The organism is Chloroflexus sp. (genome assembly GCF_056331925.1).
Genome location: NZ_JBWGQH010000014.1, coordinates 3,144 through 110,242, shown reverse-complemented (window position 1 = coordinate 110,242; position 107,099 = coordinate 3,144). Strand labels below are relative to the sequence as shown.

General features: G+C 54.6%; 91 protein-coding genes and 1 pseudogene. 47 read left to right on the top strand and 45 right to left on the bottom strand.

Translation table 11 applies throughout. The annotated features are described in order from the left end of the window. Positions 1-242 precede the first annotated feature (242 nt). The 6 genes from AC01ZF_RS09225 to AC01ZF_RS09200 form a co-directional block, all read right to left on the bottom strand. Positions 243-1,469, bottom strand: coding sequence for a metallophosphoesterase family protein (locus AC01ZF_RS09225; RefSeq protein WP_428112044.1), 1,227 nt, complete (start codon positions 1,467-1,469; stop codon positions 243-245). A 150-nt stretch (positions 1,470-1,619) separates the two neighbouring features. Then, positions 1,620-2,618 (bottom strand): ABC transporter ATP-binding protein, encoded by a 999-nt coding sequence (locus tag AC01ZF_RS09220; protein ID WP_428132150.1) that lies wholly within the window; start codon positions 2,616-2,618, stop codon positions 1,620-1,622. 48 nt (positions 2,619-2,666) lie between these two features. After that, positions 2,667-3,683 (bottom strand): ABC transporter ATP-binding protein, encoded by a 1,017-nt coding sequence (locus AC01ZF_RS09215; protein ID WP_428112050.1) that lies wholly within the window; start codon positions 3,681-3,683, stop codon positions 2,667-2,669. A 34-nt stretch (positions 3,684-3,717) separates the two neighbouring features. Further along, positions 3,718-4,710, bottom strand: coding sequence for an ABC transporter permease (locus tag AC01ZF_RS09210; protein ID WP_428112053.1), 993 nt, complete (start codon positions 4,708-4,710; stop codon positions 3,718-3,720). Positions 4,711-4,807: 97 nt separating this feature from the next. Further along, entirely contained in the window at positions 4,808-6,001 is a 1,194-nt protein-coding gene (locus tag AC01ZF_RS09205) for an ABC transporter permease (protein ID WP_015941099.1), read from the bottom strand. 150 nt (positions 6,002-6,151) lie between these two features. Beyond that, positions 6,152-8,089, bottom strand: coding sequence for an ABC transporter substrate-binding protein (locus AC01ZF_RS09200; protein ID WP_428112056.1), 1,938 nt, complete (start codon positions 8,087-8,089; stop codon positions 6,152-6,154). Positions 8,090-8,566: 477 nt separating this feature from the next. On the opposite strand from AC01ZF_RS09200, the gene AC01ZF_RS09195 reads away from it, so the two are divergent. Both AC01ZF_RS09195 and AC01ZF_RS09190 read left to right on the top strand, forming a co-directional pair. Continuing rightward, a complete protein-coding gene (locus AC01ZF_RS09195; protein ID WP_428112059.1) occupies positions 8,567-9,304 on the top strand; it encodes a Maf family protein in 738 nt (245 codons plus the stop codon). Continuing rightward, positions 9,286-10,029: a response regulator gene (locus AC01ZF_RS09190; RefSeq protein WP_424675707.1), complete on the top strand. Its 744-nt coding sequence runs from the start codon at positions 9,286-9,288 to the stop codon at positions 10,027-10,029. Before AC01ZF_RS09195 ends, AC01ZF_RS09190 begins: the two co-directional genes overlap by 19 nt. Positions 10,030-10,045: 16 nt before the next feature. Here the strand turns inward: AC01ZF_RS09190 and AC01ZF_RS09185 are convergent, their stop codons facing one another. The 6 genes from AC01ZF_RS09185 to greA form a co-directional block, all read right to left on the bottom strand. Beyond that, positions 10,046-11,338: a lysophospholipid acyltransferase family protein gene (locus AC01ZF_RS09185; protein WP_424675706.1), complete on the bottom strand. Its 1,293-nt coding sequence runs from the start codon at positions 11,336-11,338 to the stop codon at positions 10,046-10,048. Continuing rightward, positions 11,338-12,303, bottom strand: a complete 966-nt coding sequence (locus tag AC01ZF_RS09180) for an NAD-dependent epimerase/dehydratase family protein (protein WP_424675705.1) — start codon at positions 12,301-12,303, stop codon at positions 11,338-11,340. Before AC01ZF_RS09180 ends, AC01ZF_RS09185 begins: the two co-directional genes overlap by 1 nt. Next, positions 12,300-12,716, bottom strand: a complete 417-nt coding sequence (locus tag AC01ZF_RS09175) for a type II toxin-antitoxin system death-on-curing family toxin (RefSeq protein WP_424675704.1) — start codon at positions 12,714-12,716, stop codon at positions 12,300-12,302. The genes AC01ZF_RS09180 and AC01ZF_RS09175 overlap by 4 nt, the downstream gene beginning before the upstream one ends. Positions 12,717-12,744: 28 nt before the next feature. Further along, the gene (locus tag AC01ZF_RS09170) at positions 12,745-12,960 is read right to left on the bottom strand and encodes a hypothetical protein (RefSeq protein ID WP_015941091.1); all 216 of its coding nucleotides are present in this window, start codon (positions 12,958-12,960) and stop codon (positions 12,745-12,747) included. Positions 12,961-13,020: 60 nt separating this feature from the next. Continuing rightward, positions 13,021-14,502 (bottom strand): lysine--tRNA ligase, encoded by a 1,482-nt coding sequence (gene lysS / locus AC01ZF_RS09165; protein ID WP_424675703.1) that lies wholly within the window; start codon positions 14,500-14,502, stop codon positions 13,021-13,023. A 163-nt stretch (positions 14,503-14,665) separates the two neighbouring features. After that, positions 14,666-15,139, bottom strand: coding sequence for a transcription elongation factor GreA (greA, locus tag AC01ZF_RS09160; protein WP_287905809.1), 474 nt, complete (start codon positions 15,137-15,139; stop codon positions 14,666-14,668). 344 nt (positions 15,140-15,483) lie between these two features. Here greA and AC01ZF_RS09155 point away from each other — a divergent pair, with 344 nt between their 5' ends. From AC01ZF_RS09155 to AC01ZF_RS09115, 9 genes are all read left to right on the top strand, one after another. After that, positions 15,484-17,736, top strand: a complete 2,253-nt coding sequence (locus AC01ZF_RS09155; RefSeq protein ID WP_476575308.1) for a DNA translocase FtsK — start codon at positions 15,484-15,486, stop codon at positions 17,734-17,736. A gap of 159 nt (positions 17,737-17,895) precedes the next feature. Then, positions 17,896-18,165: a hypothetical protein gene (locus AC01ZF_RS09150; RefSeq protein WP_287905811.1), complete on the top strand. Its 270-nt coding sequence runs from the start codon at positions 17,896-17,898 to the stop codon at positions 18,163-18,165. A gap of 52 nt (positions 18,166-18,217) precedes the next feature. Further along, complete coding sequence (locus tag AC01ZF_RS09145; protein ID WP_424675701.1) at positions 18,218-19,399, top strand: M24 family metallopeptidase; 1,182 nt, start codon at positions 18,218-18,220, stop codon at positions 19,397-19,399. A 652-nt stretch (positions 19,400-20,051) separates the two neighbouring features. Then, complete coding sequence (locus AC01ZF_RS09140; RefSeq protein WP_476575307.1) at positions 20,052-21,149, top strand: ABC transporter ATP-binding protein; 1,098 nt, start codon at positions 20,052-20,054, stop codon at positions 21,147-21,149. Positions 21,150-21,158: 9 nt separating this feature from the next. After that, positions 21,159-22,028 (top strand): ABC transporter permease, encoded by an 870-nt coding sequence (locus AC01ZF_RS09135; protein ID WP_424675699.1) that lies wholly within the window; start codon positions 21,159-21,161, stop codon positions 22,026-22,028. After that, positions 22,025-22,891, top strand: coding sequence for an ABC transporter permease (locus AC01ZF_RS09130; protein ID WP_476575306.1), 867 nt, complete (start codon positions 22,025-22,027; stop codon positions 22,889-22,891). Before AC01ZF_RS09135 ends, AC01ZF_RS09130 begins: the two co-directional genes overlap by 4 nt. A gap of 30 nt (positions 22,892-22,921) precedes the next feature. Beyond that, entirely contained in the window at positions 22,922-24,070 is a 1,149-nt protein-coding gene (locus AC01ZF_RS09125; RefSeq protein WP_424675697.1) for a polyamine ABC transporter substrate-binding protein, read from the top strand. Positions 24,071-24,228: 158 nt separating this feature from the next. After that, a complete protein-coding gene (locus AC01ZF_RS09120; RefSeq protein ID WP_424675696.1) occupies positions 24,229-24,906 on the top strand; it encodes a 4-vinyl reductase in 678 nt (225 codons plus the stop codon). A 17-nt stretch (positions 24,907-24,923) separates the two neighbouring features. Beyond that, positions 24,924-25,859 carry a pentapeptide repeat-containing protein gene (locus tag AC01ZF_RS09115; protein WP_424675695.1) on the top strand — a complete coding sequence of 312 codons (936 nt, stop codon included), beginning with the start codon at positions 24,924-24,926 and terminating at the stop codon, positions 25,857-25,859. Positions 25,860-25,987: 128 nt separating this feature from the next. Here the strand turns inward: AC01ZF_RS09115 and uvrA are convergent, their stop codons facing one another. Beyond that, positions 25,988-28,912, bottom strand: a complete 2,925-nt coding sequence (uvrA, locus tag AC01ZF_RS09110) for an excinuclease ABC subunit UvrA (protein WP_424675694.1) — start codon at positions 28,910-28,912, stop codon at positions 25,988-25,990. Positions 28,913-29,057: 145 nt separating this feature from the next. Further along, on the bottom strand, positions 29,058-30,341 hold the full coding sequence (locus tag AC01ZF_RS09105) for an MFS transporter (protein WP_424675693.1): 1,284 nt from the start codon (positions 30,339-30,341) through the stop codon (positions 29,058-29,060). Positions 30,342-30,486: 145 nt separating this feature from the next. Here AC01ZF_RS09105 and AC01ZF_RS09100 point away from each other — a divergent pair, with 145 nt between their 5' ends. From AC01ZF_RS09100 to AC01ZF_RS09075, 6 genes are read left to right on the top strand one after another with little or no spacing between them, the layout of a single operon-like run. After that, complete coding sequence (locus tag AC01ZF_RS09100) at positions 30,487-31,236, top strand: DnaD domain-containing protein (protein ID WP_476575305.1); 750 nt, start codon at positions 30,487-30,489, stop codon at positions 31,234-31,236. 46 nt (positions 31,237-31,282) lie between these two features. Next, positions 31,283-31,966 carry an ATP-binding protein gene (locus AC01ZF_RS09095; protein WP_424675692.1) on the top strand — a complete coding sequence of 228 codons (684 nt, stop codon included), beginning with the start codon at positions 31,283-31,285 and terminating at the stop codon, positions 31,964-31,966. Positions 31,967-32,016: 50 nt separating this feature from the next. Continuing rightward, on the top strand, positions 32,017-32,946 hold the full coding sequence (gene argF, locus AC01ZF_RS09090; protein ID WP_424675691.1) for an ornithine carbamoyltransferase: 930 nt from the start codon (positions 32,017-32,019) through the stop codon (positions 32,944-32,946). A 25-nt stretch (positions 32,947-32,971) separates the two neighbouring features. Next, positions 32,972-36,235 (top strand): tetratricopeptide repeat protein, encoded by a 3,264-nt coding sequence (locus AC01ZF_RS09085; protein ID WP_476575304.1) that lies wholly within the window; start codon positions 32,972-32,974, stop codon positions 36,233-36,235. 2 nt (positions 36,236-36,237) lie between these two features. After that, the gene (gene cdaA / locus AC01ZF_RS09080; RefSeq protein WP_424675689.1) at positions 36,238-37,068 is read left to right on the top strand and encodes a diadenylate cyclase CdaA; all 831 of its coding nucleotides are present in this window, start codon (positions 36,238-36,240) and stop codon (positions 37,066-37,068) included. Next, positions 37,065-38,387 (top strand): CdaR family protein, encoded by a 1,323-nt coding sequence (locus tag AC01ZF_RS09075; RefSeq protein WP_424675688.1) that lies wholly within the window; start codon positions 37,065-37,067, stop codon positions 38,385-38,387. The genes cdaA and AC01ZF_RS09075 overlap by 4 nt, the downstream gene beginning before the upstream one ends. 24 nt (positions 38,388-38,411) lie before the next feature. Here AC01ZF_RS09075 and AC01ZF_RS09070 read toward each other — a convergent pair whose 3' ends face one another. After that, positions 38,412-39,518 carry a hypothetical protein gene (locus AC01ZF_RS09070; protein ID WP_476575303.1) on the bottom strand — a complete coding sequence of 369 codons (1,107 nt, stop codon included), beginning with the start codon at positions 39,516-39,518 and terminating at the stop codon, positions 38,412-38,414. Between the two features lie 159 nt (positions 39,519-39,677). On the opposite strand from AC01ZF_RS09070, the gene AC01ZF_RS09065 reads away from it, so the two are divergent. Continuing rightward, positions 39,678-41,048, top strand: coding sequence for a right-handed parallel beta-helix repeat-containing protein (locus tag AC01ZF_RS09065; protein WP_476575302.1), 1,371 nt, complete (start codon positions 39,678-39,680; stop codon positions 41,046-41,048). Between the two features lie 5 nt (positions 41,049-41,053). Beyond that, positions 41,054-41,395, top strand: coding sequence for a cupin domain-containing protein (locus AC01ZF_RS09060; RefSeq protein ID WP_424675685.1), 342 nt, complete (start codon positions 41,054-41,056; stop codon positions 41,393-41,395). A gap of 59 nt (positions 41,396-41,454) precedes the next feature. Here the strand turns inward: AC01ZF_RS09060 and gyrA are convergent, their stop codons facing one another. Further along, positions 41,455-43,929 carry a DNA gyrase subunit A gene (gyrA, locus tag AC01ZF_RS09055; RefSeq protein ID WP_424675684.1) on the bottom strand — a complete coding sequence of 825 codons (2,475 nt, stop codon included), beginning with the start codon at positions 43,927-43,929 and terminating at the stop codon, positions 41,455-41,457. Positions 43,930-44,088: 159 nt separating this feature from the next. Between gyrA and AC01ZF_RS09050 the strand changes: the two genes are divergently transcribed. The 3 genes from AC01ZF_RS09050 to AC01ZF_RS09040 all read left to right on the top strand — a co-directional run bounded on the left by AC01ZF_RS09050 (position 44,089) and on the right by AC01ZF_RS09040 (position 48,538). Beyond that, a complete protein-coding gene (locus tag AC01ZF_RS09050; protein WP_428112084.1) occupies positions 44,089-46,170 on the top strand; it encodes a thioredoxin domain-containing protein in 2,082 nt (693 codons plus the stop codon). Between the two features lie 104 nt (positions 46,171-46,274). Continuing rightward, positions 46,275-47,534, top strand: a complete 1,260-nt coding sequence (locus tag AC01ZF_RS09045; protein ID WP_424675682.1) for a glycosyltransferase family 4 protein — start codon at positions 46,275-46,277, stop codon at positions 47,532-47,534. 680 nt (positions 47,535-48,214) lie between these two features. After that, positions 48,215-48,538 carry an Eco29kI family restriction endonuclease gene (locus AC01ZF_RS09040; RefSeq protein WP_424675710.1) on the top strand — a complete coding sequence of 108 codons (324 nt, stop codon included), beginning with the start codon at positions 48,215-48,217 and terminating at the stop codon, positions 48,536-48,538. On the opposite strand, the gene AC01ZF_RS09035 is transcribed toward AC01ZF_RS09040, so the two are convergent. From AC01ZF_RS09035 to AC01ZF_RS09015, 5 genes are all read right to left on the bottom strand, one after another. After that, complete coding sequence (locus tag AC01ZF_RS09035) at positions 48,484-49,053, bottom strand: GNAT family N-acetyltransferase (RefSeq protein ID WP_476575301.1); 570 nt, start codon at positions 49,051-49,053, stop codon at positions 48,484-48,486. The genes AC01ZF_RS09040 and AC01ZF_RS09035 overlap by 55 nt on opposite strands. A 21-nt stretch (positions 49,054-49,074) precedes the next feature. Continuing rightward, positions 49,075-50,055 carry a ribosome small subunit-dependent GTPase A gene (gene rsgA / locus AC01ZF_RS09030; protein WP_424675680.1) on the bottom strand — a complete coding sequence of 327 codons (981 nt, stop codon included), beginning with the start codon at positions 50,053-50,055 and terminating at the stop codon, positions 49,075-49,077. Continuing rightward, positions 50,045-50,308 (bottom strand): hypothetical protein, encoded by a 264-nt coding sequence (locus AC01ZF_RS09025; RefSeq protein WP_424675679.1) that lies wholly within the window; start codon positions 50,306-50,308, stop codon positions 50,045-50,047. Before AC01ZF_RS09025 ends, rsgA begins: the two co-directional genes overlap by 11 nt. Before the next feature lie 421 nt (positions 50,309-50,729). After that, on the bottom strand, positions 50,730-51,731 hold the full coding sequence (locus tag AC01ZF_RS09020) for a threonine ammonia-lyase (RefSeq protein ID WP_424675678.1): 1,002 nt from the start codon (positions 51,729-51,731) through the stop codon (positions 50,730-50,732). A gap of 12 nt (positions 51,732-51,743) precedes the next feature. Beyond that, entirely contained in the window at positions 51,744-52,724 is a 981-nt protein-coding gene (locus tag AC01ZF_RS09015; protein WP_424675677.1) for an aldo/keto reductase, read from the bottom strand. 294 nt (positions 52,725-53,018) lie between these two features. Here AC01ZF_RS09015 and AC01ZF_RS09010 point away from each other — a divergent pair, with 294 nt between their 5' ends. The 5 genes from AC01ZF_RS09010 to AC01ZF_RS08990 are packed head-to-tail and all read left to right on the top strand — an operon-like array spanning position 53,019 to position 57,517. Continuing rightward, positions 53,019-54,221, top strand: a complete 1,203-nt coding sequence (locus tag AC01ZF_RS09010; protein ID WP_424677539.1) for a class I SAM-dependent rRNA methyltransferase — start codon at positions 53,019-53,021, stop codon at positions 54,219-54,221. A gap of 33 nt (positions 54,222-54,254) precedes the next feature. Then, positions 54,255-55,451 carry a bifunctional glutamate N-acetyltransferase/amino-acid acetyltransferase ArgJ gene (gene argJ, locus AC01ZF_RS09005; RefSeq protein ID WP_424677538.1) on the top strand — a complete coding sequence of 399 codons (1,197 nt, stop codon included), beginning with the start codon at positions 54,255-54,257 and terminating at the stop codon, positions 55,449-55,451. Positions 55,452-55,457: 6 nt separating this feature from the next. After that, positions 55,458-56,126: an LON peptidase substrate-binding domain-containing protein gene (locus AC01ZF_RS09000; RefSeq protein WP_428112094.1), complete on the top strand. Its 669-nt coding sequence runs from the start codon at positions 55,458-55,460 to the stop codon at positions 56,124-56,126. Between the two features lie 10 nt (positions 56,127-56,136). Beyond that, complete coding sequence (locus tag AC01ZF_RS08995; RefSeq protein WP_015941057.1) at positions 56,137-56,421, top strand: DUF503 domain-containing protein; 285 nt, start codon at positions 56,137-56,139, stop codon at positions 56,419-56,421. A 43-nt stretch (positions 56,422-56,464) separates the two neighbouring features. After that, positions 56,465-57,517 carry a magnesium chelatase ATPase subunit I gene (locus AC01ZF_RS08990; RefSeq protein WP_476575300.1) on the top strand — a complete coding sequence of 351 codons (1,053 nt, stop codon included), beginning with the start codon at positions 56,465-56,467 and terminating at the stop codon, positions 57,515-57,517. A gap of 27 nt (positions 57,518-57,544) precedes the next feature. Here the strand turns inward: AC01ZF_RS08990 and AC01ZF_RS08985 are convergent, their stop codons facing one another. The 3 genes from AC01ZF_RS08985 to AC01ZF_RS08975 form a co-directional block, all read right to left on the bottom strand. Further along, complete coding sequence (locus tag AC01ZF_RS08985) at positions 57,545-58,363, bottom strand: PD-(D/E)XK nuclease family protein (protein WP_424677535.1); 819 nt, start codon at positions 58,361-58,363, stop codon at positions 57,545-57,547. Between the two features lie 447 nt (positions 58,364-58,810). Beyond that, positions 58,811-59,353, bottom strand: coding sequence for an RNA polymerase sigma factor (locus AC01ZF_RS08980; protein ID WP_428132119.1), 543 nt, complete (start codon positions 59,351-59,353; stop codon positions 58,811-58,813). A gap of 587 nt (positions 59,354-59,940) precedes the next feature. Next, a complete protein-coding gene (locus AC01ZF_RS08975) occupies positions 59,941-60,645 on the bottom strand; it encodes a hypothetical protein (protein ID WP_476575299.1) in 705 nt (234 codons plus the stop codon). A gap of 218 nt (positions 60,646-60,863) precedes the next feature. Between AC01ZF_RS08975 and AC01ZF_RS08970 the strand changes: the two genes are divergently transcribed. The 8 genes from AC01ZF_RS08970 to AC01ZF_RS08935 all read left to right on the top strand — a co-directional run bounded on the left by AC01ZF_RS08970 (position 60,864) and on the right by AC01ZF_RS08935 (position 70,242). After that, on the top strand, positions 60,864-62,381 hold the full coding sequence (locus AC01ZF_RS08970) for a YifB family Mg chelatase-like AAA ATPase (protein WP_424677589.1): 1,518 nt from the start codon (positions 60,864-60,866) through the stop codon (positions 62,379-62,381). A 190-nt stretch (positions 62,382-62,571) separates the two neighbouring features. After that, on the top strand, positions 62,572-64,740 hold the full coding sequence (locus tag AC01ZF_RS08965; protein ID WP_428132115.1) for a glycosyltransferase: 2,169 nt from the start codon (positions 62,572-62,574) through the stop codon (positions 64,738-64,740). Positions 64,741-64,765: 25 nt separating this feature from the next. Further along, positions 64,766-65,719 (top strand): class I SAM-dependent methyltransferase, encoded by a 954-nt coding sequence (locus tag AC01ZF_RS08960; protein WP_424676740.1) that lies wholly within the window; start codon positions 64,766-64,768, stop codon positions 65,717-65,719. Continuing rightward, complete coding sequence (locus AC01ZF_RS08955) at positions 65,698-66,666, top strand: hypothetical protein (RefSeq protein WP_424676739.1); 969 nt, start codon at positions 65,698-65,700, stop codon at positions 66,664-66,666. Before AC01ZF_RS08960 ends, AC01ZF_RS08955 begins: the two co-directional genes overlap by 22 nt. Before the next feature lie 201 nt (positions 66,667-66,867). Next, positions 66,868-68,229, top strand: coding sequence for a hypothetical protein (locus AC01ZF_RS08950; RefSeq protein ID WP_428132112.1), 1,362 nt, complete (start codon positions 66,868-66,870; stop codon positions 68,227-68,229). A gap of 125 nt (positions 68,230-68,354) precedes the next feature. Continuing rightward, positions 68,355-68,945: a carboxypeptidase-like regulatory domain-containing protein gene (locus tag AC01ZF_RS08945; RefSeq protein ID WP_424676737.1), complete on the top strand. Its 591-nt coding sequence runs from the start codon at positions 68,355-68,357 to the stop codon at positions 68,943-68,945. Between the two features lie 70 nt (positions 68,946-69,015). Further along, positions 69,016-69,834, top strand: coding sequence for an indole-3-glycerol phosphate synthase TrpC (gene trpC, locus AC01ZF_RS08940; protein ID WP_424676736.1), 819 nt, complete (start codon positions 69,016-69,018; stop codon positions 69,832-69,834). A gap of 27 nt (positions 69,835-69,861) precedes the next feature. Next, positions 69,862-70,242: a DUF4190 domain-containing protein gene (locus AC01ZF_RS08935; RefSeq protein ID WP_424676735.1), complete on the top strand. Its 381-nt coding sequence runs from the start codon at positions 69,862-69,864 to the stop codon at positions 70,240-70,242. 105 nt (positions 70,243-70,347) lie between these two features. On the opposite strand, the gene hpf is transcribed toward AC01ZF_RS08935, so the two are convergent. The 3 genes from hpf to AC01ZF_RS08920 all read right to left on the bottom strand — a co-directional run bounded on the left by hpf (position 70,348) and on the right by AC01ZF_RS08920 (position 72,986). After that, positions 70,348-70,941 carry a ribosome hibernation-promoting factor, HPF/YfiA family gene (gene hpf / locus AC01ZF_RS08930; protein WP_424676734.1) on the bottom strand — a complete coding sequence of 198 codons (594 nt, stop codon included), beginning with the start codon at positions 70,939-70,941 and terminating at the stop codon, positions 70,348-70,350. A 297-nt stretch (positions 70,942-71,238) separates the two neighbouring features. Beyond that, the gene (locus AC01ZF_RS08925) at positions 71,239-72,081 is read right to left on the bottom strand and encodes an MBL fold metallo-hydrolase (protein ID WP_424676733.1); all 843 of its coding nucleotides are present in this window, start codon (positions 72,079-72,081) and stop codon (positions 71,239-71,241) included. Further along, positions 72,078-72,986, bottom strand: coding sequence for an MBL fold metallo-hydrolase (locus tag AC01ZF_RS08920; RefSeq protein WP_424676732.1), 909 nt, complete (start codon positions 72,984-72,986; stop codon positions 72,078-72,080). Before AC01ZF_RS08920 ends, AC01ZF_RS08925 begins: the two co-directional genes overlap by 4 nt. Positions 72,987-73,142: 156 nt before the next feature. Between AC01ZF_RS08920 and AC01ZF_RS08915 the strand changes: the two genes are divergently transcribed. Beyond that, positions 73,143-73,898, top strand: a complete 756-nt coding sequence (locus AC01ZF_RS08915) for an LLM class F420-dependent oxidoreductase (protein WP_424676731.1) — start codon at positions 73,143-73,145, stop codon at positions 73,896-73,898. Positions 73,899-73,971: 73 nt separating this feature from the next. On the opposite strand, the gene AC01ZF_RS08910 is transcribed toward AC01ZF_RS08915, so the two are convergent. From AC01ZF_RS08910 to lspA (AC01ZF_RS08875), 8 genes are all read right to left on the bottom strand, one after another. Beyond that, positions 73,972-74,937 (bottom strand): hypothetical protein, encoded by a 966-nt coding sequence (locus AC01ZF_RS08910; protein ID WP_424676730.1) that lies wholly within the window; start codon positions 74,935-74,937, stop codon positions 73,972-73,974. Positions 74,938-75,363: 426 nt separating this feature from the next. Next, entirely contained in the window at positions 75,364-75,756 is a 393-nt protein-coding gene (locus tag AC01ZF_RS08905) for a PPOX class F420-dependent oxidoreductase (protein ID WP_424676729.1), read from the bottom strand. 52 nt (positions 75,757-75,808) lie between these two features. Beyond that, positions 75,809-76,681, bottom strand: a complete 873-nt coding sequence (gene rsmA, locus AC01ZF_RS08900; protein ID WP_428112124.1) for a 16S rRNA (adenine(1518)-N(6)/adenine(1519)-N(6))-dimethyltransferase RsmA — start codon at positions 76,679-76,681, stop codon at positions 75,809-75,811. Further along, positions 76,678-78,468 (bottom strand): GAF domain-containing sensor histidine kinase, encoded by a 1,791-nt coding sequence (locus AC01ZF_RS08895; protein ID WP_424676727.1) that lies wholly within the window; start codon positions 78,466-78,468, stop codon positions 76,678-76,680. The genes rsmA and AC01ZF_RS08895 overlap by 4 nt, the downstream gene beginning before the upstream one ends. Positions 78,469-78,533: 65 nt before the next feature. Then, on the bottom strand, positions 78,534-79,463 hold the full coding sequence (gene mdh, locus AC01ZF_RS08890; protein ID WP_424676726.1) for a malate dehydrogenase: 930 nt from the start codon (positions 79,461-79,463) through the stop codon (positions 78,534-78,536). A 108-nt stretch (positions 79,464-79,571) separates the two neighbouring features. After that, on the bottom strand, positions 79,572-80,504 hold the full coding sequence (locus AC01ZF_RS08885) for an RluA family pseudouridine synthase (RefSeq protein ID WP_428132098.1): 933 nt from the start codon (positions 80,502-80,504) through the stop codon (positions 79,572-79,574). Next, a complete protein-coding gene (gene lspA, locus AC01ZF_RS08880) occupies positions 80,501-81,076 on the bottom strand; it encodes a signal peptidase II (RefSeq protein ID WP_424676724.1) in 576 nt (191 codons plus the stop codon). The genes AC01ZF_RS08885 and lspA (AC01ZF_RS08880) overlap by 4 nt, the downstream gene beginning before the upstream one ends. Positions 81,077-81,155: 79 nt before the next feature. Further along, entirely contained in the window at positions 81,156-81,662 is a 507-nt protein-coding gene (gene lspA / locus AC01ZF_RS08875) for a signal peptidase II (protein WP_424676723.1), read from the bottom strand. A 172-nt stretch (positions 81,663-81,834) separates the two neighbouring features. Here lspA (AC01ZF_RS08875) and AC01ZF_RS08870 point away from each other — a divergent pair. Beyond that, positions 81,835-82,353, top strand: a pseudogene (locus tag AC01ZF_RS08870) (restriction endonuclease); the annotation flags it as partial. Between the two features lie 183 nt (positions 82,354-82,536). After that, entirely contained in the window at positions 82,537-82,929 is a 393-nt protein-coding gene (locus AC01ZF_RS08865; protein ID WP_424676743.1) for an SH3 domain-containing protein, read from the top strand. A gap of 721 nt (positions 82,930-83,650) precedes the next feature. Here AC01ZF_RS08865 and AC01ZF_RS08860 read toward each other — a convergent pair. The 6 genes from AC01ZF_RS08860 to AC01ZF_RS08835 all read right to left on the bottom strand — a co-directional run bounded on the left by AC01ZF_RS08860 (position 83,651) and on the right by AC01ZF_RS08835 (position 89,620). Next, complete coding sequence (locus tag AC01ZF_RS08860; RefSeq protein ID WP_424676722.1) at positions 83,651-84,481, bottom strand: gasdermin; 831 nt, start codon at positions 84,479-84,481, stop codon at positions 83,651-83,653. Beyond that, a complete protein-coding gene (locus AC01ZF_RS08855; RefSeq protein ID WP_424676721.1) occupies positions 84,478-85,560 on the bottom strand; it encodes a cell division protein FtsZ in 1,083 nt (360 codons plus the stop codon). Before AC01ZF_RS08855 ends, AC01ZF_RS08860 begins: the two co-directional genes overlap by 4 nt. A gap of 15 nt (positions 85,561-85,575) precedes the next feature. Continuing rightward, positions 85,576-87,501 (bottom strand): N-acetylmuramoyl-L-alanine amidase, encoded by a 1,926-nt coding sequence (locus AC01ZF_RS08850; protein WP_424676720.1) that lies wholly within the window; start codon positions 87,499-87,501, stop codon positions 85,576-85,578. A 27-nt stretch (positions 87,502-87,528) separates the two neighbouring features. Next, positions 87,529-88,851: a CHAT domain-containing protein gene (locus AC01ZF_RS08845; RefSeq protein ID WP_424676719.1), complete on the bottom strand. Its 1,323-nt coding sequence runs from the start codon at positions 88,849-88,851 to the stop codon at positions 87,529-87,531. Positions 88,852-88,942: 91 nt separating this feature from the next. After that, positions 88,943-89,131, bottom strand: coding sequence for a hypothetical protein (locus AC01ZF_RS08840; RefSeq protein ID WP_424676718.1), 189 nt, complete (start codon positions 89,129-89,131; stop codon positions 88,943-88,945). 39 nt (positions 89,132-89,170) lie between these two features. Then, positions 89,171-89,620, bottom strand: a complete 450-nt coding sequence (locus AC01ZF_RS08835; protein WP_476575298.1) for a division/cell wall cluster transcriptional repressor MraZ — start codon at positions 89,618-89,620, stop codon at positions 89,171-89,173. 353 nt (positions 89,621-89,973) lie between these two features. Between AC01ZF_RS08835 and AC01ZF_RS08830 the strand changes: the two genes are divergently transcribed. Next, complete coding sequence (locus tag AC01ZF_RS08830; RefSeq protein WP_424676716.1) at positions 89,974-90,423, top strand: hypothetical protein; 450 nt, start codon at positions 89,974-89,976, stop codon at positions 90,421-90,423. After that, positions 90,401-90,847: a hypothetical protein gene (locus AC01ZF_RS08825; RefSeq protein ID WP_424676742.1), complete on the top strand. Its 447-nt coding sequence runs from the start codon at positions 90,401-90,403 to the stop codon at positions 90,845-90,847. The genes AC01ZF_RS08830 and AC01ZF_RS08825 overlap by 23 nt, the downstream gene beginning before the upstream one ends. 753 nt (positions 90,848-91,600) lie before the next feature. Here AC01ZF_RS08825 and malZ read toward each other — a convergent pair. From malZ to AC01ZF_RS08805, 4 genes are all read right to left on the bottom strand, one after another. Next, positions 91,601-93,445: a maltodextrin glucosidase gene (gene malZ / locus AC01ZF_RS08820; RefSeq protein WP_476575297.1), complete on the bottom strand. Its 1,845-nt coding sequence runs from the start codon at positions 93,443-93,445 to the stop codon at positions 91,601-91,603. After that, positions 93,442-94,953, bottom strand: coding sequence for a glutamate--tRNA ligase (gltX, locus tag AC01ZF_RS08815; RefSeq protein WP_424677486.1), 1,512 nt, complete (start codon positions 94,951-94,953; stop codon positions 93,442-93,444). Before gltX ends, malZ begins: the two co-directional genes overlap by 4 nt. Before the next feature lie 41 nt (positions 94,954-94,994). After that, positions 94,995-96,107: a glutamate 5-kinase gene (gene proB, locus AC01ZF_RS08810; RefSeq protein WP_424677487.1), complete on the bottom strand. Its 1,113-nt coding sequence runs from the start codon at positions 96,105-96,107 to the stop codon at positions 94,995-94,997. A gap of 98 nt (positions 96,108-96,205) precedes the next feature. Continuing rightward, positions 96,206-97,996 (bottom strand): aldehyde ferredoxin oxidoreductase C-terminal domain-containing protein, encoded by a 1,791-nt coding sequence (locus AC01ZF_RS08805; protein WP_424677488.1) that lies wholly within the window; start codon positions 97,994-97,996, stop codon positions 96,206-96,208. A 114-nt stretch (positions 97,997-98,110) separates the two neighbouring features. Between AC01ZF_RS08805 and AC01ZF_RS08800 the strand changes: the two genes are divergently transcribed. The 7 genes from AC01ZF_RS08800 (at position 98,111) to AC01ZF_RS08770 (ending at position 106,881) form a co-directional block, all read left to right on the top strand. Then, a complete protein-coding gene (locus AC01ZF_RS08800; RefSeq protein ID WP_424677489.1) occupies positions 98,111-99,544 on the top strand; it encodes a cyclic nucleotide-binding domain-containing protein in 1,434 nt (477 codons plus the stop codon). A 152-nt stretch (positions 99,545-99,696) separates the two neighbouring features. Beyond that, positions 99,697-99,957 carry a hypothetical protein gene (locus AC01ZF_RS08795; RefSeq protein ID WP_476575296.1) on the top strand — a complete coding sequence of 87 codons (261 nt, stop codon included), beginning with the start codon at positions 99,697-99,699 and terminating at the stop codon, positions 99,955-99,957. 86 nt (positions 99,958-100,043) lie between these two features. Beyond that, on the top strand, positions 100,044-101,063 hold the full coding sequence (locus tag AC01ZF_RS08790) for a LacI family DNA-binding transcriptional regulator (RefSeq protein WP_424677580.1): 1,020 nt from the start codon (positions 100,044-100,046) through the stop codon (positions 101,061-101,063). Between the two features lie 199 nt (positions 101,064-101,262). Beyond that, positions 101,263-102,600, top strand: coding sequence for an ABC transporter substrate-binding protein (locus AC01ZF_RS08785; RefSeq protein WP_428113694.1), 1,338 nt, complete (start codon positions 101,263-101,265; stop codon positions 102,598-102,600). Positions 102,601-102,855: 255 nt separating this feature from the next. Then, positions 102,856-103,746, top strand: coding sequence for a carbohydrate ABC transporter permease (locus AC01ZF_RS08780; protein ID WP_424677582.1), 891 nt, complete (start codon positions 102,856-102,858; stop codon positions 103,744-103,746). Positions 103,747-103,760: 14 nt separating this feature from the next. After that, positions 103,761-104,687 carry a carbohydrate ABC transporter permease gene (locus tag AC01ZF_RS08775; RefSeq protein ID WP_424677583.1) on the top strand — a complete coding sequence of 309 codons (927 nt, stop codon included), beginning with the start codon at positions 103,761-103,763 and terminating at the stop codon, positions 104,685-104,687. A 31-nt stretch (positions 104,688-104,718) separates the two neighbouring features. Next, complete coding sequence (locus AC01ZF_RS08770; RefSeq protein WP_424677584.1) at positions 104,719-106,881, top strand: glycoside hydrolase family 65 protein; 2,163 nt, start codon at positions 104,719-104,721, stop codon at positions 106,879-106,881. Positions 106,882-107,099: the final 218 nt, after the last annotated feature.

Below are 107,099 nucleotides of genomic sequence, written 5' to 3'. Positions count from 1 at the left end.
AACAGGGGTGTACTGGCTTTGGGACGCTGCGCAGCCTCTTTGTCCATCACGCAGTCTCCCTACTCGCAGGAGGGTAGGCAGTTACGATTTTGATCTGTAACTATTTAATCATACAATCCGTACTACAGTGGCTCGTTACAAGCTGTGTCCGTGGGAACATTCTTACGATCACCACAGCAAAAAATACTGCTCTTCTAAGCGATAAGGAGCCATCGGATCATAGCATCATCGGTGCGCCAGACCTACGTATCCCCGCCGATCAGTTCATCCGCAGCAGCCAACAATTGTGCGATCCGTTCTAGAGGCGTATTCTTGCTCTTGAGATAGAGTTCGAGCGCGTGTCGTGGTGTAAGACCGGCACGCAACGCTTCAGCAACCCCGGCGAATCGCTGACGAACCGGACGTTCGATATCAAACACAATTGCCGCAATCACTGCCGCACCGGCCTCACGTAACCATTCACGCACGTGGTCTTCACGCAGCAACGTTGCCTGTTCGCGTGACAGTTGCACTTCAACGCGAACCACTGCTTCGCGCAGATCGTGACGATTGATGACGGCACGCAACGCCCCCACCGGATCGCTACTTCGACGCAGATCACGTTCGATACTAACGAACGGGCGTGCCGATAGTTGCACAAATTGCCAGCGTGTTTGTCCCGGCTCCAGCTCAACCAGCACACATCCTTTCGGCTCATCACGTTCACCAAAATCGATCCGCTCGATGCTGCCGGGATAAACAACCGGTGGCCGTTCACCAAGCACCTGATGACGATGAATGTGGCCGAGGGCAACATAATCGACACCGGGCAGAGCCAAGGCCGAACGCGGTAAGCTGAGATCACGACCCAAGATCATCGCCCGCTCAGACCCCAATTGCGCACCTTCGACCGTTCCATGAAAGGCGACCACCGTCGGTATCGTTGCATCGCACTCAGCCACCGCCCGTTCAATAAACTGCTCCAATCGACGACGTAATTCATATTCAATCGTCGCGAATGACACACCGACCATTTCGTCGCGGGTGAGCAACATTTGGCGCGTCACCCACGGCACTGCAATCAGTTGCAGATCGCCACTGCGCGTGGGAAGCCGATACCGACGCAGGCGGTCGGCCACCGTCACCCCTTCGAGGGCCAATGTGGCAAAAATCTCTACTGAGTGAGCGCGCCCTTGCGCCGGTGAGATGTCGTGATTACCGGTAAGGATCACCACCGCTACGCCGGCGTCGCGTAAACGGCGGATGCGCGTCGCAAACTCGCGCTGCACCGTAGGGTTAGGTGAACGGTTTTTATACACATCACCGGCAATCAGGCAAAGATCGATCTGATGATCAAGCCCAACCGTAATTGCCTCGTCAAGTCGGTCAAGATAATCAATCAGACGGGAATGCAAGCCGCGGCGCGGATCGGGCGCACCATAATTTTCGATCCCGAGATGCAAGTCGGCAAGGTGTAACATGCGGATCATGCATATCCTCTCTTGCGGGCAGTGGCAACATCAGCGCACCACACGCAACGTAAAGGGCGACGTCGTGCGTCGCCCCCTTGTCCACTGGGTGTTACTTTGGACAATGGAGAGTCGGCCATCGTGGCAATAACCACGAGCGTGGTAACCAGATCAGAACTGACCGGCGAAATGACATGCCACCCAATGCCCTTTGCGCTTCTCCTCAAACGCCGGTTCCTGCTCTTTACAGATGCTCTTGGCAATCCAGCAACGCGGATGGAAGCGACAACCGCTTGGTGGATTGATCGGACTCGGCACATCACCTTGCAAGACGATCCGTTCGCGCTTCACAAACGGGTTCGGATGGGGAATGGCCGAAATCAACGCTTTCGTATAGGGATGGAGCGGCTCACGAAACAGTTCAACGCTCGTCGTCAGCTCAACCATCTTCCCCAAATACATCACCCCAACCCGATCCGAGATATGCTCGACTACTGCGAGATTATGCGCAATGAACAGGTAAGTCAGACCAAACTCACGCTGGAGCGAGCGTAGCAAATTGAGCACTTGCGACTGGATCGACACATCAAGTGCCGAGACCGGCTCATCGCAGACGATCAGTTTTGGCTCCATAATCAGCGCTCGCGCAATTCCGATACGCTGGCGCTGACCGCCGGAAAACTCATGGGGAAAACGGGTCATGTGTGAAGCGCTCAAGCCAACCTTCGCCAACACTTCACGCACCCGTTCACGCCGTTCGGCCGGTGTCCCAATGCCGTGGATCACCAAACCTTCGGCGACACTCTCACCAATCGTAATGCGGGGATCGAGCGAAGCATAAGGGTCTTGGAAAATGATCTGCATATCGCGGCGCAGTGCCTTCATCTGCCGGCCACTCGCCCGTATCACATCTTGCCCCTCAAAGACTACCTCGCCAGACGTTGCCCGCTCGAGACGCAGCACAGTACGGCCGGTCGTTGTTTTACCACAACCACTCTCACCGACCAAACCGAGCGTCTCACCACGTTTAACGGTAAAGCTCACATCATCAACGGCCCGCACTTCAGCGATTGTGCGCCGCAAAAAACCACCCTTAATGGGGAAGTATTTCTTGAGATGACGTACCTCAAGTAACGTATCGTTCGCCGGTTGCACCACCGGAGTAGTCATTGCCCTCACTCCATGTATCAAAAGCTTTAGCGTCTGCGCGCCATTGTCTCAATCTGCATACAACCAACAGCGCACCCGTCGATTCGATCCCAGCTCGATCATTGGTGGTGGCTGGTCACACTTCTCGAAGCGCTTGCTACACCGTGACGCAAAGCGACAACCCTTCGGGGGATTGATCAGGCTCGGCACCGTCCCGGGAATTACCTCGAGTTCCTCACGTTCATCACCGAGCACCGGCATCGAATTCAGCAAGCCACGAGTATACGGATGCTTCGGATCGCTAAATAGGGACTGCACATCGGCATACTCGACTACCTGGCCGGCGTACATCACCACCACACTATCGGCCATTTCGGCAATCACCCCCATATCGTGAGTGATCAACATAATAGCCGTCTCGATCTTCTCACGCAACTCACGCATGAGGTCGAGGATCTGGGCTTGAATAGTCACATCGAGCGCCGTTGTCGGCTCATCGGCAATCAACAATTCAGGGTTACAGGCCAATGCCATCGCGATCATCACCCGTTGGCACTGACCCCCGGACAATTCATGCGGATACTGACGCATCCGCCGCTGTGGATCGGGCAAGCCAACCATCGAAAGGAGTTCGACACAGCGCTTTTGCGCCTCTTCGCCTTTCAGGCCCTGATGTATTTCCAGCGTCTCGATAATCTGATCGCCGATGCGGAAGACCGGATTCAGCGCTGTCGTCGGTTGCTGAAAGATCATAGCAATCCGATCACCGCGCAACTTCCGCATCTCTTCCGGCTCAAGCGTCAGCAGATCGATCCCATCGAAAATAATCTTTCCTTCGACGATCCGTCCGGGCGGACTCACCAACCGCATAATCGAGAGTGAGGTTACACTCTTGCCTGATCCCGACTCACCGACAATACCGAGGGTTTCGCCGCGGCGCAAGACAAAATCGACACCATCGACCGCCTGCACCACACCCTCTTCGGTAAAGAAATAGGTCTTCAAACCCTCCACACGTAGCAGTTCTATACCACGTCGGCCGGTTGGGCGCGCCGCGCCCGCTACAACACGAGACTCGGTAGCCACAGGTACTCCATCTATATTCAGCGCTTACGCTCTGTTAGCCGCGCTGCCGCGGATCGAGCGCATCACGCAAACCATCACCGATATAGTTAATCGCAATTGAGGCCACAAGAATGGGTAATGCCGGGATCAGCGGCATCCACGGATACTGAAACATATAGCTCTGCGCATAGCCGAGCATATTACCCCACGTTGGCGTCGGGTCTTGGATGCCGAAGCCGAGAAAACTCAGCGCCGACTCAGCCACCAACGTTCCATTTACACCGAGGGTAAAATCGACGATCATCGGTGGCAATGCGTTAGGAAACACATGGCGGAAGAGAATGCGCGCATTGCTTGCGCCGAGGGCACGAGCCGACTCGATATAGACATTCTCGCGCACCGAAAGCACCATCCCCCGCATCAGACGGGCCGTTCCCGTCCAACCAAAAAATGCCAACACCAAAATCACGGCAAAAATAATCCTGGCTTCACGCTCGGAAACAGCAAACAGAAAGGCCAACAATGAAGCCCCCCAGTCGGGTAATGGCACTGCATTGATATTTTGCACCAAAATCGCCGATAAAATCAGCAAGAGCAGTAACGTCGGGAAGGTCGCCACGATCTCAAGGGTGCGGCTAATGATAGTATCAACCCAGCTGCCGAAATATCCGGCCAGCATACCAAGCAAAATACCAATTGTCGACGCGATAAACGTCGCCGTAAATGCAGTTCCCAGTGACACCCGTGAAGCGTACAGCAGGCGTGTCGCGTAATCACGGCCAAGATGATCGGTACCGAGAATATGCAGACCGCCATCGGCATCAACGCCCATTGGTGTGAGGAAACGACCGGTAAGATTAGGGGTATCGCGTTCGTAAGGTGCGATCAGCGGGGCTGCGGCTGAAAGCAAGAGCAGCGCTGCCAAGAGACCGACACAAAACATTGCCAGCCGATGACGGCGAAAGCGCCGCAAGACAATCGCCCACTGCCCTTCCGAACGTCGGGGGGCGACTTCTTCAAGCGGCACAGCAGTTGTGCTGGTGGCCATTCAATACTCTCCTCGTGTTGATGAACCTATCCCGGCCTCATTGCCGGCAGTAATCTATATGATACCGTACTTTCATCGAGTATGCAGCATAGGTACATTACGTCAAGCGAATCCGTGGGTCAACCACCGTATACAGAATATCGGTGATCAGAATGCCGATCAATAACAGCACCACGTTGATAATCAGCAAAGCCATCACCACATTATAATCGTTACGACCGAGGGCATCAATAAACAAACGACCGATACCTGGCCAATTGAAGACAGTCTCGGTAATCAACGCCCCACTAAAGAGGGCCACCAAAATCCCGGCCAGTAGAGTCACAAACGGAATAAGTGAATTGCGCAGGGCGTGCTTCAAGATAACTACCCGCTCGGCTACACCCTTTGCGCGAGCAGTGCGCACATAATCAAGACTCAAGACCTCGAGCATACTACCGCGCACAAAGCGGCTCCAACCGGCAATATTGATGAATGTCAACACGCCACACGGCATCAAGAACCGCAAGAAACGGTCGAGCAACGAACCGGCCTGCACTGTCCCGATCAGCGGGATCGTATAATCGCGTACTCCTACTGCATCACCGGGGGGCAAATACGGCAAACCGGCATTCTTCGCCAACACCGAGAAGAGCAAAATCGCAAAAATACCGAAGACAAAGCTCGGCAGTGATGCACCGATAAAGGCGACGGTTGTCATAATGTAGTCAAAGCGCGAATACTGTTTTACTGCCGAATAAACGCCGACCGGTACCGCGATGAGGATCGAAAGTAAGATCGACGTCCCCATGAGATATAGGGTATACGGCAAGCGGGTCATAATCAAATCGATCACCGGTCGGCCACGCAGCATCACCTGTGAGATACCAAAATCACCAAAGACAATACCACGACTCACCTTCCGGCCTTCGAGATCGGCCATTGTCACGGGAACTTCGCAACCCTCTTCCACCACCTCGATCCGCCCATCGGGGTAGCGGAGGCGCACCTGGCCGGGCACCGCACAGCCCACCTGCCAATCGGCTCCGATCCCACCAGGGAGTGGCCCGGCCGGCCAACCGATCAACCAGCGGGTAAAGCGAAACGGCAAATAGATATCCAATTCAAACCGTTCGCGGACACGGCGAATATCATCTTCAGAAATACGATTTTGCCCGGCATTTTGACGTTCGGCCAGTAGCTGATCAATCGGCCCACCGGGAACCAGGTACAACAAACCATACGAACAAATTGCTGCGATCAGTGCCACGAGCAGCATTTGTACGAAACGGCGGGCAAGATAACCTGCCATAGGACACTCCTCAAGGGTGGGGAAAGACCAATCGCGGTGCAACGCGAGAGGCTAACCACAGGTATTACGTCTATCAATGCTACACGTGAAGCAAGCGCGGCGATGAGCAAAGATTTGCCCACCGCCGTGCCACTAAGTAGGTAGAACCACTTACTTGGTGAAGAGGTTCATATCGATGTGCTCCCACGTCGGGCTGGCGACCACGAAGGCCTGGATCTCACCACGGTTGCCAGCTTCAATCACGGTTTGTACTTCGGCGCCGGCGCCCAACGTCTCACTACCCAGCACGTCAACTTCACCGGTCAATAACTGGGCTACCGCTTGATTGGTATCGGCGATGAACTTGATAATCACCCGCTTGATCTTTACCTCACCCTTATAGTAGTTGGGGTTGGCCTCAAAGGTCATGCTCTGGCCCTTCACCCACTCCTTCAGGATGTAGGGGCCATTGCTGAGCGGGCGCTCGATGATCTCCGGCAAATTCTGCCACTCGGCAGCCGGCACATCGGCCAGCTTGCGACCATCACTCAACACCTGGTGCGACGGATAGGCACCCAAACCGGCACCGGCAAAGTAGGTCGGCCACTGGACACCAGGGTGGAAGGTAACCGTATACTCGGTGTCACTCTTGAAATCAATGCTCTTAATCGAGTTGCAGTATGTCAGCGAGGTCGCACCCGAATCCGGATCGCAGTTGATCTTGTAGGCCAGCTCGAAGTCGGCCTTCTTCAGCGGCTCACCGTCTTCCCATTTAATGCCCGAGATCCACTTATCGGTGACGGTCAGTTGCTTCATCTTGACCGTGCCACTCTGATAGGTGATGGTCTCACCATCAGCGGTGACGATCTCGACACCAGGAGCCAGCGGTACAGCCTCGCCATCAGTGTTCCAAACAATATCACCTTCTTTGACCTCGACATCGGCATTGGTCGCTCGACCACTCTCGATAGTCGAGAGGCCATCAAGACCCACCGGCTGGTAGTCGTAGTCATAAGTGGTTGTTGCCGGAACGCCCAGCAGGTTGACCGCAACGCGCTGTACCGCTGCGCTCTCGATTAGGCTCCACATCGTCTGCGGCTCTTGGGTGAAGCCCAGCACAATTGTGTCACCGTTATCGGTCAGTTCCCACTCATCGGCGTTAGCCGTGTAGTACTCGGTCGGATTAGGCTTAAAGTTCTTCAGCCGGTTGGTAGCAGCATACGCCTCGAGACGGTTGAAGAGGGGCAAGCTCACCATATCCTTGGTGAACTCTTCCTGCACGATCGCATACTGGCGGATGCGCTCGGCCCGGTCGAGGGTGTTGTTCGCAGCAATGATCGCGCGGCTAGCCCGCTCGTTGCACCAGCCCATGTAGTTCTGGCCCTCCCAGTTGTTGGAAGGTAGCGGGATCTGGTTACAGGCATAGAGTGTCTGACCACCGGGGTCGGCCTGACCAACCCAGGCGAAGGCACCCAACTCAAAGTCGCGACGGCGCAGACCGGTGCTGCTCCCGAACCACCACGAAGCTGGGGCGTAAGTCGGGATAATCTGGATACCACACGCTGCCATCTGGCGGATGAAGACCGCCGACCATGTCTGGCGGAACTGAGCGTTCGTAGTGGTGAAGCTCAACGACAACGGCTCACCATTCGCGTTCACTCGCACCGAAGCACCTTCCGGCAACTTCCAGCCGGCCTCCTCAAGTAGCGCCTTACCCTTTTCGGGATCAAACGGGTAAACGGTGATGTTCTCCTTCGCCGCCGCCCAGTGCGCTTTCGGCAGGAAGGTATCCATCAACAAGTTCTCTTGCTGCTCAGGGGTGAGATAGGGATACACCGACTGAATCAGTTCAGGGCGGTTGGTGCAATACGCAATCGCCTGCCGTACTCGCACATCACTCAAAATCGGGTGCGGGGTGGTGTATTGCTCGGCCTTCACCTCTTCGGTGACAACGACCGTCTCGCGCACCGGCTCGGCCGTCTGCACGACGACCACCGTCTCACGGATAACCTGGGGTTGAGCAGCACCACCACCACAAGCCGCCAACATAGGAATGATCATTGCCATTGTCGTCGCAACGGCTATGATCCGTTTGGTAAAGCTAGCCATCTGTCTTTGTCCTCCTTGACACTGAGGGCAACGAAACCAACGGTTTCCAGTCTTGTGCTATTGCTCTGCCGATTGGCCGCTCCATTGCGTTCTAAGTTCGCCGCATCACCCCCTTTCCAGATCCTGCATGCCATAGATGCCCAACTACAAAGATGCACTACCGAGCTAGAACACTAGCCCTTTTTTGTGGACGAACGTGTAGCATGAGGCGAGGTGCGGCGACAATCGCGAGCATTGGTGACGAAGACTGTACATCGTTAGGCGGGATTATAACGGTTGTTTCTGCGACTGTCAACCACGGCAACAAATTTGCAGAATATATGTATCTACATTTTACTATGCTTGTGCACCATTCACAAATGAATGCAAGACATCTTCCGGTGACTTCGAGATTATGTATCTACGTTTTTACTATGCTTGCGCGCCATAGCTAGCCATGTTATGATCGGGGCACTGGCAAGCGACAGCAGGAATGCTATGGTTTCGGCACAGGCACCGCAGCTTATCTTGGCTTCAGCCTCACCGCGCCGACGTGAATTGCTGGCACGTCTAGGTGTTGGCTACACGTGGGTAGCGAGTACGGCTGAGGATCATCCGCCACCACCTCTGCCCAACTTGCGCGAACACCTTCCTCCGCTACCGGTTGACCTGCCGGCAGATGATCACCCTACGCTGGTCGCCTGGCGAAAGGCAGACGATATTAGTCGCCAGCACCCAGATGCGATGGTGTTGGCTGCCGATACCGAAGTTGTTATCGATGGTATGGTGCTTGGTAAGCCTCATGATGAAGACCATGCCCGTGCGATGATCCGCCGCTTGGCCGGGCGAACACATACGGTACTCACCGGGTTATGTTTGCTTATGCCGCTCACATTTGGTGTTGATGGAATCGTCTATGAGAGACGGCGAGCATTGTTCGATCTGGTTGCCAGCCGAGTACGATTCCGTTCGCTGAGCGATGAGGAGATCGCTGCGTATGTCGCCTTGGGTGAGTCGCTTGATAAGGCGGGGGGATATGGCTTGCAGAGTGGTGGTGCAGCTCTGATCGCATCTATCGAAGGGAGCTACACGAATGTCGTAGGATTCCCCCTCCTGGCGGTAGCCCGTTTGCTCCGAACTGCCGGCATTACCCCACCCGTTGATCCGATACAGGCATATGCGACATGGTTGCGCAGTCAGGGAAAGGAACCGGCGCCATGGCCAACTCAACCGTAGTTGCGAAACTGTTGATCGTCGATGACCATCCGCTCTTTCGACAAGGCGTGCGCTGGGCGCTTTCGTACGAACCGGCTATTCAGATCGTGGGCGAAACTGCCAACGGTGAAGAAGCATTACGCTGGTTAGCTCAAGTCGATCCGAGCCTCGAACCGAATGTGGTATTGGTTGATCTGAACTTACCCGGTATGAGCGGTCTCGAACTGACCCGTCAGATTCGCCGGCAATATGCGAGTATTGCAGTTGTTATGCTCAGCATGCACGAAAATGACGAGGCGGCGTTCAATGCACTACGTGCGGGAGCAGCCGCGTATCGCTCAAAAGACATTAAACCGGCAGCACTGGCCGACATCATTCGTCGGGTCGCACGTGGCGAGTACGTAATCAACGATGTACTGCTGGAGGAACCGCGCATTGCCGGTCGTATCCTTTCGCAGTTCCGCAGCTTACCTGAAGTACAAACGCTGTCCGGCGAGCTTGGCATGCCGATTTTTACCCCGCTCAGTGAACGCGAGATTGAGGTCCTTGAGCGGATTGCCGCCGGTAGTAGTAACAAAGAAATTGCCGATGCCCTCGGCATCAGCACTCAAACGGTGAAAAACCACATTTCGTCGATCTTGCGCAAATTGTCACTGAACGACCGGACCCAAGCCGTTATTTTTGCCCTTCGGCGTGGTTGGATCGAGACACCACAAGAGATTCAGCCGGGTTCAGCTGAGGAATGAACGCCTCTCATTCTAACTAAAACACTGATGGACGTTCGGTTAGCTTCTGATTAATGGTCGCTTGGATTGTCTCGCGTACCTGCTCTGATAGGGCAAGTACAGTAATCGGATCATCGGCGGCGTCGGGTCCGTACACACCGGTATCAATCGGCGGACAAAACGTAATATACCAATGTGTCGGTAAAGGAATAACACCAAGCAACCCAAACCAAGGAAAGAAGGGTGTCAACGGAAAGTAGGGAAAGCCGAATAGTTTCGCGATCCCTTCCGCATTTGCCAACATCGGATAGATCTCTTCGGCACCGACAACGGCCACCGGCACAATCGGTGCTTGAGTGCGGAGGGCAGCTTGCACAAACCCACCACGTCCAAACCGAGCCAGTTTGTAACGATCTTTAAACAGCTTTCCTACCCCTTTCAGACCTTCCGGGAAAACGCATACCAGCTCATCACGTTCGAGGAGGCGAATGGCATTTTCGGGAATACCCGGAACCTGCCCTAAAGCAGCGAGTGTCGGTGCAATCACCGGTAATGTGGTGAACCAGTGGAGATGGAGTGAGCGAACGATCCGCTCATTTTGGGCCGGATGGTCATTAGCCACTGCGGTAGCGATCATCGCCCCATCCCACGGTAGTACTCCACTATGATTTGCCACCAGTAACGCACGACCTTCAGACGGCACATGCTCTAGACCCGTCGTGGTTACGCGCCACCAAGTGCGGTACATAAAGGTAAGGAAGGGGCGCGCCACTTCGATAATATCGCGATCCATGCCGAACGGATCGGTCGTGTAATCACCGCGCAATCGGCGTTGAATAAATTGCACCTGTTCATCGATCTGGTAACGCAAGACCATTCCAATTCCACGCCAGAAATCGGGATCAAGATAATCACGCAGATCGACATCTTGCAACATGCTATTCACGCGCTCGATTTGCGCTGCGGTCATACGTTGCAGATTTTCGCCGATGAGGCGCACTACGCCGGCGGCAAAATTACCCAATGCAGCTTGCGGACCGGTTTGTTGCTCGCTGTGTTGACGAATGTCGATTTCGACCTCGAAGAGTTGTTCGGCAGTTGAGCCTGATGGTTGCGGCGATTCCCACTCAACCGATACCGCCGACGGCGGATCGGTCGCTTCTCGATAATCGGCAGCCTCTTCAACGCTTGCCGTATGATCGGGTGAAGCAACCGCAGGTGCAGGTACTTCTGATTCAATCTCTACTGGAACTGCTTTAGTCCGCCCACGTCGACGAGGGCGACGCACCTCTGATTCCGCAAAAGCCGACTCCTGATAATCTTCATTCATTACGTACGCCTCCTGCGCTGTAAAAACTCCTTCAGTGCCTGCGCGGCTGCTGCCCGCTCCGCTTCCGGTGAGCGCGGCATAAGCGAATCGAGGGCAGTAACCATTTCGTACTGCACCGACCAGCCTAATAAGCGACAGGCGCGCTGGGGATCGATAGTACAGCGGTAACGCAAGAAATCGGTATCGAACGGCCATCCAGTCGGCGGTTGGTTGTCAAACAATGGCCCGACCACCGATGACGGCTGCTTACCGAGCCGACGAATGACTTGACTGAGCGGCATCGGCTGTTCAGGAGCAATATTAAACGCACCGCCGGTCGGTCGATCAACTACCGCGAGCACAGCACGAGCAGCATCATCAACGTGCAGCAACTGGATCATCGGGTCAAATCCAAACAGCATTGGCGGTGAAGGTGCATTGAGATACCGCATGAGGGGCGTGTCGTGTAGGAGTAATGGCACATAACGCAGTAGTGTCACCGTTATGTGGGGATGATGTGCAGCAAAATCGGCAACAACCTGCTCTATTTCGCCCAACGTGCGCAACACGCCGTGACGATGTTGGATCGTGATCGGACGATCTTCGGTAATGAACAACGGATTCAGCGGACTCGCCCCGTAGATCCAGCCATGACTACGCACAACAATATGGCGAACGCCGGCTGCTCGGCAGGCACCAAGCAACTGCATCGTTCTGATGACATTGTGCTGGACGGTCGTCTCGTGATCGGGTAACGGTCTATCAAAACCGAGCAGATCGAAATGGATCACCGTTTCGATCTGTTCGGCGCGCAACAATTCAATCCACTGCTGGCGATCAAGGTGCGCAACCAGCCAATCGGCGCGGCCAATCGGCCCAGGCGGAGGTTGTGTACCGAGCACGATCACCTCGTGGGTTTGGCTTAGCAACTGGGCCGACCGCACACTCAACGCCCCGGTCGCGCCGTTAATCAACACCCGTGTCATGACACCATTTCCACATTCTCGCGCAGCCAGCGCTCAAGCTCTTCTCGATCCATATCACCATGGCTTAAGGCACGAAAGACCCACTCAATTTCATCTGGGCCAACTTCAGGCCGTAAACTGGCGCCATTAATAGCGAGGAACCGTAACAACGCGAAAAACGCCGTTGCCTCATTGGCAAAATTAAACGGATGGTGCTTGACAATCATGAAGGTAAGCACAGCCGCCTTACTGCACAGATCGGGATACAGTTCTGAACCGAAGAGAATCTGGCGTGGTGCTTGCAGTGCCATTTGCAAGCGATCTTGGCTTTTGATACCGAACAAACCACCGTAGCGCTCGATCACGAATGTGTGCAAATCGAGCAGTTCATCAGGCGAAAGGTAGGTGATCGGAGTTGCATCTTCGTCCAACATACGCCAGCACTCTACCGGAACCATAGGCTCAAATCCCAATGATCTGACGAAACGCCCGGTCGTACTGATCGCACATCGTTTCGGCCCATGCGCGTAGATGAGGACTCATCGGCCGGCGGATCAACAATTCACGCTCGGTAAAGACTAACTCGATCACCTCTTCATTCCCAAGACCAATTGCCTCGATCCAGCGTTGCACAACCGCCGGCAAACTCTCACGCTCGACCGTAAACGAGCGGGGCATAGGTGCCTCCTTTCTGGGTACGGTTTGCCAGCACCGCATAGATTGCAAACCAGCGTGGGGTTATCCCCGTCCTTCCAACCGTTCCCGTAGATGCGGGAAGAGGATCACTTCACGGATGGATGCTTGGTCGGTGAGAACCATCACCAATCGATCGATCCCGATACCAAGACCACCGGTTGGTGGCATCCCATAGCGTAGTGCATTGATAAAATCTTCGTCCATCTGATGTGCTTCTTCATCACCGGCCGCAAACGCCCGTAACTGTTCACGGAAACGCTCTTCCTGATCAAAGGGATCGTTAAGCTCGGTAAATGCATTCCCGATCTCCATTCCAGCGATAAACGCCTCGAAGCGTTCGGCGAAATCGGGCCGACCGGGAATCCGCTTAGCCAGCGGCGACATTGCCACCGGATAATCGATGATAAACGTAGGCCGGAAAAGATGGGGCTGAACAAACTCCGAGAAGAGTTCATCAACCTGTTTAGCCCATGACGTTTTTCGATCAACCCGCAGACCACGATCGGCAATCGCGGCATGCAACGAATCCAGATCGGTATGCCGGGTAATATCGATACCAGTATGCTCAACAATCGCATCAGCCATTGCGATCCGTGGCCATGGCGGGCGAACATCAAGTTCGCGTCCCTGGTAGCTAACCGTTGTCGTGCCGTGAACGGCGAGACAAATCTCACCCACCATCTCTTCGACGAGGGTCATCATAGCGTGATAATCGGCATACGCCTGATAACACTCCATCATCGTAAACTCAGGGTTGTGGGATCGATCAACACCTTCGTTACGAAAGTTTTTACCGATCTCATACACGCCGGGAAAACCACCGACGATCAACCGCTTGAGGTAGAGTTCCGTGGCGATCCGGAGATAGAGATTCTGACCAAGTGCATTATGGTACGTAATAAACGGACGCGCAGCAGCACCACCGTAGATCGGTTGCAAAACCGGCGTCTCGACCTCAAGAAAGCCACGATCGTCAAGCACGCGCCGCATCGTGCTAATCACCTGCGCACGGGCACGAAAAATATCGCGTCGCTCGCGGTTGACGATCAGGTCGAGGTAACGTTGACGATGGCGCTCTTCAACATCTTGCAGACCGGCCCACTTTTCCGGTGGCGGATTAATCGCCTTAGCCAACACGGCCATCTCGCGCACGAATAACGAACGCTCACCGGTCTTGGTGCGACGGAGGGTACCGGTTGCTTGGACAATATCGAACGTATCGATCTGGTCGCGAAAGCGCTCAAACCACTCATCACCGAGATCGGCTCGGCTCAGCCAGAGCTGAATTTCACCGGTACCGTCTTCGATATGGGCAAACGCAATTTTACCCATCACGCGGCGCGCGCCGATAATCCGCCCGGCGAGGGTTACGACGGCTTCACCAGCGGCAAGTTCATCAAACGCAGCGAGTACCTGACCGATAGTATGGCTACGCCGGCAACGTGGGGGGTATGGATCGAGACCGGCAGCGCGCAATTGTTCGAGTTTGGCAGCGCGTTGGGCTTGTAGGTCGTTTAATTCCATAACCAACATCTTGCATTGCTTGTACCGGCATATTCCTATCGTGCCGGTGTAGTTGCTTTCATTATAACGGAAAAAGCAACACTGCCGAAAAAGGGGACACAACCAAACAGAAAGGGGCGAAAACCGCCCCTTGTTTACCTCGATGACGTTGCGCACACGAGCCCTAACGCACTTTAAGGATTGTCAACTTCATCACCCCAGAGGGAGTATGCACCGTGACCTTATTGCGGGCCCGTTTGCCCAGCAGAGCAGCGCCAATCGGCGATTCATTTGAGATACGACCTTGACGGGGATTAGCCTCGGCGCTGCCGACGATTGTCCACGTCTCTTCTGAACCATCATCTTCAAAGCGTACCGTTACCGAAGAGCCGATGCGTACTTCGCCTGTACTTGCCTGATCTTCATCAATAATTTCAGCGCGTGAGAGCAGGTGCTTCAGCTCACGGATTCGGCCTTCGAGCAACGCTTGGGCCTTTTTAGCGTCTTCGTATTCACCGCTCTCAGAAATGTCGCCCAATTCTTTCGCCGCAGCAATCCGCTCGGCGATTTGCTTGCGCTCCACCGTCATAAGGTGCTCAAGCTCGGCTTCAAGGCGGGCGCGGCCTTCACGAGTCAGGTATGTCGGCTTCTCTGTCATCCTACTGCCTCTACGCTGCCCATGCCGCGCAAACGAGCGGCTGGGAATTTCTCAATATAAAAAGAATAACTGAGAGCGATTCTCTCAGTTAGAGTAAGGAGCTAAGTCGTTGCCGACTCTGTTGCTCCTAGCCACAATTATATGGGCTCGAAGGCGATTTGTAAAGATGGTGATAACCGCGATCACCCTTGCTCGCACAAATATGCTATAATCATGCCACATATCTACTGGTAGATAGCCGGTGAACCATGGCCTCACGCAGCGGGAATAAATCAGAAAGTAAGCGGCGATCCAACGGCAGTCGCAGCCGCAAGAGGAGCGCGAAGACGAGCTGGGCTATCTCGTTGCGACCCGAACATCAGCGAGAGCTATTTGCGCTGGGGTTGATTCTGATCGCTGCGATCACGATCATCTTCGTCGTGACCGGCGAGTCAGGTCGGATCGGCGATCTATATCTTAATGGTGTTCGCTCGCTGTTTGGCGCAGGGATCTTCTTTATCCCGCTCACCCTCGTGCTGATCGGGATCGCTATTCTCTGGCAAGAGCAGTTGAGCGATGCCAGTCTGAGTGGGGCAAACGTCCTCGGTACTCTACTGATACTTCTTGCTATACTTGGCTTGCTCGAAGTACCGGTACACAACATTGCCATCGGTGACCGGTTGAACGAGGGTGGTGGTTGGATCGGCTATTGGCTGTGCGAGACACTGTACATAGCTATCGGGCAGATCGCGGCAGTGGTTGTGATCCTGGCCCTAGGCTTTGTCGGTGTATTGCTCACCTTCAACCTCACCGTGCGCGAGCTGACTGTAGGTATGGTTGAGCGGACGATAGCGCTCTGGCAGTTCATGTGGAGCGCACCACGTCGCACACCACCACCGACAACCTCAACCCGACGCTCGATCTCCGATCTGGTGTTTGCCCCACCGCCGCAAGGGGAAATTGATGATATTATCCCAACCCCCATCGCCGCTCGCCCAACTCGGGCCAGTCTTTTCCAACGACCTACGCCTGAGTTACCACCACCATCAACCAAACCGCCCGAACCGGCCAAACCCCTCACACCAACGAAGCCCGAACCGACTCAAGAGATCGTACAAGAACCACTCGACGGCTTTGAGATTTCGCCGGTACGCCGGGCATGGCCCCTGCCATCGCTTGATCTGCTCCTCGAGCGAACGATAGAGGGGGGGATCACCGATGAAGAACGTCGGTTGAAAGCGCGCGTGATCGAAGAGACACTGGCAAGCTTTAAAGTCGAGGCACGGGTCGTCGGTGTCAATACCGGACCGGCAGTAACGCAGTTTGAATTGCAGCCGGCAGTTGGGGTGAAAGTAGCCAAAATCATGACCCTCGAACGCGACCTGGCGCTGGCACTCGCCGCGCAATCGATCCGGATCGAGGCACCGATTCCAGGGAAGAATGTAGTCGGGATCGAGATTCCCAACAGCGCCATCGCGATGGTCACGCTGCGTGAAGTGCTCGATAGTGAAGAGTACGAACTCCATCGCGGGCGGCTCAAGTTACCGCTCGGCAAGGATGTGAGTGGCACCCCGATCATTGCCGATCTGACCAAAATGCCGCACTTGCTGGTGGCCGGGGCAACCGGTTCAGGTAAATCGGTAGCAATTAATGCCTTCCTCTGCGGGCTACTCCTGAAACACACTCCTGATGAGCTGAAGCTGATCTTGATCGACCCGAAGATGGTCGAGATGATTGTCTACAATCATATTCCCCACCTCCTTTCGCCGGTGGTCACCGAGGTCGAGCGAGTTGTACCGACCCTCAAATGGGCAACCCGTGAGATGGAACGGCGCTATAAAGTGTTTGCACGCAATGGGTGTCGCAATATTGACAGCTACCGACAACTGATGCGCAAACGGGCCGATCTTGAGCCGATGCCCTATATCGTAATAGTCATTGATGAGCTGGCCGATTTGATGATGATGGCCGCCGATGAAGTCGAGACCTACATCTGCCGCTTGGCGCAGATGGCTCGTGCCACCGGAATCCATCTGATCATCGCCACGCAACGCCCCTCGGTGGATGTCATTACCGGTCTGATCAAGGCCAACTTCCCCTCACGCATCGCTTTTGCCGTCACATCACAAGTTGATAGTCGCGTGATTCTCGACGTACCGGGCGCCGAACATCTGTTAGGGCGGGGTGATATGCTGTATATGGCCGCCGATTCGGCAAAGCTGATCCGCATTCAGGGCACCTATGTGGCCGATCATGAGGTCGAACGGATCGTTGAGTTCTGGCGTAACGCATCGCCACCGACCGAATCGACATCTGGTGAGCAGCATACCGGTGGCACAAGCCAGCCAACGGCCGGGGGCGAGGGCTTCCAACCTCCGGCAGAGTTCCTCTCACCTGCCGAACAAGATGAACTATTACCACAAGCGATTGCGTTGGTCTCACAACACCAGCGTGCTTCAGCTTCGCTCTTGCAACGACGCTTACGGATTGGGTATTCCAAAGCGCAACAGTTGATCGATCTGCTTGAACAGCAGGGGTATGTTGGTCCTGCCGATGGGAGTCGTTCACGTGAGGTTTTGCGCCACGACGGTCTCTCCTCGATAAGAGAGAACGGCTGAGCCGTATTTACGCAGGTCGTCGGTAGCAGTAGGTTGCGCTTTTCTCGTTTCTGTCGCGCAAAGCGCAACGATTCGGTGAGCCGTGGCGTCTGATCGATGATCATCGGCAACACAGGATACCATCTCACCACACACCAACACCACCAGGAGGAAGCGGTAATGGCGATCGAAGATTTTTATACTCGTGCGCGCCAACTATTGGCGAATCTGCTGGCCGAGACACCTAAAGCCGATCGCGAGCAATTGCTTGATGCTTACGCCGAATTGCTCACCCGACTCCACGCCGAAGAGGCCCATCGGATGCTCCATGAGGTGATCGAAGATGCCCGCACCCGTCTCGATGCGCGCCTCTCGCCCGACCCGATCCGGCAGACAATCGCCGGTGTGCAGACGACGCTACAGGACCTATGGAATAGCTTGTGGCGGTAACCGTGCAATACAGCGTTAACCTTCATCAGAATATCGATACGGAGCACCACAAATGGATCTCTTTCGCGAAAAACTGCACCAAGCCGGCGAATTGCTCGCCGCACACGACCTTGATCTCTGGCTGATCTTCGTCCGCGAAACGTCAGAGCACACCGACCCGGCGTTAAAACTGCTTGGTCATTTTTCCTTGACGTGGCCGACGGCCATTGCCGTGACACGTGATGGGCACGCCTTTGCCCTGACCGGTCTGGGCGATGATGATGCAGTGCGCTGTACCGGCCTATTCGATGAAGTGCAGCCATACACGCAGAGTATTGGCCCTGAGCTGGTCAGATTGTTGCAACGTCTCGACCCCAAACGGATTGGGATCAATATTAGCCGGAGTGATGTCAGTGCCGACGGATTGACCTACGGTATGTACCTTAACCTATGCGATTACCTTGATGGTACACCGTATCGTGACCGTCTCGTTTCGGCGGAGCATTTTGTAGCGGCGCTGCGCAGCCGTAAGACGCCACAAGAGGTGGCGCGGATGCGAGCCGCCGCCGAGTTGAGCATGCGCATTTTTACCGCAGTAGGTGATTTTCTGCGCCCTGGGGTGAGTGAACGCGAGGTAGCCGCCTTTGTGCACGCGCAAACTGCGGCTGCCGGTGCGACTACAGCGTGGGATCCCACTCACTGCCCTGGTCTGAACGCCGGTCCCAATTCGCCGTGGGGTCATACCGGTCCATCAGACGAAATCATGCGCCCCGGTGAAATCTTCCACATGGATTTTGGCGTGCAGATCGACGGCTACTGCTCAGACCATCAGCGGGTCTGGTATTGCTTACGCCCCGGTGAGGACGAACCACCTGCGGAAGCCCAGCATGCATTCAATGCGGTGAAGGCTGCTATTCGAGCAGCGGCAGCGGCCATCCGACCCGGCGTTGTCGGTTGGGAGATCGATGCCGTTGCGCGCCAGACGATTACGGCTGCCGGCTACCCGGAATACCCTCACGCTCTCGGTCATCAGGTTGGACGAGCCGTGCATGACGGTGGTGTGGGCTTCTACCCTCGCTGGGAGCGCTACGGTGATAAGCCGTATGGCACCATTGATTCAGGGATGATCTTGACGCTCGAGCTTGGCGTGCGCACACGCTACGGCTATATTTCGCTTGAAGAAGAGATTCTAGTAACACCGGACGGTTGCGAGTGGATCGGTCCGCCACAAGAGGAGTTGTGGTTGATCCGGTGAGGTGTGTAGTTGGGTCAACGATGATATTGCTGAGACCGAGTCGCTGATGTCCCGCAGGCGTGGACAGATAGACTGACAGGGTACGCGGCCTTTCGCGCATGTGATCTGCCCTTATTCACCAGATGATGATAAAATCCTACCAGCTCTGATCACAGAGAGCTGGCAGGGATGAATAGTTTACCGGAGATGGAGTACGCATTCGTGACGGCGCCGCCATCGATTCATACCGCGTGAGTGAAACAGACCTGCTCGCTGCGGAACTGTTCCTCGTTACATGCCGATGCCGCTCATCTCACTGCATTCCTCTTTCGTGAGAATGGTTTTGGTGCTCCGGTAACAACTACAAATAGATCGGCGAATTACCCGCAGTGTTTGCGAACGATGATCGGTTAGATCCCGGTGCGACGCGAGGCCGGTACGTGGTACCATTGAGGTGATGACATTACATTGTTTGTGTAACATGCCACAAGATTCCGCTGATAGATTATGGTATACTACTGCCATATCAACGCACAGCGTGATGCTAGCGGGCCACGATGCCGGTATCTTATTTTTGGCGGGGCAACACTGCGAAGCGAGGTGAATGTATCGATAACACCTCGCTCTTCGTCACTTATCACTGTTCATCAACGTATTTGGGAGGTGTGTTCAGGTGAGCGACTCGATCGCAATTGAACTCCGCGATGTCGTCAAGCGATTTGGAGACGTGGTTGCGGTCGATCACGTGAATCTACAGATCCGTGACGGCGAGTTCTTTTCGTTGTTGGGACCAAGCGGATGTGGCAAAACATCAACCCTGCGCATGATTGCGGGCTTTGAACTGCCAACTTCCGGCAGCATTGTAATTCACGGGCGCGAGATGGGATTAACCCCACCTCATCTTCGCCCGGTGAACACCGTTTTTCAGTCATACGCTCTCTTTCCCCATCTAACCGTCGCCCAAAACATTGCCTTCGGTCTTGAGATGCGGAAGACACCCAAGGCCGAGATTGCAGTACGGGTCAAGGAAGCGCTCGAACTGGTGCGACTCAGCGGTCTTGAACATCGTCGGCCACGGCAACTCTCCGGCGGGCAACAGCAGCGGGTAGCGTTAGCCCGTGCGCTGGTCAACCATCCTGAAGTGCTCTTACTCGATGAGCCACTCGGTGCGCTCGACCAAAAACTGCGGAAAGAGATGCAGTATGAATTGAAAAGCCTCCAAGCCCGCGTTGGGATTACGTTCGTGTTCGTGACCCACGATCAGGAAGAGGCCTTGATCATGTCTGATCGGATTGCGGTCATGAATAAGGGGAAGATTTTACAAGTAGGAACACCAACTGAAATCTACGAACGGCCCAACTGCCGCTTTGTCGCCGATTTTATCGGTGAGACGAACTTTATCGATGGCGTAGTCATCGGGCGGGACGGTGCATATACCGTGCTCGAGACACCAGATGGATTACGGTTTCGCGGTGTAGCCATCAACCCCCTGAGTAACGGTACGACGGTAACCTACTCCATCAGGCCCGAAAAGATCCGACTCATGGCGCCTAACGGCGAATTACCACCTGATGGTTTAGCAGGAACGGTGTTGACGGTCAACTACATCGGGAGCGATACCCGCATCACTGTGCTTCTTAACGACCGACGCACCATTGACGTATGGGAGCAGAATACACGCTCCACCGTCGACCGTAATGAGTATTGGCAACCCGGGGAAGCAGCAGTGATCATCTGTCCGCCTGATAATGCACTAGTCCTCAGCGACTGAGGAGGGTCAATGGCAACACTGCACCAACAACAACAGCGCCGTGATCGTCTGCGGTTAGCATTGCTCCTCAGCCCCGGTTTTCTTTGGCTGTTGCTCTTTTTTGCCTTACCGTTGGTGATCATCGTTGTCTACAGCTTTATGACCAACGATGCACTGGGGCGAGTCGTTTACCAACCAACGCTCGACAACTACATTACCATCTTTACCCAGAGTTTGTACATCAACGCATATTGGCGTTCGATCTGGACGAGTGTGCTGACGACGGTGATCTGTCTCCTGATCGGCTATCCGCTTGCCGTCTTCATTGCCCGTAGCCCACAACAATGGCGCATGCCGCTGTTAATGCTGATCTTGATCCCGTTTTGGACGAACTTTTTGGTGCGCATTTACGCCTGGCAGATCATTCTATCGAACAACGGCATTATCAATAGTATACTCGAATTGATCGGGGTAGGCCGGCTGACCCTCCTCAATACGGAAGGGGCTACGTTGATCGGTCTGATTTATGGTGAGTTACCGTTTATGGTCCTGCCGCTGTATGCAGCAATAGATCGGTTCGACTTCACGTTAATGGAAGCAGCAGCCGATCTAGGCGCGAATAGGGTACAAGCGTTTCTCCGCGTGATGTTACCGATGACAATGCCGGGAGTCGTGGCTGGCTCAGTGTTGGTGTTCATTCCGACGCTGGGCCAGTTTGTCGTCTCCGAACTATTAGGAGGGGCGAAAGTCGACTATCTCGGCAACTTGATTCAACGCTTCTTCTTGCGCGCAAATCCGATCAACTGGCCACTCGGTTCAGCGCTGGCGGTACTGATGATGTTAGTCTTGCTGGTGCTGATCATGATGTACTTCCGCGTAACGACGGAGGAAGAGCGATGATCAAAACAGCGCCTGCTACGACAACGGCAACGCGGAGCCGCAAGGTCTTTGTTGCCGGGCAGTTGACGTGGAGCGGGTTGGGATTAGCTCTCTTTTCGGTACTCGTGTACCTGTTTCTCTACGCACCGATCGCCATTCTCGTGCTCTTCTCGTTTACGCGCGACGAGTTTGGGGTACGTTGGACCGGGTTTACTCTCGATTGGTACATCCGCCTCTTCAATAACCCCCGTATGATGGGGGCGGCTTGGAATACGCTCGTGGTGGCGAGTGTCTCTACCCTTGTGTCAACGGTTATCGGCACGCTTCTGGCGATAGCAATGGAGCGCTATCGCTTTCGCGGGCGTAATGCGATGGAAGGACTGATCTATCTCCCAATCGTTGTACCTGAAATCGTGATGGCGGTAGCTCTGCTCGCCTTTTCGGCAATTGTGTTCGATGTGATCAAATGGCTGACCGGAGAGACGCTGCGCCGTAATCTTACGACCGTTACTATCGGTCATATTGCGTTCAGTATCTCGTTCGTGGTGGTCGTTGTACGCACCAGTCTGAAAAACTTCGACCGCCGTCTTGAAGAAGCGGCTGCCGATCTCGGTGCAAATAGCTGGAACATCTTCTGGCGGATCACCTTTCCACTGATCTTACCCGGTATTGCCGGTGGGGCATTACTCGCGTTTACGCTTTCACTCGATGATTTCATCATTTCACTGTTTTTGTCCGGTCCTGGTACCTCTTTACTACCGGTCGAAGTATATAACCGTGTGCGCCGGGCAGTTACCCCTGAAATAAACGCCATTTCAACGTTAATGCTTCTCTTGTCGATGACCCTGGTTGCGCTCTCGCAGCTACTACAGCGACGGCGCTGAGATAGGTTTACGATAGGAAGGGAGGAAAAGATGCAGATGCTCCGGGTATTTCTCGTAGCGCTGTTGCTGGCGCTAACAGCTTGTGGCGGTGGCAGTACCACAGATGGGCCGGGTAATGAGTACGGGGCGAGTGGTGGTGATACCACAACCACCACCGATGGCGTTGATCGCAGCAAGCTGGCAAAGGAACTCTACTTCTACAATTGGTCAGATTATATTGACCCCGCCATCCTCGATCAATTCGAGGCTGAGTACGGCGTGAAGGTGATCATCGACACCTACGATAGTAACGAAGACATGTTGGCAAAGATCCGTGCCGGTAATTCGGGCTACGATCTTGTCGTACCATCGGATTACGCCGTGCAGATCATGATCGCCGAAGGAATGGCACTGCCGATTGATAAGTCGCTCATCCCTAACATCATTCATCTTGATCCAAACTTGCTCGATCAGTATTTCGATAAGGGGAATGTCTATTCACTCCCGTACATGTACGGTCTGACCGGCATTGCATACAACACGAAGTTCTTCCCCAATGGAATTGATAGTTGGGCAGCCATCCTTGAACCAGATCAAGTTGCTGCATTTGCCGGTAAATTCAGCATGCTTGACGATGCGCGGGAGACACCGGGTGCAGTACTGCGTTACATTGGTCAATCACTCAATTCGACCGATCCGACAGCATTAGCGCGGGTGAAGGAGATTTTACTGGCTCAAAAGCAGTACTTAGCAGCATACAACAGCTCGGATGTCAACCGCAAACTCGCCAGTGAAGAATATGTCCTGGCGCATGCGTGGAGTGGCACAGCTATTCAAGCCCGCAATGGGTTGGGTGAAGAGTTTAGCGGTAATCCGAATATTGCCTTTATCGTACCGAAAGAGGGTGGCACTATTTGGATGGACAATTTTGTCATCTTGAAAGACTCGCCACATGCCTACACTGCGCACGTGTTCATCAACTACCTCCTGCGTCCGGAGATCTCGGCCCAGAATACCGAATACATCGGTTATCTATCGCCAAACAAGGATGCCCTCGAGTTGCTGTCGGAGGAGTTGCGCACGCTCTACGCCCAAGGTTTTGCGCCAAATGAAGAGATGTATAAGCGGCTAGAGTGGATCGTGCGTAACGAAGGGACGACGGTTTTTGACGATCTATGGACGGAGATTAAAGGTCAGTAAGAATACGACGATAATGATTCTGTCATAACGACGACGCAGTGCGTCGTCCTCGTTATTTTTCGCACTGTTCACGTTTATCTTAGTAGCAGTCAAATCTGCTACCGGTTTGTGGTATCCTATGCGTATCCACACACTGAGGGCGCGCAGAGGAGGAGAGCATGGAGATCCGCGATCGCCCCGACCACGATCCGGTTGCCGATATGCTGTTGGTCGATGCGTATATGCGTTGGGCCTTACTGGCGGCGGAAGAAGTGATCGGGCGCAACGGGTTAGCCGTGGTCTTGCGCCAAGCCGGTCTTAGCCATCTCATCGGTAACTATCCGCCCGAACATCTGAAGGCGACGAGTGGCCTCACCTTTTACCATTACGCCTCGCTCAACGCCGGTCTACTCAACTTCTTCGGCCGTTCGGCAAGGAGTATGGCACTACGGATTGGCCGACAGACCGCTCGATTGGCTATCGAGCAGCAGAGTGCGTTGTTTGGAACTGCGGCGTTAATCGCCTCGAAGGTCTTGCCATTCGCTACCCAGGTCAAACTCGGCTTATCGGCGATGCAAGCCGGTTTACGTCGGCTTAGTCAGGCAGTGAACCAAGACCGGCGCTTGGCGATTGAGGATCGTGGCGAGGCGTGGGCATACATCGACTACACATGTGCAATGTCAGCCGGTAAGCAGGCAGATGAACCGATTGGTTACATCCAGTGCGGAATCTTGCAAGAAGCATTACACTGGCAAACCGGGCATGAGTTTGCCGTTGAGCAGATGGCCTGTCGGTCAATGGGAGCACCGGCGTCAATCTGGCTGGTGGCGAAAATGCCGGCCTTGCCGGGGCGTTGAGGAAGAAGGAGGGCTGTATGGCCGATTTGACACCTGATCAGATCTACGATTTACTCAACCGGCCTGGCCCACTGTGGTTAGTGGGAGCAAATCTTAGCGGGGCAAACCTGAGTGCCGCAAACCTCAGCGGGGCGAATCTCAGCGAAGCCAAATTGAGTCGTGCGCGGCTGACCGACGCCAATCTCTATCGAGCCGATCTGAGTATTTGTGAGTTGGGTGAAGCAAATCTGAGCTGGGCCAATCTCCGTGAAGCGAAACTCAATTGGGCGCAATTGGTGCGGGCCGATTTGAGCGATGCCGATTTACGCAAAGCTGATCTGAGCTGGGCCAATCTTGAGTTTGCAACGCTGATCGGGGCAAACCTACGTGGCGCCAATCTGAGTGCGGCTGATTTCAGCGGTGCGAATCTGTATGGCGCAAATTTAAGCCTCTGTAACTTAAGTGGGGCCGATCTGCGTGATACGGTGATGATTGGCGCCAATCTGAGCGAAGCTCAACTACGTGAAGCGCAATTGGTTAATCTGAGTGGAGCGAACTTGAGTGGGGCGATCTTGCTTCGCGTCAGTTTAAACGGGGCAAACCTCAACGGCGCGAATTTGGCCGGGGCTAACTTGATGCACGCTAATCTACGTGAGGCGACGCTCGATGAGGTGAATTGCATTGGGGCAAATTTGAGTGAGGCAAACCTTAGTGAGGCAAGTTTGTGCAATGCCGATTTTAGTGATGCTAACCTGAGTGGGATTTATCTCAGTGAGGCACATTTACGCAACGCGAGCTTCACGCGCGCGAATTTGGCGCGGGCCAACTTGAGCGGTGCCAATTTACGCGGTGCGAATCTTTGTGGGGTGAATCTCCGTGAGGCGAGTTTGACCGATGCCGATTTGACCGATGCCGACTTAACCGACGCCGACTTAACCGATTGTGATCTGAGCGGTGCGAAGGGGTTACGGTAGAAGCGGCAGCGACGGGAGCAGATGTGGGTGTAGAAGGGGCGCAGTGCGTCGGCACCGGCCCCCTCACCGAAAATATATTCTGGTCGCTACCGTGCCATCAACATCTTTCGGTCATGCCAACCATTAATCTAATCCACATACGTTTGGCTATCGCCAACACCCACCAAACCGACCGCTTCGAGGATCTCACGCAAGAATCGCCCCGTGTGCGAAGACGGATGACGTGCAACCTCTTCTGGTGTACCAAGCGCCACTACCTCACCACCACCATCACCACCCTCTGGCCCCATATCGATCACATAGTCAGCCGTCTTAATCACATCAAGGTTATGCTCGATCACAACCACCGTATTGCCGGCATCAACCAAACGATGCAAAACGCGCAACAAATGTTGAATATCGGCAAAGTGCAAACCGGTCGTTGGCTCATCAAGAATGTAAATGGTTCGACCGGTGGCAACGCGGGCCAATTCCTTGGCTAACTTCACCCGTTGCGCCTCACCGCCAGAAAGGGTAGTGGCCGGCTGACCGAGTTTGATATAATCGAGACCAACATCGTGTAAGGTCTGCAAGATACGACGTACTCGTGGGACATTGGCAAAAAACTCGAGGGCAGTTTGCACATCCATCTCAAGCACGTCGGCAATCGTCTTACCTTTGTACTTAACCTGTAACGTCTCGCGATTATAGCGCTTTCCCTTACATTCAGCACACCGCACCCATACATCGGCGAGGAACTGCATGTCGATCTTAATTTCACCGTTCCCTTCACAAGCCTCGCACCGTCCACCACGCAAGTTAAAACTGAACCGTCCGGGACCGTAGCCACGTAGCTTCGCTTCGGGTGTTTCGGCAAACAGCTCACGGAGCAGATCGAACAGCTTCACGTAAGTAGCCGGATTGGAACGAGGTGTACGCCCGATGGGCTGCTGATCGATATTGATCACCTTATCGAGTCGTTCGAGACCGTGGAGCGCACGGAAGGGGCCAGGTTTAAGCTGGGCACGGTTGAGTCGATTAGCCAACGCCGGATACAGTGTCTCGGTGATCAGCGATGATTTACCCGAACCGGAAACACCGGTCACGGCGATAAAACAGCCGAGCGGAAAACTTACCGTCACATCGCGCAAATTATTGAGCGTAGCTCCTTCAATCGTCAACCAGCCGTTATCAGGACGGCGACGGGTCGTCGGCACCGGAATAGTAAGGCGTCCCGACAAATACTGACCGGTGAGCGATGTCGGATGTTGCGCCACCTGCTCTGGCGTACCGGCCGTCACGACTTGACCACCCTTCACACCGGCGCCGGGACCAAAGTCGATAATCCAATCGGCGGCCTGCATCGTCTCAAGGTCATGTTCAACGACGATCAAGGTATTGCCTAGATCGCGCAGACGCAGCAGTGAGTCGAGGAGTTTACGATTATCACGCTGGTGGAGACCAATGCTCGGCTCATCGAGGATGTACATAACGCCGACCAGCCCTGAGCCGATCTGCGAAGCAAGGCGGATGCGCTGTGCTTCACCGCCGGACAACGTTGGTGCAGCGCGGTCGAGGGTGAGATAGTGCAAGCCAACATTGTGCAAAAAGCCGAGTCGTTCACGGATCTCCTTCAACACATCATCAACGATGTGTCGTTGAGTCTCGCTGAGATAATTTGGCAACTCTCGCGCCCAATCAAGGGCCTGGGAAATATTCATGCGCGTCACATCACGGATCGAGCGACCGGCCACGCGCACAGCCAGACTTTCTGGACGCAGCCGAGCACCCTGACAATCAGGACACGGCTGCTCACTCATGTACTGAGCATAGTGCTCTTGCATCACATCCGAGCCGCTCTGCATATAACGCCGCCGGATCTCGCTGGCCAATCCTTCCCATGTGCGATAGTACTCACCACGCGAACCGCCCTCGTGTGCCCAGGTAAAGCGGATCCGTTCGTGACCACTACCGTAGATAATCACATCGCGTTGAGCTTGGCTGAGCGAGTCCCAAGGTGCATCGAGATCGATGTGGTAATGAGCGGCTATTGCCTGCAACGCCTTGTAGGCCCACGTGTCCTGTTTTTTACGCATCTCCCCCCAATACGTCACTGCACCATCGTGAATTGACAAGGCTCCATTGGGGACAAGCAGGGCCGGATCGACCTCAAGCCGGAAGCCAAGCCCGGTACAGGTCGGACACGCGCCTTGCGGCGAGTTAAACGAGAACATCTGAGGCGTCAGTTCGGGGAAAGAAATGCCACACGCGAGACAGGTATTGCTCTCACTCATCATCCATTCGCGTGGCTGATCGGGATCAGACGGTTGATCGGCGAGGCTGATCAGAACTTTGCCTTCACCAACCCGCAATGCCGTCTCAATACTATCGGTGAGACGCGTCGTGAACCCGGCGAGGTCACCGTTATCAGTGGTTGAGGGTATGGCTAAACGATCGACAACAATCTCGATGGAGTGTTTTACCTTCTTATTCAGCTTAATTTCTTCATCAAGAGAGCGAATTTCGCCATCAACACGTACACGGACAAAACCTTCGGCTTTAGCTTCGGCGAAAATATCTTTATACTCACCCTTACGCTGCGATACAACCGGTGCTAATACGACAAAGCGTGTCCCCGACGGCAAGGTCAAGATACGATCCACCATCTGCTGGGCCGATTGAGCCGCCACCGGCTGACCACAGCGGTGACAATACTGCTGACCGACACGGGCAAACAACAACCGCAGATAGTCGTAAATCTCGGTAACAGTACCAACCGTCGAACGAGGATTCTTGCTGGCGCTCTTCTGCTCAATAGCGATAGCAGGTGACAAACCCTCGATCAGATCGACCTGTGGCTTCTCCATTTGCCCAAGGAATTGGCGCGCATAGGCCGACAGGCTCTCAACGTAGCGCCGCTGACCTTCAGCATAGAGGGTATCAAACGCCAGCGAACTCTTGCCCGAACCGCTCACTCCGGTCAAGACCACCAACCGATCACGGGGTATCTCAAGATCGATCCCCTTGAGATTATGTTCCCGTGCACCTTTGATCACGATTGTCGACTTAGCCACGACCGTCTCCACGCTGATGCTGTAGAAGCGAAAGCGCCGCCCCACCGGCGACGCCGTTCATATTGCGAGCCGCACCGAGTGCGGCTCACTGTAACGATCTATTCTTAGTATACCACGTATACCACGTTCGGCCAGAACAAACAGACTACTCAACGTGAACCGGCGTATCGACAGTAACCACCACGGTATCGGGCTGCGGTATCGTAACAAAGCGCTGACGCAGGGTAGAGAGCAGAACTGTGAGCGCACCGGTCAGCAAGACCGCCCCAAACAGGTATGGCGCATTCGGCGCAATCAGGTCAAACAGGGTACCGGCCAGCAGCGGCCCTAGCACCATCGTGAGGCTATTAAACGACTGCACTCCACCGAGAATCGCGCCTTGCTCGGTAGCCGACACCGACTGCGAAATCAGGCTGGTCAGCGATGGAGTAAGCATACCACTACCCAGGGCCACGATCCCGATTGCCGGGAAGAGCATCCAACTCGCAGGCGCGAGACCGGTCGCAGCAAAGCCGAGGGCCATCAGAGTCAGACCGGCCAGAGCCAGGCGAGCCTCGCCGAAGCGTGCCACCAATTTGCGGATAAGAAAGCCCTGCACCAACACCGCAATCAACCCGATGAAGGCAAAAACGATCGCATTCTGCTGTGGGCTAAACCCGAAGCGCACGTCGCTGTAGACCGGAAAATTGCTTTGCAGGCCGGCAAAGGCAAGATTAAATAACACACTACCGAAGATAAAAGGTTGAACACGAGGATCGCGCGCGACAGCCGTTAGACGAGTAACCGGATTCAGATTGCGTGACACCGACCGCATCCGCTTCTCTGGTGGCAACGATTCGGGCAAGCGGAAGAAGCCAAACATAACGTTAGCAAAGCTGAGTGCAGCAGCGAACAGCGCCGGTGCCTGCAAGCTAATGTTCACAAGGAGGCCACCGATAGCCGGGCCAAGTATAAAACCGAGTCCAAAGGCAGCGCCGATCATCCCCAGACCACGCGCACGCTCACTGGGAGGTGTAACATCGGCAATGTACGCCTGCGCTGTGCTGATGCTGGCGCCGGTGATACCGGCAGTAATACGGGCAAGGAACAGCAACCCGATAACCGTCTCGACACCGAGGAACGTCAGGTTTTCGGCGACGGCAAAAACGAGATAACTCAGACCGACCCCAAACAGACTCAGCAACAATATCGGTCGGCGTCCGAAACGATCGCTTAACGCACCAAGGATTGGCGCAAAGAGAAACTGCATCAACGCATACGAAGCAGTGAGCGCACCGACCACCAGAGCACGGTTATCGGCCAACCACGACCAACTTGAGCGTTCGACGATTTTGACATATTCAGGCAGCAACGGCAATACAATACCGACGCCGAGGAGGTCGATAAAAATTGTGAGAAAGATAAATAGGAGTGGTGAATGGCGTTTCATAGAAGAGAACCTTACTGTTGATTAGATTGCAACCAAAAAGGTTTGCTGTGCAAATTATATGGCCGTTCACAGATTTTGTCAATACTTTGCACGGAATTTGCACAGTGGCGACATATGGTAGCATGAATAGCAAAAGCAAGGTATCATGAAGCTGCTACGGCCGGCACCTGCCGAACACAGGAGCAGTATGACCTTTCATGGCTTCACAACCGAACGACTCATCGGTATACCGCCGGAATTTTTCACCGACGTCTTACCGGCGATCACTAAACCGAGCGAACTCAAAGTGACACTGCACCTGTTCTACCGGCTTAGTCGGCAGCGTAGCCGTCCCCGTCGGATCAGTTGGGACGATCTGTACCGTGACGAACCGCTCCGTCGTTCATTGCAGGCCCTCAGTTCGCTCCGTTCATTCGAGGAGCTGCTCGAGGAAGGTTTAGCCGCAGCAGTCCGGCGTGGCACCGTCCTGCATTTTGTCGAACCACTCGACGGGCGGGTACGCAACTGGTACCTGATCAATACCCCGACCAACCGACAATGGATCGAGCGCATGGGGACAAGTGGGATCGTTCCACCCTTCGAGGAACCGGCGGAACGGCCGGGCATCATCGAGTTGTACGAACAAAATATCGGACTAGTCACGCCGCTGCTGCTTGAAGAATTACGTACCGCCAGCGACCGTTACCCTGCGGAATGGCTTGAAGACGCCATCCGCGAAGCTGTGCGAGCGAATGTACGTTCGTGGCGTTATATTCAGCGCATGCTGGAGAGGTGGGCCGCCAATGGACGAGAAACTACGCCGTATCAGGCCGGACGACCTATCGATATTGAAAAATATACCGGCGGACAACTCGGACACCTCTTCCGCCGCGGAAGCGACGAAAGCGACCTCTGAGTCGGTGTGTCCGATTTGTCGGGGAGCAGGCTATTACACGCTCGATGTGCGATACGGAGATCCGAACTTCGGCGTATTAATCACTTGTCGCTGTAAGCAGGCAGAAAAAGAGCGTCGCCGTTATGAAGAACTGGAACGGCTCTCGAACCTCGCACCACTCCGTGATAAGATCTTTGCCAACTTTGACCGCACTGTCCCCGGCGTACAACGGGCCTTTGCCCGCGCTTTTGAATATGCGCAAAACCCTCAAGGTTGGCTGATCTTATTCGGCGGCTATGGCTGTGGGAAGACTCATCTGGCGGCAGCCATTGCCAACGAGGCACTCGAACGGCACATGCCGGTGTTATTCACCGTCGTGCCCGACTTACTCGATCATCTTCGGTCGACCTTCGGGCCGAATTCGGAGACGGCCTACGACGAACGCTTTGAACTCGTTCGGGACGTCGCTCTCTTGATCCTCGACGATCTCGGCACCGAAAACACCACGCCGTGGGCGCGCGAAAAACTTTACCAGATCATGAACCATCGGTATAATTATGCTCTACCGACGGTGATCACCAGTAATCGTGACCCGAAGGATATCGATCCGCGCATCCTTTCCCGGATGTTTGATGCTGCCATCTGCCGGGAACGCATCATTATTGAGGCGGGTGATTACCGCCGTTTAAGCCTTGAACAGCGGTACCATCCGCGTCGGCGACGGAACGACCAATCTCGGTCGCAACCGTAACACCACCTGGAACCAGTCGATGGCAACGTGAGAACAGAAAGTATAGCCTTATGACGTTGCGACATTTTCTCTCAGCGGCCGATCTGAACCGTGCTGAAGCCGAAGCGTTGCTCGACCGGGCAGCAGCGTTGAAAGCTACGTGGCGTGCCGGTGTTACCAGCGACCGACCGTTGTTGGGACAGACGCTTGCATTGGTCTTCGAGAAGCCTTCGTTGCGCACGCGAGTGGCGTTCGAGGCCGGAATGACTCAACTTGGTGGTCATCCGTCGTACCTTTCCGCCAATGACATCGATATGGGCGGACGCGAGAGTGTTCCTGATGTGGCACGGAACCTGAGCCGTTGGGTAGCGATTATCGCTGCACGTGTCTTCAAGCACGCAACAGTTGAGACGCTCGCTCGCTATGCAACGGTACCGGTGATCAATGCACTGTCCGACCGAGAGCATCCGTGTCAGGCACTGGCCGATATGCTGACACTCCGCGAACGGTTTGGCCGGTTGCAAGGTTTAACGCTAGCCTACGTTGGTGATGGCAATAACGTGTGCCACTCGTTGATGTTATTAGGGGCGACATTAGGCGTCAATGTACGGGTTGGGTGTCCGATGGATTATCGTCCCGCTCCTGACATTACCGAACTGACCGAGCAGTTAGCCAACCAACACGATGCGACCCTCACGATCACTACTTCGCCGATTGAGGCGGTGAGTGGTGCGGATGCCGTCTATACGGACGTATGGGCTTCGATGGGCCAAGAACATGAAGCCGCTCGTCGTCGCCCCGTCTTTACGCCGTATCAGGTGAACGCAGCGCTGATGGCCCATGCTGCACCGCATGCACTGGCAATGCACTGTCTACCGGCGCATCGTAGTGAAGAGGTAACGGCAGATGTGATCGATGGACCGCAATCGGTCGTGTTTGAGCAAGCGGAGAACCGCTTGCATGTTCAAAAAGCGCTGATCTTATTTTTGCTAGGAAAGTAGCACCGGTAGTAGCGGAAAGAGCGTTATGGCAGGCAACCGGGCAATCTTTGATCGGGCGATGGAACAGTGCCGCGAGGCATCCGCAAAAGGACGCTGGGACGACTCGTTACGCGCGGCAGTGCGCGCTTTACAAGAGTTTCCCCAAGATATTGAAGCGCGCACTGCGGCAGCCGTTGCCTTATTCCAAACGAATCGGTTAGATAAAGCATTGCAGGCGTTTAGCGATCTGTACGAGGCCGACCCAAATAATGCGTTCTATCTCAATTACATTGCTCAGTGCTATCGTCGTCAAGGAAACATTCCTGCCGCCGTCGAGGCCTACAGTGCCCTGGCCGCTCTGCATAGCGCCCAGCAGCGCACGCTGCAAGCAACTGAAGCGTTGCGTGAATTACTGACGTTACAGCCTGAACGAGACGATCAGCGTCGGCGCTTGGCTCAGCTCTATGAAGACCTTGGCGCCATCGCCGAATCAGCCGAGACTCATCTTGAACTGGCTCAACGTCTTCTCGCACGGGGAGAAACGGCTGAAGCGTTGTCTGAGGTCGAGTGGGTTTTGCGCCTCGATGCCAATCACCGCGTTGCCCGTGAATTGGCGACGCGCCTACGCGAACAACTGGGCGGACCGTCTCCCTCCCTTCGCGGTACTAGTAGCTTACGACCAGCCTACCCAACCAGCACACCGCGCGGCTCACATACACAACCTGAGCAGTTGGTCGCTGAAGCAATGGCTTGTCAGCAAGCGGGTGATGAGGAGCGGGCTATCGCTTTGTACGAACAGGCGGTGCAAGCCGGGATCGAACGGGCCGATGTCCTCTATTCACTCGGGTTACTGTACCAAAGTCAAGGTAATCTTAAAGCTGCGGTCAGCGTTCTCACGCGCGCAGCCGGCGACCCCGAATACGCCCTGTCCGCCCACTTTGCGCTTGGTCAAGTCTATCGAGACCTCGGTCAATTACCACAAGCGGCGCAAGAATTTGAGACGACCATCGGGCTGGTTGATCTCGAAACTATCGGCAAGGCCGAGGTTGATGACCTGATTGCAATGTACGAGAGCGCGGCAACGATCTATGAGCAACTGGGCGATCTGGCTCGTGCCTCACTGCTCTATGGTACCCTCGCCGAGTTTCTAGCCAGTAAACGGTGGGGGCGCGATCGTGCTGCCGAGTTCAAAAATCGGGCCAAAGAACTGGCCGATCGCAATATGTTCGCGAAGCTACGCACAATCGGTACCGGTGTTCTCCAACCAGCACCCGCTGCACCACCACCATCTCCACCGATAATTGACCCTGGAAGTGAGCGATGGGGCAAGCTGCGCCCGATCACCGATGTCTTGCGGTCAGGTGAGCGTTCTGAAGAAGAAGTAACACCGGAGGTCACACCAGCAACGCTTGAACAATTGCCGATCATCGAGCGGATGAGTGTGCCGACCAGCCTACCCACGCCAGCATTTCCACCGCCGACGCCGCTCGATCCGTCCGGTCTTGATGAGGTAACGGCCGGCTGGCTCGAACTGAGTGGCACCTATCTTGAACAGGGTCTGCTCGATGCCGCCCTCGACGCTTGTATGGAGGTGATTCACCACAATATCGAATATCTACCCATTCACTTACGTATGGGCGAGATCTATGAACGGCAGGGGCGCCCTGAAGAGGCATTGGCAAAATATCAGTTACTGATCGAGACGTATCAGGTACGAGGCGAAGCCGAAAAGGCGATTGATGTCTATTTTCGCTTTATCGAGCTATCACCCGATTCCATAAATGCACGCTCGAAGTTGGCCGAGATACTACGGCAGACTGGCCGTATCGATGAAGCTGTCGAACAGTCGTTACAGGTTGCCAATACCTATTTTCGCTTGGGTCAAACGAACAAAGCCCTCGAAGAGTTTCGCCGTTTGTTACAATGGGCGCCCAAACATCGCGAGGTACACACTCAATATGGACTGGCCTTGCTTAAACTGGAGCGATTTGAAGCCGCACTCGATGAATTTCGGCAGGCACTCGAACTCGGCTCACCGGACGATCCGGTCGCGCTAGCACGGCTCAACATCACGCTCGCTCTGATAGGCGAACAACCAAATGTCATTTGGGACTCGCTTGCCACCGTTCTGGAGCAATTACGCAAGCATCCCACTGAATTTGCTGCCGTTCAAGCGGAATACCGGGCTGCCCTGTTGATCGACGACCGCGCGTTGCTCCATTATATTCTGGCGATCATCCAACAACAGCACGAGCAACACCATCTGGCTCTCCTTGAGCTTGAACAAGCTCAAATCTTGCTCAACAACGAACCCGATCCGATGCTTCCACTCACCCTCGTGTATCGCGCAGCCGCCGATAGTTATATTGCGTTAGGGCAAGCCGAGCAGGCACTCGAACAGTTACGCAAAGGGCAAGCCGTTGCCGAGCAGACAACGCCCAACTCATCGATCCGCCATCCATTCGCCATTCCACCGTCGCGTGGCGATATGGTGCGTCGCATGGCCGAAGCGTATGCGGTCAGTGATGACTTAGTCGGGGCAGAGCAAGCGTTACTGGAAGCGAAAAAGTTATTGCCATACGATCGGGCGATCTACACCAAGCTGGCGAACGTCTATTTTCGGCAGGGTAAGCTCGCCGAGGCATTGGCCCAACTCGACGAGCTGGCAACATATTACGAAGAACGCCAACAATTGGATTTAGCGATAGAGCTTCTCGAATTCGCAGTACAGCTTGCGCCTAACCATATCGGCATGAGTAACCGGTTGGCGCGCTTACAACTGCGGGTTGGGAAACTCGACCAAGGTTTAGCCGGGCTGGTGCGGGTCAGTGAACTACAAAAACGTGCCGGTCAATTGAAAGATGCCGTTGCGTCGTTACAGGAAGTAGCGCAAACGTACTGGATGTTGAGTGATTATGAACGTGCGCGCGAGATGTACAACCGAATTGTACAGATAGCACCTAACGATGTTGATGCGCGTCAATGGTTGGCCCTCATGCACACCCTCTCGCGTCGCACCAAAGAAGCGATCAGCGAAAAGAAACAGATCGCGCGCATTTTTGCCCAACAACGCGATTATGACAATGCGATTGCCGAGCTGCACCAGATTATTGGCCTCGATCAGAACGATTTAGAAGCCTACTTCATGCTCTACGATATGCTCATGCGACGCGAGGAATACGGACAGGCCAGCCAACTGTGTCGGCGCATGTTGAAGCTGCCGGGAATTGAAACGGAACGGGTGGAAGCGATGTTGAGCGCCGCCAATCGTATGCTTGAGCAACGCAAGCCGGCGCCGCCACAGAGTTGACAATGATAGAGATCGAGCGTCTCTGGGCGCGGCTGAATCCGCTCACCTCGCCCTTTACGCTGATTGACATTCTGCTGGTCGCAGGATTTTTCTATTGGCTGTTGGGCATTGTGCGCGGGACACGCGCCGTCCAATTGCTACGTGGGGTTGGGATTTTACTCGTGATTGCGTTGGTGATGCCCTCGATCGCGAGTGATCGATTAACCCTGCTCAACTGGTTAGTTGTCAATATCATTTCACCAGCCTTGATCGTTGCCATACCGGTCCTCTTTCAACCCGAATTACGTCGGGCATTAGAAAGTCTTGGCCGTTCGAGTGATCTGTTTGGCCGACCATTTGGGGGCGCGAACCGCTCAGAATTGCTCGAAACGATCACCGTTATCAGTCGGGCTGCTGCTCAGCTCTCGCAGCAAGGGGTGGGCGCATTGATGGTGATCGAGCGACGAACACAGTTACAGGAGTTCGCCGACCGTGGCGTTATTCTTGATTCGCGGATTTCGACCCCGCTCCTACTCAATATTTTTTACCCTAACTCACCGCTACACGACATGGCCGTGATTATTCGCGGCAACCGCATTTTGGCTGCTAATGTTGTGCTCCCGTTGAGTGAAGATATTTCCGGGCCACGACGGTACGGTACTCGTCATCGTGCGGCAAAAGGCATTACCGAGCAGACTGATGCTATTGCAGTGGTGGTGTCAGAAGAAACCGGCGCTATCTCGCTGGTCAGTGATGGCCGGATGGTGAGTTACCTGACCGAGTCACGTCTGCGGACGATGCTGGCCGATCTGATGCAGATACCGCTTGAGTCGAACACGAAGAGGGCAGTATGAATGGCGTGCACTCGATTGTCTTGCGCGCTGTATTGGCGTTTGGCTTGAGTTTTGCCCTCTGGTCATTTGTCTCGTTTAGTGAGAACCCAGAAGAGACGGCACGGTTTGAAGATCTGACCTTACAGGTTGTGGGGTTACGCGATGATTTGATCATCGTGGATGCTAACGGTATACCGACCACTACCTTCCCCAATGTTGATGTAACCCTGCGCACCGACCGTCGTCAACGCTCGGAACTACGCCCGGTTGATATTCGAGTCGTGGCCGATCTGAGTGGGCTTGGCCCTGGCGATCATGTCGTACCACTGAATGTACAACCGACGCGCAGCAATCTCTCCTTTAGTGTGCCGGCCAATGGGGTTGAGCCACCGACGATTGATATTCGGCTAGAACCGCTCGTGACGTTAACGGTACCGATTAGGCTCGAGATAGTCGGCTCCCCACCATTCAGCTTTGAACGTGGGACACCGGAATTGCGATCAAATGGCGAGCTGATCACCAATGTGTCGGTCAGTGGCCCACAGAGCCGCGTGATCCGGGTGAGTGCAGCACGAACGGTAGCCAATATTAATCAGCTTCGAGCAACGTATAATGCACCGCTCACCCTGACACCAATTGATGCGAATAACCTACCGGTCGAGGGGGTGCAGGTGAAACCGGCGTCTATTACTGTGATCATTCCGATCAATCCGGTGGTCGGTCTGCGGTTGGTGCCGGTATCGCCGATTATCATCGGCTCACCGGCACCGGGCTATCTCGTCAGTAATGTTGTTGTTGACCCACCACTGATCACGCTGACCGGTAGTTCTGGGCCGCTCGATGCGATTAATCTGTTGCAGACCGAAGCGATTGATATCAGTGATGCCCGTGAGACGGTTGTGCGGATTGTCCCCTTGATTATTCCGATCGGCACGTCACCTGCCCAAGGTGAGCCGAACGCAGTACAGGTGACGATCACCATTATGCCGATTCCTATGCCATTTCAGGCGCGGCTACCGGTTGAAGTGACGTTGAGTGGTCTGGGCGGCGATCTCCAAGCATCAGTCCGACCGAACGTAATTGAGATGACCTTCGCCGGGACGACCGATCAATTGACGGCATTAGCCGCAACTCCCCTCGTGGTACAGCTCGATCTTACCAACCTTGGTCCTGGCACGTACCAATTTGCCGTGCGACCGTTACTTCCCGGCGGTGTGAGCATCGTCGGTGATCCACCTGAGGTAACGGTGACGGTTGTGCCAATACCCACACCAACCCCTACCCCTGAACCAGAACCGTCGCCGGAGGTTGAGCCGACCCCGACCCCTGATGCAGGGTGAGCGATGATGGCCAGTGCATCTGCATTACAGCGGCATCGTGGCCGGAGACGCTTGCCGATGAGCGCGCACAATGCTGGTGGCAGTGATCATCAGAAAGACGATGATGCTCACCGCATTCATCATTCCGCCCCAACGCCGGAATTCGATCAACATGCATAGATCGCCAATCAATCGCAACGCTAACGACACGTGCAATAATCCGAGCGGTAGGTAACTCCAGCCGCTGAACCGGACTGGAACGCTGAGCAAAGCTGGAATGATGATCAGCGCGTGGCCGAAGATCATCGCAAAAACGAAGCCAACGAAAATGCTGTGCAAGATGGCGTCGTATAGCAAGCCGCCATAGACACCGCCGCTTAGCGCCATGAGCAAGCCGCCAATCGTGAGCCATGCGCTGCCTGAGAGCATGCAGGTTGCGCTGAAGCGGGGCAGGCCGGGACGGCGAATCGTGCGCCGGCCAATATCGTAGGCTAAGAGCCAGAGACCGCTTGCCAGCAGGCCAATGCCGGCAAGCCGCGTGCCGTTGGCGTAATCCGCTAGCGACCATCCCAACCCAAGCCAGAGCAGGCCAACGCTAAGGCTAAAGCTCCAGAAGGTATACGCCGGCAGGTGGCGGAGCCGCCCTAATTCGAGCCGTTCACCGAAGATGGTGAGGGTGAGAAAGCTGGCCCACCAGAGCGACGCGAGCGCTAACGGCTGCCCCATTAGCCAGAGCAGATTGCCGCCAAACCACGCCATCCCGCCGAGCGCCATGGTGACCACAAAGCGTACCGGTTGGCGCTTGAGCAGCAGTGCGAAGATTGCAAGCAGGCCAACGCTGCCGCCCGTGATGAGCAACGCGCCGATAATTGCTGGTAAGCCCATCAAAAGGCTGATTCCTCCCAACAATGTCAGCAGCGGCCCGGCAAAGGCCCATGGTCGCCCGATGGCGACTGCTCGCTCTAGCCCAATCACTGTGCCGAGCATTCCGCCTACGAAGAGCTGGCCATGAATCGCAGCCAGCGTGAGCGATGATAACGGCAGCGCCCATCCCATGCGAAGCAATCCAGCCCAAAGGGCGCTGGTCAGCATCATTATCACACCGGCGGCAAAACCGGCTCGGAAGACGTTGGTAGGCGATAGTATCATCATAGCACCTCGTCATCTCTATGCTTGCGTCGTGGCGCGATCGCCTGATACCCACTGTACAGCCGTTTTCACGCGCTCGCTGTGAACAAAGTCACAGCACAAGCAGGCTCGCTAGTCTACAGTAGCCATAGTGAAAGCACGCATCATCAAGGCAGGATGGCGATGATGGCAAACATAGCGCGTTGGCGGGCGATATTGGTGGTCGGCATTCTAGGGGGGCTGCTGCCATGGGTGACGCTAGCAGCGCCTTCGCCAGTGCTCGATGATGGGTGGGGCGGCGACTATCAGCTCATTCGCGTTGGCGCCGGCGGCGATTACGCACAGCTCGGCGCTGCGTTGGCAGCGGCCCATCCCGGCATGGTGATTGAGGTCTTGCCCGGCGTGCAACAGGGGCAATGGACGATCGACCGTCCGCTGGTATTGCGTGGCCGGCATGGCGCGGTGCTTGATGGCGGTGAGGCGGGTTCCACGCTCACCATTACCGCGCCGGGAGTGACAGTGCAGGGCCTCAGTTTTCAGCGCAGTGGTTTGAAACCGATTGATGCGGCGATTCTGGTGCGCGCAGCGGCAGTAATGATCAGTGGTAATCGCTTCGAGCGTTTTGTGCGCGGGGTCGTGGTTGATAATGGCGCGAATGTGATGGTGACCAACAATACCTTCATCGGTGCGCTGGACGATATGCCGCGCGAGCACAGCATTGGGGTTGCCTTGCTAAATGCACCCAGTGTGAGGGTTGAATTAAACACGATCTTGGCGGTGCAGATCGGCATTGCTATCGACAACGCGCCGCGTGGTGTGGTGCGCGGTAATGTGGTGAGCCGGAGCGAGACCGGCATCGTCTCGCCGCTCATTGCAGGCGCTGCAACAATCCTTGGCGTCACCGCTACCTTCTTCAGCGCAGCCCTCTGTTTGCCGTCAGCCAGTGATGTGCTGATCGACCGCAATACGTTGACTGAGAATGTCACTGGCATCAAATTGGCTGGCAGCGCGCGAGTGACGGTGCAAGGCAATTTGATCGAGGGCCAGCGTGGCGATGGCTTGCTCGTACATAATAGTGCTGGCCTGATCGTGCAGGATAATCGGTTTGAGCGCAATGCCCGCGCTATCACCGTTGGCGGCAGCGGGGCGCTGACGGCGCAGCGCAACCGGTTTGCTAATCACGAAACACTGCTAGCGCTGCTGACCGGTGATGCAGCAGTTACGCTGCGCGGCAATGATATCGTACACTACCGCGTGCTACTAGCCAGCGAACCGCAAGCGCCGGTGGTCGTGTGGGCCGGCAACTATTGGCAACGCGGCTGGCCGGCTGATTGGTGGCTGGGGATGCAACTCTGGCGGCACGATCGCAATCGTGATGGGTTTGCCGATCAGCCACTTATGTTTGATGGAGTCATCGACCAATATCCGGCGCTGAGGCCGAACATTGGTGTACAACCGGCTTCAATGCCGGCAACCAACCCGGCATTATGGCTAGTGGCGCTGGTTGCAGGGGGATTGTTGGCAGGTGTTCTGATCCGGCAGCGGAAAGGATAGCGGTAATGGCATTTTCACCGGAACATGTGATCGACATAGCCGAAGCGGTGCGCTCAGCACGCCATGACGGCGCGATTTGGAGCGTGAATAGTGAGCAGATGAACGTGAATCTGATGCGGCTGCGCACCGGTGCAACGATTCCCGAACACGTCAATGCCGAGCTTGACGTGTTGTTAGCCGTGTATGAAGGCGAGGGCGAATTGATCGTCAATGGCGAGGCAATTGCACTCGGTCCCGGCGTGGCGGTGGTGGTACCGCGCAATGCGCAGCGCATGCTGCGTTGCTTGCGCGGGCCGTTGGTCTTTTTGACCGCGCACCGCCAACGCGGGGGCCTGATGCCGCGGTAATTGATCGAAACTGGCGGGTGCAGCACGCAGCACCCGCCAGTGCGTAACACTGCAATCGATCACCCCATCGGATCAATGAGCGTTGGCGCGGCGCCGTTGCCATTCCCGTTCTCATCGGGATCTTCCACCGAGAGGGCAGCGACACGATCACCAGAAGCGACGTTCACCACCGTCACGCCTTGGGTCGCCCGACCCAAGCGCGAGATCTCGCTGGCGCTGGTACGCATCACCATCCCGCCGGTGGTGATGAACGTGAGCAGCGAATGCTCATGCACAACCGCGGCGGCAGCGACTTCATCGGTTTCGTTGCGCAGCTTAATCGTGATCACACCACCGGTCGCCCGTCCTTTCACCGGGTACTCGCTGAGCGCGGTGCGCTTGCCAATGCCGCGGGCGGTGACGACGAGCAGATCGGCACCTTCTTCGGCTAAATCCATACTCACCACCCGGTCGCCCTCGGCTAAATTGATCCCGATCACGCCGGTAGCCGGTCGTCCCATCGGACGCACCTCGCTCTGCGCGAAGCGCAGGGTCTGACCACGAGCAGTGGTCAGCAAGATATCTTCGTGACCGTGACTAACTCGCACCCAACCGAGCACATCACCCTCTTCCAGGCCAATCGCAATCAACCCATTCGAGCGCACTTGGCTATACTCGCGCAGTTGGGTGCGCTTCATCTTGCCGCGCACCGTCGCCATCACCAGATACTCGGCGTCGAATTCGCGCACGGCCAGCATCGAGGTCACTTGTTCACCCGGTTCAAGCGACACAAGGTTAACCAACGGTAAGCCTTTGGCCGTGCGCGAGCTGTCGGGTACTTCGTGGGCTTTGATCTGGTAGACCTTGCCGCGGTCGGTGAAGAAGAGCAGATTATCGAGCGAATTGCAGGTCAGCAAGTGGCGGACAATATCCTGCTCACGAGTGAGCATGCCCTTAATGCCGCGCCCGCCGCGGCGCTGAGTGCGGTAGGCATCGGGCAATTGGCGCTTGATGTAGCCGCGGTCGGTGAGGGTAATCATCACCCGCACATCAGGGATCAGATCCTCGTCGCTGACCTCGCCGGTGACATCGGGAATAATGCGGGTGCGGCGCGGGTCGCCGTACTTGTCCTTCAGACGGCTCAAGTCTTCTTTGATCAGATGCAGCACCTTGCGCGGATTAGCCAGAATATCTTCGAGTTCGGCGATCAGCTTAATCACCTCGCGATATTCTTCCTCGATCTTCTGCCGTTCGAGAGCAGCCAATCGGCGCAGTTGGAGTTCGAGAATTGCCTGTGCTTGCCGTTCGGTGAGCGAAAAATTGCGCATCAAGTTATTGCGTGCGCTCTCGGCGGTGCGCGAATCGCGGATGGTCTGGATCACCGCATCGAGATTATCGAGCGCGATCTTGAGACCTTCAAGGATATGGGCACGTTCACGGGCGCGGGCCAAATCGAACTCGGTGCGGCGACGAATAACCTCTTGGCGATGGTTGATATACTCTTGCAGCAATCGCTTGAGCGTCAAAACGCGCGGCTGGCGGCCATGCTCGACCAGCGCCAGCATATTGATGCCGAAGGTGGTTTGCATCTGCGTATGCTTGTAGAGCGCGTTAAGCACCTTCTTGGGCTGAGCGTCTTGTTTCAGCAAGATGACCAACCGCATCCCGTTGCGGTCGCTCTCGTCGCGCACATCGCGAATGCCTTCGATCTTACGATCTTTGACCAACTCGGCGATCCGCTCTTGGAGCCGAGCTTTGTTCACTTGGTACGGCAGTTCGGTAACGACGATCATATACGCACCCCGCCCGGCTTCCTCGATGTGGGTCTTGGCTCGCAGCGTGATCTGGCCGCGTCCGGTGCTGTAAGCAGCCAAAATACCCTCCGTGCCCAAAATCAGTCCGGCGGTGGGAAAATCGGGACCGGGAATAATTTCCATCAGCTCTTCGACGGTAGCCTCTGGATGATCGATCAGATAGCTAATGGCATCACACAACTCGCCGAGGTTGTGGGGCGGAATATTGGTCGCCATGCCAACGGCGATACCGGACGCACCGTTGAGCAGCAGATTGGGTAAAATGGCTGGCAATACCACCGGCTCGCGATAACTGCCGTCGAAATTATCCCGAAAGTCGACCGTATCTTTATCAATTTCACTCAGCAATTCTTCAGCAATTGGGGCGAGACGCGCTTCGGTATACCGCATTGCTGCCGGTGGATCGCCGTCAATTGAACCAAAGTTACCTTGCCCATCAATGAGCGGGTAGCGCATACTCCACGGCTGCGCCATGCGGGCCAGTGCATCGTAGACGGCGCTGTCGCCGTGCGGGTGCATCTTGCCGAGCACGTCGCCGACGATACGGGCGCTCTTCTTGTAGGGCTGGTTGCTGCGGAAGCCCATGTCCCACATCCCGTACAGGATGCGCCGCTGCACCGGTTTGAGCCCGTCACGTGCATCGGGGAGGGCACGTGAGACGATTACGCTCATCGCGTAACTGAGGTAGGCCGTCCGCATCTCGTTGGTGATGCTGACGGGACGGACGATACCGATTTCCATTGGTTACTCCATTATCGGGTTTTAGCGCATCATAATGCGATGTTTGCCATCTGATATTATACCCTATCCGAGTGGTTTTGTCGAATACTGTTGAAAACATGTTCTAGAGCAGCAGCTATGCTACAATTCAAACAGTACCTACTATCGAAAGGAGGGAGCATGAGCACCGATGCCCGCCCACTCAACCGGCTCGCCGGAGAAGCCAGTCCATATTTACAACAGCACGCCGATAATCCGGTCGATTGGTATCCGTGGGGGGAAGAAGCACTCGAACGTGCGCGACGTGAAGATAAGCCACTGTTGGTGAGTATTGGCTACGCAGCCTGCCATTGGTGCCACGTGATGGCCCACGAGAGTTTTGCCAATCCAGAGATTGCAGCTATCCAAAACGAATATTTCATCAACATCAAAGTTGACCGCGAAGAGCGGCCCGACCTCGACAGCATCTACATGGCAGCGGCCCAGGCGCTCACCGGACGGGGCGGCTGGCCGCTCAACGTCTTTTGTCTTCCCGACGGGACACCGTTCTTCGCCGGTACTTATTTTCCACCTGATGCGAAGGCGAACCGGTATCGGATGCCGAGTTGGCGCCAGGTGTTACTCTCGATCGCCGAAGCCTATCGTACTCGACGCGACGATCTGACCGCTTCAGCCCAAGAGTTACTCAATCATATCAAACTGTTGGCTCAGCCACTGCCCGAAACGGCAACCATTGACGAGGCACTGCTGATGGAGGCTGCGGCCAAGCTTGAGCGTGAATTTGACCCTCAGTACGGCGGGTTCGGTGATGCGCCGAAGTTTCCGCAGCCGCTCGTGCTTGAATTTCTCTTACGAACCCACCTGCGAGGTCACGTGCAGGCTTTGCCGATGCTCCACCAAACCCTCGAACAGATGGCTCACGGTGGGATGTACGATCAGGTTGGGGGCGGCTTCCACCGCTATAGTGTTGATACGCGCTGGTTAGTACCCCACTTCGAGAAGATGCTCTACGATAACGCGCTGTTGGCCGAAGTTTATCATCTGGCCGCCCTCGTCACCGGTGATCCGTTCCTTGCCCAGATCGCCGACGAAACGTTTGCCTATCTGCTGCGCGATCTGCACCATCCCGAAGGTGCATTTTTTAGCAGCGAAGATGCCGATAGCTTACCGGTACCCGGCGCCGCCCACGCCGAAGAGGGTGCGTTTTATGTCTGGACACCGGACGAATTGCGGTTGGCGCTAGGCGACGATGCGACAATCGTCGGTGCTTACTATGGGGTAACGCGGCAGGGCAACTTTGAGGGTAAGTCGATTTTGTATGTGCCACGCTCGGCGTCGGCAGTCGCGGCAAGGCTCGGAGTGCCGGTTGAGCGAGTTACCGAGACAGTTGAACGTGCGCGACCGATTCTGCGTGCATTCCGTGAGCAGCGTCCACGCCCTTTCCGTGATGAAAAGATTATTACCGCATGGAATGCACTGGCGATCAGAGCATTGGCGACGGCGAGCGCGCGGGTGCCAGAATATTTGTCCGCTGCCCGCCGGTGCGCCGATTTTCTTCTGGCAAACCTGCGTCGCGCTGATGGTCGGTTGTTGCGCAGTTGGAAGGATGGTCGGCCCGGCCCGGCCGGTTTTCTCGATGATTATGCGCTACTCTGCGATGCACTGCTCGAATTGCACGCTGCTGGTGGTGAGACGTACTATTTGGCAACAGCCATCGAGTTGGCCGAGGCGATGCTTGATCTATTCTGGGATGCACAGTCGTGGATGTTTTTTGATACCGGGCGCGATCAGCCGGCATTGGTGACTCGTCCGCGCGATCTCAGCGATAATGCCACACCGTCGGGTACGTCGGCAGCAACGATGGCGTTGTTGCGATTGCATGCACTGACCGGCAATGATCTATACGCTACGCGGGCCGAGCAGGTGTTGCAACAAGTAGCACCGATGTTGATCCGTTTTCCGCTTGGCTTCGGTCGCATGTTGTGTGCTGCCGATCTGATGATCGGGCCGACTCGCGAATTGGCCATTATCGGTCCCTCCGGCCATCCGACGACTCAAGCCCTATTGGCGGTGGCCCGCGCTGCCTATCGGCCCCGACTGGTGATCGCCCACGCCGAACCCGGCGATCCGATCGCTGAACAGGTGGCATTACTCGCCGGACGCACGTTGATCGATGGTCAACCAACAGCCTATCTCTGTGAGCGGTTTGCTTGCCGGTTGCCGGTCACGACACCCGAAGCGTTGCTGGAACAGTTGGGGTGACGGGACGGGATGCAGAGACGCAACGTTGCCAACGAACACCACGGATCGGCGAAACCCTGGTATGATTTGCAAGTATAGTTGCGTCTCTGTTGTACATCGGCGATATGCACATCCTACACGTTGTCCAACTCTACTGGCCTGCTCCTAGTGGGGCAGCCCGCTACTTTCAAGAGATCGGCGCCCGCCTCGTCGCCGAAGGTCATCGGGTAACGGTACTGACGACCGATGCCTTTGACCTTGAACACCTTTGGATGCCCGGCAAACGACGGATTACCGAGCCGTTCGGTGAACACGATGGGGTGCAAATCAGACGACTAGCGATCCGCCGACTACCCGGTCCGGCGCTCCTCTACCCGATCATCCGTCGGCTGATGGTCGAAGTGGGCCGCTTGGGCCGACCAAGCGTGTCAATCTTGCGCCGGTTCGCTATGCTCACTCCACAGATCCCCGATCTCATCACAACCCTCGCCGATCCGGCACTGTCCGATGTCACCGTCGTTCACACCACCAACATCACCCTCGACTTTGCCCTGATTCCGGTGGCATGCTGGACCCAACAACACGGCCTACGCCACATCTGCACACCATTCGTGCATGTCGGTGAACCGGGGAGTGAGCAAATTGTTCGCTACTACGCGATGCCACACCAGATCGATCTGCTCCGACGGGCAACGTATATAGCGACCATGACCGAGATTGAACGAGCGTACCTGATGCGGCGTGGTCTTCCCGCTGCTCAGATCGTCACCATCGGTGCAGGAGTAACGCCCGCCGAAGTTACCGGTGGCGATGGACGGCGTTTTCGAGCCACCCAGCAGATTAATGGGCCGATGGTGCTGAGTTTGGGTGTGGCTGCGTTCGACAAAGGCGCTATCCATACGTTAGCGGCGATGCGACGGTTATGGGCACAAGGAAGTGACGCAGTATGGGTGCAATGTGGACCGGCGTTCGGTGGTTTTGCCGAAGCAGTAGCGGCCCTGACACCGTCCGAACGAACGCGCGTGCGGATTCTCGGCTACGTTGATGACGATACCCGCCGCGACGCACTCGCCGCTGCCGACGTGTATGTGCAGCCATCGCGCACCGACAGCTTTGGTATCACCTATCTCGAAGCGTGGTGCAACGGTGTGCCGGTGATCGGAGCGCGGGCCGGTGGTGTACCGGCGGTAATCCGGCACGGGGTTGATGGCTGGTTGGTGCCATTTGGAAACGTACCGGCGATTGCTGAGGCCATCGACCGTCTCCTGCGTGATCGCACGTTGGCGAGAGCAATGGGCGCTGCCGGACGAGCACGTGTTTGGCGTGAACTGACGTGGGATGCCGTTTACCAACGAATTCGCCCGCTATATGGCGAGCTTGGGTGAAGCGGTGAGGAAAAAAATCGTAACTCAATCAATTCCAAAGCGTGATAGGATGAATGCAAGCCGTCCTACTCCCACTCTGGTGAGAAAATACCACCGTGGTGATCCAATGATCTACCTTCCACCTCACACCACGCACGTCCCTGTTCCACGACTCAACTTTTGCCCAGAACCAACATAATGCGATCCTCCGTTGGGTACCTTGGATCGCCGGATTCTTTACCGGCTTCGTGACCGACATATTACGATACTATATCTCAACTAACATCAACTACCACGCAACGATACTTGATCCATTTGCCGGTGTTGGAACAACCCTCGTTGAGGGATTACGGAACAGCTTCAATGGTATCGAGTTTGATATTAACCCCTGTGCTACCCTCGCGGCAAAAACAAAGTGTAGCGCTTTTCATGTTTATCTAGCTCGTGTAGCAGCGGCAACAGAAACGTCGGCGGTTGAAGCGCATCGCCGTACCGTATCCGTTGTTCGTATATTTTTAAATGGTGAGGAGATTAGGCATTGCCTGACGGCATCAATATCCAACCACCTGCGGGTTTTTATTCACGTCTCCCATTGTTTAGCCCGGCTGTTGAACGGAACGTGCGCTATTGTCCTGAACTCATTACCACCTTCCGTATGGCAGCGAGCGAATCTTCTCTGCGTGCGACTCATCCCGGAACGTATGTCCGCAGGTGTGGGAAGACGTTCGAGCATTCTACCGTACAATGACAATGCGCGAACTGAGTTTTCTCCAATTTGGCATACAATCGTAACCGGTTTTGGCAACCACGATCCCGGTAAAGGGCGGTACAATCAACAGCGTTCTCTATGGAACCCACTCCATCCCGGTTGTAGATGGGCGCAACATTTGCGATCAAACCGCAAAGACCACCAAGAACTGATCGAGGCCGTGAAACAAGTAGTTCAACAGGATATGTCATACCGCTGTGTTTATCCAACACTTATGCGATCATCGCGTGTTATTTCCATCAGAATACGATCGTAACGACGCCCATCTAGCATGATAGCTCCACGTAACCGGCCCACTTCGCGAAAGCCGGCCCGCACATAGGCCCGGTACGCCCGCTCGTTGAACGCATACACCCACAACGAGATGTTATAAAGGTTGAGATAGCGAAACCCGTAATCGACTAACAAACGAACCGCTTCACGTCCACAACCTTGCCCCCACACCGTTTTATCACCAATAGCGATGCCCAGTTCGGCAATGCCGTGGAGTAGGTTGATACGAAACAAACTACATGTGCCGATCAGCCGCTCACCGTCACGCAGTATTATCGCAAAAGTACGCCGATCGTCTTTGGCTATGGCGTTTGCATTAATCCACTGCTGTTCTTGTTCGAGGGTGTAACTGTACCCCTGTTGGCCTAACAGAGCAGTGAATTCCAGATCGGCAAACCACTGTGCCAGCAGTGGTGCATCATCGGCGAAGATATGGCTCAGAAAGACCCGCTCACCGGCTACAACGACCGGTCGCGTTTGTGGGTGGGCGTTCATCATCAACCCTTCCCTGGTATCGAACTACCCTTCCTCATCACTGTTCATCAACCGAACATAACTATCGTAGCGCTCAGGCGTGATTTCTCCCCGCTCGACCGCAGCGCGTACTGCACAGTTAGGTTCATGCAAATGGGTACAACCGGCAAAGTAGCAATCGCGGAGAAAGGGACGGAATTCGCGAAAACACCATGCCAAATCGCGCGCCGGCAGTTTCCACAACCCGATCTCACGAATGCCCGGTGTATCGGCGACATAGCCACCTCCCGGCATGGTAAGGGGAATGAGTTCGGCGACAGTCGTCGTATGGCGCCCTTTGGTGAGGCGCTCACTCACCTCACCGGTGCGCAAATTGAGACCGGGCTGGATCGCGTTGAGCAGGCTGCTTTTGCCAACTCCTGACTTACCGGTGACAACGCTAATCTTGCCGATGAGCCGATCGCGCAGGTCGGCAATCCCTTCGCCGCTGATGGTACTCGTATACACGACCGGGTAGCCGATCTGTTCATACGGTCTGAACAGCGACTCAGCGACTTCACGCCCGACGAGATCGATTTTGGTCGCCACAATGATTGCCGGTAGTTCGCTGTGTTCACAGATGACCAGATAGCGGTCGAGCATACGCGGGGTAAACTCCGGTTTAGCGCACGCAAAGACCAACAACACTTGATCGACGTTGGCAACGATGACGTCCTCTTTGTACGCGCCGCGTGAACCGGCAGCCCGCCGAGCCAACTGACTGCGCCGCGGCAAAACCGCCTCGATAGCACCTTGCCCATAACCGACCAAAACCACTTCAACCTGATCACCGATCACGACCAGGTCGGTTGCCTGACGCTCCTTTTTCAAGCGACCACGCAAGCGGCATTCGAGCAGACCTTGTTCGGTCAGTACCCAGAAAAAGCCACTCTGCGCCCGCAATACCGTTCCGATCAGACGGCCAGTCTTGGTCTCCGGCGCCGATACGGTTTGCTCGATCTCCACAGCGGCTGCTTTACGATTCATCAATGCGCACCTCCAGCCGATGTACTCCCAAGAGATCGAATGCCACACTAATAATCCGCTCGATCAACGACGGTGACGGCAGCTCTGCGGCGGTAGCCGCCTTCAGCGTCGTGTGCGCCGATCGCGGTTGCCCCGTTTTGGGCGGATGATACGTTAGCGAGCCGTCACGCTCTAGAATAATCATGATGGTTCCCTCCGCAACAATTGGTCGCGTTTGATGGACGGCGGTGGTGATAGCCTGATGATCTGTCATCGTTAGCAATCCTCGTTCTCAGTACCCGTCTGCCTCAGTGCCATTCGACTTCATTGTGCGGAGGGAATAAAAAGGCTGTGGTTGCTGACGCCACAGCCCAAATAAGTAACGGGCTGTAGGCGCTTAGCAGCTTCCCACAGCCCGTCGGTATCACAGGTTAGCCTGTTTAGCCTGTGCTGTGTGAAGCCTCTCCTGCATCAATGGAGTCGCACAGTACCATCACAACAATCGTTGGGGTTCTATCGCTGATGAGTGGCATGCGCTCCTCCTTTGACCAGAATAGACGTTAATGCTTGCTCGTGCAGCATAACACGCAGTTTCACGATTGTCAATGTGGGTTTCCTCAGTCTTTGGGCTGATCATAAGCCACGTGTTGCCACGAACAATTATCTCGTCGGTACGGAAATGGTGCTTTCGCGGTTCACGTTGCTGCACGTAGCCTTCCTGCTTCACCTGATACCGTTGCTATCACATGCTGCCACGTCTCGGCGGCAACGTTTCGCCCGCAGAGCAACACCACGACTCGCCGTCCTTGCAAATCGCCGATTTGGCCGGAGAGTAACGCTGCCAACGGCACAGCTCCACTCCCCTCGACAATGAGGTGATGCTCGACGAACAACCAATGCATTGCCTGCATAATTGCCGCTTCATCAACGCACACTACCTCATCGAGCACTTGCTGTAATATCGGCAACGTGATCGTATCAGCTTCCAACCCACCGGCCAACCCATCGGCTAATGTTGGTCCATCAGGTATCGGGACAACACGTCCGGCCCGTAAGGCTGCTGCCATTGCCGCGGACGCTGCCGCCTGGACTCCAATGATGCGCACCTGTGGATTGATAGCTTTTGCCCATAGACCAACACCGCTCGCCAGACCACCACCACCGACGGCGACGACCAACACCTCAACGTTGGGTAACGTTTCCCACACTTCTACCGCTAATGTGCCTTGCCCGGCAATGACCATCGGATCGTTGTAGGGTGAGATAAAATACCAACCATGCACTTTGGCCAGCCGTAATGCTTCAGCTTCAGCTTCATCGTAGCTTTGGCCGTGCAAGCGTAAATCTACCGGATAACGATACAACCCAGCGATCTTGGCCGGTGAAGCTGTCGCCGGCACAACTAGTGTAGCGGCATGGCCGGTCAGTGCTGATGCGTGGGCGACGCCAAGAGCATGGTTCCCGGCCGAACACGCAACCACATGCACATTGGGCGGTAACTGGCGTAGTACATTCGCGGCACCACGTAGTTTAAAACTACCGGTCACCTGCGCTAATTCAAGTTTGAGCCACACTTCAGCGCCTAACAACGTACTCAGTGGCCGACTCAACTCAAGTGGCGTAGGTTGGACAATACCGGCGATGTGTTGACGAGCTGTCAAGATGGCTACCGGCTTCACATCAATACGAGCTGTCATAGATTACTCTGCTTACGCATGCCCCCGGATCGGTTTAGGCCGATACGGCTCTTCTAATCGCTGAATTTCTTCCGGTGTGAGCTGGATTTCGAGGGCTGCGACTGCCTCTTCGAGCTGATACATCTTAGTTGCCCCGATAAGCGGTGCCGTCACTTCGGGTTTGTGGAGCAGCCATGCCAGCGCGATCTGGGCATTGCTCACCCCGCGCTCCCGAGCAATCTCACTCACCCGCTCGACAATTACATAATCGCTGGCATCGTACATCGCGTGCGAGATGGTATCTGAGCGACCACGCACCGTCGCAGCGCCGGTACCTTGTGGCCGATTACCGGCTAAGAAACCACGTGCCAGTGGACTCCATGGAATCACTGCTAGTCCCGCATCACGACATAGCGGGAGCATCTCACGCTCTTCTTCACGGTAGACGAGGTTGAGATGGTTTTGCATCGAAACGAACCGTGCCCAACCGCGTCGTTCTTGTATACATAAGGCCTTGGCTAATTGCCACGCAAACATACTCGATGCACCGATATAGAGAGCTTTTCCGGCGCGCACAACATCGTTCAGCGCTTCCAGCGTCTCTTCAATGGGTGTTTCGTAATCCCAGCGATGAATCTGGTACAGATCGACATAATCCATCCCTAATCGGTGCAGAGAGGCGTCAATTGCCTGCATAATATGTTTGCGGGAAAGACCGCGATCGTTCGGGCGATCGCTCATCGGCTGATAAACTTTGGTTGCAATAACCAACTCATCGCGACGTACCCCAGAATCGCGGATGGCACGACCGAGAATTTCTTCACTCATCCCCAGCGAGTACATATCGGCAGTATCGAAAAAGTTGATCCCCAATTCTAAGGCGCGAAAGATAAATGGACGACTAGCGGCTTCATCGAGCACCCATTCGCGCCATGTCGGCGAACCATAGCTCATACAGCCGAGACAGATCCGCGAGACGTGCATACCGGTTGTGCCGAAGCGGGTGTATTGCATAGTTCCTCCTATTGGCAATGTTCGGTGATATGTCTATCATAGCAAACATTGATGAATCCGGTGTTGCGTAATGTAATCTTCCGGGCGCAGCACTGCCGTGCGGTCCTGGGGCAGCACCGTTGGGCGCAGCACTGCCGTGCGGTCCTGGGGCAGCACCGTTGGGCGCAGCACTGCCGTGCGGTCCTGGGGCAGCACCGCCGGGCGTAGCACTGCCGGGCGCAGCACTGCCGGGCGCAGCACTGCCGTGCTGCGCTACTTGACCGTATGGTAGGCGCGTGATAGAGTCAACGTACTATGGTAACTGTTACAGTTCATTCAGGTCGGGAACGACCGATCATTCAACGACATCCTTGGGTATTTTCCGGCGCTATCGCCAGTGTGCGCGGTAATCCTGCCCCCGGCGAGGTAGTCGAGGTATACAGTCAAGACGGCAGTTGGTTGGCACGTGGGTTCTGGAGCAGTAGCTCGCAGTTGCGAGTACGTCTCGCAACATGGGACGCTACCCAGCCTCTCGATGAGACGTGGCTGCGTGACACAATTGCCCGCGCTGTGAGTGGCCGGGAGCGCTGGTTAATCGATCCGGCGATCGCTTGCCGCCTCGTCTTTAGTGAGTCGGATGGATTGCCCGGCCTGATTATTGACCGGTATGGTTGCTACCTGGTCATTCAATTGCTTACCCAAGCTATGGCAGTACGTGCTGAGCAGGTTGTGGCCGCACTCGTTGATCTGTTAGCCCCCCGCGGGATTTACGAACGTAGCGATGCGGATGTGCGCGAAAAGGAAGATTTACCAATAGTCGCCGGGTTGCGTTGGGGCGAACAACCACCGCGCATGCCGATATGTCCAATTAGTGCCCTTGGTCAGATGGCAACCGGTCTACGCATGTTTGCTGATGTGACAACCGGCCAAAAGACTGGGATTTATCTCGATCAAGCAATTAATCACGCACGGGTTGGTGCATACTGTAACGGAGCAGAAGTGCTCGACTGCTTTTCTTACGCTGGCGGCTTTGCCCTAGCCGCTGCCCGTGCCGGGGCGTGTCGGATAACCCTCGTTGATGCTAGTGCCGATGCGCTGGCACTCGCCGGTGAAAATCTGCGCCTCAATAAACTCACTACTTCGGCAGAGTTTGTCGTCGGCGATGCTTTTCACATACTACGCCAGTACCGCAATGAACGGCGTCAATTTGATGTGGTGATCCTCGATCCGCCGAAGTTCGCTTATCAACAAACACATCTGCAACGGGCTACCCGCGGTTACAAAGATATCAACTTACAAGCATTGCACTTGATTCGACCGGGTGGCATTCTGGCGACGTTTAGCTGCTCTGGCCTTGTCTCTGCCGATCTCTTTCAGAAAGTCGTCTTTGGCGCGGCTGTTGATGCCGGGCGCGATGTCCAAATCCTTGAGCGGCTTACCCAAGCCCCCGATCATCCGGTCTTACTTAGCTTTCCTGAAGCTGAATATCTCAAAGGTTTTATCTGTCGAGTGTGGTAAACTAATGTCGCTTTGGTTGAACACAGAGTGAATATGAATTTCACAATCTTTGAAGATGGACACATCGCTAGCCCGACCGGTTTTCGTGCAACCGGTATCTCGGCTGGGCTGAAAGAGGGGAGCAAGGCGCGCGATCTGGCTCTCATCTATTCACTGCATCCGTGTCGTGCAGCAGCCCTCTTCACAACCAGTGTCTTCAAAGCGGCTCCCGTTTTTCTCAGCCAAGCGATTTTGTTACGTAACCACGATGCTATCCGTGCTGTGCTGATTAACGCCGGACATGCTAATGCTGGTACCGGTCAAGCCGGTCTGAATGATGCTATCGAGTGCGCCAAAATCACGGCTGATGAACTGGAGATACCACGCGACTCCGTTTTGCTTATGTCAACAGGATTGATAGGTGTGCCGTTGCCGATGCAGCGGATGCGCAACGGGATTCGGCGGGCAGTGAGCGAACTCGATAGTAACGGCGGTCGGCGTGCAGCCCTCGCCATTCTCACGACCGATACTCGTCCGAAAGAACGGGTCTTGCGTGTGTCATTGCGGAACGGTCCCCGTTTTACGCTCGCCGGTATGGCGAAGGGCACCCGTATGATCCACCCTCGCTTGGCAACGGTGCTGGTCATGATCACAACCGATCTCGCTATCAGTCAGCCCCTCTTGCAACGTGCCCTCCATCACAGTGTTGAGCGTTCGTTCAATCGACTGAATATCGACGGGGATCGTAGCCCCAATGATAGCGTGATAATGTTGGCCAACGGTGCTATCGATCATCCACCAATTACCGACTCGAGTACGTGGGAATATGGCGTATTTCAAGAAGCACTCGATTATCTCTGTGCCGATCTCGCCGGACAGATCGTGCGTGATGCCGCCGGTTCTGGTAAAGTAATAAAGGTAGTTGTACAGGGTGCATCTGACGGAGCAATGGCTCAGACCATTGCCAACGCTGTCGCACGTTCTGGTTCGGTGCGTGCTGCTTGCCGGCGTAATTCCTCCGATTGGGGTGCGTTATTGGCAGCAATTGGTGCAAGCGCTGTCGAACTACGACCCGATTTGCTCGATTTGCAAATCGGAACGGTACCGGTGATGACACGCGGTACACCGGTACCGTTCGACCCAACGACACTAGTACAAGCGATGTCTGGTCCAGAAGTTGAGTTGATAATCGACCTCAACCTCGGGCCGGCGGAAACGACCGTCTGGACCTGTACGTGGACGGATGGATGAACCATTATGGAACAGACTTTACCGTTATTTCCCCTCGGCACGCTCCTCTTCCCCGGTAGCTTGTTGAGTCTGCATATTTTTGAAGAGCGTTACCGACTGATGATCGGACGGTGTTTGGCGACCCAGCAGCCGTTTGGTATTGTGTTACTACGGCGTGGGCACGAGGTCATCGAAGGTCGCCGAATGGCAATTGCCCCCGAACCGTATGATGTCGGCACGGTTGCCGTGATTCAAGAGCATCTTCGCCTTGAAGATGGTCGTTACTTGCTCCAGGTTATCGGTCAGCAGCGCTTCCGGATCGTACAAATTGTTGAACAAACGCCTTATCTTGTGGCACAGGTTGAACTGCTATCGGATCACGTTGATGGGCAGACAATCGCTGCAGCCAATGAGTTACGCACTACCTACCAACGTTACTGGGAACGAGTCGCGACCATTACCGGTGCCGAGATCGATGTCGAACCATTGCCACTCGAACCGGTAAAGTTAAGTTATCTCCTCGCCGACCGTCTCCAAATCGATCCGGTCCAGAAGCAACGTTGGCTCGAAGCAAATGTCACCGAGCGTTTACGCAGTCTGAACAAAGCTCTCCGCACTGAATTAGCGATCTTGCCACGCGGACCACAGCGGTTTGATCCGCGCAATATGTTCGGAAGTTGGAATAGTCTGAATTAGTGCAACACGTATGATTATCGGTTCTTGTACTATCCACTTGCACATCGCCACTGCTCAATCGCTGAAAGAGAAACGTCAGGTGTTGCGCTCGCTCATCTCGCGTATCCGCAACGAGTTTAACGTGTCGGTTGCCGAAGTTGATGATCAGGATCGATGGCAGAGTGCGATCCTCGGTGTAGCGGTGGTTGCTACCGATCAGGTCCACGCGCAGCGTCAACTTGAAGCAGTGGTCAGTTTTATTGAACGGCAGCGTCCCGATTGCCCACTTCTGAATTACGCAATCGAAATGCTATAACGATAGTAGCTACCGCGCTCATCGCCGAACAAACAGACACACTATGACAGACGAGATCTATCCCTTTCCGCTGTTGGCGATGGTCGGTCAGACCGAACTTAAGACGGCGCTCATCCTTGGATTGATTAACCCCCAAATTGGTGGCATTCTGATAAGCGGTCCCTACGGTGTTGGTAAGACGACCGCAGTCCGCAGCCTCCTCGATCTTATGCCATTTGTCACGCGCGACGCAACCACAAGCGATGGCAAGCCCCTTATAGAACGGATGCGGTTGATCGAATTACCGCTCAATGCTCGACTTGAAGATGTTGTCGGGGGGATCAACGAGCGGATCGCACTTGAACAGCGGATCGTTCGGCTTGAAGAGGGAATTCTCGCCCGTGCGCACGGTAATGTTCTCTACGTCGATGAGATTAACCTGCTTGATCAGGCCGTGGTAGATGCCATCCTCGATGCTGCAGCACAGGGTCGTACCTTTGTACGCCGTGGCGCAATGATCCGACTCTTTCCCAGTCAGTTTATATTGATCGGGTCCATGAACCCAGAGGAGGGTGCATTACGCCCGCAAATCCTCGATCGCTTTGGTTTACGAGTATGGGTTGCCCCGGTTGCCGATCATCGTGCTCGGCTAGAAATCTACCGGCGGGCACGCGATTTTCGGAACGATCCGGCGGGATTCCGGCAAGTCTATGCTGCCCAGACCACGGCTCTCGCTGAAGAGATTATGATTGCGCGTGAGATACTGCCCCATGTGACGATTCCACCCGAATTGGAGGAACAGGCGCTGGCATTAGTACAGCGTTTACAAATTCCATCGCACCGCGCCGAAATTGCGCTGCTCGAGGGAGCAAGGGCACGCGCTGCCGCCGATTTTCGCAATACCGTTAATACCGAAGATATTCGGCGGATTGCACCGTTGGCGCTTACGTGGCGGCACAGTGACTGGTTTGAACGGCACACTGCCAATGTACACACCGAGCAGGCTACGATCAATGCAGCCCTTGATGAACTATTTCCGGTGAGTGAGACACCACGTCGGCCGGGGCGACGCAGCACGATGCGCCAGATAGAAGATTCGGCGATGGATAACCACTAGGAATCCAGCATGAAAACCGAGTGTTGATTACAATTCTGTAATAGCTTTACCTGCATCTTCAGGAAAACTATACACGACAATCCCTAAACGTTCGGCCACCTTCCGCGCTGCTGGGTCGACCATCGGCGAAATCACAATAAGTTGTTGCGCTGTTCGGCCATGGCGTTGTTGATACCAACGCGCTTTGCGTTCAAATAAATACATGTCAGCTTTGCTCATTGAAGATTTAATCTCACAAATAAGCAAAACACCATTTTTAATTATTAGATCGAGTTCAATTTGTTCAGGACGACCAAACACCTCACCGCTATCATCATACTCATTGACGTGAATCACCTCAAGCGGGAAGAAATCGGTCAAAATACCTCGAAGCGCACTTCGAAAAGATTGTTCGGAAGACAACCCCCAGCGAGCACCTAGTGCACCTATGGTCGAATCAAACCGACGATCAAGCACTTTCATTCCCTGGATAAGTTCACGAATCTCGCGCTGATTCTCTTCCCACCGCCGATCTTGCTCTTCCCACCGCCGATTTTGCTCCTCCCACTTTCGGTTTTGCTCGTCCCACAGTCGTACTTGTTCGTCCCACCGCCGATCTTGCTCTTCCCACCGCCGATTTTGCTCTTCCCATAACCGCATTTGTTCTGCCCAACGTCGTGACTGCTCTTCGCGATCACGACGTAGCTCTTCGAGAATTTGATCAAATCGACTCTCTGTTTCACGGCGGTCAGCAAAGTATTGTTGCGACAGCCGCAAAATTAAACGCTGCAACTCTGGATCACGCTCGAAGAGCGCCGGTAGTTCTTGCAAGATGAGTTCGCGTAGTTGTTCGCGATCAATCGTCATACAAGTTGCTCACACACGGGCCAGCAGAGAATGAACAGTCTAATTGATTATAGCATAGAGTTTCCTTGGGGAAGGGCTGATATTCCACCGGTAGAATGAGCCAGTGGTGGGGCGAATAGGGTGCGAGGGAGGAGGAGCGTGACCGTACCATCGTTTCAAGGGCACGCCATCGGTGCGGTGAGTGGGGCGGGTAGGGTGAACCCACCCGCGTCGCTGGGACTGACCATCATTAAGGTGCACAGAGCGGGTGGGGTCAACCCACCCGCATCTTGGTGTCACGCCATCGGCGGGGTAAGCGAAGCGAGTGGGCGTAACCCCCTTCTCGTTTTGCGCGCAGACCAGCGGCGGGTCGAGCCGGTGGTGTGAGGGGAACCCACCCGCGTCGCTGGGACTGACCATCATTAAGGTGCACAGAGCGGGTGGGGTCAACCCACCCGCATCTTGGTGTCACGCCATCGGCGGGGAGAGGATAGCCTGGAGGCGAGCGATGGCGCGACGTTGGAGGGCCTTAGTGGCCGAAAGGGAGAGACCGAGCTGACGTGCCGTATCAGCAAGCGAGCAGGTGTCGCGAAAGCGCAAGGTGAGCACGCGCCGGTAAGCAAGGGGCAGCGTGGCGATAGCTTGGTTAAGGGCGGCGTGGTCGGCGGCGTGGAGGCAGGTGATAGCGACATCGTCGTCAGCGGCGAAGTGCGCCGCGTCGGTCAGGGGGACGGTCCGCCCGGCGCGCCGGTGGGTATCGACGACCAGATCGTGCGCGAGCCGGAAGAGCCAGGCATCGATGGGCACACCCCGGTCGACAAAAGCCGGCGCGCGTTCGAGGAGACGCAGGAATAGGTCGTGGTGTAGGTCGCGCGCAAGGTCAGGGTCACGCAGGCGACGGGTGAAGTAGCCAAGGAGACGCGGGGCGTAGGTCGTGTAGAGCCAGCCGATGATCTGCGGGTCACGCTGTTGCAGTCCGGTCACGATGGTGTGATGTGCAGGGGATTGCATCTGTGTCTCCAAGTATAGGATTTGGGTAGTGCGAAACGGTACGATTTTTGCAAAACGTTAGTGGTACCGGAGTGGAAGATCCACCCCGGCTTGGAGTCTGAACAACATCTATTTGACACTTAGGCACTGCGCACGCGGATTGGGCGACGCACTGCATTCGGGTGCCAACAAGGATTTGCTGGGTCTAGCGGTTCGTCAGCTTCAGTATTTGGATGGTCGGAGTGAGGTGGTTGATCTGGCGGTGGTGGAGGCGGAGCTGATGCCGAAGGGCGGGGAATCAGACGGATGAGTGATAGAAGTAATGACATGATTGTCTCCTGATCACTTCAATGAAGAAACTGTCATTTATAATACCGCGCAACATCGCAAAAAGACTCGTTATCAAATGTATGACGGCAAAATTAGTACATTAGTTCGCAATACCAACCTAGACTATGTAGTGATTTAGATATTCTTCACCGTTGTTTCTCTGTTAAAGTAATGACCTAACCTCAATGGCGTACCAACGTACAAGAGGCGCGGTCGACCGCGCCTCTTGGTTCCATATCAGAGCGTATTGACTTGCTGCGTTGTGAATACCGGGCCGATCAACCAGCCTGACCAACACGTACCACCAATCGCCGCACCGGTGCCTCTTGCGCCATCCGCTGCGTCAACTGCCATGTCCCGAGGCAAAAAGCGAGTTGAGCCAACGTCTGCGCAATCTGCTCAAACCACTGAACGGCAATCGTCTGTGGAACGTTATTCGCCATCTGCGACATCCCGATAATAACCAGCACCACCACTACAAATCCGACTGCCAACCCACGCATATTACGTCGCCACGCACCAATTGCCAGTATCAGCAAGAAGGCTACGTTACCAATAGTTGCCAGCATAATGAGCGGCACCCGCCATGGCCCGCCATTGGCCGCGATAATCGCCGATCCACCCCCAAACAATGCAATGATGATAAGCGAAACGAGCCATGGCCAACGGATAGCAGATTGACCACGCAACTGTCGCGTATAACTATATACGGCGATGGCAATCAGGGTAAAACCGGGAGCAATCATGGGGAAGAGTGCTTGGCTAAACAAGGGAACATCGGTGCCATTGAGCGCCATCAACAGTTTCCACGTCGCCTTGAGCAAACCACCGACTGCCAAGAGACCAAGACCGGTAAACACCATCATCCCCAATCCACGATCGACTTGGTATACAGTGCGGGCAAGAAACCATACCCCGATCAGCGAAAAAATCACCGGGAGGTAATCCTCCAGCGCCAGTGCCAGCGAATATTCCATCTCCATCGCAAGCCTCCCGCGTTTGCTCTTGCTTGTCACGTGAGTTCATTATATTGCATATCATACATTCTGACAAGTTACAGATTCAAAACTCGGAAACTAAAACTTGCGCGCATCTTTTAGCGATCTCAAACGGTATAACTATGTAGAACGGTCAGATAGGAGCGCACAGCAGTGTTCTGCTCCCAGCAATGTACTGACAAGTTATCGCGGAAGGAGCAATCATGCTGGCCAAGGTGTTGAGTTGTGCCGTTATCGGACTAGACGGCGTGCTGGTTGACGTAGAGGTTGATGTCGCCGGTGGCATGCCCGCTTTCAGTGTCGTCGGGCTAGGCGACGCTGCGGTACACGAAAGCCGCGAACGAGTACGTTCTGCAGTACGAAATAGTGGTATGCGCTTTCCGATGCAGCGTATTACCGCCAATCTCGCACCTGCCGACCTACGCAAAGCCGGACCGGCGTATGATCTGCCGATCGCGCTCGGCTTGCTGATCGCTACCGGTCAACTCGATACCAACCTTGCCGATGCAGTGTTTGTCGGTGAACTCAGCCTTGACGGTAGCCTTCGCCACACCGACGGCATTCTCCCAATGGCGGCAGTGGCCCGTGCCCACGGCATCACGACGATGTATCTCCCCGCCGAAGACGCGGCTGAGGCAGCATTAATTGACGGTCTCCGAATTATCCCGCTGACCTCACTCCGTGAATTAATCGACCATCTCAATGGTGAGCATCCGATACGACCCTATCAAGGGCAGATGGGTTTTACCCCTATCGTCCCAACGCCACATGTCGATTTTGCCGACGTGCGTGGACAAGAGCACGTGAAACGGGCGTTAGAAATTGCCGCTGCTGGAGGCCACAACGTCCTGATGAGTGGTCCGCCGGGGGCAGGCAAGACGATGCTCGCGCGTGCGCTACACTCCATCTTACCGCCGCTCAGTTTTGCGGAGGCACTCGAAGTCACCAAGATCTACAGTGTCGCCGGGCAACTCCCACGCGACACACCGCTCATTCGGGAACGCCCCTTCTGCGCACCGCATCACACCGTTTCCACCGCAGGACTCGTTGGTGGTGGCACGCGGGTCAAACCGGGCATGATTACCCTCGCCCACCGCGGCATCTTGTTTCTCGACGAGCTACCCGAATTCGGTCACCGGTTAGAAGTACTGCGGCAACCGCTCGAAGACCGCATCGTCACGCTGAGTCGGGCGCAGGGCAGTATCACCTACCCGGCAGCCTTCATGCTCGTTGCGGCACAAAACCCATGCCCGTGCGGCTGGCACGGCGATCCCGAGCGAACCTGCACTTGCTCCCCAACCCTCGTCAACCGCTATCAACGGCGGATCAGCGGGCCACTCCTCGATCGCATCGACATCCACATCGAGGCTCCACGGATCAAATACGACAAACTCAGCAGCCTCGCACCCGGCGAAACCTCAGCCGCCGTGCGTGAACGGGTCATCTTGGCCCGCAACCGCCAAACCGAACGCCTCCGCCAGCACCCGCACTGTTGCAGTAATGCCGATCTCGGCCCGGCCGAAATTCGCGTCTTTTGCACCCTAGACAACGCCGGCCAATCTCTCCTCAAATCGGCGGTCCAGCGGCTCAATCTTTCTGCGCGCAGTTACCACCGCATTTTACGACTCGCCCGCACCATCGCCGATCTGGCCGGCGCCAACCAGATCGCTGCCGTCCACGTTGCCGAAGCCATCCAGTACCGACCACGGCAGGGGGAGTGAATATGGCAATAGGAACTAACCAAGAATGCTGACAGGAACAGTCATGGAGGATAAGAATTTGCCGAATATCACCAATTCTGCTATACTCAGGATCAGCAGTAGCAACTCTAGGAAAATCCATGCTACTTAACTATTGGACACAATCAAAAACGGTAACAAGTTATACAAAAATCTGTTAATAAGGTGCTACATGCGAAAACCTATCGTTATTTTAGGTGCTGGTATAGCAGGATTAAGTATGTCCTATTTCTTAGCCCAGCGTGGTATTCCATCGATAGTCTTAGAAAAAAATCCATATTACGGCGGACTTGCCCGAAGCTTCCGCTGGAATGATTTCTGGTGTGACTTTGCTGCACATCGTTTTTATGCACATGATCAAGAAGTGCTTGATTGTGTACGATCTCTCACTCCAATGATTGAACACTACCGGCGTAGTCGTATTTTTTTTAAGCAACGCTGGTTACGCGATCCGATAGATATTATCGAGTTATTCTCACACCTATCAATGTATGAAAGATGGCACATCGTACAAGATTACCTCAGAAGAGACAAAACATTACCAGACCATTCATTCGAACAATATGTGGCGAAGCGGTATGGTCATGCACTATACGATATTTTCTTTCGCTGTTACACCGAACGACTCTTCTCACTCTCTGGTCAAGACATTGCAGTTGAATGGGCCATTTGGAAAGTTAGACTATCTTCACCACTTGATCGACTAAAGAACTCAACTAGGACAAAGTTTCGCCGATTTTACTATCCAATAAGTGGAGGTTATGGCGCAATTGTTAATGGATTATACCAAAAAATACAAGACCAAGTAATTCTAAACGCACAAGTCACTAGTTTTATCCGTGATCAAAACGGGCAAGTACAAGGCATAACGTATCGTCACTACAATCAAGAGTACGAATTATACGCACAACACATTATATCCACATTACCATTAACAGTCACAGCTCAATTATTAGGAGAAGAGATCAAAATAAACTACCAAAAAGTTGACGCAGTCTATTTATTGCTTAACAAACCTTTAATGAGCAACAATCACTGGTTATATTTCATGGATAGTTCATCAACTATCAATCGTCTTGTTGAATTTAAAAATATGAGCAACTATCAAACACCACCACATACAACAGTAGTATGTGCAGAGGTAACTATTGAAGCACCAAACATCATTGAACGAGTAGTAAATGATTTAGTACAGAGCAGGTTGATCCAACCACATGAGGTAATTGACACACATGTGATACGTGAACCATTTGCATATCCACGATATAGTCGGGGCTATATTAATGAAGTACAACGGTTCCAACAAGTATTGCAACATTACCCGAATATACACATTTTAGGTAGATCAGCACAATTCACTCATTATGAGGTCGATGATCTACTAGATCAGGCATATCAAATGGCACAGCAAATAACAACAACACAGCCCATTACAATCCAATCCACCAATAAAGAACCACCTGTTTGGATTGTAATTTTAACCCTAAACAATTATCATGACACTGAAGAGTGCTTACGTTCACTACAATCATTAGACTACCCTTCATACAATATTATACTGGTTGATAACGGATCGAGCGATAACACACCAGATCTGGTAAGAAAACAGTTTCCAAACGTAAAAGTAATAGAAAACCACTACAACCTCGGTGTAGCGGCGGGGTATAACGTCGGAATTCACTATGCACTTGATAATGGTGCAGAATATATCTTTATCCTCAACAACGACACAACGGTCGATCCCCTTATCATAACACATCTCGTACAAGCCGCCCGCGAACCAAATGCCGGAATTCTAATGCCTATCGTTTACTATTATCACAATCCACAACAGGTCTGGTCGGCAGGAGCACGTTATCGTGCTTTTCCACCAGCCATTGTAATGGAGCGTAAAATTTATAACACATACCATGATCTTCAGTTTGCGATTAGTTGTGGTTTCCTGATAACTCGACATGCTCTTGAAAAAGCCGGTTTGTTTGATGAAAGCTTTCGCTTTCTCTGGGATGACCTAGATTTTTCACAACGAGTACGTAGAGCTGGACTACGCATTCTACAAGTTCCACAAGCTAAGATGTGGCATAAGGTCTCACAAACAACAAACCCTGCGTCTGAGCAATTTTGGCGAACTCATGGTGAAAGTAGTGTTATTTTCTTCCGTAGACATAGGCAGTCATTTCCGCTTCCGCAAATATTTTATCTAGGTTACTTTGCCTTACGCGAATTTATCTTCAAACGTCGTTTGAAATCGTTACCTTCATTCTTACAAGGTATACGTAGTGGTCAAACAAAACAACTAGTAGACGTACCTCTACCCAAGGATCGAATGTCATATCCATAAATGTTATATATTTGGATGTGTCACTATGACAATCCCCCACTCTACATCCTTCATACCAGAGGCTATCTGCAAAATATGCAACCACACTGGTGCAATTCCAGTATTTAGTGGACCTGACCGTCTGATGCGTTTGCCCGGTGTATTTCAAATTGTGCGTTGCTCCTACTGTGGTACATTCTATCAATGGCCGAAATTGCCGTGGGATGAATTACAAAAGTATTATCAAGGAGATTATGACTCCTACATTTCCGCATTAGCTGATGAACCATCACGTATCCGCCGTTGGCTTCGACGGCGATATACTTTGAAAATGCGTCATTTCGTTGAACAATTTACCCAAAATGGAGTGTTGCTTGACATTGGCTGTGGTACAGGTGCGTTTCTAGAAGAAATGCAGATGAGTGGCCGATGGCAACTGCACGGCATAGAACCAACAACAACTGCCGCAAATTATGTCAGACAGCGATTTGGGATACCGGTAATTAATTCATTAGTAGAGCAAGTGTCGCTATCCGACTGTACATTTGATGTAGTTACAATGTGGAATGTGTTTGAACATTTATCCGATCCCAAATTAGTCATCCAGAAGGTCTATCATTCACTCAAACCTAATGGAATTGCAATCATTGCAGTGCCAAATTATGAGAGTCTGAGTAGAGTAATATTTGGCAAATATTGGTGTGGTTGGGACTTGCCACGACATTTATTTGTCTTACCGAGTATTACACTTTTTGAATTGGTTAAACAAACTGGTTTTACTGTGCGCCAGCATAAATGTTTCCTCGGTACTTACGCATTGCTCGGTCATTCGCTATCATTTCTACAACAAGATCTGAGCGGAAGCAAACAAATAGCCTTATCCATACTTCAAAAAATATACACTTCACCAATTGGGAGGCTACTATTCTTCCCTCTTCAGTATATAACAGAGCGGACTGGACTGGCAAGTATTAAAGTTTGGGCATTACAAAAAACATGACATCAATAAATATTCACAACATTATCGAGCATATCTCTGCAATTCTAAAAAAACCATCAACGAATATAATAGTTAGAGCTATTGTCAATTTATTTTTTCTAGGATTGACAGGAATTATTTTTTACCAAAACCGACAGATAATTCCTGTAGTCTGGAATTCATTATCAATACAGAAGTTCGTTACTTGTTTGCTTTTGTATATAACATCACTAGTTATTCAAGCAACGATCTGGATCAACATGATAGGATATCGCCAGCAGAACTGGTATCAAGGCTTCGATGACTTCATGCAGACTTATTTAATGGGGCGCTTACCGGGCGGTTGGTGGAAATGGTTGGGACGTGTTACTGTATATCGTGCGCTTCATCTTTCTAAAACTACTGTATTATGGGTCAGCATTGCCGAATTAGTGCTACTAACGATGTCAGGTACGAGCATTATTATCGTTGTGAGTCTATCGTCGCCGATATGGCAGAGCTTAACAGTGTTACTTAGTCTTATTCTTTCTTGGCTCTTTTTCAAACTGCTTATAGTTCGTAGGCCGGAATGTTATCATCTACGCTCATCTTGGCAATTAATCTGGTATTGGTGTGGCTATTCAACGGCATGGTTACTAGGTGCAACCATTTTGTATCTACTGGCAGCCCCGCTAAGTGTGACACCTCTGACCTTAAAAGATACTGTTCTATTAAGTACTATGAGCGGTTTGGCCGGTCTAGTCTTGCAATTTCTGCCAATAAGTGCTTTGCTTAGAGATCTTGCTCTCGGAGCACTCCTCAATCGCTTTATGGATCTTCCCCAAGTTGTGATAGTTGTGTTTATAATCAGAATAATCTACAATCTGAGCGATATGTCTTCGAGCTTGATTACCTCTGCTATACTGCTTTTAATGCGGCACCGTTCGACGAATGAACCTAGATCAGACACACCTTATGCCGCTGAATAAAATACCGCAGCAAAATGACTTATATAATGTCAATAACCCGTTTGAATTATTCGTCGGCAAAACCTTAACTCCACTAGGATTATGGCGCAATACCACTTGACTTTACAACGCTACACCCAAAGTTGGTATAGACGTTTTCCTCGGCACCCTTTACAATGTGCCCGTAACGTTTCGTCTGTTATTTAGGTTAGGAGGTTTCTTATGTTGCAATCACGGTGGATCATTCTGGCGGTACTAGCTTTAATAGTCAGCGTGGCAATTGCGCCAAACAACTTAGTACTGGCGCAGCCAAATCCAGATAGTGGTGTACCTGGCGGGCCTTTTTCTACTGCATTCCGTGTTCAAAACCTCGGTAGTAGTAATGCTACATGTACATACTCCGTATATAATACTTCAGGGGGTCAAAGCTTCAATAGCCCTTTACCTTCCATTAACCCCGGAAAAAGTGCATATGTGTATACACCTAGTGTACCTTCGTTCCCGTCAGGTGTCTTTTCAGCTATTATTAGCTGCGATCAGCCGGTAGCAGCAGTTGTTAATTACTCGGATAGCGATTCTGGCGATACATTCGTTGGTGTATCATCACCAGCAAACAAACTATACGTTCCCGGTGTGTACGATAATTATTACAATTACTATACGTCGTTTCGCATCATGAATGCCTCTGCTTCTAACAACAACGTAACAATCAAATACTATGACGGATCGACTGAAATAACGAGTGAGACAATCGCTCTTATGCCAAATGGTTCAAGTACTGTGACCCATGAAAATCGTGTCGTGTTCTCTAATAATAAGATCTATTCGGCGGTAATCGAAGGCTCCCAACCGTTAGCCGCCATCGTACAAATCTACGGGAAGGGTCCATATGATCAACAGCTCTATGCGTATACTGCATTTAGCGGAGGTTCAAAAACTGCTTACGTTCCTCTCGTTATGAGCAACTACTATGGATATAACACTGCAACCAGCGTTCAGAATGTCGGTACAGGTCCGACATCCGTAACAATACAATATTCAAATGGCGATACCCATACTGTCACCTTGAGCAGTGGGGCTTCACATACTTTTCTCGATTTCAATCTACTGCCCCCCTCCAACTCGACCTACAGCGCAGTTGTGACAAGTACTAACGAACCCATCATCGTCACAGTGAACGAGTCACGCAGCGGTAGCAGACTAGCAACAACCTACGAGGGTTTTTCCAGTGGTTCTAAATCCTGGGTAGCACCCATTGTAATGAAGAATTACTACGGCTTCCAGAGCTCCATCACTTGCCAGAATATTGGTAACGGACCGGCCAATATTTCAGTTGCCTTCAACGGTGAAGCTGGTGGTGGTCCGGTAACTCTACTGCCACAACAGAAGGTTTCCGGCCTAGCGGTGAATCAATCATTTGCTATGCTGCAGCAATTTGATAATTCACTGCCAAACGGCTTTATCGGCTCCGCTGAAATCACTTCGGATCAGGATATCATTTGTGTGATCAATCAAAGCAACCAGAACGTTGGTGCAACACAGGATCAACTATACGCATACAACGCTCTCATCAAACAACCATAGCTTTACGATGCGGAGCAAGGATGAGAATTATTTCATCCTTGCTCCTTGACAAGTTGTATTGTACTTCTTCGTGCGAGGGCTGTATTTGTTACGGTCCTATTTCTGCTTGTGTTGGAAGGTTTCACATGATGTATCGTTTATTACTAACTGTCATACTGATTGTGTTAAGTGCTTGCTCGACTACAACTCCTCAAGCTACACCAACAGTTGTCGACTCGTCAAACGCATCATCACAAGGATATCCGGTAATAACGCCAAATGTTCCCAATACATCTTCTGTCTATCCTGTACCAAATGCTGAACCTATAATGTCAGCCAGCCCGTATCCAGTACTTGAAGCAACAGTTTCTGCTTCAACTCCAGAACCCACCCCACCCATTGTTGTTGATAGTACCAAGGGTGCAATCCGCGGCGTGCTGCTTGATACTGAGGGTAAACCAATTGCGCAGCTTTTTGTATTCTTAGCCACGATTACCGATAATACGACCGGACCGGTTATCTCCTTCTCACTCGATTCACAAAAGGGTGCTACTGATAATCAAGGCAATTTCGTTATCCGAGACGTACCGGCGGGTGTTTATTCACTCGCAATCTGGACACCGGCTACTAACTTTCTCATTCCCGCGCCTAATGGTGAGCCGGGATCGGCGATTCGTGTTGAAGTACGTAACGGTGAAATTACCGAACTAGGTCAGATCCGTATTCGCAGACCGTAGCTCTAGTAAATAAGAAACGCGGAGACCTCTCTAAAAATGTGATCACCCATAATTCTACCCAACCAACGCTATGCCTGAACCATCCATCCTTGAACAGATTGTGGCCCATAAACAGCTTGAGGTCCGCCGACAGCAAGCGAAAATCCCTCTGGTAGAATTGCGCGAGAAGGTTCATCGAGCGCCACCAGTGCGCGATTTTGCGGCAGCCCTCCGTCGCACACCGAGTACCGCACTGATTGCCGAGGTCAAGAAAGCATCGCCGAGTCGGGGGGTATTGCTCACCGATTTCGATCATCTGTCGCTCGCCCGCACTTACGTGGCGAATGGTGCTGCCGCGATTTCGGTGCTCACCGACCGGCGCTTCTTTCAAGGCAGTTTGCTGTATCTAGCCGGCATCCGCAAGCTCCCTGAAGTACAGAAGGTCGGTACCCCACTGCTGCGTAAGGATTTTATTATCGATCCGTACCAAGTCTACGAAGCACGTGCCTACGGCGCCGATGCGTTGTTACTGATCGTCGCTGCGCTTGACGATGCGCTCCTCCGCGATTTGTTTGTTCTTACCTACGAGTTGGGAATGCATGCGCTGATCGAGGTGCATACTATCGCCGAACTTGAACGTGCGTTATCGCTCCAACCCCCGATCATCGGCGTGAATAACCGCGATCTGCATCGGTTTGTCACCGACCGCACCACGACGAAGATGATTGCCGACGCTTTACCACCTCCACCGCACCGCCCATTACTGGTGAGTGAAAGCGGTATCTTTACGCCAGAGCACGTTGCCGAAGTGCGTAGCTATGGCGCCGATGCCATCCTAGTCGGCGAGGCATTGGTGACAGCAGGTGATATCGGCGCACAGGTGCGGGCGCTCGCAACCTCATCCACGTAGTGATTTGCGAGAAAAGGAGTATTGACCGTGCGACAGTGCCCGATTTGCGGTCATGTCCTTACCGGTAACGAGCGGTTTTGTCCGGTATGCGGTCAGGCCCTGGGAGTAGCCGACCGAACGCCTGCACCGGTACTTAATACCACCATCAACCTCACGCCAACCCATAATAGCCGGTTGGCAATTGCCAGCTTGATCTTCGGGATCACGACCTGGATTCTGTTTTTCATCCCCCTCTTACTGGCGGTACCGGCCATCGTGTGTGGACATCTCGGACAAGGGGCGATTAAGCGTAGCAATGGCACAGTGGTCGGGAACGGTCTGGCTATGCTGGGGCTGGGATTGGGATATGCGCACATCGCGCTGACGCTGGTAGCGCTCTGTGTGGCTATAGCGATGGTTGCCAGCTAACAAGATCGAGATCCCATCTTACATCTCATAACGTGACATACAACAATCCTGCCGTAGAACGCGGTCATCGAGTTCTGCGGCAGGATAACGCTACCCACGACAATACTATCCGACTTCTGGCACAATTACGCCGTAGTTGCCATCACGCCGGCGATATAACACACTAATCTGCATTGTCTCGGCATCTTGAAAGACGAAGAAGTTGTGGCCGAGTAACTCCATTTGCTCGATTGCATCATCAACGAACATTGGACGCAGCCGGAACGTCTTCGTTCGAATGACCTTCGCGACCGGTTCGGTTTCAGCCGGAGCCGTCATCGTTTCGGCTTCAGCTTCGGTAATCGCCACTTCTTCAGCCGGAGTTAACCCATTAGTCGCGCGCCGCAATTCGCGGCTTCGCCGCCAATATTTGTCTTTGTAGCGCTGAATTTGGCGCTGCAATACCTCCTGCACTTCATCGATTGCGGCATAGAGGTCGGCGGCACGCTCTTCAGCGCGTAGGATGACGCCATGCTCGGCCACCAGCGTCGTCTGCACTCGATAGACTTCACCGACATTACGCTGGTGTTCGTGTTGTACTTCGACGGTGATACTGGTAATGCCGTTCAGATAACGCCCAAGCTTGGAGAGCTTCTCCTCGATATGCGCACGCTGGCGATCTGAGATTTTGCCGTTTCGGCTCTTGATGGTAAACTCCATCGGTTTCCTCCATCCGCTGACGCCACTCATCGTTGAGTGACCGGCGATAAAAAAACAGCCCGGCCTTTACCATCAGCGCGGTGAAGACCGAGCTATTTCTCAAAAGGTAACGGGTTGTGGAGCAGCTTGACCAAACAACAGGGTCATAGTACATTACTCCCGAACCTAATGCTCCACTTCGGTAGCATAACTGAAAAGCTTTGCCTGTATTCTACTACGCCCCTACCCGTCGTGCAAGATGCGCAGAGTAAGAAACTGTTCACCATGCGTAGTAATTGAATAGTGCAACGGTCGCTGTCACACCAGCAGTTCCATCCCCTCCGCCGCAATCGCAAAGGACAACGAACTACCCTGCGCTGCCAACTGAGCACGAAAGCGGGCAGCAATGGCATCGAGTTCATCGTCGGTTCGGGTCGGGGCATGGTGAAAAATGAACAATCGCTCGACACCGGCTTGTTGGGCAACCTCAATCGCGTCTTCAATCCGGCTATGGCCATAGTCTTCGACCAGCTCATCACGCAAGTATGGTGCGCTGTGGATCAGGACATGAGCATTGCGGGCAAAGGCGATGGCCTGTTCCCGAATCCTATCTTCGTTGTAGCGCACATCAGTTATGTATACCAGCACACGGGAATCCTCTTCCAAGCGGTAGGCCCAGATCGGAGAATGCGAATGACGTGAGAGTGGTAAAGCGCGTACTGTCAGTCGCCCAATGGTAAACGGCTCGGTCGAGATAGTTGTAAAGCGATGAGTGGCACCAATATGGGCCAAACCGTAAACCGGTGAATAGACCGGTGAGAGCATACCATCGTAGACCATCTGTAACGAGCCACGGGTGCTGTCAGGGCCGTAGATATCGAGGCGATTACCGGGAATGTGGACGACACCGGGGAAAGGAAGACCAAGGATGTGATCCCAATAGGTATGGCTAATCAAAAGGGTCAGCGTACCACGGCCACGCCCGAACTCCCCCTGCATCAATTCATCGCCCAACATACAGAAACCGGTACCGGTATCAAGGACGATCAATTCACCACAGTCACCGGTTACGGCCGTACAGCACGTATTACCACCGTAACGCAACATCGCCTCGTGGGGAGTCGGGACAAAGCCACGTACTCCCCAGAAACGCACCTTCATCGCGACCTCCGTAATTCCATTCCCTCAAATGCTGCCGTTACCAACAACCCCGGTGCTGCCATCGCCTGCTGTTCGGCTACGATGCGGTCGAGTTCCTCATCTGTCCGGTGGGGATCGTGATGAAACAATATCAACTGGCGCACCCGTGCTTCTTCGGCGATTTCACGGGCTTGGGAAGCGCTGCTGTGGCCCCAATGGGGAAAGCGGGCATACTGGGCATCGGTGAATTGCGCATCATAGATCAGCCAATCAGACTCGTAAGCCAATTCAATAATCGCTGCTTTCATCGCCGCCAATGCCCGTAGATCACTCTGACTCCGCGCTGTAGGCTGACCGGTCCACTCAATGCGCTCTTCGCCAAACAGGACGGTATGAAACGGGCCGGTATCGGGGATGAAGGTGAGCACACCGTCCGGCGTCTCTAGCCGATACGCGAGTGCGCGGTACGGGTGATTGGCAAGCGCCGTTCGCACCTGTACCGGACCCAATTCAAAACAATGACCGGCACCGATCTCGAAAAAGTTAATCTGTGCCCGCAGATCATCCATAGTGAGCGGCAACAGCGGGTCGCTCAACGCACCGGCCAGTGTCGTTCGCAAACTCGATTGAGTACGGGCGAGGCCGTAGATATCGAGTTTCAGATTGGGATCGAAGAGAGGCGCAAAAAAAGGAAAACCTATGATATGATCCCAATGGGTGTGCGTTATCAAGAGATCAATATGATGCAATGTTGTATGTTGCTGCTGAAGGGACGCACCGAGTAGGCGTAAACCGGTACCGGCGTCGAGGATAATACGGCGCTCTTCAGCCTCAACCTCGACGCATGTTGTATTCCCTCCGTACCGTAGCATGTGAGCATGGGCAACCGGATATGATCCACGAGTGCCCCAAATCCGAACTCTCATCGATGCGTCCGTGTTATTACGTCTAAACTGCGAGACAAGTCGCGCAACGTGACGCAGTGCTGCATTACAGTTTACAGCATAAACGCAGTTTGTAAATGCTTTTTAGCGTATCATTTTTTCGTTATCAAGCGTTGAGGAAGTAAGAAAGGATAGCTCATGGCACGCTTTCGGGTAGGCGTTCAACTGCATCCACAACATACGACGTGGGAATCGTACCGTAATGCCGTCCGCTATGCCGAAGAGATCGGATGCGACACCATTTGGAACTGGGATCACTTCTTCCCGTTGTATGGACCACCGGATGGAGCCCATTTTGAAGGTTGGACCCTCTTGACGGCGATGGCGGTGATCACCCGGCGGGCCGAGGTTGGCTGTCTGGTAACGTGCAACAGTTACCGTAATCCGGCGTTGCTGTCGAATATGGCAAAGACCGTCGACCATATCAGTGGTGGACGACTGATTCTGGGTATTGGGGCAGGCTGGTTTGAGCGGGATTATACAACGTATGGTTACGAATTTGGCACTGCTGCCGACCGGCTGCGGGCACTACGGACAGCATTACCGATCATTAAGGAGCGCTGGGCAAGCGATCAACCACCGCCGCTCCGCCGCATCCCGATCTTGATCGGCGGCGGTGGTGAGAAGGTGACGCTCCGCATCACAGCTGAGCATGCCGATATATGGCACGGATTTGGGCCAATCGAGAATTTTAAGCGAAAGAATGAGATTCTTAATCAGTGGTGTATGCAGATCGGGCGCGATCCGACTACGATTGAGCGCAGTGTGTCACCCCGTGCCGGTGAGCCGATTGAGCCGTATCTTGAGGCAGGAGCGACACATATCATCATTGGTATGGGTGAACCGTGGAACTTCGGACCGGTTGAGGAGTTGCTCAAACTACGCGGGGATTAGTGAGCAGCCGTCCGATCGCCGGTCTATGATAAAGACGGGGACCTGCCTGGCCCCCGTCTTCGTATAATGACAATCAACGCAACGTGGTATACCATTCGGTGTAGAGTTCTTGGAAACTCTTACCGTAGATGCCGCGATAATCCGCCGAACCGGGGGCACGTCCACGACCGTTAGCGTACAACTCATTGAATTTATCCCAGCCATACGTGCGCGCGAGATACTCAACGAATCCGGCCCACATCTCGTAAGCTGCCATCGAATTGGCACTACCGACAAAGGAGGCTAGGTTGCCGCGATAGCCGGCCTGATACAGTTCGCGTGCTCGTGCCTGAAACGAGGGCGAATCGGAGAGGCTCAGCCAGTATTCACCCGAAATCCAGCTAGCTAACCCTTCGAGCAAGACCAGATCGGCCCGGCTTTGTGCTTCACGACCATACGCTTCAGCCTGTAGCGCATGGGCCAATTCGTGGGTAGCGATCACCAGGGCTTGATACGGCTCTTCGTTGGGGCGGTAGAAGATGCGAATGTTGGTACGGTCATGGGTATAGGCAATCCCACGTGTATCACTCGTCGGCGCTAATGCCGGATTGTAGAAGCCAATGGAGACACGCTCGGTAAGTTCGACATCGAAGCGGCGTTGGAGGTAGCCAAGGGCATACTCGATCTTGACGGCCAGATCACGCACCTGTTCGGCACTGAACGTCCCGCGACCAACATAGAAATCGAGACGGCGTCCGGCGTAGACAAACTCACCCGGCAAAACCGGCCCACGACCGGGCAGAAAGCTGGTTGGCGCGACTTTTACCTCAAATGTCTCCAGAAACTCACGGCGGGCAAGGGTCGGTGTGAGGGTCGGCAGCGGCAACGGTGATGGGGTTGCCGTTGCTGTTGGTACGCCGGTCGGCGTTTCAGGTGGTAGCAGTTCGGCCACCTTGGGTGATGGTGGTGGTGACGGCACCGTAGCCGCCATAAGTGTTCCCAGCAACAGCAGAACCAGCGTGGGCAACAGCACCATCAGCGTGCGGTTTGTGCGTTTCACGCATTCCCTCTCTTGAACGGCGCAACGTGGCGCTGAGTATTGGTATGCGTCATCATTGCTACGCTTATACCATTACATGGCGGAGACTGTCAAATGTGATGATGTAGAGTATAGACCACCGCTTTCTGCATCAGATGCGACTTTTTCGCTCCGCGCGATGACAGGAATTTGCGCGTGAGAACTGTAGTGTCATTACATGAGCGCGCACCCGCCCGCGCAATCTTGGTGGGGACATTTGTCCAACCCACGCACAAGGACGATTGCGGTGGGGTGGGAGCAGCGGGATGATGCCCGCTCCGCGCACAAGGACGGTTCGGTGGGATAGGAGCAGCGGGATGATGCCCGCTCCGCGCACAAGGACGGCTACAATTGCTCTTTACAGCAACCTAAGCACATCCGAAACGCATCGTCAAGCGCGATCGCCGATTACATATCAGCCGGTGCAACCTCGATCCACGCCCGTTCCACACCTCGCACATTCATAAAGAAATCAAACATGGCCTTCATGAGACCATACTTATTATCAAGTGCCTCACGGGCGGTTTTGACTTCCTCAGGGGGTAAAATCCGTGCTCGGGCCGGCACAGTCGGTCCCAGTGGCTTGCCTGCCCGATCCGACGGCCCAATCTCAACGTGGGGGTTGTTCCGGATCCGCTTAACCTTACCGGCATTAGCCGTCGTCATAATGTAGATTTTGCCATTGTGCTCGGCGAACCAAACCGGCGTCACCACCGGCTGACCGTTTTTGCGGAACGTAATGAGGTTTGCATATTCGTGCCGGTGTAAACCGGCGAAATAGGAAGTTGTCTGCTCTGCCACTATCTCCTCCAGAAGTTTCGTATCTTAGTCAAGAGATTGGCCCTCTTTAGTACTATACCCCGGATTCGGATAAAGCGGCGAGCAAATTTGCCCATTCGGCTAAAGTCACCGTTTCAGCACGACGTTGCGGATCGATCCCAACCTTATGCAACGCCGTTATGATCTGCTCACGAGGGATGGTTACACCCAACGCTGCTAAACCACCGGGTAGCGCATTCCCCAATTGTTTGCGGGCGTGGAGAAAACCGGCTTTGATCAAGCGAAACAGCATATTGACATCAGGCACGGTAACAGGGGGTTGCAGGCGCCGTTGCAAACGGAGGATCGCCGAATCGACCGCTGGGGCAGGGAAGAAACTACTGGCCGGTACGCGAGCCACAATCGAGGGTTCGGCGTAGAATTGAACAGCGTGAGCCAGCACGCTATAATCGCCGGGGCTGGCACAGATACGCTGCGCAACCTCCCACTGCACCAATAACACACTCAGCTCAGGTGGGGTTGTTGCTTCGAGAAAATGGCGCAGGAGCGGGGCAGTAATTGCGTAGGGAATGTTCGCGACCAACTTGTAGGGTGGCATTGCGGCGGCGCGGGCCAGCAAATCGGCAGGAGTTATGGTCAGCACATCACCCTGCACAAGATAAAGGTTGGAACGACCGCTGAACTCGGCGGCGAGGCGATCGGCCAAGCGGCGATCTAGCTCGACACAAATGACTCGTCCTGCCCGTGGCAATAATTCCCAAGTCAGCACTCCCAGGCCTGGACCGACTTCGATCACGGTATCAGTCGGCACGAGCGCAGCTTCGGCGATAATGGTCGCGAGAACACGCCCATCGAGTAAAAAATTCTGACCCATCCCGCGGGTTGGGCGCAGATTAAGTGCCCGTAACGCAGCTCGGATGCGTTGCGGATTCAGGTAGGGGTTCATTGTTCAATCGGTACAAAGATCGTAATCCGCGTTCCCTTACCGGGGGTGGAATCGATTTCGGCACGGCCACCGACGAGACGGGCGCGTTCATCAATGTTGAGCAAGCCCAAGCTCCCACGTCGCTCGTAGGAACGCAGCACCGCCATTTTATCGAACCCAACGCCATCGTCTTGGATCACAACTTCAAGCATCTGATTATTAAGCCGGCGCAAGCGTACCCAGATATGGGCGGCTTTGGCATGCTTGATCGCATTGGTGACCGATTCTTGGATCATATTGAAGAGAGCACCTTCGACCTTCGAGCCAAGCCGCACCTGGTCAATATCACCGGCTTCGAGGATGATGGAGGTATCACCGGCCTTAGCGCGCAAACGATCAAGATACTGTTCGAGCGTCACTTTCAGCCCTTGCGTTTCGAGCATCAATGGCCGCAGCTCAAACAGCATAGTGCGCACCTCGTAATTCGTCCGTTTCGCGATAGTACTCAGCTCATCAAGTTCAACCAACGCTTGGGCAGGATCGCGTTCGAGCAATCGTTTGATAAACTCAGCTTTCATAGTAATCACCGCCATCGACTGAGCCGGCCCGTCGTGTAAATCACGGGCCAACTGATGGCGAACTTCTTCTTCACGCGACAGCAACTTTTCACGCTCTTCTTTCAAATCGTAAATCAACTGGGCATTATGCAAAGCAACAATCGCATAATTAGCCAAAGCGGTCAGCATCTCGACCTGATCGGGTTGCAGCATCTGATTGGTCGCCACCACGAACAGTCCATACGCTCGCATGCCAACCTGCAACGGAATGAGCGCCGCCGATGTGCAATCACGCAAAGCATCGATCTGTTGCAGTGCCGGAAATTGGGCAAATGATGTGATCATCTGCGGCGTAGTGGCGCGGAGAGCAGCGGCTAGCCCGGTATCCATCTGAAGCGAACGATTGAGATCACGGGATGTCAAATTTGAGCCAAATGCGACATAGAGTTCGTTAGGTTGACCAGACGAAAGCAACACTACACCGGTGCGGTAGGTAACAATGTTACGGCTCTCACGAAGCAATGTCTCAAGCACCTGCCGATAATCGGCTGTCGCGCCGAGCGTGAGCGCGACTTTGTATAGTGAGCGCATCTGGTCGCGATAGGCATGGGCTTCTTGCAACGCTCGTTCGGCTTCTTGCTGGGCTTGTATCACTCGCTGACGGTTCGTCTCGCTCTGCCGTTCGGCCAAATTCCCGGTCACCCATGGCACAATAGCCAACGTTAGCCCGCGCAACCCCAATGCAACATAATCGAGCATCGTCATAAGTGCTTCAGGCGCGATCAGGCGCCGCCATCCGATGAAGGCGGCCATATATGCCACAGCGGCCAAGGCACCGGAAAGGACACCAATGTGGAGTGGTTGCCGAATCGCGGCGTAGGTCAGCGGCAGGAGGTAGAGCGGGAAAAAGATCACAATCCGCTCACCACCCAAAAAAGCCATCAGCGAAATAAAAGCAATATCGAACAAATACGACAGGCTGACGAAGCCGGCCACCGCCGGAATAAAGGTCAAGACGGTCATGATCAGAGTGAAGCCGGCATACAGCAAAAAGATCAGCGTTAGTGGTTCGAGATTGGTAGTAATTGGCCAGAGATTCCCGTTGGAAAGAAACTGGGTAACAGCACCAAGCAAAACAAGCATGAGCCAGCGCGCCATTGCATAGAAGCGCTCACCACCCAGTGGGCTCCAAGCAGAAGCTGTGCGTTGTGATGATGACGATGAGGTTGGTGATTGCACCGAACTGGCCATAGACACTCACACTCTAGTTAGATACAGTACGGCGGCGAGCATCTGCATCGCCGCCGCAATGGGATTTACAGCGATTTGAGCGTATCGAGAGTTGCTCGCACTGCCTTGGCCGAAGCGTTGAGAAGCGCCATTTCTTCCTCGTTCAACGGCAACTCAATAATCTTTTCAACACCACCGGCACCGAGCACCACCGGTACACCGAAGTACATGTCGTGCAGACCATACTGGCCGGTCAAGTACGCTGCTACCGGTACCACCCGCTTCTTATCCTTAAGCACGGCCTCAACCATCTGCGCCGTCGCCGCCGCCGGCGCATAGTACGCACTACCGGTCTTCAGCAGGTTAACGATCTCGCCGCCACCTTTCCGAGTGCGCTCGATGATCTGGGCCAACCTTTCAGGGGCAATAAAGTGGCTTACCGGAATACCGCTGATGGTCGAAAAGCGCGGTAACGGCACCATCTCATCACCATGACCACCCATCAACATCGCCTGGACATCTTCGACTGAAACCCCGGCTTCCATCGCGATGAATGTGCGGTAGCGCGCTGCATCGAGCACACCAGCCTGCCCCATCACCCGCTCCTTGGGGAAACCGCTGACTTCGGCAGCCAGATAGGTCATCGCATCAAGCGGATTATTGACCATGATAATAACTGCGTTGGGCGAGAGAGGTGCTGCCTTGCTAATGCAGTCACGGGTAATATCGGCGTTGACCTTAATCAGATCCTCTCGGCTCATGCCCGGCTTGCGCGGCGCGCCCGATGTCACCACAATAACATCTGAATTCGCGGTATCGGCATAATCGTTGGTACCGATCACCCGCACGTCGAAGTCCTCAATGGGCGATGCTTCGTACAGATCAAGTGCCTTGCCCTGCGGTATCCCTTCTACAATATCGAGTAGCACAATGTCGCCCAACTCTTTTGCAGCCAGCCAATGCGCCGTCGTCGAACCGACAAATCCGGCCCCGATAATGCTAATCTTCTTGCGCATACCTATCTCCTCACAACTTCGTGGCGCCAGTTATGGAATGCAACGGAATGCGTCGTTGCCCTCCTTGCGCATTGTATCACACTTGCTTGTAGGCAATAGAGACAGGCTTCACTGCATAGCGTTGAGAACTGACGACAAATCTGATGGCAACGGTGCTGTGAACTCACACCACTGCCCATTGCTGGGATGAAAGAAACCGAGCTGACCGGCATGCAAAAACTGGCGCGTCAACCGCAGATGAGACCGGCGCGGCCCATAAACCGGATCGCCGACAATCGGGTAACCGAGATGACGTAAATGAACCCGAATTTGATGAGTACGCCCGGTTTCGAGCTGCACTTCGAGGAGACTATAGTCACCAAAAGTAGCAATAACCCGATAATGCGTGCGAGCCGGGCGACCATCGGCCACGACCGCCATGCGCAAGCGATCACGCGGATCGCGCCCGATAGGAGCGTCGATGGTACCACGGACGGGTGGGCAACCAACGACCAATGCCTGGTAGATTTTGCGCATGCGACGAGCCTGCTGTTGTTCGACCAAAGCCCGTAACACAGCATCGTGACGGGCAATCACCAACAGACCAGACGTGTCGCGGTCGAGACGATGCACGATACCGGGACGCACTTCACCGCCAATCGCCAGATCGGGGTAGCGGGCCAACAACGCATTGACGAGCGTGCCACGGGGATGGCCTGGCGCCGGATGAACGACCAGTCCGGCCGGTTTGTTGATCACGGCTATATCGGTATCTTCATACACTACGTCGAGCGGAATGGATTCGGGCACTAATTCAACCGGCACCGGCGGCGGGATGATCACGTGAATGACCGTGCCAGGACGTAGCGGCTGGCTGGCACGAGTTGGCCGACCGGCGTATAACACCATACCCTGTTCGATAAGACGCTGCACCTGTGTACGGGACAGATCGGGCATAGATGTGGCAAGAAAACGGTCGATCCGCTGACCATTCGCTTCCAACGGTACGATCAGCTCCCGTTCCTCGGCATCAAGCCCTTCAATGGCAACGACCTCCTTCATGACGGTAACTCCGAATTACGTTGCGATGGCTCGGTTGGCGGTGAAGATTCTGGTGCGCGGCTCAACAACTCGTTCAGCAACCCGTCATCGACCGGTTCCGGTTCGATAACAGACGGCTCATTACCGATAAAGATGATGTGAAATACCAAAACCGCCACGCCTAAGGTAATCGCACTATCGGCCAGATTAAACATTGGCCACCAACCAAACTGGATAAAATCAACCACGTACCCTTGCCGTAAGCGGTCGAAGAGGTTGGAAAGACCACCACCAAACACCAAGCCGGTAGCCACCGTCACCCAGCGCGATTCGGCAGGTAACAGGTATTGGTAGGTGAGGGCCAACACCAACAAGATGAAGCCGGCGCCAACCGAGAGAACCCCACCCTGATCGGGAAAAAGACCAAACGCAACTCCGGTATTTTCGTGGTAGACCAATTGCACCCAATCAAAGAGCAAACTAATTGGACGATTGACGCGCAGGAATACGGTGCTCAACCAAGCTTTACTTACTTGATCAAGGATCACAACCGGTACAGCCACAAATATGAGTAGCATCCAACGAGTACGCATAGCGGTTATTGTGACCTTTTTTTGTATCACGCCACTACCGCGTCCAAGCCACGTAGCATCCAACGAGTACGCATAGCGGTTATTGTGACATCATCGCCTGGCGTAACCGACGCAACGCGATTTCATCAAGTGCATATTGCAACATCAAGAGGGCCGCGCCGATGGTAATCGCACTATCAGCTAGATTAAAGATCGGGAACCAGCCTACCTGGATAAAATCGACGACGTAACCCAAACGAATGCGGTCGATGACATTGCCGAGTGCGCCACCGAGAATCAGCCCCATCGCGGCTTGCACCAGTGTGCGTCGGTTTGGGAGTTGGGTTATGTAGAGATAGATCGCGCCGGCCATAATCACAAACGCAACAACTGTCAGGACATCTGATTTGCCTTGGAAGAGGCTAAACGCGATACCGGTATTATGCGAATACGCGAGCCGGATATCCTCACCGATCAACGGAATAAAGCGCGTCATTGGCGTTGGACCGAGCGTGTCGATAATCCAGCGTTTGGACGCCTGATCTAGTACAATTGCTAACACCGCCACGAGCAACGGTGTGATCCAGCGAGCCTGTAAGAGCTTCACAATGCTTCCTCCTGTGAAGGGATACAACTCAGTGCCGACGGCAAATAGTCAATGATAAGAACAAATGAACCTACACCGGCCAATGCCGCTCTTGTTCATTATAACGTAGGAGCATGAAATAGACGGGTAATGGTCATCAATTAGAATATAGCATGATAAATAGCTACGGCACATGGAGGATAGTCATATGTCTTCAAGCTCACGTCCTAGCACTAGAACTAATCTTCTCACTTCTTTGCTTAGTATCCTCATCGTATTCAGTCTATTCAGTGGGTTGTCGCTCTGGTGGACAATCAGCCTGATAATTAGTAGTCTCACCATTGTTTTCTTTATCGCCCGCTCGCTGCACCATGCACGTGTGCAACGGTTGTATCGTCAGCAATTGCTAGCATTATCGCCGAGCGAATTCGAGCAGCGCATCGCCCTGTTACTTGAAGATTTAGGGTGGCAGAACGTTGTGGTACGCGGTGGCAGTGGTGACCGCGGTGTTGATATTACCGCCCAACGAGACGGTTTGCGCTACATTATCCAATGCAAACGGTACACCAAACCGGTCGGACCCAACTAGGTGCGCGATCTCGTTGGCGCGCTCCAGATTCAGCAAGCTGACCGAGCCATTTTGGTGACGACAAGCACCTTCACCGATCAATCGCGTCTCGAAGCCCGCGGGCAAGCACTCGAATTGTGGGATCATCAAGTGTTGTGGCAACGGACCAAAGAGGCCGAACAGCGACGATTGACCAACCAGCAGCGCCGGAAATGGTCAGTGGCCCTCCCGGTTGCTTTCGCGCTTGGTCTTAACCTTGTTGTTGCCGGCATTGCCTTCAGCATTAGCGGACCGCCGGTCATCAGCATCGACCGCATTGGGCAACCGATGCCGGTTAGAGAAACGAACGGTGAAAGTGCGACTTTCTGGTCGTTGGGTGCCAATAGTCCTACACCACAATCAACAGTACCTAACCGTCCTTCGGTCACACCCCGTCCCACTCGTACCCCACAACCAACGGCGACGCCACAACCGACCCCCACACCGGTACGACCGACCGCATCGGTTTTTAATGGTGGGAACGTGCGCGCTGCACCTAACCTCCAAGGCGCCGTCCTTGATCAAATTCACGCCTATGAAACGGTCATCCTGCTTGGCCGCAGTGCCGATGGGGTATGGATACGGATTATCAACCCGCGCGGCCAAGAGGGTTGGGTCCACCGCAGCCTATTGACCCTTGATCAGGCAATCGCCGAGACACTGCCGGTGATCACACCGTAGCGCAATCCTGTTGCCGATCATCATGGCCAAGCCTGCACATACCGAACACATCGTGATGCACCGCGACCCGCTGCGCGCACACCTTGGGAGGCAAGGGGAGAAGCGTGGCCTGCGGGGAGGCGCTGCCGATGGGCAACCGGAACATCAAGCGTCCTCCATGCTCAGACGGGCGGTCATGGTAGCCTAGGATCGGCTGCGGCAGATCAGTACGTCGGAGGAACTGCTGACGAACGCGGCGAACGCCTTTGTCGCCAGGTTCCTCAGCTCACCACCGATGACCATGGCGTGCGGACACGTTCATACCGGTCACGAGATCATCGACGTGCGGCTGAGCACCCACAGCGAACGAAGCGTATCGTTTCACCGAGGGTACACCTCGCTACCGGCTCGGCAGTGCATGTTAGTATCACACCCACCACTGCCGAGCACGATCCAGCCGGCTACCCACGGACAGGCAACGATGAAAGCGGTCGAGCCATTTGATCAGTACAGCGGTGATCTGGTTGCGCCTACCCGGTTCTATTCTACTGACAGCACCCTGCCTTGTGGTCACATTGTTACCCGGTCGTGCGGTTGCTATCGTAATTGACGATGCCGTACTCTGTTGGTTCGATCCTGACCACGCGCTGGCGTTGGGATGAAAGGCAGACCACGCTCTCGTCCTTAGGGCTAAGCCAACGGGCACGGTTGGGGTACAATGAAGATCATCGGCGTCATACCGCTACCGTACCCGATCCCACAACACCATTGCCGGTCGCTCACTCAACATCACCCGATCGGGGCTATAGCGAACCTGCGCGCCATGGTCACTCCTGAGCACGCGCCGGTCGAGATCGGGTGGCATGGTGGTGATATATCCCTCATCGTTAAAAAAGAGACGGACACACGAAAACGCAAAGGTTAAATCGTGCGGGCTGGTCAGCGTGAGGTCAAGTTCGCCGTTGTTGGTCATACCGGCGTTCACGCCCATATCACCGAGCATCTGGCGAATGGCATCAACATCGACATTGAGGCGTTGGCCCTTGGCTCCACTCAGCGTGATCGTGATATGCCGACTGGTTAAGACCGAGTCAATTAAGAGGAGTTCGTAAGGTGTCTGCTCAAACAAGATCGCGGCTGCCGGATTTGTACGGTCGATAACCCGCCCAGCCAGTGCCCAACCTAGTGCGTTCACGTCATACGCGATACGTAGAGCGGTAGGAAACGCGAAGGAAATAGCTGTGGCCCCTTGAATAGAAGTGGTCCATTCGGCCATAGGTAGGCCAAAGCCGTAGAGAAAGCCGCGCAGAATGGTTAGACCGAGATCGAGGCTCACCTGCCGTGATCGCCGGCCACTGATGTCGATCAATTGTGCGACCGACGGTTGCACACTCAGCGGACTAGAGTCGGTGAGCAACGGTAAGAGTGAACCACGAAAGATGCTCCGCCCACGTCGATGAACGACGACCGAGAGCGGGCGGATGCGGGCATCAGGGACACGGACCGGATTAGCGCCAAATAGGTCATGGACAAGTGAGACGAGCGGATCATCAGTACAAAGATGAAGCATCATAGACTTCCTCGACGAGATAATTTCAGAAACGGCGGCAGATCGTCGGTTAAGACTGCGGGTGGAGATGGTGGATTGCCAGGAATGGATGCCGAGGCAATGTGCTGCCGTTGGCGAAAGGAAGCCACGTCACTCGCAATCAGAGTGATCTGCACCCGTTCGGGTTGTGGTTGGTAGGGAGACACGACAACACCGATAGCCAAATCGATATCATTGGCAATGGTCTGATGAAGCTGGGCAATCGCGCGATCTACATCGTGCAAACCTAAACAACTACCGCCAATAATAGAGAGAAAGACACGGCGAGCCTTTGTCAAGTTGCCTTCTAACAAATCGCATTGGAGAGCATACTTCATCGCACGTTGTACTGCATCGCCACCGGTAGCACTCCCGATACCGAGCATCGTCAGGCCGGCATTGCGCAGGGTTTGGACGACATGAGAAAAATCAAGCTGCATCAGCGATGGTGACGAGAGCTGCTCAATCACCCCTCTCATTGCAGCACCCAAAATGATGTTGCTGTAGGTCAGCGCTTTGGTCAAGGTTTCACGTGGATCAACAAAATTGAGAACCTTCTGATTTGAGACCACGACTACCGCATCGGCAACCTTACTCAGTTCGACCAATCCTGCTTCAGCCACGCGGCTACGCTGCCCCTTCTCAACGTGAAACGGCATTGTCACGAATGCTAAGGTCAGCGCACCCAACTGACGCGCAAGACGAGCGACAACCGGAGCAGCACCGGTACCGGTACCACCGCCCATACCGGCAACGATCACGACCAGATCGGCACCGGTAAGGACTTGTGCCAACACCGGTTCACTTTCTTGCGCAGCGGCCGCTCCAACCGATGGATGACCACCAGTGCCTTTGCCGGCAGTCACTTGTGGACCGAGCAATATCCGGGTTGGAACATTGACACGCCCGGCCAGATCTTGCCGATCGGTATTAGCAACAATCACCTCCACCTGATCGGGTAGAAAGGTGAGTGTACTCACCAGATTCCCACCACAACCACCAATACCAATGAGCTTTATCGTGATGGGTGCGCGCGGGTGGATTGGCGGATCAGACGATTGCATAGGCTTCCTTACGGGTCATTCCCTATCGGTGACAGGAACACTGGCAGCAGGTTCGAGCACTTGCACCCGATCGACACGAATCCGAAAATGTCGACGGAGGAGATGAACGAGCGCTTGCAGGGCGCTGCGCAACCGCGGTGATGAATGTTGCAACAATCCTTCAACGGCAATCACCAATGCTCGCTGATCGAGATGTTCGGCCGGTCGGCCCACCCCTCGCGCAGCCCGGGCAACGAAGCGTTCATGCCGTAGGCGATACACCATTCCGGTATGATCGATGTAATAATGCCAACGAGCATCGATATGGGCGTTGGGTAACAGGAAACTGGTTGGACCCGGTACCGGGACGATGAGAATAGTATCAATAGGTTGACGCCGCACTTCACCATCACCGGCAAAGAGGCTAACGTCGATCAACGGTTGGCCGTGACGAGCGGGGCCTAACAGCGGCACCGTACTCATCGGCGACGGTGGCAGATGGTGACTGTTAAGACAAGATAGCCGCACAATCCCGGTCGCTGTTGATCGCAACCCACTCAGCAACGCCGTCAGCCGACCGAACGGACTCGACGGCGGCAATGGCCGTTCGAGCGGCCAATCAGGGGTTGGTAAGCGACAGGCCACCACATCGAGGGCGAAAGGCATCAGCGCCACCGGTACTCCGTCAATCACGGCCGTTTCTGCCGGAGCAAGCGGCGCCCCAAGCTCTTCGGTTAACGCATACTGGATCAGCGCCGCTTTAGGATGGTAACGGCGACCGGTGCGGAGTGCGAAGAGATCATCGAGTAACAAGTGAGCGAGTTGATCGGCCCGCTCGCGGCTCAGACCGGCCAGTATCATCTGCCCCGCAGCGGCCTGCCTAAGTTCGCTCAACCGATAGATCACCTGCCATTGTCCTACCGGCGAGCACAGGCTATCAAGGGCAAAGTGTTGGCAAGCGAAACTCAATCCTGCCGTGAGCGCCAGCCGATGATTGTAGCTAATCGGCATACCCAACGTGTCGAGGTGTCGGAGAAAATACTGATGAAATGCCCAACCAGGTTGAAAACCGTTGACCGGATCGACGGCCCGAAAGATAGCTTCGAGTAAGGCCATCCGTTGCGGACTGGCCGGAATAGTGCTGAGGCGCTCAATTGGTGTACCGGCACGGAGCGTATCGTCGGGACCAACTTCAGCACAGAGTGCATCACGGGCATACACCTCAACCAGATAGCGTGTCCCATCTGGCAAACTCAACGCACGTTCGCGGTCGTTTGGCGCCGCAGCCGGGCGTGGTGCGAGGGGGCGGGCAACCAACGAGGCCACCGGCATACCGAGTTTCGCAGCATGGGCATGGCTCCAAAAAGGCCATTCAGATGGCAACCCACTACCGGCAGCACGGTAAGCAATATCGAGCATATACTGTCGCAACCGATCACCCACCGGCAACGACGGTGCCGCCGTAAGATCGGCAAACACCTCGTCGAGAAATGGTTGCCACGGAAACCCTGCCGGATCGGTCTTACGACCGGGAGCAATATCGAGATGACGTACTACCTGATTAGGTGGGATGTGATACTTCTGCACCAGCTCACGCACGAGCCAAAGCGCAGCCGCGTACTGTTCCGGCGGATACGGATCCCGGCCATCGTTACGATTCTCCAACTCGATCCCCAAAGATACCTCATTACAGCCATAAACGGTACGGCCATCGACCTCCCAGCGACTCACACCGGCATGCCAGGCAATATCGTGATCGGCGACCAACTGAAAAATCTGACCACGCTTAGTGATGTAGTAATGCACTGAAACCTCTCGTCCCGGCGCACCACCTTGCCGCAGCCACTTGAAGTCACCGGGATACGAGCCGGCGGTCGCGTGAAGTACAATCATCCGAATCCGATCTGGCGAACCCGGTTGAAAATTGTTACGGGTCATCCCAACCCATTCGATCTGGTACATTGCACACCTGTTATGCAGCACTACAGACTATTCACGGGATTTTCGCCGTGCCCGCCATTCCTCTTGGATGCGGAGTCGGCGAATGATCGGCGAGCGACGAACAGAATTCGCGCTTAACGTAAGGGCCGGCATCTGATCGCTTGGTGGACGCAGATAAAGCGGGCCAAACCGCCGATTACGCACATAGAGCGCAGGCACAAACCAGGACACTTGATCGGACTCGCTCACGTACAGCGCGATCCGAGCGGCGGCTAAGGCTTCTTGCACACTCCGTCCCTGCGCTAGGCCGGCGTAGACAATACTCGCGATGCGTGTAGCTGCATCGGCGCGGATCGTAAACTGCATCCCGATTACCACCGGCACCCCGGCTACACTAAGGGCCGGGGCAACACTGCTCAACAATGGAGCGCCGGGGGTTGTCATAGCCCCTTGGCAAGCGTGTAACAACACCATCCGAACTCCACCTGCTGCTGCTGCCAACGCACTCGGTGGCGTCCATTCCTCGCCACCATGCTCACAATCCAGTAACAATGCACCCTCACCACGCTCGTAGCGACCGTGGCCATAGTAGTGAATCACGTCGGGTGCCCATTCACGAACCACCCGTTCCAGTTCGCGCCGTGAGACCGGGCTTAACTCCCGCACCTCGGCCAACTGTCGCTCGAGCAGTGGTTGCAAAGCGTTCATCCGCACACTTCGCTCAAGTTGACGCAACTCAGGTGGGATACCGGCCTGTGGAGAGAGAGCCAGAATCCGCAGCGCACCGCTACCGGGTGTCGGTTGCGGCGGTGGACCGGTATGTTTCAAGCGTCGCTCAATCGTAGCCGATAACCGTCGTTCGGTCAGCAACGGCGTGGGTTCATCGGCCCACAGCAACTCCCATGGCAGAGACGCTAACGCGACATCTGCGGTGGCGTGCGCATTGAAATGGCAAGCGATCAGCAGTGGACGGTCAACGGCCAGCGCAAAGTTCCGCACCATCTTCAGCGCCTCTGCACCGCGTGGATCATGGGTCAAGGCACGAAACAGCCGACGACCCACACGGCGTGGTAAATCTGGTGGCACATGCTCGTCATCGTCCCAGAAATTAAGTTCACGCAAGCGGTCCTGCTCGGCCGGAGTAAAGGTAAAAGCAGTTTCTTGGGCTGATGTCCACGGATGCGGATAAGCCGGATCTTGCAGCACATCAAGGGCACGCAACACGAGCGGTACATCGTCACTCGCGATTGGCATCGGCATTTGACTGTGGGTGATGTCGATCACCTCATTCGCTTCCCAGCGCACGAAGAAACCGCGATGGTACGAGCTAAAATCGATTGAGAGCAATACCGGATGGTAGATTGATCGCATAAAACGTCTTAGGCTTGCCTAGCTCAACACCGTTACCCCTATGAGGCCTTACCCTGCATCGGCCACAAACCACCACAACACGCTTCACCGCTTACCTCTCCGATCTCGTCGGCACATCGGCGGCCAACAACACCACTAAGAGCCGTTGATCGGCGTTCGGCTCACGCAACAGTAACCGTTCGCGCTCCAAGGTCTGACGCAAACGTTGACGGGCGATCAGGGCACTACCGGTAGGACGGTCGGGAACCGGTCGTGATGAGTACAATCGCGAGCTATTCATCAAGTACCTTCTTTCTACTACACATTGTAGTAAACATGGTCATAAAGAAACGACATCACTGCGGGCGACACCCCAATCGAGGCGTGACCAACGACCGGCGGAGGCTAACAGGGTCAGCTCACACTCCTGCCATCGTTCCGGCGCCCACACTTCGAGATACTGATCCATCCCTACCAGTACAGCAGTACGTTCAAGACCGGCATAGGTGCGGAGAGGAGGAGGGAACGTAATTATTGCTTGCGCATCGAGAAGCGACACCTGCGCCTCGGCAAACAGCAACCGCCGCAACCATCGTTCATCGCCACCACCGAGCGTAAGCGTACTAACGCGCTGGGCGAGACCACGCCAAAATGGTTCGGGGCAGATGTGAAGACAGCGCTCAAAACCGCGTGTTACCACGACGGTGAGGCCGAGCAGCGGACGCAGTGGCGATGGGAGCACGCATTGACCACTTTTATCAATTGACACGATCCACGTTCCGAGCAGCATACTCTCCTCACGACAGTTCAGTCTACAATCAGGGTAATTATTAGGATATTGTTGGGCGCTTATTATACCTGATTGTTTGTACTATAGCATATAATAGTCAAGGCGTCTAGTCGTCTACATAGTACCTTTGGGGGAGATTGACTTTACTACAATTTGTAGTATTATGGAGATACGGCGTCTGTCACCACGATACCGGTGAGGCTTTTCAATCGCGATGTAGCGGACACCTGTCCAATCAGCGAGGAGGTAGGCGTCAACTAAAACCCAATAGCTACCCAAAAACAACCCTTGATTCTAGACATTTGACGTACAGTATGGTATACTCATACCGTGACAACGAAAGGAATCCTACAATGCTCGCAGTGAACCACACTACCACCATCGATACTGTCACTGATGCCGATCATCTCGCCGTTCAACTACCGTTACAGGTCATCGGGCTCTCAACGATGTACGCAGCGGCATTGCAATTCATTCAGCGACGGTATCCAACCCTTGTGCCTGACCATCTGTGGGCAGAAGTAGCCGGTGGGGTCGTCCTCTCGCTAGCGCCGGTTGCCGTCGCTGCTCGTCGCGTTCGTGGTCTTGATTGGCGACACTACGAAGAACTGGTTTGGCGCAGTTTTGTAGCTGCGGGGATTCCGATCATTCTCTGGCAGCTCGGCGAAAGTGTTCTTCGCCGTCGCGAGGCTGAAGAGTACTTACGCCGTACACGAAGGAGCGTTGTTGAGTATGCCGACGATCCCACGCCGCTGGCCAACCGAACTGGAGACCGAGAGGGTGGAACTGATCCGCGTGGCTGACGAGGCAGTTCAATACATCCAGCAAGCGCGGAGCACGCTTGAACAAGCGTCCCCCGAACTGAGCCGCAACATCCACCTTGCCCGGGTGATGCTCGTGACTGCCGAACGTGCGGTTTACGATGCGCTCACCTGTATCGAGCGCATGCGCCGCTATCTCGCCATTGTGCGTGGAGCCGATATCAATGGCCGTTGGCCGATGGTCGCCGCCCGGCAACGCGATGATAGCGAACATGCGCTCGAGCGAGCAGCGCAGAGCCTTGAAGAGGTGCAAGACCTGTTTGAACGTCTGCGACCGACTTATCCATCAAATCTGACCCTTGCTGAAGCGATATTGGCCGATATGACGCTGGCCCTTGCCCGTGCCCGCCGCTCAATTGAACAAATGGTACGCTTGCTAACGGAAGCGGCCATCGGTCGTGATTAAGGAACGGAGAGAGACGTTGTTCTGCAACATCTCTCTCCTCAGTCAACCTTGACGTTTGACCGAAATCGGTTCTGGTACCCTGAGGCGCGTGTCCACAGTCGGCCACCACCAGGTGATCGCCATATTTATCACTAACACTATCGTGGTCGCAAGACCGCCTTCCGGCCCAAATGCGCCACCGGTCAACCAATCAGGCCCTGTCTCCCATCAAGGTGACACTAGATGTCGCCTTCGCGTCATTCCGCGCGCGATACCACCTTCGTGTCATTCCACGCGCGATACCGCCTTTTTGTCATTCCGAGCGGAGCGAGGAATCTGAGCGGGTTGGGTAAGACCCCTCGCTGCGCTCGGGGTGACAACAGTTACTTCTGTTGTCCACAGTTGCAATTCCGACTCTTGGGTGACCAGACCCCTCGCTGCGCTCGGGGTGACAATGGAGGAAGCGGCGCGGGGTGACAATGGAGGACGGTCACGGGTGACACGATACCGCCTTCGCGTCAGTCCACGCGCGATACCGCCTTCGCGTCAGTCCACGCGCGATACCGCCTTTTTGTAAGTCCGCGCGCAGCGAGGACCGGCAATATCTTTATCAATGGTATTTGGGATCATCAGCCTAGTGCTTTACAACCAGCCTAACGTGCAGGCCTATTTTGCCTATCGCAATGGACAACCGCTACCGCCACCACCACCATATCAACCACCACTGTCTTGATCTGAAGGAAGGGTAGCAAGGGCGGGTATTACACCCGCCCCCTACGATGATCGCCACACTTGCACACCCACCGCCGGTAACCGGCTGATGTCGAGCATACCTCCGGCTACAACCGTCTCAACATCGGTCAAGAGGTCGCGCAAACGGGTACCGTCAGCGAGACCACCGTGACGCACCGGCACCGCTCGTAAACCGTCATCACCCCGCCGAGCCACGACGATCAGCCGCTCTTCGGGTGCTTCACGTTGAAAAACAATCGTCTCACCTTGGGCGTAGAGCTGCTGGAATCCACCCCAACACAACGCCGGCGCGCTACGCCGTAAATGCGCTAGCCGCCGTACAAAGGCACGCAAGTCGTGATCCCATTGCGTCTCATCCCACGGCATTGTCCGCCGGCAATCGGGATCACCACCACCGGCCAATCCAATCTCGTCGCCGTAGTAGATGCACGGTACACCGGGATAGGTGAAGAGCAACGTCATTGCCACGCGCACGCGCGCCAGATCATCTCCTACAATGGTGCGCAACCGGGGGGTATCGTGGCTACCGAGGAGATTAAACTGCTGTGTCGCGATCTGCCATGGAATTGCTGCCCGAAAAACCGTCCATTGAGCAGCCATGATCTCGGTTGCAATCGGTCGCGGATCGGCTTCAGGCCGCTGTGGATTGAATTCAAAGCCGGCTAACCAACGCCATACGGGAAAGGTGAAGCCCTGATAGTTCATCGTAGCGTCCAGCTCTTCCCCTTGCAGATGGGGCGTCCCATCGAAGAAGTGTTCGCCGAGCAGATAGGCATCAGGTTGTTCGGCTTTGACCGCACGCCGAATGCCTCGCCCGATCTTGTGACCAAGGTTATCGGGGCCAAGGCGACCTAACATGTTGGCAACATCGATCCGCCAACCATCGATACGGTACGGTGGCCGGAGCCAATGCCGCATAACCGCATCGTGACCGGCATACATCACTTCACGCAGCCGCACGCTGCGATAGTTGAGTTTGGGTAGCGTCTTCACTCCCAGCCAACATTCGTATTCGTCGGGGTGACGACGAAAGGTGAAGAACTCGGCCGTTGGTGCGTGTCGATCAGCCTGGGCGGCCACAAACCAAGGATGCGTAACGCCGCAGTGGTTTGGTACGATGTCGAGCACTAATCGCATGGCCCGTTCGTCGAGGGCCTGACGCAGCGTTAGCAAACCGGCCTCACCACCGAGATGCGGATCGATGCGCGTGTAGTCTTCAACGTCGTATTTGTGGTTCGACGGTGCGCGGAAGATCGGATTGAGGTAAAGGGCTGAAACTCCAAGATCGGTTAGATAATCGAGCCGTTGTGCGATCCCTTGCAGATCACCACCGTAAAACTCGATTGAACCGGTCGCCGGCTGTGGCAACTCGTGCCAGCGCCGGGCAACAACCGGACGCCCGTGGTAAAGATACTCGCTATCGCGTACATTATTGCTCGGATCACCATCGGCGAAGCGATCGGGAAAGATTTGGTAAAAGACCGCGTCACGCACCCACGTCGGGGCATGGTAGTTCGCCAACAAGACAAAATCATTGGCGTCGGTCGGGTAATAGCGCGTTACGCCACCGGCGCTGTACCAGTACACGCCATCATCGGCTCGCAACAGGAAGCGATAGTTAGTACGCAGCATCCGGATCGGCAACTCGCCTTCCCACCAACGACACACCCCCTGCACACCCAGATCACGCATTGGCGTGAAGTGCTGTTCGCCATCGGGGCAAGTACGTACAAACACGCCACTGACCGGAGCATCGGCGGCGAGGCGCAAGCGCAAGCGTGCGGTATCACCCACGCGCCCACCAAACTGTACGTAGGGAGGCGATCCATCGTGGTGAATGCTCGCCTCCCAAGACTGGATTGTCATGCCATCTGCTCCAGTGCGGCAATTGCCGCGGCCAAACGCTCCAACGAACGGTCACGACCAACCCCGGCCAGGGTATCAAACAACGGCGGCGCTACACTTCGACCGGTCACAGCGATACGGATTGCGCTAAAGAGAGGCCCCGGCTTCACTCCCAACTGCTCAGTCAATGTACGGAGCGTTGTCTCAAGCGCCGGCGCCGTCCAATCGGTTTGTCGCTGCAACACATCATACGCCGCCCGAAGCATTGTGATCGTCTGGACCGCATCATGTTTCTTGGGAATCAGATCGGACGGCTGATACGTCACCCCTGGCGTCACCTCACGGTAAAAGAACTCGAGCAACTCCGGCGCCTCTTGCAATTCCTCCAGCCGTTCATGGATGAGCGGAATCAGCTGAAGCAGATACGCACGTTCGGTATCACCGGCTGGATCACCGATCAGGCCGGCCCGCTGCATAAATGGCAACACCCGTTCGGCTAGTTGCTCACGGCTGAGCTTACGGATATAGATACCGTTCATGTCGCGCAGCTTTTCCGGATTCCAACGCGCCGGTGATGGCTGAATCCGCTCAATCGAGAAGCGTGCGATGAGTTCTTCACGGCTCATTATCTCGGTCACCCCATCGTAGCTCCACCCTTGCAAGGCGAGATAGTTGAGCATGGTTTCCGGCAGATACCCACGTTCGCGGAACCGCTGCGTTGCCACATCATCTTTGCGCTTCGACAGTTTACCTTTGCCATCGTGGCGTAAAATCGCCGGCAGATGGGCAAAGATCGGTCGCTGCCAGCCGAAGTAGTCGTAGAGTAAGACGTGGTACGGTGTACTCGGTACCCACTCTTCTCCACGCATAACAAGGGTAATCTTCATCAGATGATCGTCAACGAGGTGGGCAAAGTGGTAGACTGGCATACCGGTTGACTTAATCAGCACAATATCTTGCAACTGGTCATTCTGTACGACGATCTCATCACCACCGCGAATAAGGTCGCTGAAGCGAGTCTCGCCGTCGAGAGGAGTTTTGAGGCGCACGGTATAGGACTTACCGCTCGCTGCCAATTCACGCTGGCGCTCGAGTGGCCAATCACGTTCGGGGCCACGGAAGCGAAATGCCTTGATTCCGGCAGCTTCGGCAGCGGCCCGCATCTGCGCGAGTTCCTCTTCGGTAGTGAAGGACATGTACGCCAGTCCAGCCTCGAGCAACTGGTCAACGTAGGGGCGATAGACACCTTGCTCAAACCGCTGTGACTGAACGTAGGGGCCATACGGCCCACCCACATCCGGGCCCTCGTCCCAATCGATCCCAACCCAGCGTAGCGAAATGCTAATATCGTCGGCAGCACCGGGAACAAACCGTTTTTCGTCAGTATCTTCGATCCGCAGAATAAATTGCCCACCATAATGACGGGCACAGAGCCAATTGAAGAGAGCGGTGCGCACACCGCCGATGTGCAAGCTGCCGGTCGGACTAGGGGCAAAACGTACCCGTACCGGCCCCTCAATACCTGCCATGCAATTCTCCTTAGTTAGGGTATTGGAGGAGGAAGTATCCTCTACTCCTTTGTCACTAACACCACCATATCGTCACGATGGACGATCTCTGGCCCGTAATCATACCCTAAAACTGGACCAATCTGGTGCGAGCGTAATCCGGCGATCAGACGAAGATCACTCGAACGATATTGGGTCAACCCGCGTGCAATCTCTCGCCCGGCGAGGTCAAAAATGCGTACTGTTTGGCCGCGATCAAATTCACCGCTTACCTCACGAACACCGGCAGCCAACAAACTCTTCCCATACTCGATCAGGGCCGTTGCAGCCCCTTCATCAATCACAATCTTGGAATGGCGCACAGTTTCGGCCAAAATCCAACGCTGGCGAGCATCAGGATGTGAGGTTGTCGCCGGGAAGTACGTTCCAATCCGTTCACCATTTGCCACCCGGACGATCACATCCGGTTCGTGACCGGCGGCAATGACAACCGCCACTCCTGAACGGGTAGCCAGATCGGCAGCCTGTATTTTGGTCTGCATCCCGCCGGTGCCGCGATGCGTACCGCTCCCACCGGCCATTGCCCAAATTCGTTCGTCGATTACCGGTACCTCACGCAGCAGTTCGGCGGTCGGATCGGTGCGCGGATCGGCGCTGAACAATCCGGCAATGTCGGTGAGGATCAAGAGCAGGTCAGCATCGATTAAGCCGGCAACCAGCGCCGAGAGATTATCGTTATCGCCAACCCGAATCTCGGCGGTTACCACCGCGTCATTCTCATTGATAATCGGCACAATTCCTTGCGCAAGGCAAAGGTTAAGGGTATTACGGGCATTCAGATAGCGTCGGCGATCCCGCAGATCGTCACGGGTGAGTAACGCTTGCGCCACTTGCAGTCCGTAGAGATCGAAAATCTGTTCGTAGATGTGCATTAATCGGCTCTGACCCACCGCAGCGAACACTTGCTTGAGCGGAATATTGCTCCGCCGGCGAGGATCGGCGCCAAGACGTTCTTTACCGGCAGCAATCGCGCCTGACGAGACCAACACGACTTCGTGACCGTCTGCTTTCAGACGCACGATTTGACGGGCCAATTCGACAAAATAAGGCCGGTGTAGCCGGTCGGTACCGGCAGTGAGCACACTTGTGCCTAATTTGACAACGAATCTGGTCATATCGGTGGTGGTTTCAATACGATGGTCATGATCCGAATTTGGCCGATGATAACGCCACCTGGGGGGCACACGGCCGTGCGCCTCTACGACGATGGATGTTAGGGGATGCCCAATTCGGCCAAGCGGGCCGGTGTCGGGTCGCCGGCGGAATCCCAGCCGTGGCGTGCGTAATATTCGGCTAACAACACATCGAGTGGTGGGGTATAGCCGGCCGTCGGACCACTGCTCAACGGTTCGCGTAGGTAACGGTCGGGCAGCGTATCTTGGCTGTTGGCGGCGTAGCGACGGGTAAACATCCGGTCGAGGGTCACGATCCGTTCGCCGATCCGCACCAGATCGACCCCACTAATTGTGCGACCACTGACCGCACCGAGGAGCGCGATCAGTTCACCGGGAGTCACCTGATACGCCATCAGGCCAAGCCGTCGACACATGCCACTCGCATCGAGCGCAGCAGCAAACCGCTCGTGCCAGATCAGGCGCAGGGCTTTGCCTTCAGTTTCACGCGGCCCACTCGCCGGTGGTGGCAACCATGCCGGCGGTTCTGCCACCAATTCTTCAAAGGCCATCGCATATCGGTAATCACCACCGATCGGGCTGGTTGCCATCGCCAATCCGATCTCAGTCAACGCACGTGGATCAAGCGCCGGCATTGCCAAGCCTTTTACTTGGGGTGCAAACGCTGCCGATCCCCATACCGCCTCCTGCATCTCACCGACACCTAACGATAAGATATCGCGCTTTTCTCGACGTTGGCTCATCCGGTCGAGAGCAGCGATCACGGCGGCGCCATCACCCCAGTTGAGCGTGCGCTGTCGCACTAAGCCTTCATCTTGTGCCTCGGTCATAAAGGTAATTGCCGCTGCTGCTGCCGCCGGATCGATACCCAACCGCAAGCAACGATCGGCGATTGTCAGCATTGTATCGGCGTCGGTAATCCCCACACGAGCGCCAAAACCGGCAATTAATTCAAGGCTAGGGAGGGGATGCGTCTCACCGGTACGAGTACGCAGATCGATATAACAGGGTAGCGGACAACCGGCACAACCACGCTCTTGGCGCCCACCACGACGGGCTATCTCGCTAAACATCCGAGCGATAGCCAGGCCATCAGCCGGGGTCCGGGCGTCTCGACTGGTCAGCGCACCTAACTTGATCGCCGCCGGTAACAAACCGGCACTCCCGATAGCGCGGATAGCGTTTGCCGTCGGATGACGTTCACCCCGCTGCTGGATCGATTGAAGCACGCTCTGCATACGTGCCACATCAGCCACCGGCAGTGGTGCCCGATCACGAACCACTATCGCCTTCAGCTTTTTATCGGCCATTACAGCACCGGTACCGGCCGGCTCAACGAGATACTGGCCTTCAGCGACAATACTGGCATAGGCTACACCGACTTCACCGGCAGGCCCAATCGCCAACACCCGCACATCACCACCTAGTTCAGCACTCAGTGTCGCCGCAGTCGCTACGGTATCACGCCCAACGAGGTGGCGAGCTGAACGCAGGCGAACGGTATCTCCATCGATCAGGAGGTAACACCAGTCAGGTGCTTCCCCGCGAATAATTAAGACATCGACATTATTCCGATGGAGAGCTGCCCCCCAGTGCCCCGGCGCCCACCCATAGGCAATACCGCCGGTTAACGGTGAGCGAGTACCGACGGTAAAACCGCCAGTAGCGTAACCGGAGCTACCGGCCAACGGGCCAGCCGCAAAGATCAGCAGATTGTTAGCCGACAGTGGTGGTGTATCCGGTTCTAATTGATACCAGAGCAACCACGCAATAGCGCCACGACCACCCAGATAATCGCGTTCCACTTCAGCGGGTAACAGTTGGCGGGCGTGGCCGCGAGCAAGATCAACGGTAAGACTGCGCAACGGCATGCAAGTTTCCTGTGTGGGTGCGATTTTCGCCGTTCTATTATACCGCTGTTAGGCATTGTGTATGGTAAAATTCCATCACATTACCATATCATCGCCATTGTACCAGAGCTGAGTATGTCATCGCTCAAACACGCCATGCGCAACCGGCGCGATCAAGGGCGCACTGCGCACCGCGAACAACGCCAGCAACAAGCCATCGCTGCTTTAGCAGTGTTGGACTGTCTGCGCGGGGTATCGACCACTGAGCTAACTACTCTTTATGAACTGGGCGTCTTTCGCGTCTTTCCAAGCGGTGCGACTGTGATTGGTCAACGGCGTGGCTATCGGTATCTTTTCTTCCTGCTGCGGGGATCATTACAGTTGCGACTGCGTGACAAAGACGGGCGTGAAGTCTTGATGGGTATATTAGGGCAAGGCGATTGCTTTGGCGAAGGTCCACTGTTCGGCAAGTTCTTCCGTCATATGAGTGCACTTACCCAAGATACGTGCTACCTATTACAAATCGATATTACTACCTTACGCGAGGAACTCGCCGCGCTACCACTGCTTACAACCGCTCTCCGCAAAGTGTATCGACGACGGATGGTAGAAGCCACGTTAGCGCGTATCCCGATACTAAGCCAACTTCTGCCCATTGAACGCATTTCTATCGCGGCCCGATTACAGCCGCGCCACGTGCCACGCGGCACGGTAATCGTCAAACAAGGCGAGCCGGCCGACTCACTGTACCTGATCGAGAATGGGCAAGTGGTGATTGAGCAAAGTGGACAAACGATTGCCATCCTCAACGAAGGTGATCTCTTTGGTGAAATCTCACTACTGACCGGCGAACCTCATCGAGCGACCACCCGCGCCCTCACCACCACCGATCTGCTCGAACTACCCGGTGCTGAGTTCTACCGTCTCATCAACCAATATCCGGCGCTTGAGACCGAACTGCGCGCCATTGCCGAACGTCGTCTGAAGCATTCGGCTGCGGTGCGGAGCGATGCTGCCCGCGCCCGCGATATCGAACTTGCCGTCCACCGAGGCATCCTCCGCGCTACTCACATTCTTGTTCGCGATCCTGCTCGCTGCCCACCGGGCTGTCGATTGTGTGAGACTGGCTGTGCGTCACGTCACGGACACAGTCGCCTCCACCTCAATGGCACACCGATCGAGCGGTTTGATGTGCTTGATAATTGTCGTCAGTGCAGCGTCGGTGCGGAATGTGTCGAAGCGTGCCCTGAAGATGCGATCGAACGTGTTGACACCGGTGCATTACGGATTACCAACCGCTGTACCGGCTGTGGAGAATGTGTTACAGCTTGCCCTTACGATGCGGTACAAACCGTCCCACGTGCCAAATATCAGACCGGCCCACTGTGGGATCTCTTCCGTCGCTGGCAACAGCGAATCCGCCCAACTATTCCCTTGGCCACTAGCATCCCTACGCATCGCGCCGACAAGTGCGATCTCTGTTTTGGCTACGCCGATCTTGCGTGCGTCAGCGCATGCCCTATTGGTAATCTGCGACTGGCTCCCGTCGAAGAGATTGTGCCGGTGTAGGAATATTGCTCCTCACTACCGACCGATGCCGTGCAGCGCTCTGTCGGCTGCTCGTTGCTGACCGATGCTGTACCGCAGCCCGCTGCGCCGTCGCCAGCCCGTTGCCCTGACCGATGCCGTGCAGCGCTCTGTCGGCTGCTCGTTGCTGACCGATGCTGTACCGCAGCCCGCTGCGCCGTCGCCAGCCCGTTGCCCTGACCGGTGCTGCACCGACAACTGTCCGCTGCCCGCACCGGTGCCGTGCCGTCGCCCGCTGCGCCGTCGCCAGCCCGCTCCCTGACCGATGCTGCATCGCTGCCCAGCGCTGCGACGCCAGCCCGTTACCGACCGGTACCGTGCGGCGGTCAGATGACAGCCCGTTGCTCCGTCACCCATCACCGACCGATTCCCCACCACACACTTCATGTCGTTAGACGAACGTTCGCCTTTTCCTCTTGACAACTGCTGACAGGAGATGTATGATAAAGGCGAACGTTCGCCTTGATGAATCAAACGGTCTATGACAGCCACGAAAGTCACGCTCAAAGATGTAGCGGCGCGCGCCGGGGTCAGTTACCAAACCGTCTCGAAGGTGCTGAACGGTGAAATGCAGGTTGCGCCCGAAACGATGGAGCGGATTCAGGCGGCGGTGCAAGAGCTAGGCTACCGGCCTAATCGCATTGCGCGTAATATGCGGGCCGGCCGTAGCTTTATGATCGGGTATTCGTGGACCCAAACCGAACCCGGCCAAGTTAATCATATTCTCGACCAGTTCTTGAGTAGTATGGTGCGTGAGGCCGGTGCGGTTAATTATTTTGTGTTACCCTTCCCTTTCTCTGAAGACCGATCGCAAATCGATATCTACCGTGATCTGATCCGTAGTGGTAATGTTGATGGCTTCGTGCTGTCGAGTATCAATTACAATGATCCCCGTATCCAATTCTTGCTCAAGCAGAAGTTCCCCTTCGTGGCCTTCGGTCGCTCAAATCCAGATTGGGACTTCGCATGGGTCGATATTGACGGTACGGCGGGAACGCGGCAAGCGGTGGAATACCTGATCGGGCGTGGTCATCACCGTATCGCGATCCTTGGGTGGCCGGAAGATTCGCGCGTTGGTAACGACCGTCTGCAAGGGTACCTTGAGGCGATGCAAACCGCTCAACTGCCGATTGAAACGGGCTATATTCTGCGCGGTGAAGGTACGTTTGAGGTCGGGCGCGCCATGACGTTGCATCTCCTTGATCTCTCGCCCGAACGTCGCCCAACGGCAATCATGACCCTGAACGATACGATGGCAATTGGGGCGATGGCCGCGGCCCGCGAACGCGGCCTGACGGTAGGGACCGATTTGGCTATCATCGGCTTTGATGATGCGCCAATGGTGCAATATCTCTTTCCGCCACTGAGCAGTGTGCGCCAGCCGATTGCTGAGGCCGGCCGTAAATGCGTCGAACTGCTGGTGGCAATCGTTGAAGGGCGAGAACCAGAACAAAAACATATCCTACTGCAACCATCCCTGATCATTCGCGCTTCGTCCTGACAATTCGTGACACATTGCTTCCCTGACCTGATCATCGACTGCCGATTGATCAGATAGGTTATTATTTTGCAAAAAAGGAGGTGTAAAAATGATCTTAAAACACTAATTTTCTCTAAACATTTTTTGGTTATTTAGACAAGTTTGTTCTTACCGAAGGATACATCTCGCTATCTCAATCGTTTCTAGTGAAGGAGCAGGTATGAACCGCCCGATCAAATTCCTCATGCTTCTGGCCGTACTGGCATTGGCGCTGAGCGCCTGTGGTCAGACTACAACCCAACAATCGGCACCGACACCACAAACGGTACGGGAAACCGTGACCGTCAAAGAGACGGTCACGGTCAAAGAGACGGTTGTCGTTCCGGCTGAAAAAGTGACCGTCCGCTTGTCAGGGTGGGCTTCAAGCCCGGCAGAGACCGCACTGCTCGAGTCGCTGCTCTATAAGTTCTCGGTTGAGAACCCCGATATTCTGGTCAAGTACGAGCCGATCACTGGCGACTATAAGCAGGTACTCTTGACCTCGATTGCATCGGGGACGGAACCCGATATTTTCTATGTTGACATCTTCTGGTGGTTGGAGCTGGCCGCCAACGATGCGTTGTTGCCTCTCGATGACTTGATGGCAAGCAGCGGAGTGTCGCGTGACGATTTTATTCCGGCACTGATCGATGCCTTTACCTACAATGGTAAAACCTACGGTATTCCCAAGGACTTTAACACCCTTGGTATGTTCTACAACAAGGCGCTGTTTGATAAAGCCGGTCTAGCTTATCCAACCGACGACTGGACATGGGACGATCTGCGCGAGGCAGCGGCAGCACTGACCGATCTGAGCGATCCGAACAAGCCGATCTACGGCTTCTGCACGCCACCCGATCCAGGTCGGTTCCCGGTCTTCGTCTTCCAGAACGGCGGCATGGTGATGAACACCGATTATACCGACACCATGCTTGATAGTGATCCGGCGGTGAAAGCAGCCGAATTCTATACCTCGTTCCGCACCAACCAGATCGGTGCGATACCGTCAGACCTTGGTGAAGGATGGCAGGGTACACTCTTTGGCAAGGGCCAATGCGCAATGGTTTACGAGGGTGGCTGGTTGATCCCCTATCTGCGCGATCAGTTTCCCAACACGCAGTATGGTGTGGTCATGCCGCCGGCCGGCCCGGGTGGCGAGGGTAACTTGATCTTCACAGTGGCTTGGGGAATCTCGGCCAACACCAAGAACCCGGAAGCGGCGTGGAAGGTGGTCAACTTCCTTACTAGCGAAGCCAGTCAGAAGACGGTGCTTGAGAGTGGCTTTGCGTTGCCATCGCGTCAGTCGTTGCAAAACAGCGACTACCTGAAAAACAATCCGAACTCGGCAGCTATCTTCAATGGTTCGTTCTTCGGTGCGAAGCCCTTCTTCTGGGGTGCAGTCGGCTCCGATGTGAACGATCAGATGTCGAAGGCGCTTGAGCGAATGTTTAAAGAGAACCAGCCAGCTTCAGAGGCTATGAAACAGGCGGCTGAAGCTATCCGCAAGGCAATGAAGTAACAGCAGCATGGTATAGGCACCACACGGCGTGGGAAAAACACCAACACGCCGTGTGGTTCGATAGGGGTCGGAGCTTCTGCGAGCGTATGATGTAGTTCGCCACAATCTCCACAACCCGATCGATGCTGAAGTACCCAAGGCGGCAGGTTTCCTCTGGCAGGCAGCTCACCATGACAGCAGGGTATCGGACACAAGTCGGGATCGCGCGTACTATCGGAGGATAGACGCTCACCCACTATTGACGGGAGATAATATATGCGCGCGACAAATCAGCGTCGTAAATGGGCTGATGCACTGAACGGCTATCTCTTTATCTCGCCATGGTTGATCATCTTTATCATCTTTAGTCTGATCTCGCTCGGTTACGCGGTCTATCTCTCGTTCACCGAATACAACCTGCTCAGACCGCCGCGCTGGTGGGGTTTTGAAGGGTATCAGCGAGTCTTCGCCGATGATCTCTTCTTGAGTAAAGCACTCCCCAATACCTTTAAGTATGTGCTGATCGTCGTGCCGATCCAGACGTTTCTCAGCCTGGTGCTGGCATTTGCGATGGACCAAAACCTGCGCTTCCAGCGTTTCTTCCGCACCATTTTTTACCTGCCATCAGTGACATCATCGGTGGTAATTTCGCTCATCTTTATCTGGATCTTCGCGCCGCAGGGTATTTTCAACCAGATCACCGGCCTTACTGTCAACTGGCTCGATGATCCGCGCACCGCTTTCTACGTAATTATGGGCATGAACATCTTTACCACGAGTGGCACGCTCATGCTCATTTTTCTCGCCGGTCTGCAAGATATTCCCCTGGCCGTGTATGAAGCGGCTGAGATTGACGGTGCGAATGGCTTGCAGAAGTTTTTCTACATTACCATCCCGATGTTGCGCCCGGTCATTTTCTTTGTCGTGACGGTCGGTGTCATCGGCTGTTTTCAGGTCTTCGACCAGATCTTTGTGATGACGAATGGCGGCCCGCTCGACAGCACTACGACCATCACCTATTTGATCTACAAGTGGGCCTTCCGCGATACACGCATTCAAATGGGTCAAGCTTCAGCGTTGGCGGTCATTCTCACCCTGATCATTCTGGCGGTGACGCTGCTGCAGCGGCGCGTGATTGAAGGCAGCGGTAGTGGCGCTGAGCGTTAGAAAGGTGCGAAACGATGGCAGTTACAACGAGTTCACCGCAAGCGCAGATCTATGCACGTACCGTCTTCTTCGACCGACTGCGCAAGTATCTCTTCTTTGCGATGCTGGCCTTCTGGGCTGTGCTCTCAGTAGCGCCCCTCTACTTTACGTTGGTCTTCTCGTTCAAGCCGGTGGCCGATGTCTATACACCGCCAATCTGGGCGCCGATCCCGTTTACCTTTGAAAACTATATCACGATTCTCGGTACATTTGAACTTTTCCCACGTTGGGTGTGGAATAGCGTCTTTATTTCGGTGATCATCACCGTCTTTCGCGTGCTCTTCTGCGCGATGGCCGGCTATGCCTTCGCCCGCATCGAATTCCCGCTCAAGAACTTCTGGTTCAATCTGCTCTTGATCTCAATGATGATGCCGGGCGTTGTGACGCTCATTCCCTCATTCTTGATCATCGGTCCCGGCCTGATTCGGGGTGGTTTCCAACTCGGTGATCTCACCATTCCCACCGGCTTTGGCCTTATCGATACCCCATGGGGTATCATTCTGCCCGGTGTTGCCGACGCCTTCGGTGTCTTTATGATGACCCAGTTTTATAAGTCGTTCCCCAAGGAATTGGAAGAAGCAGCGATGATGGACGGGTCGGGCCGCTGGGGCACCTTCTTCCGCATTGTGCTGCCGATCAGCCAAACCCAATTGATTACACTTGCGCTGCTGACCTTCCAAGGCGCATGGAATAACTTTATGTGGCCGCTGCTGGTCCTGCGTTCACCCGAACAATTTACCCTGCCGATCGGGTTACAGTGGTTCCGCGGCGAGTATTACACGCTCTATTCGGTCATTCTAGCCGGTTCGATCTTCAATACGTTGCCCATTCTGATCATCTTCTTCGTCTTCCAGCAATATTTTGTGCGCAGTATTGCTGCGACCGGCTCGAAGGAGGGGTAAAGAAGGCGACCTTATACGCACAAGGTGAATTATGTGGATTCTTGCTGAAGATGCTTTCGACCCAGCCCAACAACATCATAAAGAGACGATCTTCACCATTGGTAACGGCTATCTCGCGACCCGTGGCGCGTTTGAAGAGGGCTATCCCAACGACCGTCGAGCGACGTTTATCCACGGTGTCTTCGACGACGCACCGATTGTGGTCACCGAACTGGCTAATGCGCCCGATTGGTTGGCAATGCAAGTGCTTCTCGATGGTGAGAAGTTTTCGCTAGCTACAGGTACGATCCTCGCCTACCGGCGCGAACTCAACATGCAGAATGGCGTGCTACAGCGCGAGGTGCGTTGGCGTTCGCCGCAGGGTCGGGTAGCAACCATTCGATTCTCCCGCTTTGCATCACTGGCCGACGAGCACCTGCTAGCGCTACACTGCGAGATCGTACCTGAATTTGACGGCCAGATCGAGGTCCGCGCTGCGCTCAATGGTCAAACCGACAACGAGGGGCTGTTGCACTGGCGATTGATCGAACAAGGCCAACTCACCGATGGCACCGTCTTTTTGCGCACCCGCACCCGCAAGAGTGGGATCGAGGTGGCGTGCGCGATGCGTCTGCGCGGCGACACCGCCCAAACCGCGTTCTGGGATGTCGAGAATGTGCCCACCCTGCAACAGGTCTATCCGGCGCATGCCGGTCAACCGATTGTCGTCACAAAGTTTGTCGGCATCGCTACCTCGCGCGACGGCAATCAACCACTCGACATTGCCCACCACCACGTGCAAGCGGCTCACGATTGGGCGAGCACGCTGGCCGCACAGCAGGAAGCATGGACGCGCGAGTGGGAGCGCTGCCACGTCGAGATCAACGGCGATGATGAGGCCGACCTGGCCGTGCGCTTTAGTATCTTCCAGTTGCTGATTGCTGCTCCTCGCCACGACAATCGCGTGAACATCGGCGCCAAAACGCTCTCAGGATTTGGCTATCGTGGTCATGCGTTCTGGGACACCGAGATCTTCATGTTGCCGCTTTTCATCTACACTGCCCCAGACATCGCGCGCAACTTGCTCGATTACCGCTACCTAACCCTACCGGCTGCTCGCGCCAAGGCTCGCGTCGCCGGCTACGAGGGTGCATGGTACGCTTGGGAGAGTGCCGATACCGGCGAAGAGGTAACACCAACGTGGGTACCTGATTTTCAGGACAAAAAGAAGCTTGCCCGCGTCTGGACCGGTGATTTAGCGATTCACATTTCGGCAGATGTGGCTTACGCGGTACAACAATACTGGCAGGCTACCGGCGATAATGGGTGGTATATCGAACGCGGCGCTGAGATTGTGCTCGATACCGCCAAATTCTTCGTCGCACGGGCCGAATGGCTAGCCGACCGCGGTTGCTATGGCTACACCGACGTGATCGGTCCTGACGAATACCACGATCACGTCAACAACAACGCCTACACGAACCTGATGGCACAGTGGAACATCCGCACCGGCCTTGAAACACTGGCATGGCTTACACAACACGCCCCGCAGAAAGCTGCCGAACTTCGCCAACAGCTCGATCTAACGCCGGAACGCTTGCAGCACTGGCAGACGGTGGCCGAAAAGATGTGTATCAATACGCGCCCTAACGGACTCATCGAACAGTTCGATGGCTTCTTCGCGCTGAAAGATGTCAATCTGGCCGAGTACGAACCGCGTACCAAGTCAATGCACGAAATCTTCGGCATCGAAGGCGCCAACGAGTATCAAGCGATCAAGCAACCCGATGTGCTGATGCTGCAATTCCTCTTACGCGAGCAGTACAGCGACAGCCAGATTCGGGTCAATTATGATTACTACACCCCACGCACCGACCATACCTACGGATCGTCGCTTGGCCCGCCGATTCAGGCAATCGTTGCCTGTCAGATGGGCGATGTAGCCGAAGCCTACGAGCACTTCATTCGCGCGGCCCGCGCCGATCTCCGCGATGTGCGCGGCAATGCCGGCGATGGGATCCACGCTGCTTCAGCAGGCGGTGTCTGGCAAGCTGTCGTGTTCGGTTTTGGCGGTCTCCGCATCCACCCCGACGGCACGTGGGAAGTGCATCCGCGCCTGCCCAGCCACTGGCGGCAGTTGACCTACCGCTTCACTTTGCGCGGGCAAACCCACACCGTCACCTGCTACCCGGATGGCAGCTATACAATCGGCTAAAACGCAGAGGAGGCAAAGACGCGAAGGGTTTTTAACGCAAAGGTGCAAAGATATTTGAGATTGGGTACAAGCGTGGTCATACGAACAATTCCAAAACCTATGCGTTCTCTGCGCACTTCGCGCCTTTGCGTTTAACATCCTTATGCGTTCTCTGCGCACTTCGCGCCTTTGCGTTTAACATCCTTATGCGTTCTCTGCGCACTTCGCGCCTTTGCGTT

Excerpts from the sequence above, each read along its gene's own strand:
- AC01ZF_RS09225 (WP_428112044.1), bottom strand. The coding sequence starts at position 1,469 with ATGATCCGCATGTTACACCTTGCCGACTTGCATCTCGGGATCGAAAAT.
- AC01ZF_RS09220 (WP_428132150.1), bottom strand. The coding sequence starts at position 2,618 with ATGACTACTCCGGTGGTGCAACCGGCGAACGATACGTTACTTGAGGTA.
- AC01ZF_RS09210 (WP_428112053.1), bottom strand. The coding sequence starts at position 4,710 with ATGGCCACCAGCACAACTGCTGTGCCGCTTGAAGAAGTCGCCCCCCGA.
- AC01ZF_RS09205 (WP_015941099.1), bottom strand. The coding sequence starts at position 6,001 with ATGGCAGGTTATCTTGCCCGCCGTTTCGTACAAATGCTGCTCGTGGCA.
- AC01ZF_RS09200 (WP_428112056.1), bottom strand. The coding sequence starts at position 8,089 with ATGGCTAGCTTTACCAAACGGATCATAGCCGTTGCGACGACAATGGCA.
- AC01ZF_RS09195 (WP_428112059.1), top strand. The coding sequence starts at position 8,567 with ATGGTTTCGGCACAGGCACCGCAGCTTATCTTGGCTTCAGCCTCACCG.
- AC01ZF_RS09190 (WP_424675707.1), top strand. The coding sequence starts at position 9,286 with ATGGCCAACTCAACCGTAGTTGCGAAACTGTTGATCGTCGATGACCAT.
- AC01ZF_RS09185 (WP_424675706.1), bottom strand. The coding sequence starts at position 11,338 with ATGAATGAAGATTATCAGGAGTCGGCTTTTGCGGAATCAGAGGTGCGT.
- AC01ZF_RS09180 (WP_424675705.1), bottom strand. The coding sequence starts at position 12,303 with ATGACACGGGTGTTGATTAACGGCGCGACCGGGGCGTTGAGTGTGCGG.
- AC01ZF_RS09175 (WP_424675704.1), bottom strand. The coding sequence starts at position 12,716 with ATGTTGGACGAAGATGCAACTCCGATCACCTACCTTTCGCCTGATGAA.
- AC01ZF_RS09170 (WP_015941091.1), bottom strand. The coding sequence starts at position 12,960 with ATGCCCCGCTCGTTTACGGTCGAGCGTGAGAGTTTGCCGGCGGTTGTG.
- lysS (WP_424675703.1), bottom strand. The coding sequence starts at position 14,502 with ATGGAATTAAACGACCTACAAGCCCAACGCGCTGCCAAACTCGAACAA.
- greA (WP_287905809.1), bottom strand. The coding sequence starts at position 15,139 with ATGACAGAGAAGCCGACATACCTGACTCGTGAAGGCCGCGCCCGCCTT.
- AC01ZF_RS09150 (WP_287905811.1), top strand. The coding sequence starts at position 17,896 with ATGGCGATCGAAGATTTTTATACTCGTGCGCGCCAACTATTGGCGAAT.
- AC01ZF_RS09145 (WP_424675701.1), top strand. The coding sequence starts at position 18,218 with ATGGATCTCTTTCGCGAAAAACTGCACCAAGCCGGCGAATTGCTCGCC.
- AC01ZF_RS09135 (WP_424675699.1), top strand. The coding sequence starts at position 21,159 with ATGGCAACACTGCACCAACAACAACAGCGCCGTGATCGTCTGCGGTTA.
- AC01ZF_RS09130 (WP_476575306.1), top strand. The coding sequence starts at position 22,025 with ATGATCAAAACAGCGCCTGCTACGACAACGGCAACGCGGAGCCGCAAG.
- AC01ZF_RS09125 (WP_424675697.1), top strand. The coding sequence starts at position 22,922 with ATGCAGATGCTCCGGGTATTTCTCGTAGCGCTGTTGCTGGCGCTAACA.
- AC01ZF_RS09120 (WP_424675696.1), top strand. The coding sequence starts at position 24,229 with ATGGAGATCCGCGATCGCCCCGACCACGATCCGGTTGCCGATATGCTG.
- AC01ZF_RS09115 (WP_424675695.1), top strand. The coding sequence starts at position 24,924 with ATGGCCGATTTGACACCTGATCAGATCTACGATTTACTCAACCGGCCT.
- AC01ZF_RS09105 (WP_424675693.1), bottom strand. The coding sequence starts at position 30,341 with ATGAAACGCCATTCACCACTCCTATTTATCTTTCTCACAATTTTTATC.
- AC01ZF_RS09100 (WP_476575305.1), top strand. The coding sequence starts at position 30,487 with ATGAAGCTGCTACGGCCGGCACCTGCCGAACACAGGAGCAGTATGACC.
- argF (WP_424675691.1), top strand. The coding sequence starts at position 32,017 with ATGACGTTGCGACATTTTCTCTCAGCGGCCGATCTGAACCGTGCTGAA.
- AC01ZF_RS09085 (WP_476575304.1), top strand. The coding sequence starts at position 32,972 with ATGGCAGGCAACCGGGCAATCTTTGATCGGGCGATGGAACAGTGCCGC.
- cdaA (WP_424675689.1), top strand. The coding sequence starts at position 36,238 with ATGATAGAGATCGAGCGTCTCTGGGCGCGGCTGAATCCGCTCACCTCG.
- AC01ZF_RS09075 (WP_424675688.1), top strand. The coding sequence starts at position 37,065 with ATGAATGGCGTGCACTCGATTGTCTTGCGCGCTGTATTGGCGTTTGGC.
- AC01ZF_RS09070 (WP_476575303.1), bottom strand. The coding sequence starts at position 39,518 with ATGATGATACTATCGCCTACCAACGTCTTCCGAGCCGGTTTTGCCGCC.
- AC01ZF_RS09065 (WP_476575302.1), top strand. The coding sequence starts at position 39,678 with ATGATGGCAAACATAGCGCGTTGGCGGGCGATATTGGTGGTCGGCATT.
- AC01ZF_RS09060 (WP_424675685.1), top strand. The coding sequence starts at position 41,054 with ATGGCATTTTCACCGGAACATGTGATCGACATAGCCGAAGCGGTGCGC.
- gyrA (WP_424675684.1), bottom strand. The coding sequence starts at position 43,929 with ATGGAAATCGGTATCGTCCGTCCCGTCAGCATCACCAACGAGATGCGG.
- AC01ZF_RS09050 (WP_428112084.1), top strand. The coding sequence starts at position 44,089 with ATGAGCACCGATGCCCGCCCACTCAACCGGCTCGCCGGAGAAGCCAGT.
- AC01ZF_RS09045 (WP_424675682.1), top strand. The coding sequence starts at position 46,275 with ATGCACATCCTACACGTTGTCCAACTCTACTGGCCTGCTCCTAGTGGG.
- AC01ZF_RS09040 (WP_424675710.1), top strand. The coding sequence starts at position 48,215 with ATGTCCGCAGGTGTGGGAAGACGTTCGAGCATTCTACCGTACAATGAC.
- AC01ZF_RS09035 (WP_476575301.1), bottom strand. The coding sequence starts at position 49,053 with ATGATGAACGCCCACCCACAAACGCGACCGGTCGTTGTAGCCGGTGAG.
- rsgA (WP_424675680.1), bottom strand. The coding sequence starts at position 50,055 with ATGAATCGTAAAGCAGCCGCTGTGGAGATCGAGCAAACCGTATCGGCG.
- AC01ZF_RS09025 (WP_424675679.1), bottom strand. The coding sequence starts at position 50,308 with ATGACAGATCATCAGGCTATCACCACCGCCGTCCATCAAACGCGACCA.
- AC01ZF_RS09020 (WP_424675678.1), bottom strand. The coding sequence starts at position 51,731 with ATGACAGCTCGTATTGATGTGAAGCCGGTAGCCATCTTGACAGCTCGT.
- AC01ZF_RS09015 (WP_424675677.1), bottom strand. The coding sequence starts at position 52,724 with ATGCAATACACCCGCTTCGGCACAACCGGTATGCACGTCTCGCGGATC.
- AC01ZF_RS09010 (WP_424677539.1), top strand. The coding sequence starts at position 53,019 with ATGGTAACTGTTACAGTTCATTCAGGTCGGGAACGACCGATCATTCAA.
- argJ (WP_424677538.1), top strand. The coding sequence starts at position 54,255 with ATGAATTTCACAATCTTTGAAGATGGACACATCGCTAGCCCGACCGGT.
- AC01ZF_RS09000 (WP_428112094.1), top strand. The coding sequence starts at position 55,458 with ATGGAACAGACTTTACCGTTATTTCCCCTCGGCACGCTCCTCTTCCCC.
- AC01ZF_RS08995 (WP_015941057.1), top strand. The coding sequence starts at position 56,137 with ATGATTATCGGTTCTTGTACTATCCACTTGCACATCGCCACTGCTCAA.
- AC01ZF_RS08990 (WP_476575300.1), top strand. The coding sequence starts at position 56,465 with ATGACAGACGAGATCTATCCCTTTCCGCTGTTGGCGATGGTCGGTCAG.
- AC01ZF_RS08985 (WP_424677535.1), bottom strand. The coding sequence starts at position 58,363 with ATGACGATTGATCGCGAACAACTACGCGAACTCATCTTGCAAGAACTA.
- AC01ZF_RS08980 (WP_428132119.1), bottom strand. The coding sequence starts at position 59,353 with ATGCAATCCCCTGCACATCACACCATCGTGACCGGACTGCAACAGCGT.
- AC01ZF_RS08975 (WP_476575299.1), bottom strand. The coding sequence starts at position 60,645 with ATGGAGATGGAATATTCGCTGGCACTGGCGCTGGAGGATTACCTCCCG.
- AC01ZF_RS08970 (WP_424677589.1), top strand. The coding sequence starts at position 60,864 with ATGCTGGCCAAGGTGTTGAGTTGTGCCGTTATCGGACTAGACGGCGTG.
- AC01ZF_RS08965 (WP_428132115.1), top strand. The coding sequence starts at position 62,572 with ATGCGAAAACCTATCGTTATTTTAGGTGCTGGTATAGCAGGATTAAGT.
- AC01ZF_RS08960 (WP_424676740.1), top strand. The coding sequence starts at position 64,766 with ATGACAATCCCCCACTCTACATCCTTCATACCAGAGGCTATCTGCAAA.
- AC01ZF_RS08950 (WP_428132112.1), top strand. The coding sequence starts at position 66,868 with ATGTTGCAATCACGGTGGATCATTCTGGCGGTACTAGCTTTAATAGTC.
- AC01ZF_RS08945 (WP_424676737.1), top strand. The coding sequence starts at position 68,355 with ATGATGTATCGTTTATTACTAACTGTCATACTGATTGTGTTAAGTGCT.
- trpC (WP_424676736.1), top strand. The coding sequence starts at position 69,016 with ATGCCTGAACCATCCATCCTTGAACAGATTGTGGCCCATAAACAGCTT.
- hpf (WP_424676734.1), bottom strand. The coding sequence starts at position 70,941 with ATGGAGTTTACCATCAAGAGCCGAAACGGCAAAATCTCAGATCGCCAG.
- AC01ZF_RS08925 (WP_424676733.1), bottom strand. The coding sequence starts at position 72,081 with ATGAAGGTGCGTTTCTGGGGAGTACGTGGCTTTGTCCCGACTCCCCAC.
- AC01ZF_RS08920 (WP_424676732.1), bottom strand. The coding sequence starts at position 72,986 with ATGAGAGTTCGGATTTGGGGCACTCGTGGATCATATCCGGTTGCCCAT.
- AC01ZF_RS08915 (WP_424676731.1), top strand. The coding sequence starts at position 73,143 with ATGGCACGCTTTCGGGTAGGCGTTCAACTGCATCCACAACATACGACG.
- rsmA (WP_428112124.1), bottom strand. The coding sequence starts at position 76,681 with ATGAACCCCTACCTGAATCCGCAACGCATCCGAGCTGCGTTACGGGCA.
- AC01ZF_RS08895 (WP_424676727.1), bottom strand. The coding sequence starts at position 78,468 with ATGGCCAGTTCGGTGCAATCACCAACCTCATCGTCATCATCACAACGC.
- mdh (WP_424676726.1), bottom strand. The coding sequence starts at position 79,463 with ATGCGCAAGAAGATTAGCATTATCGGGGCCGGATTTGTCGGTTCGACG.
- AC01ZF_RS08885 (WP_428132098.1), bottom strand. The coding sequence starts at position 80,504 with ATGAAGGAGGTCGTTGCCATTGAAGGGCTTGATGCCGAGGAACGGGAG.
- lspA (WP_424676724.1), bottom strand. The coding sequence starts at position 81,076 with ATGCGTACTCGTTGGATGCTACTCATATTTGTGGCTGTACCGGTTGTG.
- AC01ZF_RS08865 (WP_424676743.1), top strand. The coding sequence starts at position 82,537 with ATGCCGGTTAGAGAAACGAACGGTGAAAGTGCGACTTTCTGGTCGTTG.
- AC01ZF_RS08860 (WP_424676722.1), bottom strand. The coding sequence starts at position 84,481 with ATGATGCTTCATCTTTGTACTGATGATCCGCTCGTCTCACTTGTCCAT.
- AC01ZF_RS08855 (WP_424676721.1), bottom strand. The coding sequence starts at position 85,560 with ATGCAATCGTCTGATCCGCCAATCCACCCGCGCGCACCCATCACGATA.
- AC01ZF_RS08850 (WP_424676720.1), bottom strand. The coding sequence starts at position 87,501 with ATGTACCAGATCGAATGGGTTGGGATGACCCGTAACAATTTTCAACCG.
- AC01ZF_RS08845 (WP_424676719.1), bottom strand. The coding sequence starts at position 88,851 with ATGCGATCAATCTACCATCCGGTATTGCTCTCAATCGATTTTAGCTCG.
- AC01ZF_RS08840 (WP_424676718.1), bottom strand. The coding sequence starts at position 89,131 with ATGAATAGCTCGCGATTGTACTCATCACGACCGGTTCCCGACCGTCCT.
- AC01ZF_RS08835 (WP_476575298.1), bottom strand. The coding sequence starts at position 89,620 with ATGCTGCTCGGAACGTGGATCGTGTCAATTGATAAAAGTGGTCAATGC.
- AC01ZF_RS08830 (WP_424676716.1), top strand. The coding sequence starts at position 89,974 with ATGCTCGCAGTGAACCACACTACCACCATCGATACTGTCACTGATGCC.
- malZ (WP_476575297.1), bottom strand. The coding sequence starts at position 93,445 with ATGACAATCCAGTCTTGGGAGGCGAGCATTCACCACGATGGATCGCCT.
- gltX (WP_424677486.1), bottom strand. The coding sequence starts at position 94,953 with ATGGCAGGTATTGAGGGGCCGGTACGGGTACGTTTTGCCCCTAGTCCG.
- proB (WP_424677487.1), bottom strand. The coding sequence starts at position 96,107 with ATGACCAGATTCGTTGTCAAATTAGGCACAAGTGTGCTCACTGCCGGT.
- AC01ZF_RS08805 (WP_424677488.1), bottom strand. The coding sequence starts at position 97,996 with ATGCCGTTGCGCAGTCTTACCGTTGATCTTGCTCGCGGCCACGCCCGC.
- AC01ZF_RS08800 (WP_424677489.1), top strand. The coding sequence starts at position 98,111 with ATGTCATCGCTCAAACACGCCATGCGCAACCGGCGCGATCAAGGGCGC.
- AC01ZF_RS08795 (WP_476575296.1), top strand. The coding sequence starts at position 99,697 with ATGCTGTACCGCAGCCCGCTGCGCCGTCGCCAGCCCGTTGCCCTGACC.
- AC01ZF_RS08790 (WP_424677580.1), top strand. The coding sequence starts at position 100,044 with ATGACAGCCACGAAAGTCACGCTCAAAGATGTAGCGGCGCGCGCCGGG.
- AC01ZF_RS08785 (WP_428113694.1), top strand. The coding sequence starts at position 101,263 with ATGAACCGCCCGATCAAATTCCTCATGCTTCTGGCCGTACTGGCATTG.
- AC01ZF_RS08780 (WP_424677582.1), top strand. The coding sequence starts at position 102,856 with ATGCGCGCGACAAATCAGCGTCGTAAATGGGCTGATGCACTGAACGGC.
- AC01ZF_RS08775 (WP_424677583.1), top strand. The coding sequence starts at position 103,761 with ATGGCAGTTACAACGAGTTCACCGCAAGCGCAGATCTATGCACGTACC.
- AC01ZF_RS08770 (WP_424677584.1), top strand. The coding sequence starts at position 104,719 with ATGTGGATTCTTGCTGAAGATGCTTTCGACCCAGCCCAACAACATCAT.